Annotated in this window: 108 protein-coding genes and 1 pseudogene (1 of these 109 running past the window's edge); 49 read left to right on the plus strand and 60 right to left on the minus strand. The window is 68.9% G+C overall.

Features of this window, described 5'->3' with window-relative positions; all coding sequences use genetic code 11:
* The 3 genes from IE660_RS12900 to pdhA form a co-directional block, all read right to left on the minus strand.
* Positions 1-1254: dihydrolipoamide acetyltransferase family protein (locus tag IE660_RS12900; RefSeq protein WP_203568789.1), on the minus strand; the 1254-nt coding region annotated here is incomplete at its 3' end.
* A 10-nt stretch (positions 1255-1264) separates the two neighbouring features.
* Positions 1265-2275 (minus strand): alpha-ketoacid dehydrogenase subunit beta, encoded by a 1011-nt coding sequence (locus IE660_RS12905; protein ID WP_203568790.1) that lies wholly within the window; start codon positions 2273-2275, stop codon positions 1265-1267.
* A complete protein-coding gene (gene pdhA, locus IE660_RS12910) occupies positions 2272-3450 on the minus strand; it encodes a pyruvate dehydrogenase (acetyl-transferring) E1 component subunit alpha (protein WP_203568791.1) in 1179 nt (392 codons plus the stop codon). The genes IE660_RS12905 and pdhA overlap by 4 nt, the downstream gene beginning before the upstream one ends.
* Before the next feature lie 247 nt (positions 3451-3697).
* On the opposite strand from pdhA, the gene IE660_RS12915 reads away from it, so the two are divergent.
* The 3 genes from IE660_RS12915 (at position 3698) to IE660_RS12925 (ending at position 6727) form a co-directional block, all read left to right on the plus strand.
* On the plus strand, positions 3698-5416 hold the full coding sequence (locus IE660_RS12915; protein WP_203568792.1) for a hypothetical protein: 1719 nt from the start codon (positions 3698-3700) through the stop codon (positions 5414-5416).
* A gap of 136 nt (positions 5417-5552) precedes the next feature.
* Complete coding sequence (locus IE660_RS12920) at positions 5553-6257, plus strand: response regulator transcription factor (RefSeq protein WP_203568793.1); 705 nt, start codon at positions 5553-5555, stop codon at positions 6255-6257.
* A gap of 53 nt (positions 6258-6310) precedes the next feature.
* On the plus strand, positions 6311-6727 hold the full coding sequence (locus IE660_RS12925; RefSeq protein WP_207731118.1) for a PH domain-containing protein: 417 nt from the start codon (positions 6311-6313) through the stop codon (positions 6725-6727).
* Here the strand turns inward: IE660_RS12925 and IE660_RS12930 are convergent.
* Genes IE660_RS12930 through rhaI form a run of 3 tightly spaced genes read right to left on the minus strand, consistent with a single transcriptional unit; the run spans position 6698 to position 11370 of the window.
* Entirely contained in the window at positions 6698-8119 is a 1422-nt protein-coding gene (locus tag IE660_RS12930; RefSeq protein ID WP_203568794.1) for a rhamnulokinase, read from the minus strand. The genes IE660_RS12925 and IE660_RS12930 overlap by 30 nt on opposite strands.
* Entirely contained in the window at positions 8116-10152 is a 2037-nt protein-coding gene (locus IE660_RS12935; protein WP_203568795.1) for a bifunctional aldolase/short-chain dehydrogenase, read from the minus strand. The genes IE660_RS12930 and IE660_RS12935 overlap by 4 nt, the downstream gene beginning before the upstream one ends.
* 51 nt (positions 10153-10203) lie before the next feature.
* The gene (gene rhaI, locus IE660_RS12940; protein ID WP_203568796.1) at positions 10204-11370 is read right to left on the minus strand and encodes an L-rhamnose isomerase; all 1167 of its coding nucleotides are present in this window, start codon (positions 11368-11370) and stop codon (positions 10204-10206) included.
* 127 nt (positions 11371-11497) lie between these two features.
* Here rhaI and hemG point away from each other — a divergent pair, with 127 nt between their 5' ends.
* The 3 genes from hemG to IE660_RS12955 all read left to right on the plus strand — a co-directional run bounded on the left by hemG (position 11498) and on the right by IE660_RS12955 (position 13901).
* Positions 11498-12910: a protoporphyrinogen oxidase gene (gene hemG, locus IE660_RS12945; RefSeq protein WP_203568797.1), complete on the plus strand. Its 1413-nt coding sequence runs from the start codon at positions 11498-11500 to the stop codon at positions 12908-12910.
* A 19-nt stretch (positions 12911-12929) separates the two neighbouring features.
* Positions 12930-13529, plus strand: a complete 600-nt coding sequence (locus IE660_RS12950; protein ID WP_203568798.1) for an HAD family hydrolase — start codon at positions 12930-12932, stop codon at positions 13527-13529.
* A 63-nt stretch (positions 13530-13592) separates the two neighbouring features.
* Positions 13593-13901: a Dabb family protein gene (locus IE660_RS12955; RefSeq protein WP_203568799.1), complete on the plus strand. Its 309-nt coding sequence runs from the start codon at positions 13593-13595 to the stop codon at positions 13899-13901.
* Positions 13902-14072: 171 nt separating this feature from the next.
* Here the strand turns inward: IE660_RS12955 and IE660_RS12960 are convergent, their stop codons facing one another.
* From IE660_RS12960 to IE660_RS12970, 3 genes are read right to left on the minus strand one after another with little or no spacing between them, the layout of a single operon-like run.
* A complete protein-coding gene (locus IE660_RS12960; protein ID WP_203568800.1) occupies positions 14073-15611 on the minus strand; it encodes an alpha/beta hydrolase family protein in 1539 nt (512 codons plus the stop codon).
* Complete coding sequence (locus IE660_RS12965) at positions 15611-15919, minus strand: type VII secretion target (RefSeq protein ID WP_203568801.1); 309 nt, start codon at positions 15917-15919, stop codon at positions 15611-15613. The genes IE660_RS12960 and IE660_RS12965 overlap by 1 nt, the downstream gene beginning before the upstream one ends.
* 1 nt (position 15920) lies before the next feature.
* Positions 15921-16748: a hypothetical protein gene (locus tag IE660_RS12970; protein ID WP_203568802.1), complete on the minus strand. Its 828-nt coding sequence runs from the start codon at positions 16746-16748 to the stop codon at positions 15921-15923.
* Between the two features lie 134 nt (positions 16749-16882).
* Here IE660_RS12970 and IE660_RS12975 point away from each other — a divergent pair, with 134 nt between their 5' ends.
* A complete protein-coding gene (locus IE660_RS12975; RefSeq protein WP_203568803.1) occupies positions 16883-18178 on the plus strand; it encodes a DUF4241 domain-containing protein in 1296 nt (431 codons plus the stop codon).
* A gap of 271 nt (positions 18179-18449) precedes the next feature.
* Here IE660_RS12975 and IE660_RS12980 read toward each other — a convergent pair whose 3' ends face one another.
* Together IE660_RS12980 and IE660_RS12985 are read right to left on the minus strand one after the other, a co-directional pair.
* On the minus strand, positions 18450-20414 hold the full coding sequence (locus tag IE660_RS12980) for an ABC transporter ATP-binding protein (protein ID WP_203568804.1): 1965 nt from the start codon (positions 20412-20414) through the stop codon (positions 18450-18452).
* Complete coding sequence (locus IE660_RS12985; protein ID WP_328701956.1) at positions 20411-22318, minus strand: ABC transporter ATP-binding protein; 1908 nt, start codon at positions 22316-22318, stop codon at positions 20411-20413. Before IE660_RS12985 ends, IE660_RS12980 begins: the two co-directional genes overlap by 4 nt.
* A gap of 239 nt (positions 22319-22557) precedes the next feature.
* On the opposite strand from IE660_RS12985, the gene IE660_RS12990 reads away from it, so the two are divergent.
* Positions 22558-23736 (plus strand): MalY/PatB family protein, encoded by a 1179-nt coding sequence (locus IE660_RS12990; protein WP_203568805.1) that lies wholly within the window; start codon positions 22558-22560, stop codon positions 23734-23736.
* 503 nt (positions 23737-24239) lie between these two features.
* Here the strand turns inward: IE660_RS12990 and argF are convergent.
* Complete coding sequence (argF, locus tag IE660_RS12995) at positions 24240-25229, minus strand: ornithine carbamoyltransferase (protein ID WP_203568806.1); 990 nt, start codon at positions 25227-25229, stop codon at positions 24240-24242.
* Between the two features lie 96 nt (positions 25230-25325).
* Here argF and IE660_RS13000 point away from each other — a divergent pair, with 96 nt between their 5' ends.
* Together IE660_RS13000 and IE660_RS13005 are read left to right on the plus strand one after the other, a co-directional pair.
* A complete protein-coding gene (locus IE660_RS13000) occupies positions 25326-25796 on the plus strand; it encodes a low molecular weight protein-tyrosine-phosphatase (RefSeq protein WP_203568807.1) in 471 nt (156 codons plus the stop codon).
* Between the two features lie 354 nt (positions 25797-26150).
* Complete coding sequence (locus IE660_RS13005; RefSeq protein ID WP_203568808.1) at positions 26151-27044, plus strand: type 1 glutamine amidotransferase family protein; 894 nt, start codon at positions 26151-26153, stop codon at positions 27042-27044.
* Here IE660_RS13005 and IE660_RS13010 read toward each other — a convergent pair.
* Positions 27041-27262 (minus strand): PfkB family carbohydrate kinase, encoded by a 222-nt coding sequence (locus tag IE660_RS13010; RefSeq protein WP_235998073.1) that lies wholly within the window; start codon positions 27260-27262, stop codon positions 27041-27043. The genes IE660_RS13005 and IE660_RS13010 overlap by 4 nt on opposite strands.
* Before the next feature lie 49 nt (positions 27263-27311).
* A complete protein-coding gene (locus tag IE660_RS13015; protein WP_203568810.1) occupies positions 27312-27557 on the minus strand; it encodes a PfkB family carbohydrate kinase in 246 nt (81 codons plus the stop codon).
* A 110-nt stretch (positions 27558-27667) separates the two neighbouring features.
* Here IE660_RS13015 and IE660_RS13020 point away from each other — a divergent pair, with 110 nt between their 5' ends.
* From IE660_RS13020 to IE660_RS13035, 4 genes are all read left to right on the plus strand, one after another.
* Positions 27668-28354 (plus strand): response regulator transcription factor, encoded by a 687-nt coding sequence (locus tag IE660_RS13020; protein WP_203568811.1) that lies wholly within the window; start codon positions 27668-27670, stop codon positions 28352-28354.
* Positions 28354-29799, plus strand: coding sequence for a sensor histidine kinase (locus IE660_RS13025; RefSeq protein ID WP_328701961.1), 1446 nt, complete (start codon positions 28354-28356; stop codon positions 29797-29799). Before IE660_RS13020 ends, IE660_RS13025 begins: the two co-directional genes overlap by 1 nt.
* Positions 29800-29966: 167 nt before the next feature.
* Positions 29967-31652, plus strand: a complete 1686-nt coding sequence (locus tag IE660_RS13030) for an outer membrane protein assembly factor BamB family protein (RefSeq protein WP_203568812.1) — start codon at positions 29967-29969, stop codon at positions 31650-31652.
* Positions 31649-33511: a hypothetical protein gene (locus IE660_RS13035; protein WP_203568813.1), complete on the plus strand. Its 1863-nt coding sequence runs from the start codon at positions 31649-31651 to the stop codon at positions 33509-33511. Before IE660_RS13030 ends, IE660_RS13035 begins: the two co-directional genes overlap by 4 nt.
* Here the strand turns inward: IE660_RS13035 and IE660_RS13040 are convergent.
* Positions 33428-34483, minus strand: coding sequence for a DNA-3-methyladenine glycosylase family protein (locus tag IE660_RS13040; RefSeq protein ID WP_203568814.1), 1056 nt, complete (start codon positions 34481-34483; stop codon positions 33428-33430). The two genes, IE660_RS13035 and IE660_RS13040, sit on opposite strands and share 84 nt — an antisense overlap.
* Positions 34484-34504: 21 nt before the next feature.
* Here IE660_RS13040 and IE660_RS13045 point away from each other — a divergent pair, with 21 nt between their 5' ends.
* From IE660_RS13045 to IE660_RS13075, 7 genes are all read left to right on the plus strand, one after another.
* Complete coding sequence (locus tag IE660_RS13045; RefSeq protein ID WP_203568815.1) at positions 34505-35902, plus strand: YibE/F family protein; 1398 nt, start codon at positions 34505-34507, stop codon at positions 35900-35902.
* Between the two features lie 76 nt (positions 35903-35978).
* Positions 35979-36869, plus strand: coding sequence for a polyphosphate kinase 2 (ppk2, locus tag IE660_RS13050; RefSeq protein WP_203568816.1), 891 nt, complete (start codon positions 35979-35981; stop codon positions 36867-36869).
* A 172-nt stretch (positions 36870-37041) separates the two neighbouring features.
* Positions 37042-37500 (plus strand): hypothetical protein, encoded by a 459-nt coding sequence (locus IE660_RS13055; RefSeq protein ID WP_203568817.1) that lies wholly within the window; start codon positions 37042-37044, stop codon positions 37498-37500.
* Positions 37501-37530: 30 nt separating this feature from the next.
* Positions 37531-38370, plus strand: a complete 840-nt coding sequence (locus tag IE660_RS13060) for a phosphotransferase family protein (protein ID WP_203568818.1) — start codon at positions 37531-37533, stop codon at positions 38368-38370.
* Between the two features lie 38 nt (positions 38371-38408).
* Positions 38409-38924: an RNA polymerase sigma factor gene (locus IE660_RS13065; RefSeq protein ID WP_203568819.1), complete on the plus strand. Its 516-nt coding sequence runs from the start codon at positions 38409-38411 to the stop codon at positions 38922-38924.
* A complete protein-coding gene (locus IE660_RS13070; protein WP_203568820.1) occupies positions 38921-39574 on the plus strand; it encodes a hypothetical protein in 654 nt (217 codons plus the stop codon). The genes IE660_RS13065 and IE660_RS13070 overlap by 4 nt, the downstream gene beginning before the upstream one ends.
* 62 nt (positions 39575-39636) lie before the next feature.
* Positions 39637-40920, plus strand: coding sequence for a DUF2254 domain-containing protein (locus IE660_RS13075; protein WP_203568821.1), 1284 nt, complete (start codon positions 39637-39639; stop codon positions 40918-40920).
* Between the two features lie 16 nt (positions 40921-40936).
* Here IE660_RS13075 and IE660_RS13080 read toward each other — a convergent pair whose 3' ends face one another.
* Complete coding sequence (locus IE660_RS13080) at positions 40937-41941, minus strand: phosphotransferase family protein (protein WP_203568822.1); 1005 nt, start codon at positions 41939-41941, stop codon at positions 40937-40939.
* 10 nt (positions 41942-41951) lie between these two features.
* Positions 41952-42476 carry a pyridoxamine 5'-phosphate oxidase family protein gene (locus IE660_RS13085; RefSeq protein ID WP_203568823.1) on the minus strand — a complete coding sequence of 175 codons (525 nt, stop codon included), beginning with the start codon at positions 42474-42476 and terminating at the stop codon, positions 41952-41954.
* 89 nt (positions 42477-42565) lie between these two features.
* On the opposite strand from IE660_RS13085, the gene IE660_RS13090 reads away from it, so the two are divergent.
* The 3 genes from IE660_RS13090 to IE660_RS13100 all read left to right on the plus strand — a co-directional run bounded on the left by IE660_RS13090 (position 42566) and on the right by IE660_RS13100 (position 45361).
* Positions 42566-43429, plus strand: a complete 864-nt coding sequence (locus tag IE660_RS13090) for an Fpg/Nei family DNA glycosylase (RefSeq protein ID WP_203568824.1) — start codon at positions 42566-42568, stop codon at positions 43427-43429.
* A 72-nt stretch (positions 43430-43501) separates the two neighbouring features.
* Positions 43502-44533 (plus strand): hypothetical protein, encoded by a 1032-nt coding sequence (locus tag IE660_RS13095; protein ID WP_203568825.1) that lies wholly within the window; start codon positions 43502-43504, stop codon positions 44531-44533.
* Positions 44534-44611: 78 nt separating this feature from the next.
* Positions 44612-45361: a hypothetical protein gene (locus IE660_RS13100; protein WP_203568826.1), complete on the plus strand. Its 750-nt coding sequence runs from the start codon at positions 44612-44614 to the stop codon at positions 45359-45361.
* 121 nt (positions 45362-45482) lie between these two features.
* On the opposite strand, the gene IE660_RS13105 is transcribed toward IE660_RS13100, so the two are convergent.
* The 3 genes from IE660_RS13105 to IE660_RS13115 form a co-directional block, all read right to left on the minus strand.
* The gene (locus tag IE660_RS13105) at positions 45483-48179 is read right to left on the minus strand and encodes an ABC transporter permease (protein WP_203568827.1); all 2697 of its coding nucleotides are present in this window, start codon (positions 48177-48179) and stop codon (positions 45483-45485) included.
* 80 nt (positions 48180-48259) lie between these two features.
* On the minus strand, positions 48260-50602 hold the full coding sequence (locus IE660_RS13110) for an FtsX-like permease family protein (RefSeq protein ID WP_203568828.1): 2343 nt from the start codon (positions 50600-50602) through the stop codon (positions 48260-48262).
* Positions 50603-50604: 2 nt separating this feature from the next.
* Positions 50605-51294 carry an ABC transporter ATP-binding protein gene (locus tag IE660_RS13115; protein ID WP_203568829.1) on the minus strand — a complete coding sequence of 230 codons (690 nt, stop codon included), beginning with the start codon at positions 51292-51294 and terminating at the stop codon, positions 50605-50607.
* Positions 51295-51606: 312 nt separating this feature from the next.
* Here IE660_RS13115 and IE660_RS13120 point away from each other — a divergent pair, with 312 nt between their 5' ends.
* Both IE660_RS13120 and IE660_RS13125 read left to right on the plus strand, forming a co-directional pair.
* Complete coding sequence (locus tag IE660_RS13120; protein ID WP_203568830.1) at positions 51607-52272, plus strand: hypothetical protein; 666 nt, start codon at positions 51607-51609, stop codon at positions 52270-52272.
* Positions 52273-52303: 31 nt separating this feature from the next.
* The gene (locus IE660_RS13125; protein ID WP_203568831.1) at positions 52304-52831 is read left to right on the plus strand and encodes a GNAT family N-acetyltransferase; all 528 of its coding nucleotides are present in this window, start codon (positions 52304-52306) and stop codon (positions 52829-52831) included.
* On the opposite strand, the gene IE660_RS13130 is transcribed toward IE660_RS13125, so the two are convergent.
* The gene (locus IE660_RS13130; RefSeq protein WP_203568832.1) at positions 52804-53340 is read right to left on the minus strand and encodes an AAA family ATPase; all 537 of its coding nucleotides are present in this window, start codon (positions 53338-53340) and stop codon (positions 52804-52806) included. The genes IE660_RS13125 and IE660_RS13130 overlap by 28 nt on opposite strands.
* A gap of 41 nt (positions 53341-53381) precedes the next feature.
* Here IE660_RS13130 and thpR point away from each other — a divergent pair, with 41 nt between their 5' ends.
* A complete protein-coding gene (gene thpR, locus IE660_RS13135) occupies positions 53382-53978 on the plus strand; it encodes an RNA 2',3'-cyclic phosphodiesterase (protein WP_203568833.1) in 597 nt (198 codons plus the stop codon).
* Here the strand turns inward: thpR and IE660_RS13140 are convergent.
* On the minus strand, positions 53950-55014 hold the full coding sequence (locus tag IE660_RS13140; RefSeq protein ID WP_203568834.1) for a Gfo/Idh/MocA family protein: 1065 nt from the start codon (positions 55012-55014) through the stop codon (positions 53950-53952). The two genes, thpR and IE660_RS13140, sit on opposite strands and share 29 nt — an antisense overlap.
* An 88-nt stretch (positions 55015-55102) precedes the next feature.
* Here IE660_RS13140 and IE660_RS13145 point away from each other — a divergent pair.
* The 3 genes and pseudogenes from IE660_RS13145 to IE660_RS13155 all read left to right on the plus strand — a co-directional run.
* Positions 55103-55573 (plus strand): annotated as a pseudogene (locus tag IE660_RS13145) (phosphotransferase); the annotation flags it as partial.
* A gap of 160 nt (positions 55574-55733) precedes the next feature.
* Positions 55734-57185, plus strand: a complete 1452-nt coding sequence (gene fumC, locus IE660_RS13150; RefSeq protein ID WP_203568835.1) for a class II fumarate hydratase — start codon at positions 55734-55736, stop codon at positions 57183-57185.
* Between the two features lie 182 nt (positions 57186-57367).
* Positions 57368-57661, plus strand: coding sequence for a DUF1905 domain-containing protein (locus IE660_RS13155; RefSeq protein ID WP_203568836.1), 294 nt, complete (start codon positions 57368-57370; stop codon positions 57659-57661).
* 117 nt (positions 57662-57778) lie between these two features.
* Here the strand turns inward: IE660_RS13155 and IE660_RS13160 are convergent, their stop codons facing one another.
* The 6 genes from IE660_RS13160 to thrC form a co-directional block, all read right to left on the minus strand.
* Complete coding sequence (locus IE660_RS13160; protein WP_203568837.1) at positions 57779-58252, minus strand: GNAT family N-acetyltransferase; 474 nt, start codon at positions 58250-58252, stop codon at positions 57779-57781.
* Between the two features lie 219 nt (positions 58253-58471).
* Complete coding sequence (gene rplI, locus IE660_RS13165; protein ID WP_203568838.1) at positions 58472-58918, minus strand: 50S ribosomal protein L9; 447 nt, start codon at positions 58916-58918, stop codon at positions 58472-58474.
* A gap of 15 nt (positions 58919-58933) precedes the next feature.
* Positions 58934-59173: a 30S ribosomal protein S18 gene (gene rpsR / locus IE660_RS13170; protein WP_203568839.1), complete on the minus strand. Its 240-nt coding sequence runs from the start codon at positions 59171-59173 to the stop codon at positions 58934-58936.
* 137 nt (positions 59174-59310) lie between these two features.
* Positions 59311-59835 (minus strand): single-stranded DNA-binding protein, encoded by a 525-nt coding sequence (locus IE660_RS13175; protein WP_203568840.1) that lies wholly within the window; start codon positions 59833-59835, stop codon positions 59311-59313.
* A gap of 111 nt (positions 59836-59946) precedes the next feature.
* Positions 59947-60237, minus strand: a complete 291-nt coding sequence (rpsF, locus tag IE660_RS13180; protein ID WP_203568841.1) for a 30S ribosomal protein S6 — start codon at positions 60235-60237, stop codon at positions 59947-59949.
* A gap of 191 nt (positions 60238-60428) precedes the next feature.
* Entirely contained in the window at positions 60429-61874 is a 1446-nt protein-coding gene (thrC, locus tag IE660_RS13185; RefSeq protein WP_203568842.1) for a threonine synthase, read from the minus strand.
* Between the two features lie 43 nt (positions 61875-61917).
* On the opposite strand from thrC, the gene IE660_RS13190 reads away from it, so the two are divergent.
* Positions 61918-62475 carry an NUDIX hydrolase gene (locus IE660_RS13190; RefSeq protein ID WP_203568843.1) on the plus strand — a complete coding sequence of 186 codons (558 nt, stop codon included), beginning with the start codon at positions 61918-61920 and terminating at the stop codon, positions 62473-62475.
* 64 nt (positions 62476-62539) lie between these two features.
* Here the strand turns inward: IE660_RS13190 and IE660_RS13195 are convergent, their stop codons facing one another.
* Positions 62540-62926, minus strand: a complete 387-nt coding sequence (locus IE660_RS13195) for a rhodanese-like domain-containing protein (protein ID WP_203568844.1) — start codon at positions 62924-62926, stop codon at positions 62540-62542.
* A gap of 363 nt (positions 62927-63289) precedes the next feature.
* Between IE660_RS13195 and IE660_RS13200 the strand changes: the two genes are divergently transcribed.
* Positions 63290-63550: a TM2 domain-containing protein gene (locus IE660_RS13200; protein WP_203568845.1), complete on the plus strand. Its 261-nt coding sequence runs from the start codon at positions 63290-63292 to the stop codon at positions 63548-63550.
* Between the two features lie 29 nt (positions 63551-63579).
* Here IE660_RS13200 and IE660_RS13205 read toward each other — a convergent pair whose 3' ends face one another.
* On the minus strand, positions 63580-64293 hold the full coding sequence (locus IE660_RS13205) for an ion channel (protein WP_203568846.1): 714 nt from the start codon (positions 64291-64293) through the stop codon (positions 63580-63582).
* A gap of 174 nt (positions 64294-64467) precedes the next feature.
* Here IE660_RS13205 and IE660_RS13210 point away from each other — a divergent pair, with 174 nt between their 5' ends.
* Entirely contained in the window at positions 64468-65598 is a 1131-nt protein-coding gene (locus tag IE660_RS13210; protein ID WP_203568847.1) for an NADH:flavin oxidoreductase/NADH oxidase, read from the plus strand.
* Positions 65599-65616: 18 nt separating this feature from the next.
* Here the strand turns inward: IE660_RS13210 and IE660_RS13215 are convergent, their stop codons facing one another.
* From IE660_RS13215 to IE660_RS13255, 9 genes are all read right to left on the minus strand, one after another.
* Positions 65617-66342, minus strand: coding sequence for a hypothetical protein (locus tag IE660_RS13215; RefSeq protein WP_203568848.1), 726 nt, complete (start codon positions 66340-66342; stop codon positions 65617-65619).
* Positions 66314-67309: a carbohydrate ABC transporter permease gene (locus IE660_RS13220; RefSeq protein ID WP_203568849.1), complete on the minus strand. Its 996-nt coding sequence runs from the start codon at positions 67307-67309 to the stop codon at positions 66314-66316. Before IE660_RS13220 ends, IE660_RS13215 begins: the two co-directional genes overlap by 29 nt.
* Positions 67299-68150, minus strand: a complete 852-nt coding sequence (locus IE660_RS13225) for a carbohydrate ABC transporter permease (RefSeq protein ID WP_203568850.1) — start codon at positions 68148-68150, stop codon at positions 67299-67301. Before IE660_RS13225 ends, IE660_RS13220 begins: the two co-directional genes overlap by 11 nt.
* Positions 68151-68224: 74 nt before the next feature.
* On the minus strand, positions 68225-69529 hold the full coding sequence (locus IE660_RS13230) for an extracellular solute-binding protein (RefSeq protein WP_203568851.1): 1305 nt from the start codon (positions 69527-69529) through the stop codon (positions 68225-68227).
* A 234-nt stretch (positions 69530-69763) separates the two neighbouring features.
* Positions 69764-71587, minus strand: coding sequence for an AMP-dependent synthetase/ligase (locus tag IE660_RS13235; RefSeq protein ID WP_203568852.1), 1824 nt, complete (start codon positions 71585-71587; stop codon positions 69764-69766).
* Positions 71588-71664: 77 nt separating this feature from the next.
* On the minus strand, positions 71665-72462 hold the full coding sequence (locus tag IE660_RS13240; RefSeq protein WP_203568912.1) for a deoxyribonuclease IV: 798 nt from the start codon (positions 72460-72462) through the stop codon (positions 71665-71667).
* Between the two features lie 38 nt (positions 72463-72500).
* On the minus strand, positions 72501-73166 hold the full coding sequence (locus IE660_RS13245) for an MBL fold metallo-hydrolase (protein ID WP_203568853.1): 666 nt from the start codon (positions 73164-73166) through the stop codon (positions 72501-72503).
* A gap of 50 nt (positions 73167-73216) precedes the next feature.
* Complete coding sequence (locus tag IE660_RS13250; RefSeq protein ID WP_203568854.1) at positions 73217-74191, minus strand: aldo/keto reductase; 975 nt, start codon at positions 74189-74191, stop codon at positions 73217-73219.
* Between the two features lie 32 nt (positions 74192-74223).
* A complete protein-coding gene (locus IE660_RS13255) occupies positions 74224-75075 on the minus strand; it encodes an aldo/keto reductase (protein ID WP_203568855.1) in 852 nt (283 codons plus the stop codon).
* A 160-nt stretch (positions 75076-75235) separates the two neighbouring features.
* Between IE660_RS13255 and IE660_RS13260 the strand changes: the two genes are divergently transcribed.
* Complete coding sequence (locus tag IE660_RS13260; RefSeq protein WP_203568856.1) at positions 75236-76141, plus strand: helix-turn-helix domain-containing protein; 906 nt, start codon at positions 75236-75238, stop codon at positions 76139-76141.
* On the plus strand, positions 76113-76589 hold the full coding sequence (locus tag IE660_RS13265) for a hypothetical protein (protein WP_203568857.1): 477 nt from the start codon (positions 76113-76115) through the stop codon (positions 76587-76589). The genes IE660_RS13260 and IE660_RS13265 overlap by 29 nt, the downstream gene beginning before the upstream one ends.
* 21 nt (positions 76590-76610) lie before the next feature.
* On the opposite strand, the gene IE660_RS13270 is transcribed toward IE660_RS13265, so the two are convergent.
* Both IE660_RS13270 and IE660_RS13275 read right to left on the minus strand, forming a co-directional pair.
* Positions 76611-77123: a nuclear transport factor 2 family protein gene (locus tag IE660_RS13270; protein WP_203568858.1), complete on the minus strand. Its 513-nt coding sequence runs from the start codon at positions 77121-77123 to the stop codon at positions 76611-76613.
* On the minus strand, positions 77116-78012 hold the full coding sequence (locus IE660_RS13275; protein WP_328701958.1) for a phytanoyl-CoA dioxygenase family protein: 897 nt from the start codon (positions 78010-78012) through the stop codon (positions 77116-77118). Before IE660_RS13275 ends, IE660_RS13270 begins: the two co-directional genes overlap by 8 nt.
* 180 nt (positions 78013-78192) lie before the next feature.
* On the opposite strand from IE660_RS13275, the gene pta reads away from it, so the two are divergent.
* Both pta and IE660_RS13285 read left to right on the plus strand, forming a co-directional pair.
* Positions 78193-80394 (plus strand): phosphate acetyltransferase, encoded by a 2202-nt coding sequence (gene pta / locus IE660_RS13280; RefSeq protein ID WP_203568860.1) that lies wholly within the window; start codon positions 78193-78195, stop codon positions 80392-80394.
* A 1-nt stretch (position 80395) separates the two neighbouring features.
* Entirely contained in the window at positions 80396-81586 is a 1191-nt protein-coding gene (locus IE660_RS13285; RefSeq protein WP_203568861.1) for an acetate/propionate family kinase, read from the plus strand.
* Positions 81587-81593: 7 nt separating this feature from the next.
* Here IE660_RS13285 and IE660_RS13290 read toward each other — a convergent pair whose 3' ends face one another.
* Positions 81594-82088: an FBP domain-containing protein gene (locus IE660_RS13290; protein ID WP_203568862.1), complete on the minus strand. Its 495-nt coding sequence runs from the start codon at positions 82086-82088 to the stop codon at positions 81594-81596.
* Positions 82089-82197: 109 nt separating this feature from the next.
* On the opposite strand from IE660_RS13290, the gene IE660_RS13295 reads away from it, so the two are divergent.
* The 6 genes from IE660_RS13295 (at position 82198) to IE660_RS13320 (ending at position 88333) form a co-directional block, all read left to right on the plus strand.
* On the plus strand, positions 82198-83019 hold the full coding sequence (locus IE660_RS13295; protein WP_203568863.1) for an SDR family NAD(P)-dependent oxidoreductase: 822 nt from the start codon (positions 82198-82200) through the stop codon (positions 83017-83019).
* Entirely contained in the window at positions 83016-83846 is an 831-nt protein-coding gene (locus tag IE660_RS13300) for a lysophospholipid acyltransferase family protein (protein ID WP_203568864.1), read from the plus strand. The genes IE660_RS13295 and IE660_RS13300 overlap by 4 nt, the downstream gene beginning before the upstream one ends.
* Positions 83843-85555 carry an FAD-binding oxidoreductase gene (locus IE660_RS13305; RefSeq protein ID WP_203568865.1) on the plus strand — a complete coding sequence of 571 codons (1713 nt, stop codon included), beginning with the start codon at positions 83843-83845 and terminating at the stop codon, positions 85553-85555. The genes IE660_RS13300 and IE660_RS13305 overlap by 4 nt, the downstream gene beginning before the upstream one ends.
* A 1-nt stretch (position 85556) precedes the next feature.
* Positions 85557-86018: a GyrI-like domain-containing protein gene (locus IE660_RS13310; protein WP_203568866.1), complete on the plus strand. Its 462-nt coding sequence runs from the start codon at positions 85557-85559 to the stop codon at positions 86016-86018.
* 81 nt (positions 86019-86099) lie between these two features.
* Positions 86100-87260 carry a lipid II:glycine glycyltransferase FemX gene (locus tag IE660_RS13315; RefSeq protein ID WP_203568867.1) on the plus strand — a complete coding sequence of 387 codons (1161 nt, stop codon included), beginning with the start codon at positions 86100-86102 and terminating at the stop codon, positions 87258-87260.
* Complete coding sequence (locus IE660_RS13320; protein ID WP_203568868.1) at positions 87257-88333, plus strand: alanine racemase; 1077 nt, start codon at positions 87257-87259, stop codon at positions 88331-88333. Before IE660_RS13315 ends, IE660_RS13320 begins: the two co-directional genes overlap by 4 nt.
* 7 nt (positions 88334-88340) lie before the next feature.
* On the opposite strand, the gene IE660_RS13325 is transcribed toward IE660_RS13320, so the two are convergent.
* Positions 88341-88538 carry a hypothetical protein gene (locus tag IE660_RS13325; RefSeq protein ID WP_203568869.1) on the minus strand — a complete coding sequence of 66 codons (198 nt, stop codon included), beginning with the start codon at positions 88536-88538 and terminating at the stop codon, positions 88341-88343.
* Positions 88539-88591: 53 nt separating this feature from the next.
* On the opposite strand from IE660_RS13325, the gene IE660_RS13330 reads away from it, so the two are divergent.
* Positions 88592-89767 (plus strand): glycosyltransferase family 4 protein, encoded by a 1176-nt coding sequence (locus tag IE660_RS13330; RefSeq protein WP_203568870.1) that lies wholly within the window; start codon positions 88592-88594, stop codon positions 89765-89767.
* Between the two features lie 207 nt (positions 89768-89974).
* A complete protein-coding gene (locus IE660_RS13335) occupies positions 89975-91333 on the plus strand; it encodes a sugar transferase (protein ID WP_203568913.1) in 1359 nt (452 codons plus the stop codon).
* A gap of 269 nt (positions 91334-91602) precedes the next feature.
* On the opposite strand, the gene IE660_RS13340 is transcribed toward IE660_RS13335, so the two are convergent.
* The 3 genes from IE660_RS13340 to IE660_RS13350 all read right to left on the minus strand — a co-directional run bounded on the left by IE660_RS13340 (position 91603) and on the right by IE660_RS13350 (position 94750).
* On the minus strand, positions 91603-92736 hold the full coding sequence (locus IE660_RS13340; protein ID WP_203568871.1) for a glycosyltransferase family 4 protein: 1134 nt from the start codon (positions 92734-92736) through the stop codon (positions 91603-91605).
* Positions 92736-93797 carry a non-hydrolyzing UDP-N-acetylglucosamine 2-epimerase gene (gene wecB / locus IE660_RS13345; protein WP_203568872.1) on the minus strand — a complete coding sequence of 354 codons (1062 nt, stop codon included), beginning with the start codon at positions 93795-93797 and terminating at the stop codon, positions 92736-92738. The genes IE660_RS13340 and wecB overlap by 1 nt, the downstream gene beginning before the upstream one ends.
* Before the next feature lie 137 nt (positions 93798-93934).
* A complete protein-coding gene (locus tag IE660_RS13350) occupies positions 93935-94750 on the minus strand; it encodes a sugar phosphate isomerase/epimerase family protein (protein WP_203568873.1) in 816 nt (271 codons plus the stop codon).
* 143 nt (positions 94751-94893) lie between these two features.
* Here IE660_RS13350 and IE660_RS13355 point away from each other — a divergent pair, with 143 nt between their 5' ends.
* A complete protein-coding gene (locus tag IE660_RS13355) occupies positions 94894-96063 on the plus strand; it encodes an aminotransferase class V-fold PLP-dependent enzyme (RefSeq protein WP_203568874.1) in 1170 nt (389 codons plus the stop codon).
* Here the strand turns inward: IE660_RS13355 and IE660_RS13360 are convergent.
* Positions 96006-96593, minus strand: a complete 588-nt coding sequence (locus tag IE660_RS13360; protein ID WP_203568875.1) for a hypothetical protein — start codon at positions 96591-96593, stop codon at positions 96006-96008. The two genes, IE660_RS13355 and IE660_RS13360, sit on opposite strands and share 58 nt — an antisense overlap.
* Before the next feature lie 99 nt (positions 96594-96692).
* Positions 96693-97388: a Crp/Fnr family transcriptional regulator gene (locus IE660_RS13365; protein ID WP_203568876.1), complete on the minus strand. Its 696-nt coding sequence runs from the start codon at positions 97386-97388 to the stop codon at positions 96693-96695.
* A gap of 140 nt (positions 97389-97528) precedes the next feature.
* On the opposite strand from IE660_RS13365, the gene IE660_RS13370 reads away from it, so the two are divergent.
* Positions 97529-98671, plus strand: coding sequence for a serine hydrolase domain-containing protein (locus tag IE660_RS13370; protein ID WP_203568877.1), 1143 nt, complete (start codon positions 97529-97531; stop codon positions 98669-98671).
* A 24-nt stretch (positions 98672-98695) separates the two neighbouring features.
* On the opposite strand, the gene IE660_RS13375 is transcribed toward IE660_RS13370, so the two are convergent.
* From IE660_RS13375 to IE660_RS13420, 10 genes are all read right to left on the minus strand, one after another.
* On the minus strand, positions 98696-99799 hold the full coding sequence (locus IE660_RS13375; RefSeq protein WP_203568878.1) for a glycosyltransferase: 1104 nt from the start codon (positions 99797-99799) through the stop codon (positions 98696-98698).
* Between the two features lie 3 nt (positions 99800-99802).
* The gene (locus tag IE660_RS13380; protein WP_203568879.1) at positions 99803-101110 is read right to left on the minus strand and encodes a nucleotide sugar dehydrogenase; all 1308 of its coding nucleotides are present in this window, start codon (positions 101108-101110) and stop codon (positions 99803-99805) included.
* Positions 101111-101196: 86 nt separating this feature from the next.
* The gene (locus IE660_RS13385; protein ID WP_203568880.1) at positions 101197-102969 is read right to left on the minus strand and encodes a glycoside hydrolase family 2 protein; all 1773 of its coding nucleotides are present in this window, start codon (positions 102967-102969) and stop codon (positions 101197-101199) included.
* A gap of 36 nt (positions 102970-103005) precedes the next feature.
* Entirely contained in the window at positions 103006-103749 is a 744-nt protein-coding gene (locus tag IE660_RS13390; protein ID WP_203568881.1) for a helix-turn-helix domain-containing protein, read from the minus strand.
* Between the two features lie 259 nt (positions 103750-104008).
* Positions 104009-104998: a Gfo/Idh/MocA family protein gene (locus IE660_RS13395; RefSeq protein ID WP_203568882.1), complete on the minus strand. Its 990-nt coding sequence runs from the start codon at positions 104996-104998 to the stop codon at positions 104009-104011.
* Positions 104998-106092 (minus strand): DegT/DnrJ/EryC1/StrS family aminotransferase, encoded by a 1095-nt coding sequence (locus IE660_RS13400; protein ID WP_203568883.1) that lies wholly within the window; start codon positions 106090-106092, stop codon positions 104998-105000. Before IE660_RS13400 ends, IE660_RS13395 begins: the two co-directional genes overlap by 1 nt.
* Before the next feature lie 42 nt (positions 106093-106134).
* Positions 106135-106746 (minus strand): acyltransferase, encoded by a 612-nt coding sequence (locus IE660_RS13405; RefSeq protein ID WP_203568884.1) that lies wholly within the window; start codon positions 106744-106746, stop codon positions 106135-106137.
* Positions 106747-106816: 70 nt separating this feature from the next.
* Complete coding sequence (locus IE660_RS13410) at positions 106817-108217, minus strand: O-antigen ligase family protein (protein ID WP_203568885.1); 1401 nt, start codon at positions 108215-108217, stop codon at positions 106817-106819.
* A 67-nt stretch (positions 108218-108284) separates the two neighbouring features.
* Entirely contained in the window at positions 108285-109622 is a 1338-nt protein-coding gene (locus tag IE660_RS13415) for an O-antigen ligase family protein (protein ID WP_203568886.1), read from the minus strand.
* Positions 109619-110884 carry a glycosyltransferase gene (locus IE660_RS13420; RefSeq protein WP_203568887.1) on the minus strand — a complete coding sequence of 422 codons (1266 nt, stop codon included), beginning with the start codon at positions 110882-110884 and terminating at the stop codon, positions 109619-109621. The genes IE660_RS13415 and IE660_RS13420 overlap by 4 nt, the downstream gene beginning before the upstream one ends.
* 139 nt (positions 110885-111023) lie before the next feature.
* On the opposite strand from IE660_RS13420, the gene IE660_RS13425 reads away from it, so the two are divergent.
* Positions 111024-112268 (plus strand): polysaccharide biosynthesis tyrosine autokinase, encoded by a 1245-nt coding sequence (locus IE660_RS13425; protein WP_203568888.1) that lies wholly within the window; start codon positions 111024-111026, stop codon positions 112266-112268.
* Here IE660_RS13425 and IE660_RS13430 read toward each other — a convergent pair.
* Positions 112229-113509, minus strand: a complete 1281-nt coding sequence (locus IE660_RS13430; RefSeq protein WP_203568889.1) for an O-antigen ligase family protein — start codon at positions 113507-113509, stop codon at positions 112229-112231. The genes IE660_RS13425 and IE660_RS13430 overlap by 40 nt on opposite strands.
* Positions 113510-113655: 146 nt before the next feature.
* On the opposite strand from IE660_RS13430, the gene IE660_RS13435 reads away from it, so the two are divergent.
* Complete coding sequence (locus tag IE660_RS13435) at positions 113656-114930, plus strand: lipopolysaccharide biosynthesis protein (RefSeq protein WP_203568890.1); 1275 nt, start codon at positions 113656-113658, stop codon at positions 114928-114930.
* A 13-nt stretch (positions 114931-114943) separates the two neighbouring features.
* Here the strand turns inward: IE660_RS13435 and IE660_RS13440 are convergent, their stop codons facing one another.
* Positions 114944-115343: the 3' end of a hypothetical protein gene (locus IE660_RS13440; RefSeq protein ID WP_407929026.1), read on the minus strand. It continues 713 nt past the right edge of the window; 400 of the gene's 1113 nt are visible here — the last part of the coding sequence; the start codon falls outside the window, past its right edge; the stop codon is at positions 114944-114946.

Here is a 115343-nt window from a genome sequence, read left to right on the forward strand (position 1 = left end):
GATGCCGAACACGCCGACATTGGTCAGGGTGAAGGTGCCGCCGTTGTAGTCGGCCGGCTGCAGGCGTCCCTCACGGCTGACCTGCACCAGTGAGGTGATCGCCCGGCCCAGTTCGACCAGGCTCATCCGCTGCGCACCCTTGATGTTGGGCACCATCAGCCCTCGTGGCGTCGCTGCGGCGATGCCCAGGTTGACGTCACCGTGGTAGACGATCTCCTGGTTCTCCTCGTCCCACGACGAGTTGATGTCGGGGTTGTTGGCCATCGCCAGGCAGACCGCCTTGGCGTAGAGCAGCAGCGGGCTGACCCTCAGGTCGGCGAACTCGCGCCGCTTGCGCAGGGTCTCGACCATCTCCATCGTGCGGGTGACGTCGACGGTGGTCCACTCGGTGACGTGCACGTGCTTGGTGACCGATTCGACCATCGCCTGGGCGGTCACCTTGCGCACACCCTTGATCGGCACCCGGCGCTCGCCCCAGGGACGGTCGTTGCGGGGGCCGTAGGCACTCGAGACGTGGTCGTCGCCGAAGTCGCCGGCCGAATCGGTGACGAACGAGCTCTGCGGACGAGCGCTCGGCCGCGACCCCAGCTCCGCCCAGGCGGCAGCCGCCTCGACGTCGCCGCGGGTGATCGTGCCGTCCGGGCCGGTGCCGGTGACCGTTGACAGGTCGACCCCCAGCAGCTTGGCCAGCAGCCGCACCGGTGGCTTGGCCAGCGGTTCGCGTTGGCCGCCGACGAGGACGAGGTCGGTGCCTCGCGGTGCCTGTCCTGGACGAGGCAGCGGGTCACCGGTGGGTTCAGCGCGCACGGCGTGCGGCTCCTGCACGTCGTCCGAGCGCCGCGACGGGGCGTGTTGGCCGTAGACGTCGGCCATCAGCCGGTGGGTCTCGTCCAGCGACTCGCTGCCCGACGATCCGCCAGCGCCGCGGCCGCGCCGGGAGCGCCGGCTGGTGGCCGCGGCCTTGGCCCCCGAGCCGACCAGCACCGGCTCCGGCGCGGCGGACTCGGCCTCGCCAGGACGGCCGTCGTCGATGGAGATGATCACGGTGCCGACCTCGGCCATCTGGCCCTCGGCGACGTGGATCTCGGTGACCAGGCCGGCCCAGGGAATCGGCAGTTCGACCAAGGACTTGCTGGTCTCGATCTCGACGACGATGTCATTGACCTTGACCTCGTCGCCGACGGCCACCTTCCACGACACGATCTCGGCCTCGACCAGACCCTCACCGGGGTCGGGCAGGCGGAAGTGCTGCATGTCAGGCTCCTCAGCGGCTCATCGACTCGTCGACCGCATCGAGGATGCGGTCGAGGTTGGGCAGGTAGTCCTCCTCGATCCTGCTCGGAGGATAGGGCGTGTCGTAGCCGGTCACCCGCAGCACCGGCGACTCCATCACGTAGAACAGGTCCTCGTGCAGGCGGGCGGCCAGCTCGGCACCCAGCCCCAGGGTGCGGTGGGCCTCGTGGACGACGATCGCCCGCTTGGTGCGCCGCACGCTGGCCGAGACGGTCACCATGTCGATCGGCGACAGGCTGCGCAGGTCGACAACCTCGATGAAGCGGCCCTCGTCGGCGCCCACGGCGGCGGCCTCGAGGCAGGTCTTGACCATCGGCCCGTACGCCAGCAGGGTGACGTCGCTGCCGTGGCGCACCACCTGGGCCTGGTGCAGGGCGATCGGGGCGGTGGTCTCGTCCACCTCGCCCCGTTCGTGGTAGCGCCGCTTGGGTTCGAGGAAGACCACCGGATCGTCCGAGGCGATCGCCTGCTGGATCATCCAGTAGGCGTCGTGCGGGGTCGAGCAGGTGACCACCTTGAGACCGGGGGTGTGGGCGAAGTAGGTCTCGGGCGACTCGGAGTGGTGCTCGATCGAGCCGATGCCCCCGCCGTAGGGGATCCGGATCACCATCGGCATGGGAATGCGCCCGCCGGAGCGGAAGTGCATCTTGGCGACCTGGGTGGTGATCTGGTCGAAGGCGGGGAAGACGAAGCCGTCGAACTGCATCTCGACCACCGGGCGGTAGCCGCGCAGGGCGAGGCCGACCGCGGTGCCGACGATGCCCGACTCGGCCAAGGGGGAGTCGATGACACGGTCCTCACCGAAGTCCTTCTGCAGTCCCTCGGTGATCCGGAAGACGCCGCCGAGACGTCCGATGTCCTCCCCGGCGAGCAGCACCTTGGGGTCGGCCTCGAGCGCGCGACGAAGGCCGGCGTTGAGGGCCTTGCCCAGGGTGAGGGTCTGCTTGGTGCCGTTCGGCACCGCCTGCGGTTGGGCGCTCATGGCGACACCCCCTGCCCGTTCGCGGCACCGTGGGAGTCGGCACCGATCGACTCGAAGCTGTCGGCCCAGGTCTGGTACTGCTCGCGCTGGGCCTCGAGTTCGGCCGTGGACTCGGCGTGCACAGTGGCAAAGATCTCACTGAACTTGGGCACCGGCAGCGCATGGCAGGCAGCCCGAACCTCGGCTCCGAACTGCTCGGCCTCGTCGTCCAACTCGGCCAGCCAGGCGTCGTCGATCTTGCCGCTGCGCAGCAGGTGGGCGCGCAGGCGCTCGATCGGGTCCTTGAGCCGCCAGTGCTCGGTCTCTTCGGCCAGGCGGTACTTGGTCGGGTCGTCCGCGGTGGTGTGGGCACCCATGCGGTAGGTGAAGGCCTCGATGAAGGCCGGCCCCTGCCCCTGCCGGGCCCGCTCCATCGCCCACGAGGTGACCGCGTGCACTGCGAGCACGTCGTTGCCGTCGACCCGCACCCCCGGGAAGCCGAAGCCCATGGCTCGCTGGTAGAGCGGGATCGTGGTCTGGCGGGTGATCGGCTCACTGATCGCCCACTGGTTGTTCTGGCAGAAGAACACCACCGGGGCGTGGTAGCTGGCCGCGAACACGTACGACTCGTTGACGTCGCCCTGGCTGGACGCGCCGTCGCCGTGGAAGGCCAGCACGCCGGCGTTGCGCTCGGGGTCGTCGTTGCCGACCATGCCGTCGAGTTGCAGGCCCATGGCGTAGCCGGTGGCGTGCAGCGTCTGTGCCCCGATGACCAGGGTGTACATGTGGGTGTTGGTCGAGACGGTGTCCCAGGCCGACTGGGTGGTGCCACGCCAGATGCCGAGCATGTCGGCCGGGGTCACCCCACGCAGCAGGCAGACCACGTGCTCGCGGTAGGTCGGGAAGACATGGTCACCGGCTCGCATCGCATGTGCCGCACCGACCTGGGCGGCTTCCTGCCCCAGAGCAGGCGGCCACACCCCCAGCTCGCCGTGGCGCTGCAGGTTCGTCCCCTCGACGTCGAAGCGTCGGGCGAGCACCATGTCGCGGAGGAGCTGCTTGGCCAGGTCGTCGTCGCCGCACCACGCGAAGTCGGGGTGCTCGACCCGCTCGCCCTCGGGGGTGAGCAGCTGGACCATGTCCTGGGGGTCGCGTTCGAAGCTGCCGTGATCGGGATGGCCGATCAGGTTGGTCATGGGATGAGTCCTCTCGACGTCCACGCCTCGGAAACCTACGGTAGCGTAAGGTTACGGTCGCGTAGGTGGAGGAATCGGACGAAACTGAGCCCCCTGGCTTGGTGACAACGCCCAACGGCGGATCCCCCTGGGGGTGGGTTGCGGCAGACACTCAGGCGTGGGTCGAGGCCCAACATGGCCTCTCGGCCGGGTGCCGCCTAGACTCGACACGCCAGTCTCCCACTCCGTTGACTTCCCAGGAGCCACCATGCAGCGCCACCCGAGCCCCAGCGGCCCACGCGTCCGACGAGGGCTGCGTGCTCTGGTCGCGACCGCGCTCAGCCTGGTCCTGGCCGCGACCTCGTTCGTCGCCAGCGCCGAGCCCCCTGCCGACAACGACCCCGCTCCGACCGGGCGCAGCAAGCACATTGCCCGCAGCACCGAGGTGGTGCCGCAGGCCCAGGTGCGTCCGGCGGCCAGCGAGTCCGCGACCGCCCTGGCGCTGCTGAACAACTACCGCACCCGCGTCGGGGCCAAGGCGATGTTCTACGACACGACGCTGGACGCCGCACTGCGTGCCCACGCCAACTATCTGCAGCTCAACATCAACCGCCCCGACCTCGATCCCTACACCGAGGTCGTGGGCTACCCCGGCTACACGGCTCAGGGTGCAGCCATCGCCCCCTGGACCTCGGTCACCTTCCAGTCGCCGAGCTACTCCGCGGCCATCGACCTGTTGATGATGGACCCGTGGGAGCGAAGCAACCAGCTGCTGCGGCCGACTTCGTCCGGGTTCGCGATCACCCGCACCACCGACTTCACCGTGATGGCCTTCAACACCGCCTCATCGACAGTCAGCCCGCAGGCCGTGTTCCCCGCGGGTCAGCGCCACGGCAAGATGGCCTTCGAGTCCTCGGCAGCGCCGCTGTACACGGGCAACTGCCCCCAGACGTCGAACGCCTGGGGTTACCCGATCACCGCACAGTTCGACTACACCAAGTACGACTCCCTCACCAACGTGCAGAGCTCGCTGTTCCGCGACGGCGTGCCGGTGAGCTACTGCCGACTCACCACCAACCTGCCCGAGCAGCTCGATGCGGTGGTCGTCATGATTCCCACAGCGCCTCTGGTGCAGGGCTCGCACTACACCGGCAAGGTCACCGCCACCGGGGTGAAGGACGGGACCAGCACCCCGGTCTCGCTCGACATCGACTTCACGACCTGGGCACCGGTGACTCGTGCGCCCGGTGACCAGACCGGTGATCGGATCGCCGAGGTGGTCGCTGTCACCTCCACCGGCGACCTGAAGATCTACAAGGGCGCGAAGCCCGGTGTGATCCGCAACGGGTGGGTCGTCGGAAGTGGCTGGGCCCCCTACACCTGGATCGCGCACACCCCCGACATCAACGGGGACGGTCGCGAGGACCTGCTCGGGCGCCACAGTGACGGCACCCTGTACCTGTGGATGGGAAGTGGCATGGGCAGCTACGGGGCGCGCCGCAAGGTCGGCTCCGGTTGGAACGGGCTCAGCAACCTGACTGTGGTGGGCGACATGTTCGGCACGGGGCAGATCAACGTGGTCGGCGTGACCGCCACCGGTGACCTGATGCGCTATCGAGTGACCCCGACGTGGATGGGCAACACCACGAAGATCGGGCACGGATGGAACATGATGCGCTACCTGACCAGCGTGGGGTCGTTCAACAAGGACGACAAGACTGCCGACATCATCGCCGTGAGCAACGACGGGATCCTGTACGCCTACTACACGCGCAACGGAGTGGTGGTGCGACGCACCCAGGTGGGCCACGGATGGAACGGCTGGACGGCCATGTTCTCACCGGGCGACCTGTCCGGTGACGGACTGCCCGACCTGCTGGGCCGCAAGTCCAACGGTGAGATGTACTCCTTCACCAACCTGCAGGGCTGGTGGGGCACTGCCCGCAGGGCGGGGACCGGATGGAACGGCATGCGGCTGTTCGCCTGAACCGACACACCACACGATCTGCGCCCCCGGACTTCAGCTCCGGCGGCGCAGTCGCTTGTCAGGCCCACTTGAAGGTCTGCTGATGTGAACACGAGGGTGGCTGCGGGGCCAAAGTTGGCTGTGAGATAGTCAATCCATGAACGGCCCCACCCCCCTGCGTGTGGCGCTCGTGAACGACTACGAGGTTGTCGTCAAGGGCCTGCGGCAGATGCTGCTGCCCTATGCCGAACGCGTCAACGTGGTCGAACTCGACGTCGCCCACAAAGACATCAACACCCCGGTCGACATCGCCCTCTACGACAGCTTCGCCCACGAGGGACTGTCACTGAACGGGGTGCGGGAGCTGATTCGCGACCAGCAGGTGCGCCACGTCGTGCTCTACACGTGGACGATGGACTCGCACTACGTCGACGCTGCACTCGGCGCCGGCGCGTCAGGGGTGCTCAGCAAGGCCATGGGCGGCGCTGCCCTGGTCTCGGCGCTCGAGCGCATCAGTGCCGGTCAGCGACTGGTGAGCGCGAGCCATCCGCGCAACCGTGACCAGGAGTCGGCCGAGCCGCGCCGCAACGGTGACTGGCCCGGGCGCGAAGCCGGCCTGACCCAGCGCGAGGCCGAGATGGTGGCCCTGATCACCCGAGGCCTGACCAATGCCGACATCGCCGAGCGCACCTACCTGAGCCCGAACTCGGTGAAGTCCTACATTCGCTCGGCCTACAAGAAGATCGGCGTCGTGCGGCGCTCGCAGGCCGTGGCCTGGGGCATCGGCCATGGCATGGGGCGCGAGCCTCGCACCACCCAGTCGCCGATCACCCCCGCGACACCGCCGTCACCGCCTCGCTGAGAGACTCGCGCGCCGCGTCTGCTCCCGTCTTGCACGCCCCTAACCTGAAGGCGTTGACGCACAAGCGCCACCAGATCGAGGAGAACGCCGTGGTAGCCGAACTCGCGCCCATCACCGCTTGGACCTTCCAGGCTGAGGTAGCCATCCCACCTGACATCGCACCAGTGCTCGTTCAGGGCGAGCAGCCAATCGCTGCCTACAAGACGTTTCGGGACACCGCAGTCTTCACCACCAAGCGCCTCATCGTCCGCGACGCCCAAGGGCTGACTGGCAAGAAGGTGGAGATCTACTCCCTGCCCTATAGCGCGATCAACATGTGGTCGTCGGAAAACGCAGGCACCTTCGATCTCAACTCCGAGATGGAACTGTGGACCAGAAGTGGGCACATCAAGGTCAACTTGGGGAAGGGCGTCGACGTCCGACGCTTGGACCACTTGATCTCATCGGCGGTACTGGGCGTCATCCACTGACCCGCCCGGCTGGTGCACCCTGACCCGGGTGCTCGCACTGACCAACGACCTGGCCCGCTCGACGTCGTCGCGGGTCGTCATGCCGGACTGACCCAGCAGGTTGCCGATCCCGGTCGCCTCGACCGGACCGGCCAGCACGGTCAAGCCGCTGTGGTCGGCCAGGAGTTGACACAGCAACTCACTGCGTGACCCGCCACCGACCACGTGCACCTGCTCGACCCGGCGTCCGGTCAGTTCGCCGGCGCGGTGCACGGCAGCAGCCTGCGCCGCCGCGGTGCTCTCCACCACCAGGCGGACGACGCCCGCAGCGCTCTCGGGCACCGGTTGGTCGTGCTCACGCAGCCACGCCGTGAGCCGGGTGGCCATGTCGTCGGGGGCGAGGAACGCAGGGTCGTCCACATCGACCAGGGAGCGTGGCGCGGGCTGAGCCGCGGCTGCCGCGAGCAGGTCGACGAGGTCGTCCTCGCGTCCCCACTCCCGTAGCACCTCGGAGAGCAACCAGGTGCCCATGACGTTGCGCAGAAAGCGGGTGGTGCCCGCGACACCCCCTTCGTTGGTGAAGTTCGCCCGCCTGGCCGCCTCACTGAGCACTGGGTGCTCAAGCTCGACGCCGACCAGGCCCCACGTGCCCAGCGACGCGTAGGCGGAGCGCTCGGGGTCCATCGGGGTGGCCAGGATCGCTGCCGCCGTGTCATGGCTGGCCGTGGTGAGCACCGGCAGGTCACGGTGCCCGACCCTGGTGTGGCCGCGCTCGTCGCCAGCATCGACCAGCCCGGTGAACAGTGCCCTCGGGATGCCGAGGGCTGCCATCAGGTCGGTGTCCCAGTCGCCGGTGCGAGGATCGAGCAGGCCGGTGGTCGAGGCGTTGGTGCGCTCGGTGGCCAGATGCCCGGTGAGGGCGTGGGTGACCAGGTCGGGGACGAGCAGCAGCGCGTCGGCTCCTCGTCCCGGTGGCGACTCGGCACCCAACTGGTAGACGGTGGTGAACGGCAGGAACTGCAGGCCGTTGCGGGCGTGTAGCTGCTCGAAGCCGACCCGCTGGTGCACCCAGTCGACGCCGCGCTGGCACCGCTCGTCGCGGTAGCAGAACGGGTCGTCGATCAGCTCCCCCTGGCGGAGCAGCCCGTAGTCGACCGCCCAACTGTCGATGCCGACGCTGGCCAGGTCACTGTGCTGCCGGGCCGCCTCGTCCAGCCCCCGCCGAATGTGGCCGAGCAGGGCGTCGAAGTCCCAGAACAGCCCCGGCCCGGAGGGGCCGGTCGTCCGTCGCCGGGGCGCGGTCGGGAAGCGGGCGACCTCGGCGAGGTCGATCCGGTCGCGCTCGAGGCGACCGACCAGTACCCGTCCGCTGCTGGCGCCCAGGTCGACTGCGGCCCTGACGACGGTGCTCACCGCAGGAACGCCGCCGCGACGCCGGCATCGACCGGCACGTGCAGACCTGTGGTGTGCGACATGTCGGCGCTGCACAGCACAAACACAGCGTTGGCAATGTTTCGGGGCAGCACCTCGCGCTTGAGCAGCGTGCGCTGGGCGTAGAACTTGCCCAGGTCGGCCTCGTCCACGCCGTAGACCTTGGCGCGGGCAGCACCCCAGCCGCCGGCGAAGATGCCCGAACCCTGCACCACCCCGTCGGGATTGATGCCGTTGACCTTGATGCCGTGCTCGCCGAGCTCGGCCGCCAGCAGCCGCACCTGGTGGGCCTGGTCGGCCTTGGTGGCCGAGTAGGCGAGGTTGTTGGGTCCGGCGAACACCGAGTTCTTGCTGGAGATGTAGACGATGTCGCCGCCGAGCTTCTGCGGAATCATCACTCGGGCCGCGGCCTGGCTGACCAGGAACGAGCCCTTGGCCATCACGTCGTGCTGCAGGTCCCAGTCGGCCTCGGTGGTCTCGAGCAGCGGCTTGCTCAGGCTCAAGCCCGCGTTGTTGACCACCAGGTCGAGCCCACCGAACCCCAGCACGGCGGCATCGACGGCGGCCCTGACCTGGTCGGCCCTGGTCACGTCGCACTGCACGCCGATGGCGACGTCGGACGAGCCGATCTCGGCGGCGATGCCCTGCGCCTTGGCCAGGTCGAGGTCGGCGATCACCACGCAGGCACCCTCGGCGGCCAGCCGCTCGGCGGTGGCCTTGCCGATGCCCGAGGCCGAACCGGTGACCAGGGCGATCCGGGTGGCCAGCGCCTTGGGCTTGGGCATCCGCTGCAGCTTGGCCTCTTCCAGCGCCCAGTACTCGATGCGGAACTTCTCGCTCTCGTCGATCGGCTGGTAGGTCGACAGCGCCTCGGCGCCCCGCATCACGTTGATGGCGTTGACGTAGAACTCACCGGCCACGCGTGCGGTCTGCTTGTTGGCGCCGTAGCTGAACATGCCGACGCCCGGCACCAGGATCACCAGCGGGTCAGCACCCCGCATCGCGGGCGAGTCGGGCTGGGCGTGGCGCTGGTAGTAGCCGGCGTAGGCATCGCGGTAGGCGGCGTGCAGTTCGTCCAGGCGGGCCAGGGTCTCGTCCAGCGGCGCCGATGGCGGCAGGTCGAGCAGCATCGGCTTGACCTTGGTGCGCAGGAAGTGGTCGGGGCAACTGGTGCCGAGTTCGGCCAGCGCCGGGGCCTTCTCGCGCGACAGGAAGTCGAGCACCACCTCGGAGTCGTTGAAGTGGCCGACCATCGCCTTGTCGCGCGAGGCAATGGCGCGCAGCGCGGGGGCGAGTTCTGCGGCACGGGCGCGACGCTCGTCCTCAGCGAGGGCCTCGAAGCCGGGACGAAGCGCGCCGAACGGCTCGGGGCGACCGTGCTCGGCGATGTGGGCCTCGATGGTGCGGATGATCCGCATCGAGTTGGCTTCGCACTCCTCGGTGGTGGCACCCCAGGCGGTGATGCCGTGGCCGCCCAGGATCACCCCGATCGCCTCGGGGTGCTCGTCGTGGATGGCGGCGATGTCGAGGCCGAGTTGGAAGCCGGGACGACGCCACGGCACCCAGGCGACGGTGTCGCCGAAGATCTCGCGGGTGAGCGCCTCGCCGTCGGCGGCGGCAGCGATCGCAATCCCCGCATCGGGGTGCAAGTGGTCGACGTGCGGGGCGTCGACCAGGGCGTGCATGGCGGTGTCGATCGAAGGGGCGGCACCGCCCTTGCCGAACAGGCAGTGGTCGAAGGCGGCCACCATCTCGTCCTCGCGCTCGACGCCGGGGTAGACGCCGGTGAGCGCCTGCACCCGGTCGAGGCGCAGCACGGCCAGGCCGGCCTCGGTGAGGGTGCCGAGGTCGCCGCCGGAGCCCTTGACCCAGAGCAGTTCGGTGTCGCTGCCGGTCACCGGGTCGGTCTGGGTGCCCTTGGCCGAGGTGTTGCCCCCGGCGTAGTTGGTGGTGGTGGGGTCAGCGCCGAGTCGGTTGGAGCGCTCGATCAGTTGCCGGACGGTCTCGTGGGTCACGTGGCTTCCTCGGGTCGGTGTGGTCTGTGGGTCTGTGGGTGGACGAGCGGCTCAGGCGCCCCAGCCGGCCTGGGTGCCGCCTTGGCGGTCGGCCGAGATCTGGTCCTGGTAACCCGACTCGGCATGGGCGGCCATCGGTTGGGCCGGCAGGCCACGCGACTCGCGCCACGCGGCCAGGTCGGCGCGCACGTCGGTCTGGAAGGCGTCGGTGAAGACCTCGTTGGCGGTGAGCACATCGCCGGCCAACTGGGCAGTGGTGAGCGCGTCGCGGTCGACCAGCAGGGCGCGGGCCAGCATCTCCTGCACGTTGAGCACCGAGCGGATCTGGCCGGCCACCTTGGGCTCGATGTTGTGACACTGGTCGAGCATGAAGACCACGCCGGAGTCGGGCTCGAGCCCGCCGCCGCGCACCACCTCGCACAGGATGCGGAACAGCTGGTAGGGATCGGCGGCCCCGACGATCAGGTCGTCGTCGGCGTAGAAGCGGGAGTTGAAGTCGAAGCTGCCGAGTCGTCCGAGCCGCAGCAACTGGGCGACGATGAACTCGATGTTGGTGCCCGGGGCGTGGTGGCCGGTGTCGAGGCAGACCTTGGCGCGCTCACCCAGGGCCAGGCAGTGCACGAGCGAGGTGCCCCAGTCGGGCACGTCGGTGTGGTAGAACGCCGGCTCGAAGAACTTGTACTCCAGCACGAGCCGCTGCTCGGGGCCGAGCCGGTCGTAGATCGTGCTGAGCGATTCGGCGAGGTGGTCCTGACGGGCGCGGATGTCGTCCTGACCGGGGTAGTTGGTGCCGTCGGCGAGCCAGATCTTCAGGTCGGACGAGCCGGTGGCGTCCATGATCTCGATGCACTCGAGGTGGTGGTCGATGGCCTGCTGGCGCACGGCCGCGTCACGGTGGCACAGCGACCCGAGCTTGTAGACGTCGTCCTGGAAGGTGTTGGAGTTGATGGTGCCGATGCCGACACCGAGGTCGGCGGCGTGGCGCTTCAGGGCGTCGTAGTCCTCGACCTTGTCCCACGGGATGTGCAGGGCGACCTTGGGGGCCAGACCGGTCATCCGGTGCACCTGGGCGGCGTCGGCGACCTTCTCGAACGGGTCGCGGGGCACGCCGGGTGAGCCGAACACCTTGAACCGGGTTCCGGAGTTGCCGTAGGCCCACGAGGGCACCTCGATGGTGAGCGTGGCCAGGGTGTCGAGCACCTGCTGCGGGATGGTCATGGTCGTCCTCGCTCCGTTGCGGTCGGGGCCCGACGAGTCGGACCACACCGACGATGAATCGTTTCATGACGAGGATACGCCGCAGCCCCCCATCAGCGTCAAGCGGCACCGCACTAGGGTGAGCCGTGTGAACTCCCCCATCCAGGTGGTCGTCGTCGGTGGTGGGTTGAGCGGCCTGACGGCGGCCCGTGCCCTGTCTGGTGTGCCCGGACTGCAGGTCACCGTCCTGGAGTCGGGCGAGGGTCCCGGCGGTCAGGTGGCCACCATCGAGGTGCCCAGTCGCCGGACGGACGAGCCGGTGCTGGTCGACGTGGGTGCGGAGTCGGTGCCGTTGAGCGTGCCGCCGGTCGCCACCTTGGTCGACGAACTCGGGCTCACCGCGACTGCGGTGGTTCCCGAGCCCGGACCCGTGCTGCTGAAGTCGGGACGACGCCTCGTCCCACTGCCGGCTGGGGTCTCACCCACCGGACCCACCCAGGTCTGGCCAGTGCTGCGCTCGGGGATGCTGTCGTTGCCGGGGCTGGTGCGCGCCGGTCTGGAACCTCTCTTCTGCCGCAAGGTCACCGGCGACATCTCGGTGGGAGCCTTCGTGCACCACCGGTTCGGGGGCCAGGTGGTCGACCGGTTCGTCGACCCGCTGCTGGGCAACATCCACGCCGGCAACGTGCACGGGTTGTCGTTGCAGGCGACGGCGCCGCAGTTGGTCCCGGTGGCACGCGACGGCGAGTCGCTGCTGCGCCGCGCCCTGGTGGGGTCGGGCAGGAAGGCGCCCGTCGCGGGGCGTCCGGTTCGTCCCGGCGCGGTGAGTTGGCCGACCGGGGTCGCTGCGTTGGCCGAGGCGCTCGCCGAACAGTGCGGGGCCTCGGTGCAGTACGGGCGAGCCGTGAGCTCGCTGGAGCGTGACGGCGAGGACTGGCTCGTCCACACCGACGGCCATACCCTGCGGGCCGACCACGTGGTGCTGACCACTCCGACCACGACGACCGCCGAACTGGTGCGGCCGCACTGTTCCGAGCTGGCCCGCGCGATGGCCTGGGTGCGCACCGCCACCGTGGCCACCGTGGTGCTCGGGTACGACCGCGCAGCAGCTGGACGAAACCGCACCTTGCGCACCGCCAACGCCGTGCTGTTGAGCAGCCGGCAGGCCGAGACCATGCGCTCGATGACGAACCTCAGCCGCAAGTGGCCATCACGCCACGCCGACGCCGAGCACCACCTGGTGCGGATCGCGGTCGGCAATGCGCAGCGCTCGACCGTCGATTCGCTGGACGACGAGACGATGGTGCGCCGTTGCGCCGACGAACTGGGGGCTCTCATCGGGTTGCGGGCCGAACCGCAGTTCGCCCGCGTGGTGCGCTGGCCTCGGGTGATGCCGCAACTGGCCCCGGGGCACCCCGACCGGGTGGCGAAGGCACGTGCGGCGCTGGCCGAGCTGGGCGGGCTGCACGTGGCCGGCGCCCCGGTCGACGGTCCCGGTGTGGTGTCGGCGATCACGTCGGGACGCACGGTCGCTGCTCAGGTGCTGGCGGCCCGCGGCTGAGGCTGGAAGGCTGGCTTGCATGAGCGTGGTGGTGCTGGACTTCGGTGGGGTGCTCTCGGAGCCCGAGGGCAAGGAGGCGGTGGTCGCCGCTGTCTGGGGTGTTGATCCGGTCGCACTGGAAGGCCCGTACTGGCGGCACCGCCAGCCCTATGACGAGGGCTGCAGCAACCTGGCCTACTGGTCGGCGGTGGCCGACGACCTCGGTGAGCCGATGGACGAGGAGCTGGCGAACCGGCTGGGACGCGCCGATGCCAAGGCATGGGCACCGATTCGTCCCGAGGCCGAGGCGATCCTGCGTGACCTGGCCGAGGCCGGGGTGCCGACTGCGCTGCTGTCGAACGCCCCGGTCGACCTGCTCGCCGCCCTCGAGGCGATGCCGTGGCGGCGCCACGTCGGTGAGGTGTTCGTCTCGGGCGTGCTCGGTGAGTCGAAACCCGATCCGGCGATCTTCGCGCTGGTCGAGAAGGCCCTCGGGGTGCCTGCCGACCAGATCGTGTTCGTGGACGACCGCCAGGTCAACCTCGACGGCGCCGAGGCCGTCGGCTGGCGCACCCACCTGTGGACCAGCGACGCCGCCACCCGGGCGTTCCTGGTCGAGGGCGGCTGGCTCACCCGGTAGCCGCTCGGCCGGACCATGGCCCAACGGACGGGCACCGGGGCTCGGCGTCGATACGCTCGGGGCATGACCACGGCCGATCCCCGCATCCAGCACACCGTCTCGTTCCGGCTGCACCATGAGCCCGGGTCCGAGGCCGAGCGCGACTTCCTGGCCGCAGCCGCTGCCCTGACCGCCATCCCCGGCGTTGAGGACTACCAGCAACTGCGCCAGGTGAGCCCCAAGAGCGACCACACCTTCTGGTTCACGATGTGGTTCGACGACCAGGACGCCTACACCGCCTACAACGAGCACCCCGACCACGTGGCGTTCGTCCGCGACCGGTGGCAGGCCGAGGTCGCCGACTTCCAGGAACTCGACTTCGTCGCCCTCTGAGGTCGCCCTCCCTCGCAGTGGCTCGGGCGATCCTTCGTACGCAGGCACCCCACCTCTCGCGCTGAGGCACAACATCTTGCGCGAGGCACACGCAATTGCCTGTGCCTCAGCCAGTGAGGTGTGCTTCAGCCAGGGGCGGGGCCGTACGAACGGTGGACGGACGACAGGCTCTCACTCCGGGTTGAGGCTGCGGTCGCCGGCGCCAACCGGGGTGGCCTCGTCGTACTCGGCGATGACGTTGTCCATGTCGTGCCCGTCCACCGCCTCGGTGACCCAGTTGTGGTCACCACCCAGGTAGTACTGCTGGCCCACCGCGTCGGGAGCGGTGTGCTTGGTGAGTGAGAAGTCCTCCTGCACGTTGGTGAGCGGGTCGTCGGCGGTGGTGTAGAGCCGCACCTGCCCGCTCTGCAACTGCTGGCGGTAGTCGGTCGGGTCCATCCTGTTCTGCTGGGCGAAGTGGTCCAGCGTGGCCGGACTGACCCCGGCAGCGTTGAAGGTCACCGCACCGTTGCCGCTGGTCATCGACGCCACGGCCGCCAGCCGTCCACCCAGCGAGTAGCCGGTGTAGATCACGTCGTCAGCAGCCGGTGAGCCGTTGAGCGCCTGCGCCAGCCGGGACGCGTCAGCCGACTGTCCCGACAGCACGGTGGTGCCGTAGAGATCTTCGGTGACGTCCTCGACGGTGCCGAAGTCGGTGCCCTCGAACATCACCACGAGTTCGCCGCTGGGCCCGCGGAACACCTTGGACACGAATCCGGTCTCGTCGTTGGTGAGCAGCGCCGGGTCGATGCCGAGTTCGCGCAATTGGTCGTCGGTGAGCGGGGTGTAGCCGTCGACGGTCTCGTGGTTGGTGAGCCTCATCAGGTCGCGGTCCTGGGGCCGAGTGTCGCCCTGGATGGTGTCGCCGAACGAGCCGTCGGCCACGTCGCCGACCAGCCCGGGGTCTGATCCGTCACGCAGGATCGACGCGGCGCGGCGCAGGTCCTGCCCCATGCCCCCGATCTGCCCGAGCAGCATCGTCCCCTGGGCCACCACGTCCTGCAGGATCGCGGCGATCTCGCGCAGGGTGTTGGCGATGAAGTCCAGTGCCCAGGCGATGAAGTCGCTGATCGCACTGGCCCAGGCCCAGGGCTTCCACCAGTGGCTGGCCACCCTGATCGCGGCCCTGACCAGGTCGCCGATCAGTTTGCTGGCGATGGCGATGATCGACTTGCGGGCATTGCCGACGTAGTCGCCGACGCCGAGCAGTCGGGTGCCCATGGTCTCGAACACCCCGGTGGCGGCCCGGGCGCAGCCCTGTTCGGCTGCGTTGTGGGTGGTGAAGGCGTCGGCGGCGTCGCCCGTCCAGCTCTGGGTGACCCTGCTGCCGACCCCGACCATGGCGCTGGCGTGCAGGTCGAGGGCCTGCCCGGTCTGGCTCCACGCGGCCGACGTCTGCTGCAGTTCGTCGGCGTCGCCGGTGAGTTGGTCGAGCGCCTCGTCGATGGGCCCGATGTGGCTGATGATCCAAGCGGTCAGACCGCCGACCAGGTTGGGCACCAGTTCCCACAGCGCCGCGGGGGCCGACAACCAGCTCAGCCCTCCCTGCGGCAGCAGGATCGACAACGGGTCGTTCTCCAGGCCAGGGTTGCTGCTGCGTGATGAGGCACCTTCGCCCAGCACCGCGGTGGCACGGACGAAACGTTCGTTGGTCACGACCTCGGTCGCCATCAGGGGCCTTCCCACACCGTGTCGGCCAGTTCGACTGCGTCGGCCTCGGTCTGGCGGTAGTGGGTGGCCGACTGGGTGAGCCTGGTGCTGATCGAGTCGACCGCCCCACCGAGGGCGGTGACGAAGTCGGTGGCACCGTCGGTGGCCGAGGGGAAGGTGATCCGGAACGCCTGGGAGAGCAGGATGCCGCAGGCTTGTGACGAGGGCGCATGCACTCCGGCCGCCAGGCCGGTGATGGTCGAGGTCTCGTCGCCGACCGAGCTGGCCGCGGCGTCGAGTTCGTCCGGGTCGACGGTGAAGTCGCTCACCTCAGCGCTCCCCTCGCCGCTCGTCGGGACCCATCTCGCCGGGGCTCATCTCGTCTGGGCCCATCTCGTCTGGGCCCATCTCGCCCGGGCGCACGTGGTGCATCGTGTAGGGGTCCTGGGCTCGTCCGGTCATGCCGGCCTGGCGCCACAGTGCCTCGGCCTGCTCGGCCACGTCGTCCTTGGCGGCCTGCAGGGCAGCCAGCACGTGGTCGGCCAACTCGTCGGTGTCGCTGCCCTGGGCCTGGGCGGTGAAAGTGACCTGGGTCGGGACGCCGGTGGCGGTCACCTCGGCGCGCACGGTGGGTCGCTGCGCGGGGTGTTCGCCGTGGCCACGCAACTGATTGATGGCGGGGCCGACGGCGTCGGCGTCGTCGACGATCCGCTGAATGTGCGCCTTGAGGTCGGCCATCACCTGCACCGGAGCCCCATCGGGGATGCCCTCGGGCCACAGGTCGGCCTGGTCAGTCCACGGGGTGGGTTGCGTCGGCCGCGGCAGCTGACGGGCACCGGCCTCGTCGTCCGGGCTGGTCTCGAGGACGATCTCGGCGGCCTCGGCGTCGCGCAGTTCAACCGGTGTGGCCTCGACGGTGGCGCGCTCGGCGTCGCGGACGGCGGCCCGAAAGACCCGCCAGAAGTCTTCGGTCAGGCGTGCTGGCGACAAGGTGGTGGCGGCGCTGGAGAACCGCACGCGTTCGATGACGGCCTCGGTGGTGACCTGCACGGTGATGCCGGCGGTGGCCTCCTCGCCGCCTCGACGGGCTGCACGGATGCGTCGCGCCTCAGCCTCGTAGGCATCGGCGGTGCGCAGCAGCTTGGCGATGATGTCCACCCTCGCGACGCTACCCATGGCCGCGTCCAGGTCGGGGCGACCAAGCAGCAAGATGAGCACCGACAGCGCGTCCGTCCTGAGTACCGACCACCAGATTGCGGGCGGCGAACCCGCGCCGCCCTGCCGTTGACCGCATGCCGATCAGCTCACCCCAGGACCGCCTGGCTGCCTTCTGGACCGGCGTTCGCACTGCGTGGGAGGGCATGCAGGGCGGCGACCTCGACCTGAACGACGACTTCTCGGCCTTCTTCGAGGGTTGGCGTGCCGCGATCGACCCGGTGGAGCGCGAACACACCACCGGCACCCTCAGCATCGGCAGCAGCTACTCGGGCTTCGAGCCGCCCTATGGGGCCTCGGAGGAGATCATCGACAGCCAGGTCGAGGACGGCGTGGCCACGGTGGTGACTCGCTCGACCGGCGCCCGGGAGCGTTACCAGGAGTACCGACTGGTCGACGAGGCGGACGGTTGGCGGATCGACACGGTCTCGACGATGTTCTCCGATCCCTTCGGGCCCGCCATCGAGGGACTCGCTGCTCGCGTGGACGAGGCCACCCTCGACGCCCCGATGGCACCGCTGTCGCCGCGCTACCGCCTCGATGGCGACGGGCTGTTCACGCCGGGGCGCCAGGTCACCCTGGCCACCGGCGAGCAGACGGTGATCGAGGTGCGCGAGCTGGGTGGGTTCGAGTGCCGCTCGGGCGTGCTCACCGTGTTCGACCTGGGACGAGACGACGCCGAGCCGTTCGCCCGCCGCGTCGCGCCGGGCACATTCACCGCCGACGTCGCCATCGTCGAGGGACGCGTCGGTGCGCTGCGGGTGCGACTGGCTGACGGCGATCCCGTCGCCTGGCACCCGGCGGACGCGGTGGGCGCGGGCAACGTCGTCGGCGTCGACTACGCCAACCTCGCCGTCATCGACCTGGCTGATCTGGCCGAGGTGAGCCTGCGGGTGAAGGAGGCCGCCTACAACGCGTGGACGCAGCTGCCGTCGCCGGCGGCGTCGCTGCTCGACTTCAGCACCGGCCGACCGTTCGGTGCGGTGAGCTCGAGCGGCTGGGGTGACGGCTCCTACCCGGCGTTCTGGGGAGTCGATGCCTCGGGTACCCCGGTGCGTCTGCTCGTCGACTTCCAGATGCTGGTTCGGGTCGAGCGCGGCACCATCCGGGTGCCATGGCCCGCGGACGAGTTCGTCGTCCCCGACCCTCGGCTCGAGGGTGTGGTGCTGCGGCCCAGCACGGGGCTGCTCAGGTCTCGGCTCGAGGTCGACGACGAGTGGGGCTTCATCGAGGCCGTCCGGGTGGTCGACGACCGCGGACGGGTGCTGGCCGACAGCGAGGAGGACGGCGACCTCTCCGAGTTGGCGGTCAAGGGGCGTCCCTCGAACTGGACGATCGAACTCGACGCCTACCTGGGGTGGCAGCACGTCTGAGTCTCGGGGCTGCGTCATCACCTGCGCGGCCGGACGAGTGCATGAGCACGGCGCTGGGGAGTGCTTCCACAGTGGAAGCACTCCCCAGCGTCTCGGGTCAGGTGTGTCCTGGGGCCAGACGACGTGGCCCTGGTGAGTGAGGCGCGTCGTGGGTGCGCGATCCGTTTGGTGGGCATTGATGGGTCCACCCAGCGATTTCCACCAACCCGCCGGATCAGCGTTGCGGCGATTGCGGGCAGTCGCGGCAATTGCCGAAACTGCGATCGCAGCCTCAGGCGAGTGACTTCACCCAGGCCTCGTGCAGGGCGGCGTAGCGTCCACCCGAGGTGTCCATCAGCTGGGCGGGCGGGCCATCCTCGAGCACCTGGCCGTGTTCGAGCACCAGCACCCGGTCGGCGATCTCGACCGTCGAGAGCCGGTGGGCGATGATCACCGCGGTCCGGTCGGCGAGGATCGTCTGCAGCGCCTGCTGGACGAGCCGCTCCGAGGGAATGTCGAGAGAGCTGGTCGCCTCGTCCAGGATCAGCACTGCCGGGTCGGCGAGGAACGCCCGGGCGAACGCGACCAACTGGCGCTGGCCGGCCGACAGGCGTCCACCACGCTTGGCCACGTCGGTGTCGTACCCCTGCGGCAGCGCGCTGATGAACGCGTGCGCACCCACTGCCGAGGCAGCTGCGATGATCTCGTCCCGGCTGGCCTCGGGTCGTCCGAAACCGATGTTGTCGGCCACCGACCCGTCGAACATGAAGTTCTCCTGGGTGACCATCACCACGGCGCGGCGCAGGTCGTCGTCCGACAGGTCGCGCAGGTCGACGCCGTCGAGCAGCACCCGTCCAGCGGTCGGGTCGTAGAACCGGCTGATCAGCTTGGCGATCGTGGTCTTGCCGGCGCCAGTGGTGCCGACCAGGGCGACGGTCTGCCCGGCCGGGATGTGCAGGTCGAGGTCGGGCAGCACCGGCACGTCCTCGACGTAGCTGAAGTCGACGTGGTCGAAGGTGACGTCACCGCGGGCCTTGGGCAGCGGCACCGGGTCGGTGGCCTCCTTGACCTCGGGCTGCTCCTCGAGCACGCCCGACAGCTTCTCCAGCGCCGAGATCGCCGACTGGAAGGTGTTGTAGAACTGCCCGATCTCCTGCATCGGCTGGAAGAACTGGCGCAGGTAGAGCAGGAAGGCCGCGAGCACACCGACCGTCATCGACCCGTCCATCACGTACAGGCCACCCACCACCAGGATGACCGCGATGGTGATGTTGCCGATCGCCTGGATGCCGGGCTGGAAGATCGCGAACAGGTGGAAGGTCTTGATGTTGATCTGGCGGAAGCGGTGCGACAGGTCGGTGAAGATCTCCTGGTTGCGCGGCTGGCGGCGGTAGGACTGCACCGCCTTGATGCCGGTCATCGACTCGACGAACTGGACGATGACCATGGCCGAGGCCTCGCGAACCTTGCGCCAGGTGCGAGAGCTGGCGCGGCTGAACCAGCGGGCCAGCATGCCGACGAACACCAGGCTGAGCAGGCAGATCAGGCCCAGGCGCCAGTCGAGCACCATCAGCATGATCGAGACACCGATCAGGGTGAGCACCGCGGTGATCAGGCCGTCGAAGCCGCCGGCCATCAGTTCGGCGATCGCGTCCATGTCGCTGGTCAGGCGCGAGACGGCTCGTCCCGAGGTGTAGCGGTCGTGGAACTTCACGTCCAGGCGCTGGAAGTGGCGGAACACCCGCTTGCGCAGTTCGAGCAGCACCGCCTGGCCGATGCGTCCGCTGACCCGCAGGAAGAAGATCCGGCTGGTGGCCTGGATGGTGACCGCAACGACCATCAACAGCACGGTCTCGATCAGCATCCGCGCCGAGCCGCCCTGCATCAGCGGCGGCACACCGAGGTCGATGCCGCGGCTGACCAGCCACGGCGAACTCAGCCGGGCGATGTTCTCGGCGACGATCGCCGCGACCAGCACCCACAGGTACTTCGCGTAGGGGCTGAGCAGGCTGCCCAGCAGCCGGCGCGAACGATCCCGCAGGAGGATCGAGGCCTTCTCGGTGATCTCGCCGTCCTGGGCCTCCTCGGCCCTGACGCCGCGCCAGTCGAGCTCACCGCGGTCGAGTCGCTCGTCTCGGCCGTCGCGGGTGTCGCGGTCGACCGGACGACCGGTGTCGACGTCGGTGATCCGCTGCTGCTGCTCCTGCTCGAGGCGACGGCGCTCGCGGCGAGACAGCTTCTCGGTGCCCTGGCTCATCGCAGGCTCCCTTCCATCTCGGCGAGTTCTCGCTCGCTGGGCGACATGCCGTCGAGCACCTCTTCGGCGTCGAAGTCGGCGCTGAGCAGTTCCCGGTACTCCGGCACCGTCGCCAGCAGGTCGTGGTGGGTGCCGACGTGGGTGATCGTGCCGTCCTCGAGCATGGCCACCCGGTCGGCCAGCAGCACCGTCGAGGCCCGGTGGGCGACGACGATGCCGGTCACCCCGACCAGGACGCGCTTGAGCGCCTCCTCGACCAGGGCCTCGGTGTGGATGTCGAGGGCCGACAGCGTGTCGTCCAGCACCAGCACCGCGGGACGCACCAGCACGGCGCGGGCCAGGGCGAGCCGCTGGCGCTGACCGCCCGACAGGCTCATGCCCTGCTCACCGATCCGGGTGTCCAGACCCCACGGCAGGTCGTGAACGAAACCGGCCTGGGCGACCTCGATCGCCTCGGCGATCTCGTCCTCGGTCGCGTCGGGACGACCCAGGGTGAGGTTCTCGCGCACCGACATCGAGAACAACGTCGGGTCTTCGAAGGCCGTGGCCACCATGCGGCGCAGCGCCACCAGGTCGAGGTCGCGGATGTCGACCCCGTCGAGGGTGATCCGGCCGGCGGTGACGTCGGCCAGACGGGGCACGAGCGCGGTCAGTGTCGACTTGCCCGACCCGGTTCCGCCGACCAGGGCGATGGTCTCGCCGGGGCGGATGTCGAGGTTGAGGTCGTGCAGCACCGGACGGTCGGCGTCGTGGAACTGGAAAGCCACGTTCTCGAACCGCAGCGCCCCCTTGGGGTCATCGAGGACGACGTCGCCACCGACGATGGTCTCTTCGGCGTCGAACATCTCGCAGATGCGGTCGGCGGCGGTCATCGCGTCCTGGGCCATCGACAGCAGGAAGCCCAGCGCGGCGATCGGCCAGATCAGCGACAGCATCAGCGTGATGAACGCGACCAGGGTGCCCAGGGTGAGGCGCTCCTGGGCGGCCGCCACCGCGCCGATCGCCAGCACGATGATCATCGTCAGGGTGGGGATGACCTCGAGGAAGGTCCAGAACTTCGAGACGTTCCGCACGCGCTCGATCGAGGTGTCGTGCAGTGACTGCGCCCGCTTGGTGAACCGGTTGAAGACGTGGTCGACCCGGCCGAACGCCTTGACCACGCGAAGGCCCTGGATCGACTCCTCGACCGAACTGGCGACGTCGCCGGTCTCGTCCTGGATGCGACGCGACAGCTTGGTGTAGACCCGCTCGTTGGCCAGGCACAGCCACACCACCGGGATCACCGACAGCAGCACCACCACACCCAGCGGCCAGTACATGTTGATCAACAGGATGGTGACCACGATGATCTGCACGGTGTTGACGATCATGAACGTCAGGCCGAAGGCCGAGAACCGCCGAATGGTCGACAGGTCGCTCATGATGCGGCTGAGCAACTGGCCCGACTGCCAGCGTGAGTGGAAGCTCATCGGCAGCCGCTGCAGCTTGGCGTACATGTCGAGGCGGATGCCGGTCTCCATGCCCAGCATCGCCGGGCCCATCGTCCAGCGGCGGATGAAGTTCAGCATCGACTCACCCAGGCCGATCACCAGCGCGACCGCGCCGAGCGCGAACAGCCACTCCTTGTCGCCCTCGACCACCGGGCCGTCGATGATCCGGCGGGTGATCAGCGGGGTGAGGATGCTGAGCAGCACCGCGACCAGCGCCAGGCCGAGCATCGAGAAGAAGACCACCGCGTAGGGCTTGAGGTAGGGGGTCAGCCGCATCAGCGACGCCGCGGGGTTGCGGCGGGTGCTGGTGCGCCTGGGGTCGATCAGCGGCGGCCGGTCGAGGGCATCGCCGTAGAGCCGGACGGTGTGGTTGGGCGCGCTCGACGTGGTGTCCGAGCCGGACGCTGAAGACACAGGGAATCCTCGAATGAGTGTGATCTGCTGGTGGGGGGCTGCTGCGTCGCAGGGGGCGGGCTACCGGTGGTGTGACCACGGTGCGGGCCTCGGGGACGCTCGGTCGAGTCTAGGTTGATTGATTAACCTGTGCAAGTAATTCATGAGCTGGTCTCGGCATGAGGACACGACATGGACGATTCCACGACCAGCCGTGGACGATCTCGTCGGCGAGCGGCTCGGGTGGCAGGGTGAGGGCCATGAGCAGTGGATTCCGGATGCTGACCGAGGCCGAACTGCGGGCCCGGGGCGCGATGAAGTGGACCATGTATCCCGACGACGTGCTGCCGCTGTGGGTGGCCGAGATGGACTACGCCGCCGCCACGCCGATCCAGCGGGCCATCGAGCAGACCGCAGCCGCACAGGTCTACGGCTATCCGGGCCGAGGCGCCGAACTGCGTCGGGCGATCAGCGACTGGGGCCGGCGCACCTTGGGGCTCGACCTCGATCCCGAGCAGATGTTCGTCCTGCCCGACGTGCTGCGCGGTGTCGAGGTCGGCATCGAGGTACTGTCGCCGGCCGGCACCCCGGTGGTGCTGCCGTCGCCGGCCTACATGCCGTTCTGGGTGGTGCCGGGTATCGTCAGCCGCGAGATCATCTCGGTGCCGATGGTCACCGACGACCTGGGCCGACCTGCGCTCGACCTGGCCGGCATCGAGGCCGCCTTCGAGGCCGGGGCCCGGTCGATGATCCTGTGCCAGCCGTACAACCCGTTGGGCCGGGTGTTCACCGCGGACGAGTTGCGGGCCCTGGCCGAGGTCGCCGAACGCCACGACGCCTGGATCATCTCCGACGAGATCCATGCACCGCTGCTGCCCTTCGCCCCCGGCGAGGAGCGTCCGCACACCGTGCCGTTCCACTCGGTGGGCGAGGTGGCACGGCGACGCTGCGTCACGGTGACCTCGGGCTCGAAGGCCTGGAACCTGCCGGGCCTGCGCTGCGCTGTGATGATGGCCCACGACGACACGGTGTGGAACAAGCTGGTCGACTCCCACTCCCCCAAGCTGACCGGCGCCTCGACCTTCGGCATTGCCGCCAACACCGCCGCCTTCAACGATGGTGAGCCGTGGCTGGTCGAGTGCCTGCACCAACTCGAGGCGAACTCACGGTGGCTGGACGGCTTCCTGGCCGCCAACCTGCCCGAGGTGGGCCACTGGAACCCGCAGGCCACCTACCTGCACTGGTTCGACTTCCGCGCCCTGAACCTGCCGGACGAGCCGGGCCCGTGGCTCCTGGAGCACGCCAAGGTGGCACTCAACGCCGGGCCCACCTTCGGCCCCGGTGGCGACGGCCACGTGCGGATGAACCTGGCCACCTCACCAGAGATCCTCGAGCAGGCGTGGAGCCGGATCCTGGCTGCGCTCGAACGCCGCGGCTGAGTCGGGCCTGCTCCCCGCCCGCCGAGGGTACCCCCGGCCAGGGTGCTGTGGACAGCTCACGAGTCCAAGGGAGAGTCGATCATGGGCGACATCGTTCGGATGGGAATCGCCGGCGCGGGCACGATCGCGCAACGCGGGATCATCCCCCACCTCGCACTCGACGAAGGGCGGGCAAGGTCAGGTTGCAGAGCGTCTGCGACCCGGTCGAGGGACGCGCGGCCGCGGTGGCCGCACGGTTCGGCATCGGTCACAGTTCGAGACGCCACCCTCGGAGTTGTCGATCGACTGGGAGATGCCCAGGGCGACCGTGCCGGCTGTGCGCTTCTTCGGGGGGGACGAAGTCGCGGTCCTCGTCCGCGGCCTCGTCGGTGTAGCCGATGCCGCTCTCGCCGTAGGTGACCAGGTCGAGTCTGAGGCTGGGAGGACCAAAGCAACAGGGTGTGACCACTTGTTGCCTTGTGGCCAACTGTTGCCGCGGCACCGCCGCGGGGGCGGCGAATCGATCAGGTCAAGGTGGCGACCATGACCGCCTTGATGGTGTGCATCCGGTTCTCGGCCTGGTCGAAGACCACCGAGGCCGGCGAACCGAACACCTCGTCGGTGACCTCGATGCCGTCGAGCCCGAACTCGGTGAAGATCTGCTCACCGATCGTGGTGCGACGGTCGTGGAAGGCCGGCAGGCAGTGCAGGAACTTGGCGTCGGCTCGTCCGGTACGTGCCATCAGGTCGGCGTTGACCTGATAGTCACGAAGCAACTCGATGCGCTCGGCCCAGATCTCTTTGGGCTCTCCCATCGACACCCAGATGTCGGTGTAGACGAAGTCGGCACCCTCGACCGCGGCCAGGTCGTCGGTGACGGTGACCCGGGCGCCGGTCTCGGCGGCCACGGCGCGGGCCGACTCGACCACCTCGGCACTGTTCTGCAACGGGCCGGGTGAGACCATCCGCACGTCGAGGCCCATCATCGCCGAGCCGACCAGCACGGAGTTGCCGACATTGCTGCGGGCATCGCCGACGTAGGCGATCGCCACCTCGTCCAGCGGACGAGTGGCGTGCTCGCGGATGGTGAGCATGTCGCACAGCGCCTGGGTCGGGTGCCACTGGTCGGTCAGCCCGTTCCACACCGGCACCCCGGCATGGGCGGCCAACTCCTCAACCACCGACTGGTCGAAGCCGCGGTACTGGATGCCCTCGAAGTAGCGGCCGAGCACCGCTGCGGTGTCGGCCACCGACTCCTTGTGACCCAGCTGCGAGCCCGAGGGATCGAGGTAGGTGGCATGCGCACCCATGTCGTGGGCGGCCACCTCGAAGGCGCAGCGCGTGCGGGTCGAGGTCTTCTCGAAGACCAGGGCGATGTTCATCCCGGCCAGCAGGGGCTGCTGGCGGCGCTCCTTCTTGGCCGCCTTCAGCTCTGCCGACAACTCGAGCAGGCTGTTCCACTCGGCGACGGTGAAGTCGAGTTCCTTGAGGAAGTGGCGTCCGGTGAAGGTCATTGGCCAAATCTAGTGTCTGAACGACCAGCCCTGCCGATGGGACACAATGGCCGGACGACCCGCGACCTTCGGACGCGATCGACGAGGAGCCCTGCCATGCCACGATCCAGCCTGCAGTTCGTCTGCTGGGGCAACATCTGCCGTAGCCCGATGGGTGAGGTGATGGCGAAGGCGTTGGCCGACGAGCGGGGCCTCGACATCGACATCGACAGCACCGGCGTGAGCGCCGAGGAGTCCGGCAACCCGCTCGACCGGCGGGCACGGGCAGTGCTCGAGCGGGCTGGCTACCAGCCCGGTCAGCACGTGGCGCGCCGGATCACCGAGCAGGACATCCGCAACACCACGCTGCTGGTGGCCGCCGAGCAGATCCACGTCGACCGGATGCTCAGGCTCGTCCCTGATGCCACCAACATCCGCCTGGTCACCGACTTCGTCCCGGGTGCGACGCCCGGGACGCCACTGCCCGACCCGTGGTACGGCGGCCCTGAGGACTTCGTCGACACCCTCGAGGTGCTCGAGGTGGCGATCCCGAACATCCTGGACGAGGTGTCGGGCTCGCTGGGGTGACGTCGGGGGCGGGCTCGTCCGATCTGGGGTGCGGCCGCACCCGGTTTGTGGCGTGAAACACGCGACTGACAGCAACTTGCGCGCCACGAACCGCTGGTGCCCACGCGAGGTCGTCCGATTGGTGGCGTGAAACAAGCGACTGACAGCAACTTGCGCGCCACGAACCGCTGGTGCCCACGCGAGGTCGTCCGATTGGTGGCGTGAAACACGCGACTGACAGCAACTTGCGCGCCACGAACCGCTGGTGCCCACGCGAGGTCGTCCGATTGGTGGCGTGAAACACGCGACTGACAGCAACTTGCGCGCCACGAACCGCGGGAGGGGCCCGGGCGAGGCCTGACCTAGGCTGGCCCCATGACGATCTTCCTGGTGGGCAGCGGCCCGGGTGACGACGACTCCGGCATGCGCGAGGTGTGGGACGCCTTCGTCGCCAGTGCCCGTGAGCGTGCCCGGCTCGACCAGACCAACCGGCTGGTGATCTGCATGCTGGGCACCGCCGATGAGACGGCTCCCTACCTGCCCGCCTACCTCGACCCGATCCGGGCGCGCTGGGCCGAAGTCGAGCCGGTCGTGGTCAACCTGACCGACCCGGACGACGACGGTTCGGCCACCACCACCTGGCCCGAAGACGTCGAGCGGTCGGCCGGGCTGGTCGTCTGCGGTGGTTGGACGCCGGGTTACCTGAGCGCGCTCAGTCCCCACCGGGACGAAATCGGCCGCATGGTGCGCCGTGACGTGCCCTACCTCGGCTTCTCGGCCGGCGCCTCGATCGCCAGCCGGCATGCCCTGGTCGGTGGTTGGCAGTTTCGCGGCATCCAGGTGCAGCAGGAGATCTCGGGTGAGGGCCTGGCGGAACTCACCATCCAGGACGGCCTGGCACTGGTCACCCCGATGGTGCAGGTGCACACCGACACCTGGAGCAACGAGGGCGTGGTGATCACCGCCCTCGAGCACGGGCACGGCCAGCACGCGGTCAGCATCGACGAACAGACCTGTCTGGCGGTCGATCCGGTGACCGGACGCACCGCGCGCCTGGGTTCTGGACGACTGCGCTGGTTCACCCGGGAGCACGCCGGTGTTCTGGTGCGCACCGAGGAGCCCCCATCCCCTGAGGTCCCCGATCAGGTGGAAGCAGCTGAGCCGGCCGACAACCCCGAGACCGAAGAAGCTGGGCCTGTCGAGACCCCTGAGCCGGTCATCACCCCCGAGGACGATCAGCCGGGCAGCTCGTCGTCCGACCAGGGCTAGCTGGGCTGCGCCCCCAGCCCGGTGCATGCGAAGGCGCCCACCCGGGCGGCGAACCCGGCAGCGGTGACCAGGTCGTCGCCCTCCACGAGCCGTACCGCCAGGGCTCCGGCGAATGCGTCACCGGCCCCCGTGCTGTCGACGACATCGACCTGGGGCGAGACCACCTCGCCAATTCGACCGTCGCAGGCGACCAGAGCACCGCGGCCCCCGCGGGTCATCACCACCGACCGCACTCCAGCGTCGACCAACGCCGCGACCACTTCCTGGTCACCCTCGGCCAGCCACCGAGTCGAGCAGCGCCAGGGCAGGCGCGGCGAACGGGTCGTCACCGACCGCGCCGACCATGGCCACCCGGGCACCCAGACGAGCAGTGGCCACCGCTTGGTTGGCCCCCTTCCCGCCGGGAGCCAGTGATCGGGAGTGGGCGTGCAGGGTCTCCCCCGGGTTCGGGATGCGTGCGCAACGCAGGATCAGGTCGAGGTTGATCGAGCCCACGACCACGATGTCCGCCATGGCGCGAGGCTACGCCTCGTCCCCCTCAAGGCACCGGACGACTGTCACCAAGCGCGCGCCACGCGTGACCCAACTGCGCCCCAACACCGACCAGATGGCAGGCTGGACCCATGCAGATCCTCGTGGTGGACGACGACCAGGCCGTGCGGGACTCGCTCGCGCGCTCGCTGCAGTACTCCGGCTACGAGGTGGCGACGGCTGCTGACGGGCTGGAGGCGCTCGCCAAGTTGGCCGCGGTCAGGGCCGATGCGGTGATCATGGACGTGATGATGCCTCGCCTCGACGGGCTCGAGACCACCCGCATACTGCGCCAGGCCGAGAACGACGTGCCGATCATGATCCTCACCGCCCGCGACGCCGTCGGTGACCGGGTCGACGGACTCGACGCCGGCGCCGACGACTACATGGTCAAGCCGTTCGCGCTGGACGAGTTGCTCGCCCGGTTGCGTGCACTGACCCGTCGCTCCCGCCCCGAACCGGAGTCGGACTCCGAGACCCTGCACTTCGAAGACCTCGTCCTCGACCCGCAGACCCGCGAGGTCACCCGCGCCGGCCGGCGGATCAGCCTGACCCGCACCGAGTTCGCCCTGCTGCACGTGTTCATGGAGCACCCCCGCCGAGTGCTCGAGCGCGGCTGGCTGCTCAACGAGGTGTGGGGCTTCGACTTCCCGACCACCGCCAACTCCCTCGAGGTCTACATCGGCTACCTGCGCCGCAAGACCGAGGGTGAGGGCGAGGCCCGCCTGATCCACACCGTGCGCGGCATCGGCTACGTGCTGCGTGAAACGCCCCCGTGATCCGATTCCCAGACTGGCGGCTCTGGCTGCCCCGCTGGGCGCACCCCCCACGGCTCGGTCTGGGGCGGCGCTTGGTCGTGTTCACCCTGACCAGCCTGGCCCTGGCCTTGGTCGTGGTCGGTCTGGCCGCTTGGTTCTCGACCCGGTGGTCGCTCTATCGCGAGGTCGACGCGCAGCTGCAGTCGTTGGCTGACCATGCCGCACCGGCGATCCTGGCCGACTTCGAGAACATGGGTGGCCTGACCGCCGAGTCGCTCACCCCCAACCAGGTCGAGATCGTCGTCGTCAGCGCCGACGGGCAGATCACCTCGGTGCCGGGCCTCGACACGATCGTCTCGCCCGGCAGCCGTGAGCTCGCGGTGGCCCGCACCCAGAGCGGCGCCCCGGCCCACACCACCACCACGGCCAGCGGCGTCCGCTACCGGGCACTCGCGGTGCCACTGACCATCAACGACCAACGCTATGCACTGATGATCGCCCGGCCACTGGCCCCGACCGACGAGACACTGGTCAGCCTCGGCTTCGTGCTGGTCTCGGTCGGCGCCGCCGGCCTGATCGGCATCGGCGCCATGGCGATGGCGGTCACCCGGTCGGCGATGACCCCGGTCCGGCGCCTGTCGCAGGCCGTGGCCCGGATCACCGAGACCGACGACCTGCGCCCGATCGAGGTCACCAGCCGCGACGACCTGGCCAACCTGACGCTGTCGTTCAACACCATGCTGCTCAGCCTCGCCAGCTCACGCGAACGACAACGCCGCCTGATCGCCGACGCCGGTCACGAACTGCGCACACCACTCACCTCGATGCGCACCAATGTCGAGTTGCTGGTGGCCGACGAGCAGTCCGGCATGCTGCCCGAGGGTGCCCGCGGTGAGATCCTGCACGACATCGCCGGCCAGTTGGCCGAGTTCACCGCGCTGGTGGGCGACCTCGTCCAACTGTCGCGCGACGAACGGGTCTTCCCCGCCCCCGAGCCGCTCGACTTCGCCGAAGTGGTGCGGGCGGCGATCGTGCGCGCCCGCCGCCGCGGCCCAGGTCTGGTGTTCGACGTCGAACTCAACCCGCTGTTCATGATGGGCGAGTCCGACACCCTCGAACGCGCCGTCACCAACCTGCTCGACAACGCGGTGAAGTTCTCACCACCCGGGGGGACGATCCGGGTGCAACTCGAGGGCGACCGGCTGCGGATCTCGGACGAAGGTCCCGGCATCGCCGAGGAGGACCTGCCCCACGTCTTCGACCGCTTCTACCGCTCCGACCGGGCCCGCAACACCCCGGGAACTGGCCTGGGCCTGTCAATCGTGGCGCACACCATCAACGCCCACGGCGGCACCGTCCAGGCCGGACGCGCAGCCGGCGGTGGTGCCGAGTTCACCGTGCATCTGCCGGTGAGCAGCAGCCACCATGCCGACGAGTCCGGCCGCCAGCCTGTGGTGCGCGACTGAGCACCTGAACCCCGGGACCCTAGGCTGACCGTGTGTCTGCGTGGCCACCACCTCGGCCCCCGGCGGCCGGGAGCTTCCCTCCCCCACCACCGGGCGCCAGACCTGTGCTCGCACCCCCGCCGGTGCAGGCTCTCGCGTCCACTCCTCCACGTCGGCGACTTCCGTGGTTGTCAGTCGTCCTGCTCTGCCTGGCCATGGTCACCAGCGTCGGCCTGGCCCGGCTGACCGCCCAGGGCGGACGACACGACGGCGCCGGCGCCGCCACCTGGATCGGCACCGACGGCCTGGTCTCGTGGATGGGCAACCAGTCCACGTCGGAGACCGTCGAGACCCAGTTGGCCAAGGGCGGGCAGCCGTTCGTCAACACCTACCCAATGTTCGTGCTGGTGGCACCGCCGTTCGAAGAGGCGCTGAAGGCCACCTGGGTGCTGGAACGCCGCGGCCCCGAGACCGAACTGTCGACCTCACTGCTCGGGGTCACCGACCAGGGGATCGCCACCCTGGGAACCGTGCACACCACGGCCTGGGCGCTCTACCACCCCGGACGCACAGACATCCCCGCCGATCCCCAGGTCGGTCGCACCTGGAGCCAGCAGGGTCTGCTGCGCACCCAGACCGACGAGGCACTGCAGTGGACCAGCCAGGGAGAGGTGCTGGCGGGCACCCAGGCCGGCTGCCTGCGCTTCCGGATCAGTGAGACCTGGAGCAACGGCCACCAGCAGACCAACGACCTCGAGCGGTGTCCGGGACGAGGCATCGTCGCCGACCACGGACGCGGCCTGATGCCGATCCCGGGACGAGTGGGCGACCTGCCCGAGATCAACCTCACCCCCACCTCGACGGCACCGACCTCTCTCACCCCGCAGCGCCTGACCGTCAAGCACACCGGACAGACCACCTCACCGATCGTGTCAGCGGCCCCGGTCGTGATGAACGGGGCGATCGCCCTGGTCAACCGCAGCACGGGGAACCTGATGGTCGGGGTGGCCCGCGGTGACCAACTGACCGTGCTGTGGGAACGCCACCCCGGCGGAGCGTCCCTGACGCTGACGGGCTTCGGCGACCTGGTCGTGGTGGGCACCACGCAACGACGGCTGATCGCCTACACCACCGTCGGCCACCGGGTCTGGGAGCAGGCCACCGACGACGTGGTCACCCATGCGCTCGCGGTGTCGCCGCAGCGTCTGCTCGCGCTCACCGCGACCGGCACCGTGACGGTGCACGACGTGATGACCGGGCAGGTGGTGTGGACTCGTGACCTGGGCACCGATCGCCAGTCACGGCCGACGCTGTGGGGCGACACCGTGGTCATCCCCTTCGAGGAGTCGCTCTGGGTGCTCGACGTGCGCACCGGCGAGACCCGTACCCAGCGGCACCTGCCGTCCGGGGTGGACTTCGCGACCGCCACCCCCGATGGGGTGCTGCTGTACGACAACTCCGGCCACCTGGCCCTGCTCGGGTACGACGGGCGCCTGCGGTGGGAGACGGTGATCGCCAGCGCCCGCTACCGCGACGGCGCCTTGGTCGGAGACTCGTCGGCGGTGGTGGTCAGCGAGGACGGTGCCGCCGTGGTCGACCTGGCCACCGGACGACGTCGGCCGGTGAACACCCGCGCCGACCATGCTGTGCCGTTCGTGGTCGATGGACGACCGGTCGTCCTGGCCGTCCAGTCGGGCGGATGGACGCTGGTCGGTGCCGATACCGCCGTGCTCGCCCGCGACGATTCGCGCAGCTGGACCACGGTCATCCGCAGCGTCAGTTCGGTGACCACCGAATCCAACGGGACGAGGACCGCCGGCGCCACGGTGGGGCTGGACAGCGACGGTGCCTTGTGGCTTTGGGGCACACCGTGAGGGAGGTCATCGGTGTCTTCGCCTCGGTGCTGCGCCATGTCTTCGTGGCCCCGGTCAGCGAGGGTGCGCCGCAACCCTCGCAGTGGCCCCAGCCGTTGCGCTGGGTGGTGGCGCTGGCGACGGCGGTGATCCTCACGCTGGGACTGGTGGCCGCCTTCGGTGACCGCCTGCGTGCCCTGGGCACCCTGATCAGCGTCGACCACTTCATGACCTTCCCCAACTGGGCGATCAGCCCGATGTTGTGGATCGGCGTCTTCGTGATGACGCTGCTGTTCAGCGCCACCCTGCGCACCCACTGGGCGGTGACGGTGGTGGTCTGGTTCACCGTCGCGCCGCAGATGCTGATGCTCTCGGCTGCCGGCGGGGCGCTCGGCATGGGAATGGCGTTGCTGGCCATGCTCGTGCTCGCGGTCGCCCCGTGGGTGGTGCGGCGACGGCGTTGGCACGTGGGTGAGGTGGTGCTGGTCTGGCTGATGCTGCAGGTGGCGGTGCTGCTGCCGCTGTGGCTGTCGCCGGCCCAGGGGCTGGGTCTGGACGCCCGGACCCTGTCGATGCTCAACATGCAGTTGGCGCTCACCGCCCTGGCCGCACCGGCGCTGGCCACCGCCGGCTATGCGGCGGTCGAGATCACGGTCAACGCGAGCCAGTGGCTGGCCCACGACCTGCGCCGGCTGGGTGTGCGTGCACCGGTGAGTCGCTGGCTGCTGGTGGCGGTGCTGCTCACCGGCGCTTGGCGGGGCTGGAGTGTGGTGCGCAGCCTGCTGTCGGACGAGCGGGGATGGGTGTGGTCGGACTTCGTCTCCACCGTGCTGATCGTGGCGGCCGCGGTCGGGCTGTGCCTGCTGCTGTGGAACCGCTCGCCATTGATATCGGGCGAGCGTCGGGCGGTGTGGCCGGTCGGACGACCAGCCCAGCTCGCCGAGGTGTGGAGCCCGTGGACCCTGCTGATGGGGGTCTCGCTGGCGGTGACGCTGTGGCCCCACAACCTGTTGGCGTCGCTGGGCACGATCCTGGGGGTCTTCGACGTACCCGAGTCGGTGCGCCAGGCGATCGACGCCGTGCAGCGCGGCGTCGGCGGCGCGGTGGCACGGGCGGCCGTGCGGGCGGGCTTCGCCGTCGGACTGTTCGTGCTGGCGTGGCGGCGGGCCAGGCGCGGCAACGCCGCCCTGGTGTTGCTGGCCTCGTGCACCGTGGCGCTGTGGCTGCCCCTGATGATGAACCTGGTGACCGGCGGGCGACTGACGGTCGACTGGAACGTGCGTGATCTTGCGCTGGTCACCTCGGGTGTCGCGGTGGTCTGGCTGGTCGTCACCGCTGTTCGTGGACGACTGCACAACGGCGTGCTGCTGGGGGTGTGGGTGGTGTGGCTGTTGCCGCAGCTCTACCAGTTCCGCCAGGTGATGTCGGACCCCACCGAGCTGGCCGGCCTGGTGTCTCCGATCGCGCTGGTGCTGCTCGGGCTGCTGTGGCGCCTGGCCACCGACGGCAACTTCGTCCGGGGTGACAACGACGCCTTCCCGCGCACCTCGCGGGTGCTGCTGCTGGTGGCCAACACCGCGGTCGGCATGATGGTGCTGGCGGTCGTCGCCCTCGGCGGCGGGCAGGCACCCTTCACCGCGGTCAACAACTGGGTCGAGCTCGGCGACAGCATGATCGGTGGGCCCTTGATGCTGGCGGCGATGCTGGCCCCGTTCCTGATCACCGCCTGGACCGCCCGGATCAGTGACGACCCACCGCCCGGTCCCGTCCCGGCAGTGGCGCCGGCGCCGGCCTGGTCAGCGGGCCTGCCAACGGCTCACGGGCAGGTGGGTGGGCAGGCTGCGCCGGGGGCCGCGCCGTTCCGCCAGCCCCACCCCTGAGCGTTCCAGCAGCAGTTCCACCCGGTAACGGTGGGGACGAAGCAGCTCCAGCAGCGCCTGGGCCGAGTGGGCCGCAGCGTCCGGCCCGCCGAGGCCGCGGGCGATGATGCCGGGCACGTGGTAGTCGTCGATGCTCCAGGCGTCGGGGTCGCCGAGCGCGCCCTGGCGCACCTGGGACGCGGTCCAGGGCCCGATCCCGGGCAGGCTGACCAGCGCCCGCTCGAGCCGTTCGCCTCGGGTGGTGGTCGGTTCGTCCGCCGATTCGACGAGGATCCGCTGCAGGGAGTCGGTGCGACGGAGCGCCCCGACCAGGGTCCGCGCCCGGGTGTGCTCGACACCGGCCTGCAGGAAGTCCCAGCTGGCGATGGCCGCCCACTGCGCCCCGGTGGGCGGGCAGACCATGCCGCGGGCGGGGTGCTCGTCCAGCTGGGCCGGACCGGGCGCGGGCGTACCGAACCGCCGGACGAGCATGCGAATCGAGTCGAAGGCCTCACGGCCGGTCACCCGCTGTTCGATCACGCTCGGGGCCAGCGACTCGGCCACCAGGTCGGTGGCACCCAGCGGCAGCCGGTGGCGACGCAGCAGCGGCCCGATCACCGGGTGGTCGGTGGTGAAGGCATCGGCGTCGTCGTGGCAGCCCAGCAGCCGCGGCAGTTGGCGCAGGGCCCAGCCACTGCCCGGCCCCCAGGCGCGTGCCTCGACATCGTCGCCCCCTGCCCCGGGCCCCTCGGTGGCCCCGCTGGCGGCCAGCCGCAGCAGCACCGGGCCGTCTGGAGTGGACGACGCACGCCACCAGACCTGGCCGTGGCGGCGCAGCGTCGGGTCGCCATGGCCGCGTTGCAGGCGGCCGAGGTTCCACAGCCCGGCGGCGCCACCGGTCACGATCGTGCGCGCCTGCGGCTGTAGGGTCGCTTCGACGGTGTCGGTGCTCTCGCCCACGTGGGCTGGCACCGGTGTCGCGTCCTGACCCATTCGACCAGAGTAGGTGGAGCCATGGCGGCCGGTCACTCCCACGGCGACGACGACCTCCCGCTCACCGAGGAGGAGAGCGAACAGAGGCGCAAGGCGCTGCGGGCCCTGGTCGTCATCCTGGTGCCACTGGCGGTGTGGACGCTGGCCGCCCTGATCTGGCTGTGGCCACGCGACGTCGCCGACCACATCCAGAACGACGGACTGAATCTGGCCGTGCCGGGGGCCACGCAGGAGAAGGCGACCATCACTGAGGTCGAACCGATGGACTGCGAGGGGCTGATCGGTTCGGTCCCGGGGCAGAACAGCGTGTGTGCGACGGTGGTGGCGGTGCTCGACACCGGCCCCGAGCAGGGCCAGAGCCAGACCTTCCAGGTCACCCCACCGATCTATGACTCCGGTGTCGAGCCGGGGCAGCGCGTGGTGATGTGGCGCATCCCGATCGAGCAGATGCCTGCTGCCTACCAGTTCATCGACTTCGAGCGCAGCACTCCGCTGTGGCTGTTGGCGGGTGCGTTCGCCCTGCTGGTGGTCGTGGTGGCCAGGCGGCGGGGGTTCCTGTCGCTGCTCGGGTTGGGCTTCGCGTTCTGGATCCTGATCGAGTTCATGCTGCCGGCGCTGATCATGGGACGAGACCCGCTGCTGGTGGGTCTGGTCGGCAGTGCGGCGATCATGTTCGTGGTGCTCTACACCGCGCACGGGTTCACCCTGAGAACGACGACGGCGCTGGTCGGCACGCTGTTCGGGTTGCTGATCATCGCCGGGCTGGGGTGGTGGGTGGCCAAGGCGGCCCACCTGACCGGGGTGAGTTCGGACGAGGACTACTCGTTGGCGGCCACCACCCCCGACATGGGGCTGACCTCGGTCGTGATCTGCGCGATCATCGTCGCCGGGTTGGGTGTGCTCAACGACGTCACCATCACCCAGGCCTCGGCGGTCTGGGAACTGGCTCGTACCGAGCACGACAAGCGCCGGCTCTACACCTCGGCCATGCGGATCGGACGAGACCACATCGCCTCGACCGTCTACACCATTGCGTTCGCCGCCGCTGGTGCGGCGCTGCCGGTGCTGTTGTTGCTGACCGTCTACCAGCGTCCGATCGGGCAGGTGATCGCCACCGAGATGTTCTCGGCCGAGATCATCCGCACCCTGGTCGGGTCGATCGGACTGATCCTGGCCGTGCCGGTGACCACCGCGGTCGGTGTGGCAGCAGCAGGGATCGGCCGCATCCAGCGGGTGCGCACCGTCGACGTCGCCCCGGCAGCGGTGCGTGCCCGACCGGCGAGTCGTCCCAGCCACGACTCACCCACCGAGGTCGAGGTCGAGCACGACAGCGACACCCCGGCCGCCACCTCGTCCGCCAACGAACCCGACGACGCCCAATTCCGTCGTCCCCGCCACCTCGACTCGACCGACGGCTGAGCGGTTCGCCGCCGATTGCCCGCCCACCGGCCGTGGCGCCGGTAGCGTCGTCCTCACCAGCACGAAAGGGATTGCCATGCAGAGCGTCGCGGACTTCATCGAGCAGATGATCCGGGAGGGCTACACCGTGCAGGGGGACGAGCACGGCTCCGATCCCGACCTGATCGGGCCCGACGGCAAGCGCGTCGAGACCTGGCGCGAGGACTATCCCTACGAGACCCGCATGCAGCGCTCGGAGTACAACGTGCTCAAGTACCGGCTGCAGGTGGAGTTGCTCAAGCTGCAGTACTGGACGCAGGACCACGGCCTGAAGCACGTGTTCGTCTTCGAGGGCCGTGATGCCGCGGGCAAGGGTGGCACGATCAAGCGGTTCACCGAGCACCTGAACCCCCGCGCCGCACGCGTGGTGGCATTGGCCACCCCGACCGAGCGCGAGAAGGGCCAATGGTACTTCCAGCGCTACGTGCAGCACCTGCCCACCGCCGGCGAGATGGTGCTGTTCGACCGCAGTTGGTACAACCGGGCCAATGTCGAGAAGGTCATGGGCTTCTGCACGCCCGAGGAGTACGAGATCTTCATGAACCAGGTGCCGGGCTTCGAGCGCTCGCTGGTCGACGCCGGTGTGACCATCAACAAGCTGTGGTTCTCGGTGACCCGCGGCGAGCAGCGGACGAGGTTCGCGATCCGCCAGATCGACCCGGTGCGGCGCTGGAAGCTGTCGCCGATGGACCTGGAGTCGCTGGACCGCTGGGACGAGTACACCGCGGCCAAGGAGGCGATGTTCGCCCGCACCGACACCAAGCACGCCAACTGGACGACGATCCGCTCCAACGACAAGAAGCGAGCCCGGATCAACGCCATGCGGTTCGTGCTGAGCCAGTTCGACTATGACGGCAAGGACCACGAGGTGGTCGGTGAACCGGACCCGCTGATCGTGCGCCGCGGCAAGAAGTCCGACGGCGACTGAGCCACTCCCGCCACGACCGAGTAGCAGCCGAGGGACGAGGCTGCGTGTCGAGATCGCCTCCTGCCCACCTGCACCCGCGGAACCCGCCGACCCCATCCGGCGTACTACGGGCAGCACTGCGTAGGAGCGGCCATCAACGTCTGGACCCACACCCGAACCCACCTCACCTGCGGTGACCACCCCCGCACCGAGCGCCACCACGAGACCCGCTCCCGTCGCCAGGGTCGGCTCGCGCGACATCGGACTGCCGAAGCCGAGTTTTCCGATGCTGCCCTACGGCCCGTCGTCCAGCACCGGCAACGGCACGCTCGACTTCAGCACGATGTCGGCCTCCGAGGCGCAACTGTTCGTCGACTTCAACAGCTCAGCAATCCGCGGCAACGAGCGGTGCGCCGCCGTGGGGATGGGCGCGATGAGCTACCCGGACGAGATCCTGCTCAGCAAGGTGTGGAGCGGTTCCTACGTCAGCGAACTGGCCCCGACCAATGTGATCGCCCACGAGACCGCGCACGTGCTGCAGAACACCGTGAAGCGCCGGGCCGGCTACGAAATGATGGTCACCGCCGGCACCAAGGATCCCGACGGACTACGCCTCACCCGCCGCATGGAGACCTTGACGCCCGCCGTGTGACTGTCACCGGCGACCAATAGCGTGACCTGCATGGACCTCGCACGCACCCTGGACGCCTTGGGAGTGATCACCGCCGGTGACGAGCCCCTGCCCGGTGCGATGTCGGGGGCCACCGTCGTCGCCGGTACCCGCGCAGGACGAGCGGTGGTGGTCAAGATCGTCCCGTTGACCTCCGACCTCGACCGGGCGCGCTCCGAGCGCGAACTCGCGATGCAACCACGACTCGGGGGCCTGGCCCCGCGCCTGCTCGACCAAACCCACGTCGAGGAGCGTTCGGTGCTGGTCTTCGAGCGGCTCGTGCCACCTCCTCCGGCCGACCAGTGGGGCGACCAGGACTGGATGACCCTGGTCGACCTGTTGGTGCGGGTGCACAGCTCACCGACCGACGGGCTCGTCCCACTGCCACCACCCGACCTGCTTCTCCCGGACGATCCGGAGGTGGTGACGTTCCTGCCCGATGAGGACGACCAGCGGCTGCTCGCGTCCGCGCTGGCCGCGCTCGATCCGGCGGACAGCCTGCCCCCCACGCTCGTCCACGGCGACTGCCACGTCGACAACGTCGTGCTGGACGAGGACTCGATGGTGCTGGCCGACTGGGCCGAGTCCGGCCTCGGTGACCCCGCTCGTGACCTGGCGTTCGTGCTGGCCAGGGCCACACCGGTCGGCGCTCGTCCGCCGGTTGAGGCGATGCTCGACCGCTACGCCGGGGCCCGCGGACTCGACCGAGCTCTGGTCGAGCGAGCGGTCCGTCGCCAGCAGTTCGAGGCCATCGCCCTGCAGTACCCGCTCTACCTGCCCTACCTGTCGCACGAGGCGGTGGAGCGCCTGCGAGAGGAGTTCCGCGCACTGGCTGGACGAATCCGCACCTGAGTGCAACGCGAACGGGTCCCAGCAGACTCTTGAAGGGTGTGACGGTCGTCGAGGAGGTGCGCATGCGGCGCGAGGCGGAGTTCGATGCCTTGGTCCGTGAGGGCCAGGACCGTTGGCTGCGCCTGGCCCACATGATCACCCGGGACTGGCACGTAGCCCGTGACGCGGTGCAGGACGCCCTGATCGGCGTCCACCGAGGTTGGGCACGGCTCCCCGAAGGGGCGGCTCGTGATGCCTACCTGCGCCGCAGCGTGGTCAACGCCAGCCTGCGGCAACTGCGCCGTCGCCCCAAGACGTTGCCCCTGGCCGACGAGTCCGCCCTGCCACCGGCACCCGGCGGTGACCCGGCCGACCGCGTGGCGGCCGCGGACGAGGCGTGGCGGCTGTGCGCCGAACTCGGACCCGTGCAGCGGGCGGCAGTCGTGCTGCGCTTTCACGACGACCTGACCTATGCCGACATCGCTGAGGTGCTCGGGTGTCCCGAGGCCACGGCCCGCTCGCACGTGCACCGCGCGCTCGGAACCCTTCGTCAAGCACTGGAGGAGCGATCATGACCGATCCCGAACAGGCCTTCCGCGACGCCTTCGCCCGGGCCGCCTCACGAGACCCTGCCACCGACCCGATCGAGCCTGAGGAGGTGTCGTCCGGTGCGCCAGAACGGTCCCGCTGGCGAGTGCTGGCTGCCGCAGCGGTGGTTGCGGTGTTGGCCGGCGGCGCCATCGTGGCATCCCAGCAACTCGGTGGGCCGGACGAGCAGGCCCTTTCGGCAGGTTCGGCCAGTGGTTCGGCGACCGGGGCGCACCGCCCGACGCCCAGGCCGTCGTCGACCTGGGCCAACACCCTCCCGGCCGACAATCCGATCGCCAAGGCGATGGGGCGAGACGACGCACCCCGCCGCGTCACCGACACCGGAGGGGTCTTCTCCTGCGGGCAGCACGTGGTGAGCCTGGGCCAGACCCTGCCCACCGAGGCCCGGACCTGCTTCACCGACGACATCACACGGCCCGCCAACATGGCGGTCGCCTTCTTCAGCGTCGAGGGCGACCCGATCGTCGAGTTCTGGTTCCGCGATGCGGGCAGGCGCACGGTCACCCGCCACATCTCCACCCACGAGGACAACTTCGGGCCCAAGGGATGGGCCACCATGACCTGCGAGATGAAGCTGCGCGGCCAGAACGTGGAGTTTGACGCCTGCAGTGGGTGAGGCTCATCCGGGCCTTGTGACAAGGTGGGTGGGTCGAGTGACCCCGCGTCGAGGAGGAGACCGTGGCCCGCACCCCCAGCCAGTGGTACGCCAGCGCCCGCGAGAGCTTCTGGTTCCTGCCCGCGGTGATGGTGGTGGCGGCGGTCGTGCTGGCCGAGGCCGCCACCGGGGCCGACCGTCTGCTCGACACCTCTCGGCTGGGGCGCCACAGCATTTTCGCGCTCGGCGTCGACGGGTCGCGCGGACTGCTGCAGATCATTGGTGGGTCGACCCTGAGCGTGGCCGCCATGGCCTTCTCGATCACCATCTCGGTGATTGCCACCGCGAGCTCGGCCTACGGGCCGCGGCTGGTGCGCAACTTCATGGCCGATCGCAGCAACCAGTTCGTGCTCGCCGTGTTCGTCTCGTCATTCGTCTACTCGCTGGTGGTGCTGCGCTCGGTGAACGGAGCCAATGAGCAGTACCAGCGCGAGGCGTTCGTCCCCTACATTGCGGTCTACCTGGCCATCGTGATCGCGGTGCTGAACGTGGTCGCGCTGGTCTACTTCATCCACCACATCGCCGATTCGATCCAGATCTCCACCTTGGTCGAACGCGTGCGCAACGACCTGGTCAGGGTGGCAGAACGCCATTACCCCGCCCCCGAGGACGAGGAGCGAGTCGCTGCCGAGCCGCTGCGCGGCGACCTGCCCACGGTGACGGCCGATCGCTCGGGCTACGTCACCGATGTCGACGTCAACGCCTTGGTGAAGGCGGCCAGGAAGCACGACACCGTGGTCGAGGTGCTCCCGATGGTCGGCGACCACGTGCTGGCCGGCGAACCCCTGGCACGCGTCACCCAGACCGACGACGACCTGACCAACACGATCGGCAGCAGCGTCACCGTGGACGACGCGCGCACCCCGCACCAGGATGTCCGCCGCGCCCTGCACCACCTGCTCGAGATCGCCGACCGGGCGCTGTCACCGGGCACCAACGACCCCTTCACCGCAGTGAACGCCATCGAGGAACTCGGCCCCGGCCTGGTGGTCATCGCGCGCTGCCGCGAGCTGCCCACTGGGCACGTGGACGACGACGGCAGCGTGCGCCTGGTGCTGCGGCGTCCCCAGCCGGACGACCTGGTCGACGAGGTTTTCGACGACCTGCGTGCCCACGGCTCGTCCGACATGCGGGTGATCAGGCCAACCATCGCGCTCGCCGCCCGGGTGGCTGCGGCTGGGCCGACCGAGCTGGGGACGAGGGCCTGGCGCCACGTCGAGTTGATGGTCGACGCCTTCGAGCGCAGTGGTGCCGATCCCTTCGACGTGGAGCGGATGCGCCGCGAGGTGTCGTTGGCCCAGCGCTGAGGGGGCGCGACGTCGGTCAGCTGGTGAGCCAGTCGGGCAGGTTCCGGGCGATCTCGATGATCTCCGGGAGCGAGGCGAGCTCATCAGCCGCACCCTCGGTCGCCTCGGCGCGACGCTGGTCGTCGCAGGGCTCGAGACCGGTCGTTCGCCGAAGGCAGCGGTCGGTCCAGTCCAGCCCGACCACCAGGTCGGCGACCAGGTTGAGGTGGGTGAGGCGCGGCCTGACGCCGGCCACCTCGGTGTAGGCCTCGATCACCTCACGGGCGATGTCGGGCCGGTCGTGGCCCGACATGCTCAGGGCCGTGCGGGCCAGTTCGTCCCAGGGGCGCCAAGGGGCGGCCACGTCCCAGTCGAGCACCCAGACCTTCTGGTCGCCGTCGACCACGAGGTTCTTGGGGTCGACGTCGCCGTGCGACATCACGGTCGATTCGGGGCGGGCCTGATGCTCGGCGTGCCAGGCCAACACCTGGTCGACCTGCGGCTGCACCGCCGCCGCCCGCTCGGCCCACTCCGGGTCGACCGCTGCGAGGTCGGCGACCAGCCCGCTCCAGCTCCTGGCCGTGGCCGGGTCGAGGGTGGGGAAGACGTCGGTGCGTCCGGGCTGCCAGTCCAGACGGTGCATCCGGGCGAGGTCGGCCCCCACCTGGCGGGCGAGCGCCGCCTCGGTCGGGGCGTCCGGGCAGGGTCGGGCGTCGTCCACCCACCGGTGCACGCGGAAGGTGTCCCCCTCGACGGTGGTGAGCACCTCTGAATCGCCGTTCAGCACGAGATCGGGAGCGCTCACGCCCGCAGCGATCGCCGCCTGCTCAAAGCGCGACGCCTCGTCCAACCACTCACGCCACAACGGGTCGGCCCAGGGATTGAGCAGGTGCTTGACGGCGAACTCGCCCTCGCCGGTGGTCACCCGGTACAGCCGGTTCGACCAGGCGCGTGAGACCTGCGCCACCTCGACCACGGTGCCGGGGAGTCCGCAGGCTGCCGCCACGGCCGGCCATCCGGCCTGTGGCTGTGCGGGCTCCATGGCCCCCAACCTAGGGCAGGTCGACCTCCACCGGCCCGGCGTCGGACTGGTCGCCCTTGCCGGTCACGGTCTTGATCGTGCTCACCACGGTGCCGACCAACGACTCGCCGCCCCAGTAGGTGGCGGTGTCCCCGGTGACCTTGAGCACAACGTTGTCGAGGTTCTCCGGTCCACCCTCGAGGAACATCGCTGCGCCCTTGTTCCACAACCGCTCGACCACGGCGCGGTCCTCGACGATGCTGGCGGCACCCGACAGCGACACCCAGGCCTTCTTCGAGGCGTAGGCGACGTTGACCTGGGGATTGCGTTGCACGTCGGCCACCACGTCGCTGCTGGCCTGCACCAGGAACAGCACGTCGCCGTCCTCTTCAGCCCGCTGGGTGGTCAGCGGACGACTGACCAGCCGTCCCGGCGTGCCGGAGTCGAAGGTGGTGACCATGGCCACCCCCTGGTCGTCCATGATCCGGTGGACCTTGGCCACCTCGTCGGGGTCGCTGGCCGTCGCGGCAGGGGTGGGTTGCTGCTGTTGTGTCATCTTCGCTCCTCAGGTTGCGTCCATGATGGGGCATGCGCATCGGACAAGCGGCGACGGTGGCCGCGCTCCCCACCTTGGGGTGGTGAGCGATGGCCGAGGGACATGCCGTTCACCGCTGGGCGGCACGGGTGCGTGAACTGGCCGGTGAGGTCGGACGATCGACCGGACGCCACACCCGGCACTTCGACCCCGCCCTGCTCGACGGGCTCGCGGTGCGCGACGCCGAGGCCCACGGCAAGCACCTGCTCGTCCACCTCGACGGCACCGAGTACGCCGCGCACCTGCACCTGGGCATGGACGGTGCGGTGACGGTGCGCAACCTGCACGCGTCGGGCGAGCGCGCCCCCGATCGTCGCAGCCACTACCAGCAGCTGAGCCACAGGTCCTACGGCCTGGCCTGGCGCCTGGTCACCGACCACCACGTGCTCGACGTGACCCAACCCCGGATCTGCGAGCTGCTCGATCCCGCCGGCCAGCAAGCCCTGCACGCCCGGCTCGGGCCCGACCCGCTGCGTGACGACGCCGACCCCGAGGTCGCGGTGGCCCGGCTGCAGAGCTCGGATCGTCCGATCGCCGACCTGCTGGTCGACCAGTCGATCATCTCGGGCATCGGCAACATCTACCGCGCCGAACTGTTGTGGCGGGCCGAACTGGACCCGCAGGCACCGGGAACGTCGGTCGACACACCGGTGCTGCGCCGACTCTGGGACGACGCGACGCTGTTGCTGACAGTGGGCCTGCACAGTGGGACGATCCTCACCGATGTCGAACAGGTCAGGGCGGCGCGGTTGCAGTTCGCCCGTGGAGCGCCGATGCCGAGATGGCAGGCGAGGTACGCGGTCTACGCCAGGGCAGGCCATCCCTGCCGGCGCTGTGGGGCCACGGTCGAGCAGCAGCAGGTGCCGGGTCGACAGACCCTGTACTGGTGCCCGGGGTGCCAGACGAACCCGTGACTTCGATCACGGCGGCACGCCCAAAGGGTGAGGTGGCTTGGGCGGTCACACGCTTGCTGCGATGCTGGGACGATGCACCTCCCCCGCCGGACCCTGCTGAGTGCCGCCCTGACCGGTGGCGTGGTCGCGGTCGCCGGCTGCAGCGACGACCCGTCCGCGACATCCCCCGAGGCTCCTGCCCCCGGCAGTGCCACCGCGGCGACGGGCTCGGCCGCGCCGACGCCCAGCGCATCGACGCCCCCCCCGACGCCGACCCCCACCCCAACGCCGACACCCACTCCGACACCGACCCCCACTCCGACACCGACGTTCGACGTGCCCGGAGGCATGGCGGCGCTGTCCGACGGCCACCGCCTGGTCGGCTACTGCGGTCATCCCGGTGCCCCCGGCCAGGGACGACTGGGCGTGGGCAACGACCTCGACAAGCGCACCCGCGAGATGTTGACCACGGTGGCGAAGTACAAGGCCGACAAGCCACTCGTCCCGATCATGGAGCTGATCGTCACCACCGTGCACGCCGTGCCGGGGCGCGACGGCATGTACCGCACCCGGATTGACGGCGAACACATCGACACCTGGCTGGCGATGGCCCGCAAGCACGGCGCGCTGCTGCTGCTCAACATCCAGCCCGGACGAGCCCGCTTCGTCGACGAGGTCAAGGCCTACGAGAAGTGGCTGCTCGAACCCGATGTCGGGGTCGCACTCGACCCGGAGTGGGCGGTGACCGCTGGTCAGGTGCCCGGGCGGGTCTTCGGCCACACCACTGGTGCCGAGCTCAACGCCTGCGGTGCCTACCTGGCCGAACTGGTCGCCGAGCACGGCCTGCCCGAGAAGGTGGCGGTCTACCACCAGCTGAACCCCGGCGTCGTCCGCCAGGAGAACACGCTCAAGCAGTACCCCGGCGTGGCCTGGGTGAAGTCGGTCGACGGCATCGGCAGCCCGGGGGCCAAGGTCGCCACCTGGCACCGGGTGATCAAGTCGACGCCGAAGTTCGTCCACTTGGGCTTCAAGCTGTTCTACGAAGAGGACGTCGACACCGGCGGCCGGGTGATGACGCCTGCCGAGGTGCTCGCGCTCAAGCCCGTCTACATCATGTACGAGTAGCCACCACCCCTCGGGGGTCTGGTCAGATCGCGTTTCATGACGCATGCTTGACAAGACCCCCTGAGGCGAGGAGGCGACATGTTCGGTTGGAGGCGCAGCCCGGATTCGGAGTCGGCGAGGAAGAGCTTCATCCCCGACGGATTGCCGGTGCTCTCTCGCGGCAGCCACCGCGACCCTCGCCACGGTGCCTGCTTCATGGAGATGGCCTCGTACCTGGCCGGTGAGCGCTGGAGCGACCACCCCAGCTGCACCCACCCGGGCGTCGCGGCGCTGGCACGCATGGTCAACGACGAGTTGGACGACGAGCACCGCCAACACATCACCGCGCTGATCCCCGACGTGGTCGGGCTCAACCCCACCCACTACGCGGTGATGCCCACCTTGGTGCGCTGCGTGGCCCTGACCGGGCTGCCGGTGGCCAGCGAGGAGAACCAGAACCTGATGGCGCTGGCAGCGCTCAACGCCGAGGCCCACCTGGCCGGCGAGGCGAATCCTCGTCCCGACCTGGTGTCGGCGAGGACGAAGTTCGCGCTCGACCAGGTGCCCAGTTCGCGCGACTGGGCGTGGCGACACCTGGCCGAGCTGGGTCCCCGCAAGAAGCCGATGGACGCCAAGGCCATCTTCCGGTTCTTCCAGGTGGCGGTGAAGGCGGTCGACCAGGCCTGCACCCGAGACCCGCAGTCGTACCTGGTGGCGATGCTGACCAGCGCTGTGCGTGAGGTGCAGGCGCTGCAGGGTCCGGCCGGACGCTCGTCCGCGCCGGTCGAGCCCGTGGTGGTCAGCGTCACCGGCGTGGAGTTGCTCGACCGCGACAGCCTGAACGCCTGACCTACGGCCGCTGATCGAGTGGCGAGCGCGCCAGCGAGCGTGTCGAGATCAGCGATGGTCTCGACACGCAGCCTCGTCCCTCGGCGGCCACTCGACCACCGTGACCCGAGTCCGGCAAGCGTCAGCCGATGTCGGCCAGCGCGTCCACGGGTGAGGCGAGCGCGGCGCGTCGTCCGGGCAGCACCGAGGCGAGCACCCCGGCCCCGGCGACCGCCAGACAGCTCAGCACCGTGAGCGTCCAGTTCACGGCCAGCCCGGGCGTCGGCCAGCCCAGCACGTGGGCGATGGTGGCCGCCCCCCCCCAGCCGAACACCAGCCCAGCCCCCAGCCCGACCACGATCGAGATGGAGCTGAGCAGCGCGGCCTCGATCAGCAGCATCACCCGCAGGCCGCGCCGCTGCAGGCCGAGTGCTCGCAGCAGGGCCGACTCACGGGTGCGTTCCATCACCGACAGACCCAGCGTGTTGCTCACCCCGATCAGCGCCACCAGCGCCGCCACCGCCAGCAGCCCGGTGAGCACCAAGGTGACCGAGTCGAGCAGCGCCCCCACGTTGGCCTTGAGCTCGGCACCGCCGGCCATCTTGAGCCCCGGGTTGTCGGGAACCAGCTTGGCGTTGAGCTGCGACATCACCGTGCCGGCATCACCCTCGTCGGTGAGCTCGACCAGCATCAGTCCCTGGCGCGTGCCGGGGTCGGTGAGCTTGGCGAACGTCTCAGGGGTGACCACCGCCACCATCGGCGCGAGGTTCACCTCGACCACCTCGAGCTGCATCGGCCCCTTGTCGGCGTCGTCCTGGCTGGCGACGAAGGCGAACACCTGCAGCGTCCTGCCCGGCCGCAGGTTGAGCCGGCCGATGTCCTCGGCCGACAGTCCCACCTGGTTGGGCGCCAACGTGACCGGGTGCGAGTACATCGCCACCGCCTCAGGGGTGAGCGGGGTGAACGGCATCTCGTCCCAGGTGATCAGCCCGGCCTGCACCGGCAGCGGCTGGGTCAACGCGAAGCTGCGAGCCCGCGCGACACCGGGGGTGGCCTGGGCCAGGGCGAGCGCCTTCTCGTCCCAGCCCTTGAGGTAGCCGAACTCGTCCACCTCGCCGGGCGGCCCCTGCCCGTTGCCCGGATCAGCCAGCTCAGGCGGCTGCACCGCCGACTGCATGACGATGTCGACCGGGTAACGCTGGTCGACCACCCCGAACGCCGCCGCTCGTCCGGTGCTGGCCCCGACCTGCACGGTCACCACCAGTCCCACCGCCAGCATCAGCGAGGTGGCGGTCGCGCCAACGCGCGCGGGGCTTCGTCCGGTGTTGGCGACCGCCAGCCGCACGGTCGGACGGGCCCGCGCGACCAGTCGGCCCACCACGCGGGTGAGCAGTGGCACCCACAACGCCGACGACGCCATCACCGCGACTGCCGCGACCGCTGCCGAGGCGGTCACCGCCACGATGCGACGGGTCGGGCTGAGCGGACGAGATGCGTCCAGCCCCCAGAGCAGGCCAGCAACTCCTGCCGCCAGGCCCACGAGGCAGATGATCGCGAGCGCCACCGTCGACCGGCGACGCCCCTCGGCGGGCAAGGCCGGCTGCAGGGCCTCCAAGGGCCGCACCCGTACCGCGCTGCGAATCGAGACCAGCGATGCCACCACCGTCGCCACCACGCCGACCACGGCGATCAGGGCCAGCCAGCGCCAGTTGACCTGCAAGCCGAACCTGGCCCCGTCGGTACCGAGACGTGAGGCCACGACTGCTCCGGCGATCCCCACCGGAATGCCGATCGCCGTTCCCGCCACTCCCAGCAGCAGCGCCTCGGCGGCGTAGCGCAACAGCACCTGCGCCCGCGAGGCCCCCACCGCCCGCAGCAGTCCGGTCTGTCGCCGCCGTTGGCTGACCAGGATCTGGAAGGTGGTGGCGATGATCAACCCGCCGACGACCATCGCCAGCGCCCCGGTGCCGCGCAGCATCCAGCCCATCCAGTCGGTGCTGGTCGTGGTGGCCTGGGCCGCCTCGGTGCGCACCTGGTCGGCGGGCTTGACGTGGACGATGATCCGCAGCACCGCCTGACGGGTCAGTTCGGTCTGCAGCTCGGTGACCATCGCGTTGATGTCGGTGTGCTCGGGATCCTTGAGCTTGATCAGGATGCTGACACCGACACCGTCGCCGGACGAGCCGGGTGTGGCGCGCTTGGTGGCCGCATCAGGGTGCAGCAGCACGGTGTAGTCCGGCGGGGGGAACGACGCGTCGACGGCCATCATCGTCGAGTAGGCGACATAGGCCGGCGGGTCGGCGAAGCCGCGCTCGTCGGTCAGCCCGACCACGGTGAAGGCGTCGAGGCCGGTGACACTCAGTTCGACCTGGTCACCGACGCCGACGCCGAGTGTCTTCGCGGTCTGTTCGGTGAGGACGATGTCGTTGGTGCCGCGCGGCAGTTCGCCCCGGGTGGGCGTGAACCAGCGCAGCGGCCACTCCGGGGTCGAGGTCAGGGTCACCCCGACCGAGCGGTCACCGTGGGTGACCTGGCTGAAGGCGCGGCTGAACCGCTCCAGGTACTCCACCCGCGGATCGGCCGCCAGCGCCTTCTCGAGGGTCTCGAGGCCGTCGTCGCGGCGCCACCTGGCCTGTCGGGAGTGCCACAGGTAGCTCTCGGCGACGATGTCGGCCTTCGAGGCGTACAGCGCCTGTCGCTGGCGCATGGCGTTGGCCTCGGTGTCGCCGGAGACCTGGGTGGCGGCGAGGAAGGCCACCGAGACGACGATCGCCAGCAGAGTGGCGGCGAATCGTCCCGGGTGCCGGCGGATCTCCTGCCAGGCATGGGTCAGCAGCATCGCACCTCCTCGGACCTGTGCAGCCTAGACCCGGCAGTGCTGCCGACGACAGGCCTGCACGCCTGGGTCACCCGGCTGGGTCACTCGGTGATCAGGGCGTGTGCCGAGACCCGGCGCAGCCTCCTGGCCAGCATCGTCATGGTCAGCACCGTGAGGCTGACCAAGGCCACACCCACCGCCACCAGCATCGACACCGGGATGTCGACGGGCACCTTGCCCTGCCCGCTCGAGCGGCCGACGACGCTGACCAGCGGTGCCGTCGTCGCCCACCCGACCAGCACGCCGACCACCACGCCCAGCACCACCTGCGGAAGCTGAGAGGCCACCAGTTGGGTGGACAGTTGCCGGTTGCTGAACCCGAGCGCCTTCTTGATGCCGGCCTCGCGTCGTCCCTGCAGCACCGCACCCGCCGAGACCAACCCGACCACCAGCACCACCAGCAGCGCACAGATCACCACGAACAGCGCCGCCAGCCCCTGCATCAGGTCGCGGGTGGGGCCCAGCATCGAGGCCCGGTAGACCTCGCTGTCGAGGGCGGCCAGCACCCCCTGGTGCTGGCGGATCGCGGTGATGGTGGCGTCGAGGTCGGCTCCGGGCTCGAGCTTGACCCGCAGCGCCATGGGCTGGAAGCCGGGTTCGAGCCGTTCGTAGCCCGCAGTGGTGAGCGACAGCGCTCGTCCCAGCCCGAACCCGGTCTGGACGACGCCGGTGATCCGGTAGCTCGCCGAGCGGCCGGCGTAGCGCACCTCGAGTTGGTCACCGATCCCGAGGTCGTTCTCGCGCTGCAGCGTGACACCGACGGCGACCTCGTCCGCGGCGCGGGGGGCTCGTCCCTCGATCACGCTGTCGTAGCGCAGCACCGAGTAGTCGGGTGTGGCGCGGACGACGACCGCCCCGTGCGGGGTGTTGGCCTGCAGCATCATGTCGTCGTAGTAGGCCCGCTCGACGCCCGGCATGGCCGCGACCTGCTGGCGCAGGGTCTCGTGGTCGACGCCGGGCAGGGGGGCGGCCCAGATGTCGCCCCAGTCGCCCAGCGACACGTCGTACATCGCGACCGGGTCGTTCATGTAGCGGTAGCTGCCCACGCAGAAGACCGTGGTGAAGGCCAGCAGCGCGGCGACCAGCGCCAACATGAAGCCCTGGGCTGGACGACGCGAGGCCTGCTTGAGCCCGAGCACCCAGTCGATGCCGCCGCGGGTGCGGTCGAGCGGGAAGTGGTTGCGGACGGCGTTCTGGTCGGACGAGCCGCCGCGCAGGGCGTCCACCGGGGCGAGTTTGCGGACGCGCAGGGCGCTGATCCCGGACGCCAGCGCTGCCGCGCCGATCATGACCAGGACGGTCAGTACGGCCGGCAGGGGCTCGAAGCCCGGCGTCCAACGCAGCCCGGTCTGGGCAGTCATCGCCTGGGCCAGGGCGGGCAGGGCGGCCTGACCGACGACGACGCCGAGCATCGCCCCGACGGCGGCGGTCAGCACGTGTTGGCCCGCGAACGAACGCAGCACCTGGGCAGAGGTGAACCCGGTGGCCTTCAAGGTGCCGATCGCTGACAGGTCACGGATCACCGCCGTGCGCACCTGGTGGGTGATGACCACGGCGACGACCCCGGCCACGATCAGGGTGAACACGATCAGCATCGCCGAGAACAACGAACCCGGCAGCAGCAGCGACGGCTTCATCACGTCGGAGGTGTTGCTGAACGGCACCAGCGAGAGGCTGTCCCCGCCGGCCTCGGCCTGCACGTGCTGGGTGAGTCGGCCACCGACCACGCTGGGTTCGACGCCGTCACGCACCTGGGCCCGCACCACCCACGAGGGGGTCGCCCTGGTCTGGGCGACGAACCGTTCGTACTGCTCGTGCTGCATGGCAAAACCCACGGTGCCCAGCAGCAGGCTGCCGCTCATTGGGGTCTCGATGGTGCCCTGCACGTGGAAGGTGCTGGTCTGCGGGCCGATCTGGATGCTGACCGGCCCGCCGAGGGTGTAGCCACCGCTCTGCACCAACTGCAGTGGCACGTAGATGCCGTCGTCAAACCTCACCGGATGGCGGTCGATGCCGACGCTCATGCCGATCGTGGGCGGACGGTCGAGGTCGTGGAACAGGGCGTAGGTGGTGACGTCGCCGCCGCGGTAGCCCATCAGGGTGGCGGCGATGCTGCGCACCGGCTGCACGTCGACGGAGGTGACGTCGGGGTCGGCTGCCAGGAACTGTGCTGCCTCAACGGCGAGTTCGGGCGAGTTGATGACAGCGAGCACGTCCTCGGCCTGCAGCCGGTCGAAGTTCTGCTCGGTGTCACTGGGGTAGGCGATGCCGAGCACCAGCCCCAGGTGCAGCATCGCCGCGCCGAGCATCACCAGGACGACGGTGACCAGGTGCTCGGCCCGTCCCTTGCGCAGGCCCCTGCGGATCAGCGGCCAGGTGGGCACGCTCACCACCCCAGGTCGGCGAGGAAGGCAGCCATGGTGGTTTCGCGTTCGGGGTCGTCGCCCTGGTAGGGCGGCAGGTGCTTCTCGCCCGCGACCACCCCGTCGCGCAGGTAGAGCACCCGGTTGCCGCGCAGCGCCGAGCGCAGGTCGTGGGTGACCATGACGATGGTCTGCCCGTCGCGGTTGGCCTGGGTGAGCACGTCGAGCACCCGGCGGGAGTTCTCGGAGTTGAGTTGGCCGGTGGGTTCGTCGGCGAACACCACTGTGGGCCGGTTGACCAGGGCTCGGGCGACGGCGGCACGTTGCGCCTCGCCACCGGACAGGGTCTGCACGAATTGGGTCTGGGTGTCGTCCTCGATGCCGACCTGGGCAAGCAGTTCGCGGGCCCGGGCGGCGACCCGGGAGCGATCACGGTCGATCAACAGCCCGGGGGCGATCACGTTGTCGAGCAGCGTCATCGAGTCGAGCAGGTTGATCTGTTGGAAGACGAAGCCGCAGTGGCGGCGCCGGAAGGTGGCGAGTTGGTCGGGGGTGCGGTCCGAGATCCGCTCGCCACCGACGTCGATGGTGCCCGAGGTGGGCTGGTCCATGCCGCTGAGGGCGTGCAGCAGGGTCGACTTGCCCGCACCCGAGGGCCCCATCACAACGGTGAAGTCACCGCGGGTGATGGTCAGGTCGAGGTCGCGCAGCACCTAGCTGTCGACGCCGCGGCGCGAGTAGGTCTTGGACAGGCCCTCGGTGACGATCACCGCCTCGCGGACGGGCGCAGTGGTGGCATCCATGCTGGTTCTCCCTCTCAGGGACGACGCTAGACCCTCAGGGGTGATGGTTTCGTGCCACGCGATTGGCCAAAGTGCCCCGATTCGGCCAGGAACGGCGATCGCGTGGCACGAAACCATCACCGCGCCCGGGTCATCACCGCCGGGCCATCACCGCACGGGCCAGAAGCCACCGATCTCGCTCGCCACGGCATCGTGGCTTGTGCGGGCCTGAATACTGGGGCGATGGACACCCCCCTCTTCCTCGGCTTCGCCGTGGCCTACCTCGTTCTGCTGGTCTGGGGTGTGCGCCAGGCGTCACGCCACGGCTGGTGGACTCCCGCCAACCTGCCGCTGCTGGTCGTGGCCGCACTGGTCTACGACAACCTGGTGCTGGGCATCGGCCGGTGGATTGGTGAGGGCTCACTGCTGGAGGGGCTCAACCTCGCCAGGTACTGGATCCACGCGGCGATCACCCCCGTGCTGGTGGCCTGGGCGTTGCACACACTGCGCCGGGCCGGGTTCTCGTGGGCGCAGGCGCGTTGGTATCAGGTGGCCTCGATCGCGGCATCGCTGGCGCTGACGGTGGCGGAGTACTTCCTCGAGGTGCAAGGACTCACGCTGGAGCCGCAGCAGGAGTTCGGTGTGCTCAGCTACAACAGCACCGAGCCGGCGTCGGGGCCCCCGCTGATGGTGCTGGTGGTGGCCGCGTTCCTGGTCGTGGCAGGCGCGCTGCTGTGGAAGAAGCAGGGCTGGCCGTGGCTGTTCGTCGGCGCGGTGATCATGACGATCGGCAGCGGCGTCGAGGTGCCGGTCGACAGCGGCGCGATCACCAACCTGTTCGAGTTGGTGCTGCTGGTGTCGATCATGGCGACCAAGAGCTTCCAGGACCGGCGAACTACATCTGTGTGATTCATCCACAACTGTGGAAAACTCTGTGGACATGAGTGTTTTCGCCACCGTCGTGGACGGGTTCTGGGCCGCCAGGTCTGCCGAGTTCGGCCAGCACGAGGCCCCCGGCGCCGACTGCATCTTCCACTACGACCTGGCCACCGGCGCCCAGGTGCGCGCCCAGGCTGACCCCAGCGAGGTGCGGGCCCTCACCGAGGACGACCGTGCGGCGTTCGACGAGTTCCAGTCCAGGGCCAGTGCGGACGACCTCGACGCTGCCTTCGTCGAACTCGACCACTGGGCGGTGGTCGGCGCCTTCCACGACGGCCAGTTGGTGGCCGCCGCCAGCGCCTACCCGTGGCGTGACAGCCCACTGGCCGACATCGGCGTGCTGGTGCTGCCCGACCACCGTGGGCACGGCCATGCCAGGACTGTCGTCCACGCGCTGTCGCGCGAGATCTGGCGACGCGACCACGAGCCGCTCTATCGCTGCCAGGTTGACCACGTCGCCTCGCGCGGGGTGGCGCGCTCGTCCGGGCTGACGCTGCTGGGCTACTGGACGCCGCCGTCGGAGGACTGAGCGACCACGGATTCGGCTGCCCGCCGCACACGCTCGGCCACGTCGGCGACGTCCACCTCTCCCGAGGTGTCCACCTCGACCAGCGGCCCCACCCCCAACGGCTCGACCGGACGAGCCCACAACTCGTCCTCATCGCGTTGCAGGTCGAGGTGGCCGGATGCTCGTCCCACCGCCCTGCGCCGATAGCGCTCGCGGACGACCTCCAACAGGACGACCGTGCGCACCTCGACGACCGGCCCTGGCAACTGTTCCACCAGTGCACGGCTGTACTCGAACCAGGTGGAGTCGATCACCGCGCCGGGGCAACGACGGGCGATCGACAGCACGACGTGCACCGCGGCTCGTCCCCAGCGCTGAGACTCCTCGACCGAGCCGGGCTCGCCGAGCGCGGCGAACAACGCCTCCTTGACCTCGTCCTTGGCCAAGTACGCCAGCGTCAGTTCGGCCGCGAGTGCACGCCCGAGCGTGCTCTTGCCCGAGCCCGGCCAGCCGCCCACCAGCACGTACATGGCTCCAGTAGAGCACGGTGCCTGGACTAGCCTTCGTCACCATGGAGACCGAACGGATGTTCGCCGCGGTCATGCTGCCCGACCGGGTGCGCGACCACCTCGAGGTACTGGTCGAACCTCGCCGCGACCAGGCCTGGCGCTGGTCACCACCCGAGCACTGGCACATCACGCTGGCTTTCTACGCCGCCGTCGAACCGTGGCGACTCGACGAACTCACCCCCAAGCTCGCCCACGCCGCCGAGCGCTCAGAACCGTTCCGGCTCGCCCTGAACGGAGTCGGCTGCTTCCCCGACGTCAGCCGCGCGAAGGTGCTGTACGCAGCGGTCGACGACCCCACCGCCACCCTGCCCGCGCTCGCCGAACGGGCCCGCAACGCTGCCACCACCACCGGCATCGAGGTGACCCGCGAACGCTACGTGGCGCACGTCACCCTGGCCCGCGCCAACCGAGCGATCGAGGCCTCCCGCTGGATGCGGGCGCTGACCGAACTGTTCACCCCGTCGTGGCAGGTGGACGAGATCGCGCTCGTCCAGTCACACCTGGGCCAGGGGCCGCGTGGCAGACCTCGCTACGAGGTGCGCGAACGCTTCCCGCTCGGGAAGCCGGCCCTCAGAGCCCGAGCAGGTCGCGGCGACTGACCGCGCGCTCGTCACCGGGCAGCACCGCCCCTACCTGGTCGCGCAGCTCGTCCAGGGTCTGCATGACAGCGATCGACTCCGCGTGCGGCATCACCGCCGACTCGGTGGCCCCGGCGGCCACCAGGGCGGCGAAGTGGGCAGCTTGGAACGACAACCCGGCCTCGGCCTGCCAGCCCCGTAGGTCGGTGACCACTCGATCGCCGCCCCTGGGCACCACGACCACCGGGCCGTTGTTGAAGAAGTGGTCGAGCTCGACCCGGGCCTGGTCTCCGACGATGGCGGCTCGCACCGGGGTGGCTGCCGCCAGGGTGGTGTGGACGATGGCCTGGGCGGGCGTCGAGGCGTAGTCGTCGAAGATCCCGGTGACCTGCCGGTCGACGCCGGCCTCGGTGAGGCTGCCCCGGGCCGTGATCCGGCCGGGGGTGCCGAGCACGAAGTGGGTGAAGCTGACCGGGTAGACCCCCAGGTCGAGCAGCGCCCCACCGGCCCGCTGCGGGTCGTGCAGCCGGTGGGAGGTGTCGCCGAACCACTGGCCGTGGTCGGCGGTGACAACCTCGATCTCACCCAACGCCCCGTCGTCCAGCAGTTGGCGGACGATGTCGTGGCGCGGGGTGAACCTGGTCCACATCGCCTCCATGCAGGCCACACCCGCCTGCTGGGCGGCCTCGACGATCTCGCGGGCCTGCCACGCGGTCTGGGTGAAGGCCTTCTCGACCAGCACCGGCTTGCCGGCGACGATCGCGGCGAGCGCGTGCGGATGGTGGTCGTTGTGCGGGGTCGCCACGTAGACGATGTCGATGTCGTCGGCGGCGAGCAGTTCCTCCAGCGACCCGGCGACGCGCTCGAAGCCCCACTGCTGCGCGAACTGCTCGGCACCCTCGCGTCCCCGCGAGAAGCAGGCCACCAGCCGCTGGTCGGTGCGGGCGCGCAGGTCGCTGACCAGCATGGTCGCGGCGTATCCGGTGCCGACGAAGCCCCAGCGCAGGGCAGGGGCGGTGCGCGGGTCGGCCACCCGGCTGGTGGGAAGAGCAGTCATGGGCCCAGTCAACACGCTGCAGCCCACCTCCAGCGCCCGAAACGAGTTGCCAGCGGTCACGACCTGCCCCAGACTCGGCGAGGTGACCATGCACGAGGGACAACTCCACGTCGACGAGGCGGCCGTGCACGCCCTGGTCAGCCACCAGTTTCCGCAGTGGAAGGGCCTGCCGATCACACCCGTGCCCAGTGACGGCACGGTGAACGCGTTGTTCCGGATCGGGGACGACCTGGTCGCCAGATTCCCGCTGCATGGGGACGACCCGGCGCAGGTGCTGGCCTTCCTCGAACGCGAGGCGGCTGCCTCGTCCGAACTGGCTGATGCAGTGACGGTGCCCGGGCCGCGTCCGGTGGCACTCGGTGAGCCGGGCGATGGTTACCCGCTGCCCTGGGCGGTGCAGACCTGGCTGCCCGGAGCCGTGGCCACGGCGGTCGACGTCGCCGGTTCGGTCGACTTCGCCCGTGATGTCGCGTGGCTGGTGCTGCAGATGCGCGAGGCACCGACCCGAGGACGAGTCTTCGCAGGCCGCGGCCGAGGCGACCCCACGACCAGCTGGTCATTCACCACCGACACGATCCACCCGACCGGTACCGCGGCCGGTGGCCCAGGCCTCTGGCGGCGTCTGCGTCCGTCGTCCGAGCCGTTCGTGGTCGACGACCCGGGCCATCGGGATCGAACTGGACGCCGCGAGGGCTGGTCGTCACGCCTAGGGTGGAACGATGACCAGCACACCGACGCAGGACACACCGGCAGAGGACACACCGGCAGCGAGCACGCGAACCGAGACGGACAGCATGGGCGCGGTCGAGGTCGCCTCCGACCGCTACTGGGGAGCGCAGACCCAACGCTCGATCGGCAACTTCCCGATCGGCCGCGACACCTTCGTGTGGGGACGCTCGATGGTGCGCGCGTTGGGCATCCTCAAGAAGGCGGCCGCGCTGGCCAACGCCGAGCTGGACCAGTTGCCGCTGGACGAGGCGCAGGTCGCCGCGGTGGTGCAGGCCGCCGACGAGGTGGTGCGCGGAGACCTCGACGACCACTTCCCGCTGGTGGTGTTCCAGACCGGTAGCGGCACCCAGTCGAACATGAACGCCAACGAGGTGATCTCGAACCGGGCGATCGAGATCCTCGGCGGCGAGATAGGGTCGAAGACCCCCATCCACCCCAACGACCACGTCAACCGCGGGCAGTCGTCCAACGACACCTTCCCGACCGCCATGCACATCGCGATCGTGCTCGACCTGCACGAGCACCTCTACGCCCAAGTCACCGGCCTGCGGGACGTACTGGCCGACAAGGCCGAACAGCACACAGACCTGGTCAAGGTCGGCCGCACCCACCTGCAGGACGCCACCCCGATCACGCTGGGGCAGGAGATCGGCGGTTGGGTCGCCCAACTCGACTTCGCGCTGGCCGGTGTGCGCCAGGCCGAGCAGGGTCTGGCCGACCTGGCCATCGGTGGCACGGCGGTGGGCACCGGGTTGAACGCGCACCCCGACTTCGGGCGCCACTGCGCCGCCCAGATCCAGCGGTTGACCGGGCACGAGTTCCGCCAGGCCGACAACCTGTTCGCCTCGCTGTCGGCCCACGACGCTCTGGTGGCCCTGAGCGGGGCGCTGCGGGTGCTGGCGATGGCCGCGATGAAGATCGCCAACGACGTGCGCTGGCTGGCCTCTGGGCCGCGCAACGGCATCGGTGAGATCACCATCCCCGAGAACGAGCCGGGCAGTTCGATCATGCCGGGCAAGGTGAACCCGACCCAGTCCGAGGCGCTGACCATGGTCGCCACCCGGGTGTTCGGCAACGACGCGACCGTCGGTTTCGCCGGCAGCCAAGGCAACTTCCAGCTCAACGTCTTCAAGCCGGTGATGGCGCACGCGGTGCTGGAGTCGATCCGGCTGCTGGGTGATGCCTGTGCGGCATTCACCAGCAACTGTGCGGTCGGCATCGAGCCGAACACCGAGCGGATCGAGGCCAACCTGGCCAGCAACCTCATGCAGGTGACCGCACTCAACCGCCACATCGGCTACGACAAGGCGGCCCAGATCGCCAAGACCGCGCACAAAGAGGGCACCTCGCTCAAGGATGCGGCCCTCAAGCTGGGTCACCTCACCGAGGACGAGTTCGACGCCTGGGTGGTGCCGCTCGACATGACCCACCCCAGCGCCTGACTCCCCCCTTGCCTGACTCCCCCCTTGCCTGACTCCCCCCTTGCCTGACTCCCCCCTTGCCTGACCCCCCACTGCCTGACTCCCCGACCGGCACAATGGCGGCGTGGAGGAGTACCAGTTCACCGGCGTGATCTATCGCTGGCNCCCCCACTGCCTGACTCCCCGACCGGCACAATGGCGGCGTGGAGGAGTACCAGTTCACCGGCGTGATCTATCGCTGGCCGTCGAACCCGGCCATGCACCTGATGGACGTGCCGCCTGACATCTCCGACGACCTCGACGCCACCGGGCAGCACGGCGGCTGGGGATCGGTGCGGGTCGAGGTACAGGCCGGGACGATCACCTGGCGCACCTCGGTGTTCCCCGACTCAGGTCGCCAGTGCTTCGTGCTGCCGATCAAGGCCGCCGTGCGCAAGGCCAACGGCGTCGCCGAGGGGGACGAGCTGACCGTCTGCCTGCATCCGGTTCTGGACTGACTCCCAGCGCTCGCCCCTGTTCGCTGAAGCACAGGGTGTGTTGTGAGGCACAAGCAATTGCGTGTGCCTCACGCAGCATGGTGTGCCTCAGCGGAGAGGGCTCGGGTTCAGCCAAGGTCAGCGCGTGCGCAGGTCGAGGCAGAAGGCCGGGTACTCGGCCTGGTCACCGACCCGATCGGCCTCGAAGCCCATCGCCTCGTAGAAGGCCACCGCCTCCGGCGTCGACTGCCAGTCGAGCACCATCGGTTGGGGACGAGACCGCGCCCAGTCGAAGACCGCCTCCATCAAGGCACGGCCGGTGCCACCGCGTCGGCGTTCGGGATCGACCCACAGGTCGTCCACCCGGCCGACGGTGAAGGTGGCGCGCAGGTTGGGGGTGAAGTCCTGCGCGACGGCGTAACCGATCAGCTCACCGGACTGGTCCTCGGCGACGATCAGGCACCACGTCGGGTCGTCGACCCGGGCGCTGTAGCGGGCCAGGTAGTCGTCCCAAGGCACCTTGTCGGCGTAGCCGGTGAACCCGACCAGCAGGCGCCGGAAGCCCTCGGCGTCTTCGACGCGGGCCTGACGTACGGTGACCGGGCTGCTCACCGCGCCAGACTGCCGGTCGGATTCGGCGCGGGTCAACCGCCTTTCGGACTCCACTGAGGCACACCGTGTTGTGTGAAGCACAGGCAATTGCTTGTGCTCGACGCAGCAAGGTGTGCTTCAGCGCGGGAGGCCGGGGGCGGAGGGCGTGGGCGGGAGAGCACAAATGCCACAGGGCCCGGACCCCAGCGGAGTCCGAGCCCTGTATGCGTCTGCCAGGCGTCAGGCCGACACGACGGCCACCGGTAGGTGCGCGGTGACGGCCTCGTGCAGCTTGATGCCCACGGTGTGGGTGCCCACGGTCTTGATCGGCTTGCTGATCACGACCGAGCGCTTGTCGACGGCGGGGCCGCCGGCCTTCTTGACGGCGAGCGCGATGTCGGACGCGGTGACCGCGCCGAACAGCTTGCCCTCGCTGGCTGCGCGGGCCGCGACCTCGACGTTGAGCGCCTCGATCTGGGCACGCACCTCGTTGGCGTGGTCGAGACCGCGGATCTCACGGGCGTCACGCGCCCGCTTGATGCCCTCGATCTGCTTCTCCGAGCCACGGGTCCAGGCGATCGCCTTGCCCTGGGGCAGCAGGTAGTTGCGGCCGTAGCCGTCACGCACCTCGACGACGTCGCCGGCGACACCCAGCTTCTCGATGGCGGTGGTGAGAATGAGCTTCATCAGTCAGTCCCCTTCTCAGCGGGCCGTCGAGGCGTAGGGCAGCAGGGCCAGCTCGCGAGCGTTCTTGATCGCGATGGCGACCTTGCGCTGCTCCTGGACCGAGAGTCCGGTGACACGGCGGGCGCGGATCTTCCCACGCTCGGAGATGAACTTCCGCAGGGTCGCGGTGTCCTTGTAGTCGACGGTGCCGATGCGGATCGACTTCGCCGGGGCGATCTTCTTCTTGTTCACAGGCTTGCGCTGTGGACCGGCCATTGTGGTGCTCTCCTAGTTCTGGGGGTCAGGCCCCCGAAAGCCCGGCTCTCGCCGGAATGTGCCTGTCCCTGCCGCGCCGACTCCAGAGGCCATCTGGTGCCGGCGACGTGCCGGGTGGAATCTGTGGGTTCGTCCGATCAGAACGGGGGCTCTTCGGCCTGGGCCTGGGCCCAAGGGTCAGCGCCACCGCTGCGGTTGTCGGAGTTGCCCTGGCCACTCGGGCGCTGCGACCAGTTGTCGCCGCCACCGGAGTTGCCGCCCTGCTGCTGCCAGCCACCGCCGCCGCTGGAGCCGGACGAGCTCGTCCGGTTCACCTTGGCGGTCGCGTAACGCAGGGAGGGACCGACCTCTTCGACCTCGACCTCGAACACGGTGCGACGCTCACCCTCGCGGGTCTCGTAGCTGCGCGACTTGAGCCGGCCCTGGACGATGACGCGCATCCCCTTCTGCAGGGACTCGGTCACGTTCTCGGCCGCCTGGCGCCACACCGAGCAGTTGAGGAACATGGCGTCGCCGTCTTTCCATTCCTGGGTCTGACGGTCGAACGTGCGCGGGGTCGAGGCCACGGTGAAACTGGCCACGGCTGCACCCGAGGGGGTGAAGCGCAGTTCGGGGTCGGCGGTGAGGTTGCCGACGAGGGTGATGGGCGTTTCGCCTGCCATGTCTGGGTCTCCGAATCGGACTTGAGGAACTAGTGCAGACCAGCCTGCCACGAGGGGCCGACAGTTCTACAGGGTTGTTCCGAAGCTGTGGATGAAGGCTGTCGTCGACGCTCAGTGAGCGTCGGGACGCATCACCTTGGTCCGCATGATCTGCTCGTCGATGGTCATCAGGCGATCCATCTCCTTGACGACAGCAGGCTCAGCCGACACGTTCAGCACGACGTAGATGCCTTCGGGCTTCTTGTTGATCTCGTAGGCCATCCGACGACGACCCCACACGTCGATGTTGTCGACAGTCCCCTTGGCATCGGTGATCACCTTCAGGTGCTTCTCGATGAGCGGGTTCACCTGGCGATCGTCCACGTCGGGATCGATGATGACCATGACTTCGTACTTGCGCATGCGCGAACTCCACCTCCTCTGGTCTTGAGCGGCCACGGGCGGTTCCCGTGGCAGGAGGGCATGTGCCGGCCCCGCCGGTTGTGCATGGGCACGGTGGCAGGGCCAGTGAAGGAGTCTACCAGCGGGGGACGACCCCCTGCACCCCCGCCAGCGCTACCAGCGGGGGGCGACCCCCTGCACCCCCGCCAGCGCTACCAGCGAGTGTGGGTGGCGATGAACTCCTTGACCGCCACCGGGTCGTTGGCGATCTCGGTCACCTGCCGGGGGGCGTCCAAGAGCCCGGCGAACCGCTCGGGCATCTCGGGCTCGTGCCCGATGGCCTCGCGCACGGTCTGGGCGAACTTCACCGGCAACGCGGTCTCGAGCACCACGATCGGCTCGTCGGCGCCGCTCGCCGAACGGAAGCCCTGCGCCACGGTCACCCCGTCAGCGGTGTGCGGATCGATCAGCACGTCGAGCTCGGCATGGGTGCGCTTGATCGCGGCCACCCGGTCGGCGTGGGTGGACGAGGCCGCCACGAACCCGAACCGCTCACGCAGCGCCTCGAACTCAGGCGTTCCCGCCAGCGAGAACCAGCCCTGCTCAGCCAGGTCGACCAGGAACAACTCCCGCACCCGGGCGGCGTCTCGTCCGACCAGATCGAAGACGAACCGCTCGAAGTTCGAGGCCTTCGAGATGTCCATCGACGGGGACGAGGTGGCCGGGGTCTCGGCAGCCCCGCGCGGGCGGTAGACGCCTGTGGTGAAGAACTCCTGGAGCACGTTGTTCTCGTTGGTGGCCAGCAGCAGGGTGCTCACCGGCAGACCCATCTCGCGGCCGATGTGGCCGGCGCAGATGTTGCCGAAGTTGCCGGTGGGCACGCAGAAGGAGACCTGCTGGTCGTCCGCCGTAGTGACCCGAAGCCAGGCGATCACGTAGTAGACGACCTGGGCGACCAGCCGGGCCCAGTTGATCGAGTTCACCGCGCCCAGGCGGTGACGCTCACGGAAGTCGGCGTCGCCCAGCACCGCCTTGACCAGGTCCTGGCAGTCGTCGAACACCCCGTCGACGGCCAGGTTGTGCACGCTGGGGTCGTCCAGGGCGAACATCTGTGCCTGCTGGAAGGGAGTCATCCGGCCCGCCGGGGTCAGCATGAACACCTCGACCCGGTCGCGTCCGAGCATGGCGTACTCGGCGGCCGAGCCGGTGTCACCGCTGGTCGCGCCAAGAATGCTGAGTGTGCGTCCGCGGCGGGCGAGTTCGTGCTCGAACAGTTGCCCGAGCAGCTGCATCGCCATGTCCTTGAAGGCCGCGGTCGGGCCGTCGGACAGGTGCGCGAGCCACAGCCCGTCGTCCAGTTCGCTGACCCTCACCACCTCGTCGGTGGCGAACACCTCCCCGTTCCAGGCCCGCTCGCAGATGGCGCGCAGGTCATCGGGTTCGATGTCGTCGATGAAGGCGCCCAGCACCCGTGCCCCCACCGCCGCGTAACCCTCGTCGTTCAACAACCTGCGCAGCTCGGCGAGGTCGCCGGTGGTCAGCCGGGGGTAGCGCTCGGGAAGGTAGAGTCCTCCATCGGGAGCGAGCCCCTCGAGCAGGATGTCGCAGAAGGTCGCGGACGCCGTCTGGGAGACATCGCGGGTGGACACGTAACGCACCCGCCAAGGATAGATGCCGCGCCCGCGGCGGCCAGGAGGGCACATGGGCTGGGACGAGCTGCACGCCGCCGCGATCGACGAATTGCGTCAGTGGCAGGCCCCCGACGAGCCCCAGGCCGTGCTGCGCAACGACTTCCTGAGCCACCTGGCGACGCACCCGGACGGCCACCGCAAGGCCGGTCCACCGGCGCACTTGACCGCCTCGTGCGTGGTGCTCGAACCCACGGGACGACGCGTCCTGCTCACCCATCACCTCAAGGCGCAGGTCTGGCTGCAGTTCGGTGGGCACCTCGAGCTGGACGACCGCTCGCTGGCCGACGGCGCGCTGCGCGAGGCCCGGGAGGAGTCTGGTGTCGACGACCTGGAGCTGCTCGGCGGTGTGCTCGAACTCGACCGCCACGACCTGATCGGTGACTTCGGACACTGCGGGACGCACCTCGACGTACGGTTCGTGGCGATCGCCCAGCCCGACGTCGAGCACGCGGTCAGTGCGGAGTCGATCGACGTGGCCTGGTTCGACGTGGATGAGCTGCCCAACCCCGTGCTGGTGCCCGTGGTGGGACGAGCCGTCGCCCGTCTGAGGGCCTCAGGCACTGTCTGAGCAGCTTGAGGCAGTCCGACCGCAGATCACTGCGCGACTCCCGTGCAGTCCGTCCTCTGCAGGTTCAGCGGCGGGTGCGTGGCGGCCCGGGCAGCAACAGATTGCCCGAGGACTTCCAGGCCACCAGCCCCCCAGCGATGAACTCACAGCGGTGGCCCTGCCCGCGGACGGCCTCGACCAGCAACCCTGAGCGCAGCCCGGTGTCACAGACCAAGACGATCGTCCCATCGGGCTCGGCCAGCGGATCGCCCGCGTGCACCGCGAACCAGGCGTCGTGCTGCAAATCCTTGTGGTCGACCAGTCGCGACCCCGGCGCGTGGCCGGCCTTGTACTCCTCGAGGCTGCGGACGTCGACCAGGACACCACCGGAAGCCAACAGGGCGAGCGCCTCGTCCACGGTGATGCCGCCCTCGGGCATCACCCGTTCTCGCAAGCGGTCACGCAGTCCCATGGCGCCCATCACACCACATCAGGCAGAATGATCCGTGGAGTGCCCCGAGCGTGAACACCCACCGGCCACCGCCCCGGGAAGAGGATCACGATGAACAGCTGGCAGTACGAGCCGACGCAGTCGCAGAACCAGCAGTCGGCTGGGAACATGCCGATGCCCTAAGACACCCCTGACCACCCGGGCAGTGCCGACCCCTACGGCCAGCAGTACACCTCTCCCCAACAGCAGTACGAACAGCAGCAGTACGGGCAACCGCAGTACAGCCAGCAGCAGTACGGCCCGGCGCAGTACGACCAGTACGCGGCCTACGGCCAGCCGAATCCCTACGGTCCCCAGACCAGCTGGAACCCGGCGCTGGCGACGATGGCGGCGCCCTACGGGTACGAGCCGGGCACCGGCCTGCCCTACTCGGAGAAGTCGAAGTTGGTGGCCGGGCTGCTGCAGATCTTCCTCGGGGGCCTGGGGATCGGGCGCTTCTACAAGGGCGACATCGGCATCGGCGTCGCCCAGTTGCTCGTCACGCTGGTCACCCTCGGCTTCGGGGCGATCTGGCCCCTGATCGACGGCATCATCATGCTCTGCACCCGTCAGACCGACTCCGAGGGCAGGCCGATGCGCAGCTGAGGGCTCGTCCTCCTCGGGCGCGCGTCACCTCAGTGGGCTGGCGTGCCGAACGACTCGTGGCGGCGCAGTCCCATCGCCACCAGTCGGGCCACCACCATCGCGATGTAGAGCATGCCCGCGATCTGTTCGACCATCACCACGGCTCGGGCGTGCGGCCGCACCGGCACCACATCGCTCAACCCGGTCGAGGTCATCGTGGTGCAGCTGAGGAACAACAGTTCGAACCATCCCCTGGTCTCTCCCGGGCTGGCTGCCACGAACGACCCCGGCACCAGGTATTGGATGATCGAGAACGCGTAGGCGAAGGTCCACACCGCCACCGTGAAGCACGCCCCGACCGCGAACAGTTCGTCGCTGGTGACGTGGGTGTCACGGAACATGTACACGATCAATGAGATCGTCGTGTAGGCGTAGAAGAGCATGTGGAACACGTCACTCCAGACGTGCCAGGGCTGCACCCAGCCCAGTACCCCATCGACCACGGTGAGCACCACGCACGGAGCCAGCAGCAGGAACCCCACCCAGGTGAACATCGGGGTCGCGTTCACCGCCCGGATCGCCATCACCAGCACCAACAGTCCGAGCAGGCTGAACATGCTGCGCCCGAAGTGCGAGCCCGAGCCCTCGAGGAACGGGTAGATCAGGATGCTCAACAGCTGGATGGCCAGCAGCGACGCATTGGGGTTGCGGCGCAGGGCCGGCCACCACTTCTGCCGCACGACGCTCTCGACCACTGGCTCCATGGCGGCAGCGTACGCCCGGCGCTCGCCGGCCCAGGTGGCAACGCCTGTCTGATGGTTTCGTGCCACGCGATCGCTGAAATGGCCCAGATTTCGACCCAAGCCACGATCGCGTGGCACGAAACCATCACCCGGGGTGGCTGAGACCCGGTTCAGGGCACCAAATAGGCTGCTCCGATGGCCCACCTGTTCACTCCTGTCACCGTTCCTGCCCCGTCCGGCCCCGGCCTGACCCTGCGCAACCGCACCGTGCTCGCCCCGATGTGCCAGTACTCGGCCGAGGCCGAGGATGGCGTGCCCACCGACTGGCACCTGGTGCACCTGGGCGCGCAGGCCGCCGGAGGATTCGGTCTGGTGATCGCCGAGGCCACCGCAGTCTCACCCGAGGGACGCATCTCGAACCGTGACGTCGGGCTGTGGAACGACGCGCAACGCGACCAGTGGCGCCGCGTCGTCGACTTCATCCACAGCCAGGGCGCGGCTGCCGGGGTGCAGCTCGCCCACGCCGGCGCGAAGGCGTCGACCTACGGCTGGCTGCCGCAGTTCCTCAACAACGGACTGTCAGGCTCGATCCCGACCGACGGCGGCGGCTGGCAGACCGTGACCTCGGGCTCAGGCGCGCCCTTCGGTGATCTGGCTCCCGCCCGCGGGTTGAGCGAGGACGAGATCCTCGCCAGCATCCAGGCTTGGGCCGACGCCGCCCGTCGCGCCGACGAGGCCGGCTTCGACGTGGTCCAGATCCATGCCGCCCACGGCTACCTGATCCACCAGTTCCTGTCGCCGCTGGCCAACGACCGCACCGACCATTGGGGCGGCAGCTTCGAGAACCGCACACGCTACGTGCTCGAGGTGGCCAAGGCGATCCGTGCGGTGTGGCCCGACCACAAGCCACTGGCGATCCGGTTCTCGGGCACCGACTGGAACGAGGACGGCTGGACCCTGGAGCAGACCCAGCAGCTGGCCCGCCAGTTGTGGGACGAGGGCGTCACCGCCTTCGACCTGTCCAGCGGCGGCATCGGTGCGATCGCGATCACTCCCGCTCCTGGCTACCAGGTGACCCTGGCCGCGGGTGTGCGCAAGGCGCTGGCCGGCCTCACCCTCAACGGCCATCCTGCCTACGTCACCGCGGTCGGACTGATCACCGAGGCCGCCCAGGCCGAGAGCATCCTGGTCACCGGTCAGGCCGACGGCATCAGCATCGGACGCGCCGCACTGGTCGACCCGCACTGGCCGGCCTCGGCCGCGCGGCAGTTGCGAGTCGCCTCGGACGAGAACCCCCGCGCGGCGCAGTTCTGGCGCGCGTTCTGAGCGCTCGTCTTTGGCTCGTCAACCAGCCTGGGGGTCGTGTGACCGCTCACGAGCCAGGTTCTGCTGGGCCATCCGGCGCCAGCGCAGGTCAAGGTCGTCGGGGTCGGGCAGGGGCTTGACGTCGGGTGCGGGGTCGAGTTCCTCGCGCCAGCGACGCACGCCCCACCACTCCCCCGCCACCCACGCGGGCAGGCTCAGCCCGACCGCCACAGTGAGCGGCGGCAGCAGCACCACCGGCAGCAGTCCCAGCAGCAGCAGTGGGGTCAGCAGCGCCCTGACCGGACGCTGCTTGACCAACACCGCCGTCAGCCCGAGCACCTGTTCACGCGAAGCATGCCAAGGTTGCGCCGAGGCAGCGGCGACGTAGGCCGAGCCCATGATGGTCACCACCCAGACAACAGGGATCAGGAAGCCGCTCACAGCCACCCTGACGCTGGACTCCACGTTGATGATCGCCCACAGGTTGACCAGCGCCATCACCGCTACCACCACGAAGGTGAGGCTGACCGGCAGGTCACGGCGCCAGGTGGCTCGCAGTTGCCTCATCGGGGTGAAGAAGCCCTCGTCCACGTGCCGGTCGAGCGAGGTCACCACCCGCATCACGCCAGCGAGGCCGGGAACCACCCCCACGAGGGTGGCCCCGGCCACGAGTCCCGCCCAGTTGGACGAGAAGAACGCCGACGGCTTGCGAAGGGCGTCGAGAGCTTTCGACGACCTACTTGATGCCCGAGTTGACGAAGCCATTCACGAAGTATCGCTGGAAGATGATGAAGAGCACGATCATCGGCAGCGCCGACAGGGTCGTCCCCGCCATCAGCAGGTCCCACTGGGTGTTGGACTCCTGCCGGAACACCGACAGGCCCACCTGGATCACCCGCAGGCTCTCGTCCCTGGTGACCAACAAGGGCCACAGGAAGTTGTTCCAGCCACCCTCGAAGCTCAGCAGGCCGACGGTCAGCAGGCCCGGCTTCACCAACGGGGTCATGATCTCGAGCCAGATCCTGGGCTCCGACAGTCCGTCGATGCGCGCCGCCTCGATCAACTCGGTCGGCGTGGTCACGTAGAACTGGCGCAGCAGGAAGATCGAGAAGGCACCGACCATGCCGGGCACCAGCAGCGCCCACCACGAGTCGATCCAGCCCTGACCACCCTGGCCGAAGATGTCGTTGCCACCGAACAGCGGCATGAACCGCACCAGCAGGAACGACGGGATGACAGTCGCGTAGAACGGGATCATCATCGTGGCCAGGAACCACCCGAAGATCCACGGCGCCGCCTTGAACCGCAGCTTCGCCAGGGCGTAACCCGCCGAGGCACCGAACAACAGGGTCGTGAAGACGTTGACGATGCCGATGATGAAGCTGTTGCGGGCGTAGATGTGGAACGGTGCCGCGTCAATCGCCCGACCGAAGTTCTCGAAGTGCCACGAGCGCGGGAAGAAGGGCGGATTGGGCTGGCCCAGTTCGTCCTGCGAGCGGACGGCGGTGAAGAACATCCACAGGAAGGGCAGCACCATCGCGGCCGAGATGGCCGCCAGGATCACCCACAGGATCGTCCTCGAGATCCGCCGACGACGACGCTGAGAGACGTCCTTGACTGCATGGTCGGGTGTCGAACTGCGCACCTGCTGGATGCTGTCGTCGGCAGGGTCGCCCGGCACGTGCGTGCGGGTGACGTCCTCGATGTCAGGAGTGTTGGTCTCATTCGCCATCGGTGCCCCCCACGATCTTGCGTGACAGCAGGGTGAGGACGAGCAGGACGAGCAACAGGATGACCGACATCGCTGTGGCGTAACCCATCCGGAACTGCTGGAACGCAGCCACGTAGATCTGGTAGGTGATGACCGTGGTGGCGTTGGCAGGCCCACCGTTGGTCAGGTTGAAGATCAGGTCGAAGGTCTGGAAGTTGCCGATGATCGAGGTGACCAACACGAAGAACGTCGCCGGACGAAGCAGCGGAACGGTGATCTGGAAGAACTTCTGGATGGTGTTCGCACCGTCGACCTCAGCGGCCTCGTAGAGCTCGTGCGAGACGCCCTGCAGGGCAGCGAGGTAGATCAGCATCTTGATGCCGATGCCCTGCCAGATGGTCACCAGGATGACCGCGGGCAGCGCCAGGTCGGTGCTGGTCAGCCAGTTGAACGGCCCCAGCCCGACGAAGCTCAGGATCCGGTTGGCCAGACCCGGCGTTCCGGGGGCGTAGATCCACAGCCAGATCATGGCGATCGCCACGGTTGCGGTGACGTGCGGCATGAAGATCATCGTCCGGAACCAGGACTGACCGCGCAGAGCTTGGTTGAGGGCAACCGCGAGCACGAGCGCGATGAACATCGAGATCGGCACCCCGAAGGTCACCATGATCAGGTTGTGCCACAACGCGCGCCAGAAGACCTGGTCGCCCATCAGCTCGGTGTAGTTGGCGCCACCGTTGAACTCGGGGGGGTTGACCACGTCGTAGTCGGTGAAGCTCATGAAGATGGCCACGACCACCGGAGCGCCCACCCAGATCAGCGTGTGGATGAGGGCCGGCAGCGTCAGCAGCCAGCCCCACATCTTCTCCGCCCTCAGGGACGAGCCACGCCGGCGGGGTCGAGTCGACCCCGCCGGCGTGAGCGTGGCGCTGTGGCTCACTTGATCCGCCCGATCGAGTCCTCCGCCATCTTCTGCAACTCCTCGATCGACTCCTGGACGCCCTTCTTGCCCAGCACGGCGCCCTCGAGGATCGGATCCATCTTTCCGCGGATCTCCATCCAGGCAGCCGTACCACCGTCAGTGACGGAGTGCTCGAGGTTCTGCTGCGAGTAGTCGAGGATCTTGTTGCCGCCCAGGTCGGTGCCCTTGGCGATGTTGGAGTTGGCGGGCACCTTGCCGGTGAACTTGCTCGCCGCGGCCAGCGCCTCGTTCGACACCAGGTACTGGAGCGCGGCCAGGGCAGCGTCCTCGTTCTTGGTGCGCGACGACAGGCCGACCAGCGTGCCGCCCTGGTAGAGAACCTTTTTTCCGGCCTCGGTGCTGGGGCACAGCATCATGCCGAGGTTCTCGTCCTTGACGAGCTCGGGGCTCTGCTGGGCCAGCGACGGCCACACGCCCGAGGACTGCCAACCGATGACGCACTTGCCGGTCTGGTAGGCACCCGGCTGGCCGGCGGCCACGCGCAGGTTGAAGTCCGACAGCTTCTCCTTCTGGATGTCGACCATCCACTGCAGAGCCTTGACCGCGGGCTCCTTGTTGAAGTGGGCCTCCATGCCGTCCTCGCTGAACTGGGTGCCGCCGAAGGCGAAGGTCATCTGACCCCACACCTGGCGCAGGCTCGAGGCCAACATGTCGAGGGGGACGCCACCGGTCTTGCCCTTGAGCTCGCGGAGCAGCTCGGTGAAGTCATCGATGGTGTCGCGCTCGGGGTTGTCGACACCGTGCATGGCCAGCAGGTCCTTGCGGTAGATGAACGGACGCGACTCAAGCAGCAGCGGCACTGCGTAGAGCTTGCCGTCCCACTTGGCGTTCTCGAGCAGCAACTCGGGGATCTTGGCCTCACCGAGCACCGACTCGTCGAGCGGGGCGAAGACCTTCTTCTGGGCGAACGGTGCGGTCCAGCCCATGCCCATCATGATCAGGTCGGACGCCTGACCACCGGCGATCTGGGTCGAGAGCTTCTCGTTCAGCTTGTCCCACGGGGTGTAGTCGACCTGGAACTTCACATCCGGGTGCTTCTCGGTGAACTTCTTGAGGATGTCGCCCTCGAAGGCCTTCTTGCCGTCGGTGCCGGCGAACTCCGGGGTGATGATGTTGAGCGTGCCCTTGAGCACCGCGTCGGACTTGGGGGCGGCCGGCTGATCGGCATCCCCGCCTCCTCCACCGCTGGAGCAGGCCGCAGCGGCGAGGCCCACACCGGCGAGACCGGCCGCAGTGAGAAGTTGGCGACGATTGAGCATGGGTCAGACCTCCTGGGGTCGCGGGGTAGTCCGCGGTGCATCGACGGTGACAGCAGCAGTCAGCCTTCAGGGCGACTTGCTGGAACAGTACCCACTGGGAAAGCGTTTGCCCAGACCCCGTGACTGAATCGCAACAATCAAGCCCCACGAACGAGCCCACAAGCCCCGATGCCATCCCTGCGGCTGGCAACTTATGGCAACACGTTGACCCTGGACGAGCCGGAAGCCTCGCGCTCAGGAGTCGTCGCGGCGGCGTCGGGAGATCTTGGTGTACATGTCCTCGATCAGCTCGTTGAAGCGCTTCTCGACCTCGCGACGCTTCACCTTCAACGTGGGGGTGAGCAGTCCGTTCTCCATGGTGAACTCCTCGACCGAAGCCCGCAGGTCACGGATCTGCTCGTGCGAGGGCAGCTTTGCCGTGAGCTGCGAGACCCGCTCCTTGAGCGCCTCGACCACCTGGGGGTCGTCGGCCAGCTCGCGCGAGTCGCCCACCTTGACCTGCAGCCTGCTCGCCAGCTCCTCCAGGTGCGGCAGCGACGGCCTGACCAACATGGTCAGCGACGGTCGCCCCTCGCCGATCAGCACCGCGTGCTCGAACAGTGGGTCGCTGAGCACCAGACCCTCGATCGGCTGCGGGGCGACGTTCTTGCCGCCGAGAGTGACGATGATGTCCTTGATCCGGTCGGTGATGAACAGGAAGCCGTCGCTGTCGACGTAACCGGCGTCTCCGGTGTGCAGCCAACCGTCCTTGATGGTCTCGCCGGTCGCCTCGTCGTCACCCCAGTAGCCCGACATCAGGTTCGGCCCGCGGTAGAGGATCTCGGAGTCGACGCCGATCGCCAGTTCACCGCCCTGCATGACCCGTCCGGCGCTGCCGACCTTGAACGCGGTCGGGGCGTTGAAGCTGACCAGGGGCGAGGCCTCGGTCAGGCCGTAGCCGGGCTGCATCGCCACCCCGGCGGCCGAGAAGAACTCCTCGACCTCGGGACGAACCGCTGCCCCGCCGCACGCCAGCACCGTCTTGGGCCCACCGATCGCGTCCCGGACGTTCTTGAGCACGAGCTTGTCGGCCAGCGGCAACTGTGAGCGCCACACGATCGAGGGCTGCTTGCCCTTGCGCAGGGCGCGCTGCATCTGGCCGCCGACGGTGAAGGCCCAGTCGAAGATCTTCTTCTTGACCGGCGAGGCGGCAGCCTTCTGGTGGGCCACGCGGTAGACCGTCTCGTACAGCTTGGGAACGCTGACCAGCAGCGTCGGCTTGGCCAGCGGCAGCATCTCGGCCACTTGGCGGGCGTTGGGCAGGTAGGTGTTCATGCAGCCGTGGGCCAGCACGATCGTCGTCCAGGCCCGCTCGAGCGCATGGCTCAGCGGGAGGAAGCACAGGCTGTGGTCGTCCGGGCTGATCTCGAACAGGGCGCTGATCGCCTCGATCTGCGCGATCAGGGCGCCGTGGGTGAGCATCACGCCCTTGGGGTCGCCGGTGGTGCCGGAGGTGTAGATCAGCGAGGCGAGGTCGTCCGGGCCGGCCTGGTCGAGCCGGGCGCCGAGTTCCTCGTCCTGCTCGAACGAGCCGGTGGCCAAGAAGCTCGTCCAGTCGAGTTCGCTCTCACCGTCGGACGAGCCGTCGCTGGCCATCGAGACGACCAGGCGCAGGTCGGGGAGGCCTGCGCGCGCCTCACGAACCCGCTCGAGCTCGGAGGCTCCCCCGGCGACCAGCGCGACGGTGCCGGAGTTGCCGAGGATGTGGGTGATCTGTTCGGGGGTGCTGGTGGCATAGATCGGCACCGGTACAGCGCCCACGCTCAGGCAGGCCAGGTCGGTCTGGGTCCACTCGGGGCAGTTGTTGGCGAACAGGCCCACCCGGTCACCGCGCTGCACACCGGCGGCGACCAGGGCCCGCGCGATCGCGGTGACCGACTGCTGCAACTGGTCATAGGTCTGCACGCGCCAGCTGTCGTCCTCGCGGATGCGGGTGGCTGGGCGGGTGCCGTGGCGGCTCACCGAGTCGGCGAACATCAGCGCCAGGTGGCGGCGGTCGGGTGCGAAGGTCAGCGACATCGGTGGCAACTCCTTGTCACGACCCTGGGGTGGGGCCGTGCCTGTGAATCTATCGGAGGCCCTTGGCGGTGCGTGGGTCAGAGTCGAGAGCGCAGCCAGTCGAGGTCGGCCACCTGCCCGGCGAGGCCCCCACCGGTCTCGACGACGGTGGGAGCGCCGGCCAACCGCACCACCTCGGCCAGTCCGTCGGGATCACACTGCCCGTGGCCGAGGTTGGCGTGCCGGTCGGCACCGGAGTCGAAGCCGTCGCGGGAGTCGTTGGCGTGGACGAGGTCGATCCGCCCGGTCAGCGCGCGGACCTTCTCGACCAGCCCGGCCAACTCCTCACCCCCGGCGTGGGCGTGGCAGGTGTCGAGGCAGAACCCGACCCGGTCGGCGTTGGGTGAGCCCTCGAGCGAGGTCCAGAGCTGGTCGATCCGCTCCAGCCGACGAGCCATCGCGTTCTCACCGCCGGCGGTGTTCTCGATGAAGATCGGGATCGGCAACTCGAGCGAGTCGACACACTTGCGCCAGTTGGCGAACCCGACGAAGGGGTCCTCGCTGGCGGTGACGTGGCCACCGTGGACGACGACGCCGATCGCACCGACCTCGGCGGCCAGGCTGACGGTCTGCTGCAGCAGCTTGCGCGACGGGATCCTGATCCGGTTGTTCGAGCTGGCGACGTTCATCACGTACGGGGCGTGGACGACCAGTTGGACGCCGGCCTGTTCGGCCTGCTCGCGCAGGCCTGCGGCGCCACCGGGGTGGGCCAGCACTGGGGTCCTCCAGCTCTGCGGGTCGCCGAGGAAGAACTGGACGATGCCGGCGTCGCGGGCGATCGCCTCGCCAACAGGGTCGTCACGGTCGACATGGGCTCCGAGGATCATGGCCCCGATCCTAGGCGGACCGGCTGACGTGGTGACCTGGCGCCGGTTCAGCGTGCGGTCATCCGGTAGGGCTCGCCGGGGGCCAGCACCACGATCCGCTCGGGGTTGTCCACCACCTCGAGCAGCGTGCGCGGGTCGCCGTTGAACGGGTTGAAGTCGGGAGCGTCGACGCTGCCCCAGTGGTGGCACAACAGCACCGCCTCGGGGTGGGCGTTGGCCATCTGCACCGCACCGTCGAAGGTGAAGTGCCACTCGGAGTCGGAGAAGTCGAACAGCATCACGTCGGGTGAGGGGCCCTCGAGGTGGTGTTCGGGGATCAGCCGCGAGTCACCCGGGGCCCAGATCGTGCCGTCGGGGGTCTCGATCCAGATTCCGCAGGCGTCGTCTGGCTCGTGCCAGTGCTCGTCGGTGCCGGGGAAGGCGTTCTGCCAGGCGTGATCGGCCGGGGTCAGGGTGACGGTGACGTCGCCCACCAGCACCGCGTGCAGTCGGGGCACCGCCGACGCGGCCACCGGGAAGTCGAGCAGCACGGGCATGTCGAAGCCCTCGAGCAGGGGGTCGATCATGAAGGTCGTCCCCCGGCTGTTGACCAGGAAGCCGGCGAAGCCCAGCCAGGTGATGGTGGTGTGTTCGGACGGGCCGAAGGCCTCGTCCGACATCGGGATCGACTCGGGCGCCATCACCTGGCCGCCGGGGCTGGTGCGCAGTTCCATCGTGACCTCCTGACGAAAGCGTCTCACAGCCCCGGCGCCCGGGGGTTGGCTCAGCCGTACTGCTCGTGGCCGCTGCCGCGCGCGCCGGCGATGCTGAAGGCGGCGGTGGCTTCGTGCAGTTCCTTGAGGTCGTCCGCGCCGAGCTCGAGGTCGGCCGCGGCCAGGTTCTCCTCGAGTCGGTGCAGCTTGCGGGTGCCGGGGATCGGCACGATCGACTCGTACTGGTGCAGCAGCCAGGCCAGGGCGACCTGCGCGGGGGTCGCGCCCGCGCGCTCGGCCACCCGCTCGACCAGGTCGACGATCGGACGATTGGCCTCGAGGGCCTCGGGGGTGAACCTGGGGAACCGACTGCGGATGTCGTCGGCACCGAAGGTGTCGGTGGTCGCGACCGCCCCGGTGAGGAATCCCTGACCGAGCGGACTCCAGGGCACGAATCCGATGCCGAGCTCACGGCAGGTCGGCAGCACCTCTGGCTCGGACTCCCGCGCCCACAGCGAGTACTCGTTCTGCACGGCGCTGACCGGCTGCACGGCGTGGGCACGGCGGATGGTGTCGGCACCGGCCTCCGAGAGCCCGAACGCGAGCACCTTGCCCTCGTCGATCAGTTCCTTGACCGTGCCGGCCACGTCCTCGATCGGCACCTCGGGGTCGACCCGGTGCTGGTAGAGCAGGTCGACGTGGTCGGTGCGCAGGCGCTTCAGCGAGTCCTCGGTGGTGCGACGGATGGCGTCGGGACGGCTGCACAGCCGTCGTCGCTGCTTCACGTCGGGATCGATCAGGCCGAACTTGGTCGAGATCACGACCTGGTCGCGAATCGGCTCGAGCGCCTCGCCGACCAGGTCTTCGTTGGTGAACGGTCCATAGATCTGGGCGGTGTCGAACAGGGTCACGCCGAGTTCGTGGGCGCGGCGGGTGAAGCTGATCAGCTCGGCACGTTCGGGCGAGGGCCCGTAGTTGATGCTCATGCCCATGCAGCCCAGGCCGATGGCCGAGACCTCGAGGGTTCCCAGTGTGCGGGTCTTCACGTCACTCCTTGTGATGGGGTGGGGTCGGGTGGTCACAGGTCCATGACACGCTGGCCGAGGCCGCGCACCATGGCCGGGTCACGGTGGTCGAAGAACAGGCTCTTGCCGCCGTCGAGGGTGGCGATCTTGGCCATCTCGTCGTCACTGAGCTCGAAGTCGAAGACGTCGATGTTCTCGGCCATCCGCTCGGGACGAACACTCTTGGGGATCACGACGACACCCCGCTGGACGAGCCAGCGCAGCACGACCTGGCCGACGGACTTGCCGTGGGCCTCACCGATCGAGGCGAGCAGCGGGTTGGTGAACAGGTCGTTGCGGCCCTCGGCGAAGGGACCCCACGACTCGATCTGGACGCCCTCGGCCTGCATCAGTTCCTGGTCGGCGACGCGCTGGTGGAAGGGGTGGGTCTCGATCTGGTTGACCGCGGGCACGACCTGGTTGTGGACGATGAGGTCGACCAGCCGATCGCCGGCGAAGTTCGAGACGCCGATCGCGCGGGTCAGGCCCTCGGCCTGCAGCTCCTCCATCACCTTCCAAGCACCGTGCACGTCGTTGTAGGGCTGGTGGATCAGGTAGAGGTCGAGCGTGTCCAGGCCGAGCTTCTCCATCGAGCGCTCGAAGCCGGCACGCGCCTTGTCACGGCTCACGTCCTGGATCCACAGCTTGGTGGTGATGAACAGCTGGTCGCGCGGGATGCCGCTGGAGGCGATCGCTCGTCCGACGGCGCGCTCGTTCATGTACGAGGCTGCGGTGTCGATCAGCCGGTAGCCGGCGGCCAGCGCGTCGGTGACCGCGCGCTCGCACTCGGCCTCGTTGGCGATCTGGAAGACGCCGTAGCCGAGGATCGGCATCTCGACGCCATTGTTCAGGGTCACGGTCTGCATGGGTGGCTCCTCATCGCGGTGTGTGGGTGTTTGGTCGGGGGGTGGTCGTCGACTGGGCTCCTGCCCAGTCCATCGGACGAACCACGGCTGGGGAAGGCCCTGCTGGAGCACGCACTGCCAGTGCCTGTTTCACGTGCCGCGACCCGGCTAGCGTCGAGGCGTGGACAACCGTGCCGAGATCCAGGACTTCCTGAGCAGCCGCCGTGGGCGGGTGCAACCCCAGGACGTCGGCCTGCCAGGACCGGAACGCCGGCGCCGGGTGCCCGGCCTCAAGCGTGAGGAGGTCGCGCTGCTGGCCGGTGTCAGCGTCGACTACTACGCCCGGCTCGAACGCGGGCAGCTCAGGGGTGTGTCCGACCAGGTGCTCGAGGCGATCGCCGACGCGTTGCGGCTGGACGAGGCCGAGCGCACCCACCTGCGCGACCTGGCGGCCGCAGCTGGAGCCTCCCCGAGGCGTCAGCGGCAGCGCCCGACACCGACGGCCAAGGTGCGTGCCAGCGTGGTCACCCTGCTGGAGTCGATGACCGTGCCCGCCTACGTGCGTGACGCCCGCTTCGACATCCTGGCCGCCAACCAGGCCTGCGTCGCCCTCTACGACGGGGTGCTGCGCGCCGAGGCGCTGCCACTGAACCTGGCCCGGTTCATCTTCCTGGATGCCCGCTCGCACGCCCTGTACCGCGACTGGGACGAGGTGGCCGAGGCCACGGTGGCCTCGCTGCGTGCCCAGGCCGGCCGCGACCCGATGGACAAGCCGCTGACCGACCTGATCGGTGAGCTGATGGCCCGCAGCCACCCGTTCGCCACAGCCTGGGCCAAGCACGACGTGGGTCGGCACTCCACTGCGCTGAAGCGGCTGCGCAACGCCGAGGTCGGTGACCTGGAGCTCACCGGGGATGCCCTGGAGTTGTCAGCCGACGGCCTCACCGTGATCGTGTACACGGCAGCAGCGGGCAGTGCGGACGAGGAGAAGCTGAGGCTGCTCTGCAGCTGGAACGGATCGGCACCGCGCGACGATGCGGTGGTCCATCATGGGAGCCATGTCGCAGAACACCCCCCGGCCCGCTGACTCGTCCTACGGAGCATCGGGCATCGCCGACCCGGCACTGGTCGTCGGCCACACCCGCCAGAAGCACCGCTGGTACTCGACCTGGTATGCCGCCTTCGGCTTCGCGAACTTGGTGATGGTCGGTCTGGTGGCGCTGCTCGGCTCGCCGTGGGGATGGATCCTGGCGATCATCCTCGGGGTGGTCGCGATGATCCCGCTGGTGAAGTTCGTGATGACCTGGCCCCAGATCGCGACCGAGCACCGCGGCACCACCGCCATGTTCTGGATCGGTCTGGTCGTCATCTGGGGGGTGGCCTGCTGGCTGGCCAACCGGGACGACGGGCAGCGCTGGATCTACTGGGCGGCCGGTCTGGTCATGCTGGTGCTGGGTCTGGTCGCCGCCGCGCTGATCCGCAAGCGTTCCGACGACGCCCCGGCACCGCAGACTCCCAGCGGCGCCGTCTTCTGACGCTGAGGCACGCAGCCCGGGTCAGCGGGGGCCTACGCGGGGCATCACATGACGCTCCACCAACCCGGTGATCAGCGCCAGCGGTGCCGCGGCCTTCGACGCCACGCCGGCCTGAGGTGGCAGCACGCCACGATCGGCCAGCCCGGGCCCGATCACCGACAGCATCCGGGCCACCGCCGGCAGGGGACGGATGAACAGCGTCACCTCGGCGATCAGCCCGTCCGGGCCCAGGCGCAGCCACTGCACCTCTTCGAGGTTCTCCCCGGCCAAGGTCTGCTGCCCGTGCACCACCCCGTCGTCACCGGCGCCGGTGACCCGGACGATCTCGATGTCGCGCAGGGGCTCGAAGGCAGCCTCGAACACGCCCATCACCGCTGGTCGTCCCTCGAAGCGGAAGGCGTCGGTCAGCGGCGAGACCAGCACGGCGTCGGGTGACAGTTGCTCGGCCATCACGGCCAGGTCGGTGTGGCGGTCGGCCTCGACCCAGGCCGCGATCGCCGGTGGCTGCCCACCTGCGGCCGCGCGGTCACTCATGGTCGAGGACGAGCCCTTCCTCGCCGACCACCTCGATCACCTGCTTGCCGTCCTGGTCGACCCACACCCCGCACGAGCCGCCACCCTCGGCGATCTCGAGTTCGAGCGGCTTGCCGTCCATGGTGAGCGCAGGGTTGTAGAACTTGGCCACCTTCTCGGCGTCGCCCTGGATGTAGTGGCCGATCAGCGAGCGGCGGAAGCGGTCTTCGGTGGTGTTGGGGTTCGAACCGTGCACCACCTGGCCGTTGAAGAACAGCACGTCACCGGGCTGCATGCGAACCGGTTCGGGCTCGACACCCTCGGGCAGCGGCACGGTCACGTCGGTGAACGACTGCGAGGTGTCGGCGGTCACCGTGCACAGCGTCTCCCACTCGTGCGAGCCGGGCACCATCTTCAGGCAACCGTTGTCCTCGTCACAGACGTCGAGCGCCATCCAGGCCGCCACGCAGGTCGACGGCTGTGCACGCAGGTAGAAGTTGTCCTGGTGGATCGCCTGACCGCGAGCACCCGGCGGCTTGAAGTAGAGCATGGTCTGCACCGCGTAGGGGTCGCGGCCGAGCAGGGTGAACATGGCCTGCCGGATGCGTGGGTGCAGCAGGTAGCCCAGCGAGGTCTCGTCCCAGCGGTGCATGTGGATCATCCGCGGGTACTTCTTCAGCGGGTCGAACTCGCCCCCGCCCTCGACGCCGGCGAAGTCGCCGTCGTGGTTGCCGGCGGCGTTGAGTTCCATGAAGTGGTCTCGGTAGGCGGCGGCCTCGTCGGCCGAGAACAGTCCCCGGACGACGGTGAAGCCTCGGGTCGAGAATTCGACGACGTGCTCGTCGGTGGCCCGGACGGCGTCGGACTGGTCGCTGGTCTGGGGGTCGGCGTTGACCTGGGTGGTGCTCACGGATGCTCCTTCGGGCATGCGGCGGGCGAGAGTTCGTCCAAGCGTAGGCAGAGCACCCACCAACCGCACAGTGATGCAGGACGAACACGCGACCGACCCGCACAATTCTCTGCCGCAGCCGAGGGTGGCTCTCTGTTCGCCCCGCCGCCCAGCCGGTGGGTGGCTCGATAGGCTGACGGGGTGACCAAGAGTCTCTACGTGGCGTCCGTCGAGGGACGCGTGGGCAAGAGTGCCATCGCCCTGGGCCTGATCGAGTCGCTCACCCGGCAGGTCGAGTCCATCGGCGTGTTCCGTCCGCTGGTCAAGGACGTCGAGGACGACGTGGTGCTGCGCACCCTGGTCGGCATGCCGATGATCGACCAGTCCTACGAGGACGCGGTCGGGGTCAGCTACGAGCGGCTCGGGCAGGACGCCGATGCTGCGATGGAGGCGATCGTCGCCAAGTTCGGTGCCATCCGTGACCGCTACGACGCCGTGGTGATCGTCGGCTCCGACTACTCCGACGTGCAGTCGCCCACCGAGATGGCGTTCAACGCCGAGGTGGCTGCCAACCTCAACGCGCCGGTGATCATCGCCATCAACGGACGACGCAAGTCGCCCACCGAGGTGCGTCGCTCCGCGCGGGTGGCACTGCAGGAGTTCGAGAACCACCACACCGACGTGATCGCGATCATCGCCAACCGCTGCGAGCCCGACCAGCGCGACGAGGCCGCGGCCGAACTCGCCTCACTCGAGGGCAACTACGTCACCGCCGCGATGCCCGACGACCCGGTGCTCGGCGCCCCCACGGTGCGGGCCCAGTTCGAGGCCCTGGACGCCAGGCTGTGGCTGGGCGACCCGAAGATGCTCGACCGCGAGTCGCTGGGCGTACTGGTCAGTTCGATGACCCTGCCCAACCTGCTCGACCGGCTCGAGCCGGAGTTCTCGCTGGTCGCGCCGTCCGACCGGCTCGACCTGCTCCCGGGGCTGACCATGGCGCACCGCTCTGGCACCTTCCCCAACCTGGCAGCGATCTTCCTGGTCGGCGGCTACCCGATTCCCGACACCGTCACCCGCCTGCTCAAGGGGATCCAGTGCGAGCTGCCGATCGGGCTGGTGCAACAGGGCACCTTCCGCACCGCCGAGAAGCTGTTCGGCATGGAGGGGACGATGACCTCGTCCCCGCGCAAGGTCGAGGTGGCCCGCCGACTGTTCAACCAGTACGTGGACGACGAGGCGATCCTGGCCGCGATGCACCTGGAGCGAGCCGAGATCCGCACCCCGGTGATGTTCGAGTACCAGATCATGCAGCAGGCCCGCGCCAACAAGCGCACCATCGTGCTGCCCGAGGCCAGTGACCCCCGGATCCTGGAGTCGGCGAGCATCATCCTGCAGCGTGGCGTGGCCAACATCGTCCTGCTCGGCGACCCCACCGAAGTGAAGCGGCAGTCGCACGCCCAGGGCTTCGACATCGACGGTGCGGTGGTGGTCGACCCGACCAACCCTGACCTGGCCGAGCGGTTCGCCGAGGAGTACGCCCGGCTGCGCGCCCACAAGGGCATGACCATCGAGAAGGCCCGTGAGGTGCTGACCGACCTGTCGTACTTCGCCACCATGATGGTGCACCTGGGCATGGCCGACGGCATGGTGTCGGGTGCGATCAACACCACCGCCAACACCATCCGGCCCAGCCTTGAGTTCATCAAGACCAAGCCCGGGGTCAAGATCGTCAGCTCGTCGTTCCTGATGTGCATGCCCGACCGGGTGCTGGTCTATGCCGACTGCGCGGTCAACCCCGACCCCACCGACGAGCAGTTGGCCGACATCGCCGTGGTGTCGTCCGAGACGGCTCGGCAGTTCGGCATCGACCCGCGGGTGGCCATGCTCAGCTACTCCACCGGCACCTCGGGTTCGGGAGCCGACGTCGACAAGGTGCGTTCGGCCACCGAGCAGGTGCGCACCCTGGCCCCCGAGCTCAAGGTCGAGGGACCGATCCAGTTCGACGCCGCCGTCGACCCCAAGGTCGGCTCGTCCAAGATGCCGGGTTCCGAGGTGGCCGGTCAGGCGACGGTGTTCATCTTCCCCGACCTCAACACCGGCAACAACACCTACAAGGCCGTCCAACGCACCTCGGGTGCGGTGGCGGTCGGCCCGGTGCTGCAGGGGCTGAACAAGCCGGTCAACGACCTCTCGCGAGGCGCGCTCGTCGACGACATCGTCAACACCGTGGCGATCACCGCGATCCAGGCCCAGGCCGACGACACCCCGGCCGACGTCGACGCCCTGCGTGCCCTGGTCGCCCCGCCGCCACTGCCCGAGCCGACGCCGGCTCGCGACCTGCAGCCCTCTCCCGAGCGCGACATCCCGTCCGCCAGCCCCCTGCCCACCGAAGAGAGCGACTGACATGGCCCGACCGATCCTGCTGCTGAACTGCGGTTCGTCCTCGATCAAGTACCAGATGATGGACGCCGCCTCCGAGCAGGTGCTGGCCGTGGGGCTCGTCCAGAAGGTCGGTGATGCCGGGGCGGGCACCCTCGACCACGAGGTGGCTGGCGAGAACTTCCAGCTCGAGCAGCGCTTCGAGAACCACACCGTCGCGCTCGAGGCGGTGGTGCAGATGTTCGCCGACCACGGCCCTGACCTGTCGCAGGCCGAGGCGGTCGCCCACCGCACCGTGCACGGTGGCCGGATGTTCCAGCAGACCACCGTGATCAACGACGCGGTCGTCGCCAAGCTCAAGGAGTTGTACGGGCTGGCCCCGCTGCACAACCCGCCGGGCGTGGCCGGCATCGAGGCCGCCCGCAAGGCGCTGCCCGACGTGCCACACGTGGCGGTGTTCGACACCGCGTTCTTCGCGAACCTGCCCGACGAGGCCACCACCTATGCGATCAAGCACGAGGTGGCCGACGCCCTCAACATCCGCAAGTACGGCTTCCACGGCACCTCGCACCAGTTCGTGTCGGCCAAGGTCGCCGAGTTCCTGGGCCGCGACATCAACGAGCTGAAGCAGATCGTCGCCCACCTGGGCAACGGGGCCTCGATGTCGGCCGTTGACGGTGGCAGGCCGATCGAGACCACGATGGGCCTGACCCCGCTGCAGGGCCTGGTGATGGGCACCCGCTGCGGCGACGTCGACCCCGGGCTGTTCGCCTACCTGCAGCGCAAGTACGGCTGGGACGTCAACGAGACCGACTCGTTCCTCAACAAGCAGTCAGGCATGTTGGGCCTGACCGGCAAGACCGACATGCGCGACGTCAAGGCACTGGTCGACGCCGGTGACCCGCAGGCCATCCTCGGCCGTGACGTCTACGTGCACCGTCTGGTCAGCTACATCGGCTCCTACACCGCGCTGCTCGGCGGCCTCGACGTGCTCACCTTCACCGCTGGTGTCGGTGAGAACGCGGCCTGGATCCGCGCCGAGGTGCTGCAGCGACTGGCGCCGTTCGGCGTCCGGATGGACGAGCAGGCCAACGAGGTGCGCTCGAAGGAGCCGCGCCGGATCTCGACCGATGACTCGACGGTCACGGTGCTGGTGGTGCCCACCAACGAGGAACTGGCGATGGCACGCGAGACCTTGGCCGTCATCGACGGCTGAGGGGTGGCTACTCCGCGCCCAGCCAGGCGACCAGTGCGGCGAGGTTGCGCTGCAGCCGAGCCACCTTCTGTTCGGGGGTGAGCGTCTCGGCCGGCTGCACTCTGGCCGGCAACTTCCGTCCTCGCACGTAGAGCGAGCAGGCCAGGTCGGCGCACAGGTAGTTCCCACGGGAGTCACCCGCGCGTCCCCTGGGCCCGGGACGGGTGGCGGTCATCAACGCAATGTCACTGGCGGGATGCACCGTACGGCACAGCGAGCACATCCCCTGCCGACTCGTTCCAGCGCGGGGTCTGGCCTGCTTCAACAGGAAGCCGATCAGCGTCCCATCGGCGCGCTCGGTGACCAGGTATGACGTGGTGCTGCCCGACGGGTCGGCCCAACCGAGCAGGTCGAGGTCGTCCCAGGGCTGACCGTCGAGGTCGGGCAGGCTGATCCGCTTGGCCGCCGTCTGGGAGCAGTTGACGAAGCTGGAACGAATCTGGTCTGCGGTCAGCGGCTTCACGCTCCCATCCTGTCAGTGGATGCGCACTCACCGAAGCACCCTGGCGACCTTCGCCACTCCCGCTCAGACGCTGTGACACTCCCCACACTCAGCCGGTAGGTTGTCCCCCATGGCGACAGCACTCGTGACCGGCGCGACCGCAGGCATCGGCAACACGTTCGCCCGGCACCTGGCCGCCCGTGGTGACGACCTCGTCCTGGTGGCGCGCGACCGCGACCGGTTGAACGAGACCGCTGAGCAACTGCACCGTGCCTATGGGGTCGACGTCGAGGTGCTGGTCGCCGACCTGTCGGACGAGGCCCAGCTCTCCGCAGTCGCCGAGCGGGTCGAGAGCGCCGATCGTCCGATCGAACTGCTCGTCAACAACGCCGGGTTCGGCCTGCACGCCAAGCTGCTCGAGGCCGACAAGCTGCCCCTGCAGCGCCAGGCGATGGACGTGATGTGCTGGGCTGTCCTGGTGCTCTCGGGCGCCGCCGGTCGGGCGATGAAGGCCCGCGGCCACGGCACCATCATCAACGTGGCCTCGACCAGCGCCTGGATCACCGCCGGCAACTACTCCGCGATCAAGTCGTGGGCGCTGGCCTACACCGAGGGCCTCTACAACGAACTCAAGGGCAGCGGGGTCAATGTCAGCGCGCTGTGCCCGGGTTGGGTGCGTACCGAGTTCCACCAACGCGCCGGCATCAGCGCCAACCTGCCCGACATCGTCTGGGTCGACATCGACACCCTGGTCTCCGAGGCCCTGGCCGACGCCGAGAAGGGCGTGGTCATCTCGATCCCCACCTTCAAGTGGAAGGCCGCGATCTTCGTCGCGCAGCACGGGCCGCGCAGCTTCATCCGCTGGTTCAGCCGGCAGTTGTCGTCCAGTCGCCACAAGCAGCACGCTCGGCGGCCGCACCTGCACAAGCAGCACTCCCAGAAGGCGTCGTGACCACCGAGCCGCGGCCGGCCGGCAGGGGCCGCTACACCAACGCCTGGCACCGCGCGGCCCGCTCGGCCACGCGCATCCTGTTCCTCAAGCCGTTCGTGTGGCGACTGCTCGACGTCAAGGTGCACGGGCTCGACCGCATCACCAACACCCCCGAGACCTTCATCGTGGTCGGCAACCACTCCTCAGACCTCGACGCCCCGCTGATCTTCGGCGGCCTGCCCGGACGGATGAGCAGGTACCTGACCACCGGTGTCGCGGCCGACCGGTTCTTCACCAAGTGGTGGGGCAAGGCCTACACCTCGCTGCTGTTCAACGCCTTCCCGGTCGAGCGTGGCGGCAAGTCCAAGTCGGACGACAGCAAGCGCAACTCACGTCGAGGCCTCGCCCAGCAACTGCTCAACGACGGCATCCCGATCCTGCTGTTCGCCGAAGGGACGCGTTCCCGCACGGGCGCGATGGGGCCGCTTCGTCCCGGAGCCGCCTCGCTGGCGATCGCGCGGCACGTGCCGATCATCCCGGTGGCCATCGTCGGCGCCTACACCGCCTGGCCCAGCCACCAGAAGAGCCTGCCCTCTGGTCGTCCGCCGGTGCACGTGGTGTTCGGGCACCCGATGATGCCGGCGCCAGGCGAGATCGCCCACCAGTTCAGCGAGCGCATCCGCCGTCGTATCGTCGAACTGCATGACACCACCGCCCGTGCCTACGGCATGAAGACCCTCGCGGAGTACGCCCGCACGGTCGCGCTCGAACAGTCAGACAACAGCCGCAACGAACCCCGGCGCGGCACCACGGCTCCCACCCCGGAGCCACCGAAGGGAGAGTCATGATCGGCGTCAAGAACCAGAAGTGGTGGGGTTGGGGCGACGAGGGCATCAACTTCTCGTTCGCCGACAAGCCCAAGTTCGCGCCGTTCGTGCTCGACCGGCTCGGGGTCGACATCAACGCCGCCGCTGGTCGTCCGCCGCGGTTCGACGAGATCGCCGTGCCGGCCTCGCAACTGTCGGACGATCTGCGCAGCCGTCTGGTCGACGCCCTCGGTGAGACCTACGTGGTGACCGACGACGAATGCCGGGTGGTGCACGCCTACGGCAAGGGCGTCCGCGACCTGATCAGGGTGCGTCGCGGCCAGCTGGGCCGCGTGCCCGACGTGGTGCTCTACCCCGGCAGCCACGACGAGGTGGTCGCGATCATGGACGCCGTGATCGACGCCAACGCGGTCGTCATCCCCTACGGCGGCGGATCGAACATCACCGCCAGCCTCGAGGCCGAACCCGACGAGACCCGCCAGGTGGTCAGCGTCGACCTGGGTCGGCTCAACAAGGTGCTCGAGATCGACGAGACCTCGCAGCTGGCCCTGATCGAGGCCGGTGTGCTCGGCCCCGACATGGAGAACCAGCTCAACGCCCGGGGCTGGACGCTGGGCCACTTCCCCGACTCGTTCATGTGGTCGACGTTGGGCGGGTGGGTGGCCACCCGTTCTTCGGGCCAGCAGTCCGACAAGTTCGGTGACATCGCCGACATCACCCGCGGCCTCACCATGGTGATGCCCGGGCAGGTGCTCGAGCTTCGTCCGCTGCCCTCGACCTCGTCGGGACCGAGCGTGCGCGAGATGGTGATTGGCTCGGAGGGACGACTGGGCATCATCACCAAGGTCTGGGTCAACGTGCACCGCATTCCCGAGGTCAAGGAGTTCCAGGCGTACTTCTACCCGACCTACGACGACGGGGTCGCCGCTGCCGAGGAGATCATGCACTCCGACGCGCACCCGATCATGTTCCGGGTCTCCGACGCCAACGAGACCGCCTTCGTGATGGCCAACGGCAAGAAGTCGAGTCGGATGGGCCACTACATGAGCAAGGCCATCCAGCAGGTGATGCTGCGCAAGGGCTGGGACCTGGACAAGATCTGCATCTCGTTCGTCGGCTTCGAGGGCAGCGCGGTCGACGTGCGCTACCAGAAGGCGATCACCAACAAGATCATCAAGGCCCACGGTGGGCTCGGCGTCGGCAAGGGCCCGGCCACCCTCAACGACCAGAAGAAGTACGACATCCCCTACATCCGTGACTTCCTGCTCGACCGGGGCATCCCGGCCGACGTGTCCGAGACCTCGACGCCGTGGTCGCGGGTCAAGGAGATGCACGACGAGACCGTCGCCCGCGCCGAGGAGGCCTTCGCCCAGATCGGGCACCGCGGCTACATCATGTGCCACGTCTCGCACAGCTACCACACCGGCGCCTGCCAGTACTTCACCTTCGCGGTGGCCGACTCGTCCGAGAAGAACCTCGACTCCTACGACGTGGTCAAGCGTGCGGTGCAGCAGTCGTTCATGGATCACGGGGGCACCGTCAGCCACCACCACGGTGTCGGCGAGGAGCACTCCCCGTGGATGGCCCAAGACATCTCCGAGGCGGGCGTCCACATCCAGCGCACCCTGTTCGACGGCATCGATCCCGGACGCAACCTCAACCCGGGCAAGATCACCCACGACGGCCTGCCCGGCTGGTCGTCCAACTCGACCCCTCCCGACCAGCTCTGACATGCAGGTCAGGCGGCGCGAGGTCGGCCGGCAGCGCGTGCTGTCGCTGACCCGCGCGGTCAGGGTCGGCGAGATCGACGACCACATCGCCCGGGCCGATGCCCTGCTCACCACGCTGGCGCCGGCGGCGGGCCATGTGTTCGTGGTCTACCACGGCGAGGTGACCCGCTCACAGGCCAACCCGGTCGAGGTGTGCCTGCCGATCACCGACGACGCGGTGGTCTCACTGCCACCAGGTGTCATCGAGCGGGTCGAGCCGGCCCACGCCGAGGCCTACGTCGAGGTGACCAAGGGCGGGCTGGACTACCCGGCGATCCTCGACGCCTACAGCGCGGTCGAACAGTGGGTGCTCGCCCATGGCGCCACCTGCATCGCCTCACCGCGCGAGGTCTACTTCGGCATCTTCCACTCCTCGAGCATGGACGACGTGGTCGCCGAGGTCGCCTACCCGATCGAGGACTGACGACTCCTTCTACCGCCCACGGCTGTGCCCTCGTCGACCTCGCCCTGCGCCCCTTCCCCCCAGCGGGAGTGCCCTAGATTGGTGGCCGTGACCAGCGTGCGACGAATCACCCCTGCCGAGCATCTGGCGTTCCTCGAGAAGGCCGCCGCCCCGGGCTCGGACTTCCCGGCGACCGTGAGCTTCCTGCAGACCCCGGCCTGGGGACGAGCCAAGCCCGAGTGGCGCTCGGAGTCGTTGGGTTTCTTCGACGGCTCGAGCCTGGTCGGGGTCGGACTCGTCCTGTACCGCCAGCTGCCCAAGGTGAAGCGCTACCTCGCCTACCTGCCCGAGGGCCCGGTGCTCGACTGGACGAGCGCCCACGTCGGCGACCACCTGCGCGACCTGGCCGCCCACGTCAAGGCCCAGGGCGCGTTCGGGCTGCGGATCGGCCCCACCCTGGTGCACCGGCGCTGGAAGGCCGACACCATCAAGGCCGCCATCGCCGACGACGCGATCACCCAGCTCTCCCAGGCCACCCCGGACGCGGCCGACCCTCGCGCGACCAGGCTCGAGACCCTGCTCAAGGCCGGCGGCTGGCACCCCACCGGTGGGGCGGAGGGCTTCGCAGCCGGGCAGCCCAAGTTCAACTTCCGCCTGCCGCTGACCAACGAGTCCGGCGAGCAACTCAGCGAGGACGCGCTGCTCAAGGGCATGAACCAGTTGTGGCGCCGCAACATCAAGAAGGCCGACAAGTCCGGTGTCGAGGTGAGCAGGGGCTCCCGGGACGACCTGGCTGCCTTCCACGCCGCCTACCTCGAGACCGCCGAGCGTGACCGGTTCACCCCTCGTCCGCTGGGCTACTTCGAGACCATGTGGGACGCCCTGAACGACGAACTGGACGACCGGATGCGGGTCTACCTGGCCCACCACGAGGGCGACCTGGTCGCCGCCACCACGTGGATCAGGGTCGGGCGCCACGCCTGGTACTCCTACGGCGCCTCGACCAATGCCAAGCGTGAGGTGCGCGGCTCGAACGCGGTGCAATGGCAGATGATGCGCGACTCCCTCGAGGCCGGCGCCGAGGTCTACGACCTGCGCGGCATCGTCGAGGGTGTCGGCGTCGACGATCCCGAACTGGGTCTGATCCAGTTCAAGGTCGGCACCGGCGGCGAGGCGGTCAGCTACGTCGGCGAGTGGGACCTGCCGATCAACAAGCTGCTTCACAAGGCCTTCGAGACCTACCTGGCGAGGCGGTCGCGATGAGTCTGGTCATGCACCTCGACCTGGCCGCCTGGCGAGCCCACCTCGACGCCACCGCCGATGCCGTGGGCGGGCTCGTCCCGGTGGCCAAGGGCAACGGCTACGGCTACGGCCTGCCCCGGTTGGCGCGCGAGACCCGTCGCCTGCGCGACCGGTCGTCCGCCGGCGGTGGTCACGGTGTCGACACGCTGGCCGTGGGCACCGCGGACGAGGTCGCGCTCGTCCGCGCCGGTCTGGACGACCAGCCGGGCTGGGACGGCGACATCGTCGTTCTCACCCCGTGGTCGCCGCATGACCCGGTCGCGACCGCCCTGCTGACCGACCCGCGGGTGATCAGCACCGTGGGCCGGCTGGACGACCTGCGCCACCTCGACGCCATGCACCCCGGAGCGCGCGTGCTGGTCGAGGTGCTCACCTCGATGCGTCGCCACGGGCTGCCCCGCCGAGACCTCGCCCGGGTCGGTGAGGTGAATGGTTCGCTCACCCTGGAGGGGTGGACGATCCACCTGCCGATGCGCGGCAACACCACCGCCGAGGCCCGGCAGTTGGCCCGTGCCTGCACCGCCTCGGTGGCGATGCCGCTGTGGCTGTCGCACCTCGACGTCGAGCACTTCAGGCTGCTGAGCAGCGAGGTGAACGTCGAGACCCGGCTGCGGCTGGGCACGGCCCTGTGGTTGGGGGCCCCGGCGTCGCGTCGGATCACGGCAAGGGTGCTCGACATGCACCCGGTCTCACGCGGTGACCGGATCGGCTACTGGCAGCGCCCGGCCTGGGCCGACGGCTGGGTGGTGGTGGTCTCCGGCGGCACCGCCGAGGGCGTGGCGATGGCCGCTCCCACCCCGGGCAGCAGCATGGGGCAGCGGGCCAGGGCCTTGGTCACCGGTTCGATGGACGCCGCTGGGCTGGCGTTGTCGCCCTACACCCTGGATGGCCGCAAGAGGTTCTTCATCGAGCCGCCGCACATGCAGTCGTCGCTGGTGTTCCTGCCCGGCGCTGGATCGGTGGCGATCGGCGACGAGGTCACCGTCGAGGTGCGGCTGACCACGGCCACCGTCGACCGGGTGCTCGAGAGCTGAGGCCGGTTCAGGCCAGCGGGTCGTGGGCGCCCTGCACCGGGTGCGGGGCGGCTGCGGTCGACGGCGCCACCGCGAGCGGGTCGTGAACAGGTGCTGGCGTCGTCCGCGCCCGCAGGATGGCCAGCACGGCGAAGACCAACCCGCCCAGGCCCCACAGGGCCATGTTGCCCATGCTGAAGGGCAGCGGCGCACCGTTGGCGATCACAGCTTGAGCGCCACACGATAGTGTTTCGTCCGCACCGAACGGGAAGGAACCCCATGCCGAAGCGCACCGCCTTGGTGGTCAACCAATACGCGTTCCCCCGCGAGTACGGGGGCATCACCCGCAACTTCGACATGTTCAGCAGGCTGCAGAACTGGCAGTTCGGCATCATCTCCAGCCGACGCCACCACACCACCGGTGAGCTGATGAGCTCGGTCGACCCGCGCTTCAGCCTGGTGCCGGTGCCCGCCTACTCCGGCAACGGTGCGATGCGGGTGGTGGGTTGGGCGCTGTTCGCCGCCGAGGCGTTCGCGGTCGGCCTGACCAAGAAGGCCGACCTGGTGTTCGCCTCGTCGCCGCAGTTGCTCGCCCCGGTCGCCGGCTTGGCGGTGGCCACGGTGCGTCGCAAGCCGTTCGTGCTCGAGGTGCGCGACCTGTGGCCGGAGTCGCTGGTCTCGGGCGGGTCGCTGGCCGAGGGCAGCCTCGTCCACAAGATCCTGGTGCGGGTCGAGAAGCTGCTCTACCGCCGCGCGAAGCGGATCATCACCGTGACCGCGGGCTGGGAGGACCACTTCCGCAGCCTCGGCATCGACCCGACCAAGGTGACCGTCGTCCCCAACGGCGCCGACCTGGCCGAGTTCGACGTGGCCGAGAGCAAGGACGAGTTGCGCAGCCGCTACGGCGTCGAGGGCTTCACCGCAGTCTTCTCGGGCAACCACTCCAACTACGTGGGTCTGGAATTGGTCCTCGAGGCGGCCGAGCAGTTGCCGGACGTGAACTTCTGGCTGATCGGCTCGGGTTCGCGCAAGCAGTGGGCGGTCGACGAGGTCGCCCGGCGCGGCCTGGGCAACGTGCGCTTCCACGACCAGGTGCCCAAGGACGAACTCGTGCGGCTGCTGCGTGCCGGCGACGTCGGCCTGCACACGGTGAGCCCGCAGTCGGTGTTCGACAAGGGGATGAGCCCCAACAAGTTGTACGACTACCTGGCTTCGGGACTGATGGTGGTCTCGAACGCCAAGGAGCCGCTGCGCGAGGTGATCAGCGACGACGAGGTGGGAGCGGTGGTCGACCCTACCGACCTGGTCGAGGGCATCCGCCGGGTGCGCGACGCCGACCAGGCCACCCGCGACCGTTGGCTGGCCCGCGCCCGCGAGCTGATGACCGGCCGGTTCAGCCTGCAGGCCAGCGCCCGCGCGCTCGAGGCTGCGTTGGACGAGGCCGCCAGCGCCTGAGGCACACCCTGCTGCGTGAGGCACACGCAATTGCCTGTGCCTGAGCCACCAGGGTGTGCCTCACCGTGACGCTGCACCGGACCGCCGCGTCAACGCCGGGGCGCCACACCACTAGACTCGGGCCAGCCCTTGATCGCCGTCGAGCTGCCCCGAGAGGACTTCCCTGTGGCCCGCACCGAGAACTTCGCCAAGACGGAGAAGCTGCTCATGGTCGTGGCCGACCTGGTGCTCTTCTCGCTGGTGCTGTGGTTGGCGGTGTGGGTCAGGTTCGTGGTGATCTCGGGCATCCCGATCCAGCAGCGCAACGTCGACGACATCACCGCGACGTTCATCTACGCCTTGGCCGGGTTCCTGATCGTCAGTGCGTTCTCGGGCATCTACGTGCTCTACAACAAGACACCGCTCGACGTCATCATCATCACGCTGATCGACCAGATCCTGGTGGCGGGCATCATCGCCGCCTCGACCTTCGCCGGGTCGTTCTTCGCCTTCCCACGAGGCGTGATCCTGATCAACCTGGTGCTCGGGACGGTCATCATCGGCGCGTTCCGGCTGCTTGTCTACTGGGTCTACCGCAAGCGCCGCGGCAACGTCAGGGTGGCGGTGTTGACCGTCCCCGACCACGAGTCGAAGGCGGTGCAGAACTTCCTGTCGAACCGCTCACCGCGCCACCGGCTCACCCACGTCATCGAGGGTGACCACATCGCCCACCTCAGGGCCCACCTGGCCGAGTTCGACTCGGTTCACGTCTCCGACCAGATCGACGCCTCCACCCGTCGCGGGGTCTACGACCTGCTGCTGGAGGAGAACAAGCAGATCTTCCTGACCGCCGACTTCCAGCGGCTGCTGATGATCAACCCCAACATCATGAGCATCGAGGACGAGTCGATCGTGCTGGTCTCGCCGTTCCGGATTCCTGGCGAGTACGAGCTGCTGAAGCGCGTGATCGACTTCCTGGCCGCACTGGTACTGCTCGTGATCGCCTCGCCGGTGATGCTGGTCGCCGCCCTGCTGGTGAAGTTCACCTCGCCCGGGCCGGTGCTCTACAAGCAGGTGCGCGTCACCAAGGACAACCGCGAGTTCGAGGTGCTGAAGTTCCGCTCGATGGCGGCCAACGCCGAGAAGGCCAGTGGGCCGGTGCTGGCCACCAGCAACGACGCCCGAGTCACCACGGTCGGCAAGTACCTGCGCTCGATGCGGATCGACGAACTGCCCCAGTTGATCAACGTGCTGCGCGGCGACATGTCGCTGGTCGGGCCGCGCCCGGAGCGTCCGTTCTTCGTGCAGCAGTTCACCGAGATCAACCCCCACTACCCGCTGCGCCACAACGTGCGGGCCGGGGTGACCGGGTATGCGCAGGTCTACGGCAAGTATGCCTCGGACTTCGAGAGCAAGCTCAACTTCGACCTGCTCTACATCAAGCGCTACACCCCCGTGCTCGACGTGAAGATCATGCTGCAGACGGTCAAGATCCTGTTCGACAAGGTGTCGTCGCAGGGTCTGGACGATGCCGAGGCCGAGGGTATGTTGCGTCCCCTGCCGGCTGACGTCACCGTGCTTCGCTGAGCCACAAGGCTGGTTGGTCGGGTGGCTCGCGAGGGACGAGCGGGCGGGGTCGAGATCACGGCGCGAAAAGACCACGGGCCTCCCCAACCTTGATCCGCGTGGTGGAAATCGCTGGGTGCACCCAGCGATTCCTCACAAGCCGTTCTGGTTCAGTTTCCGGAACTGCCGGGCTGTCGCGGCAATCGCCGAAACCGTGATTCGGCGCAGTCGCCCGGACCTGGCTCGAGACGCTCGCTCGCCCACCAGTGGGAACGGGACAGCCCTGGCTCTCAACCAGCGGTGCCGAGCAACTCCCGGGTCAGGGCGACCAGCTTCGGTGCCTCGGCCTCGAAGTTGACCCCCTGCTCGATGGCGCGACGGCCGTTGGCGCCCATTCGGGCGCGGGCATCGGCATCGTCCAACATCTCGAGCAGCACCTGTGCGCAGGCCTCGACGTCGGAGGAGTCGGCGAACCGGCCGGCGTCCCAGTGCTCGAACTCCTGGCGCCAGAAGGCGAAGTCGCTGGCCAGGAACGGTACGCCGGCGGCCATGTACTCGAACAGCTTGGTCGGCAACGAGCGCACGTAGTTGGGCAGCGGCTCGAGGAAGATCAGACCCACCGAGGCCGAGGCCACCAGCGCCGGTACCTCCGGCGGCGGCAACAGGCCGACGTGCTCGACCGCGCACGACGAACAGGCACGGTCGAGTGCCGCCTGCGCACCGCCGAGCGGTCGTCCGGCCAGCACCAGGTGGGCATCATCGCGCTGGACGCGGACCCGCTCGACCACGTCGATCATGAAGGTGAGCTTGCGCTCCTCGGTGAGGTCGCCGGCGTAGACCACCCGACCGGGACCCGGCGCCGGCTCGAGCAGCGGGAAGTCGCTCAGCCAGGGGTAGTTGTGCACCACGACGGTGCGCGGGTTCCGAAAGCCTGCGGCGACGTCGTTGGTGGCGGCGACGATGCCGTCAAAGCCCTGGTCAGCCCAGCGCACCAGCACCTTGGCCACCAGCTTGGCCACCGGACGGACCGGGGCGGGCAGGTACGACTTGGTCTCGATCTGGGCGACCAGGTCTTCGTGGGCGTCGAAGATGAGCTTCGCACCATGCAGCCGCCGCCACAGCCAGGCCAGGGGCACCAGTTCGGGGTCGTGGACGTGCAGCAGAGCGGGACGAAGCCGCTCCAGCACCCGCCAAGCAGCACGCTGCCCGCCGAGCAGTCGCCCCAGGCGTCCCTTCGACTTCGGCAGGGCAACCAGAGGCGGGCAGGCGTCGGGCTCGTCGTGCTCGGCGTGGACGACCAGGGTGATGTCGAAACCGGCCTTGGCCAGCGCCTGACACTCCTTGTTGTGGATCCGGTTGTCCCTGCAGTGGTGCACCGTGCTGAGGTGCACGACCCTGCCGGGCTGGACGACCCTGCCGGGCATCAGCTGCGGCGTCCCAGCAGGACCGCGGCCACCTGTTCGGCGGCGTGGCCGTCGCCGTAGGGGGTGCCACGGTCGGCCTCAGGGGCAGGACGGACCGCCACCTCGCGCACGCGGCTGAGGTCGGGGTCGAGGATGTTCCAGCCGGCGTCGATGGTCTCGGTCCACTCGGTCTCGGTGCGCAAGGTCGTGCACGGGGTGCCGAGCAGGAAGGCCTCCTTCTGCAGGCCACCGGAGTCGGTGACCACGCCGGCGGCGGCCACGACGGCGGCCACCATGTCGGGGTAGGCCAGCGGGTCGACGATCACCAGCCCGTCGCGGTACAGGTGCAGACCGGCGTCGGCGGCCTTGGCCTTCAGCCTGGGATGGGCTGCCAGCACCACCGGCACCTCGATCTCGGCCAGGGCGTCCAGGATCGCTCCCAACCGCTGGGGGTCATCGGTGTTGTCGGCACGGTGGATGGTGGCCAGCACGAAGGGCTGGGACTCGTCCAACCCTTCGATCACCAGCGGACGATCGGCGACCGCGTCACGCACCTGGTAGCAGACGTCGACCATGACGTCGCCGACGACGACGGTCTTGTCGGCCAGTCCCTCGCGGGCCAGGTGGGCGGCGGCGACCTCGGTCGGGGCCAGGCACAGGTCGGCGGCGTGGTCGGTGAGCACCCGGTTGTGCTCCTCGGGCATGCGGCGGTTGAACGAGCGCAACCCGGCCTCGAGGTGGGCCAGCGGAATGTGCATCTTCACCGCCGACAGCGCCCCGGCAATGGTCGAGTTGGTGTCACCGTAGACCAGCACCCAGTCCGGGGACAGCTCGGCGAAGACCGGGTCGAGCTGCTCGAGCATCTGCCCGGTCTGCACACCGTGGCTGCCCGAGCCGACGCCGAGGTGGATGTCGGGGTCGGGGATGCCCAGGTCGGTGAAGAACGCGTCGGACATGTTCACGTCGTAGTGCTGCCCGGTGTGGACGATCCCGTGGTCGATCCCGGCCTCGGCGAAGGCCTTGGCGACCGGAGCGAGCTTCACGAACTGGGGCCTGGCACCCACGATGCTGACGACGCGCAAGAGTGGTCCTCCTGACCGGTGCGCACGGGCCCGACGGTGCCCGGCGCCGGTCAGTCTAGCGGTGACCGCACGCGGACCGCCCGCGCAGCGACCTGGGGTCACTGCGCGGGCGGTGGGGTGTCAGCAGGTGAGAACTGTCACTTGATGCCGTGGGCGTTGAAGAAGTCGACGCTTCCCTTGACGCCCTCGAACATGTCGCCGTCGTAGTTGTCGAACTCGATCACGGCGTACTCGGCACTCGGGCAGGCCTCAAGGCACTCCAGCAGCGGGATCTCGCCCTGGCCGGCCGAGTACTGGACGACCGCGCCCGGGTTCCACTCCGCACCGGGAGCGAACGGGTTGGCAGTGATCTTCCCGTCCTTGACGTGCAGTGCCTTGACCCGGCTGCCGAGGCGCTTGATCAGGCCGACGACGTCGTCGGTGCCGATGGCGGCCCAGAACAGGTCGACCTCGAGCAGGACCTCGTCGTCCAGCTGGTTGGCGAAGTACTCGAAGGCCGAGACGCCGTCGATGTCGGCGACGAATTCCTGGGAGTGGTTGTGGTAGCCGACCTTGAGCCCGTGCTCGGCGGCGACCTTGGCGACCTCGTTGAGCTTCTTGGCGGTGGCGTCGACGGCTTCCTTGTCGAGCCAGCGGTCAACCGGCACGAACGGATCGATCACGTACTCCAGGCCGATCTTCTTGGCGGAGCTGAAGACCTCGTCCAGCGACGGCACGGGCATCACCCGGTCACCGAACTTGAGTTCGTCCGAGGCGAGCGGGGCGTGGCCGGTCCGGGCGACCAGGCCATGCTTGGCGAACAGTTCGGCGAGCTGGTCGCCGTTGTTGACGAAGGCGAAGGCCTCGACATTGGTCAGGCCCATCTCGGCGACCTTGGCGAGGGTGGCGTCGGCGTCCTCGGCGTAGGCGTCCTTGAGGGTGTAGAGCTGCAGCGACAGGGCGGGTTGGGTCATCGGTGACTCCTCGGGAGAGCTGGTGCAACTGGGTTCCCCCAAGTCTAACTCAACGGTCGTTAAGTTCGCTAGGGGTCCCGGCGATTCCGTTCGCCGGCGCGGACGCCCGCACGCTCGCTCACCGGCGGTGCCACAGTTGCTGCGTGCACCTGCCCACGATCCCCGACCAGACCGGACTGTGGCCCCTCGACCCGGCGGTCACCCACCTCAACCACGGCTCGTTCGGCTCGACCCCGTTGGCCGGTCTCGACCACCTGGCCGACCTGCGCAGGGAGGTGGATGCCCGACCGATGGCCTGGTTCCGCGACCTACCGTCGCGGGTGCGGCGGGCCAGCACCGAGGTGGCGGGCTGGCTGGGCAGCGATCCGGAGCGCACCGTGCTGGTCAGCAACGCCTCTGCTGCGGCCACCATCACCTTCCGCGGTGTGCGGCTCGAGCCGGAGGACGAGGTGCTGGTCACCAACCACGGCTACGGTGCGGTCACCATGGCTGCCGAGCGCGCCGCCCGACGGCAGGGTGCCCGGCTCGTGACGGCCGAGTTCGGGCTGTCGGCCACCGCCGACGAGGTGGTCGAGCGAGTCCGCGCCGCACTCACCAATCGGACGAGGGTGCTGGTGGTCGACCAGGTCACCTCGCCGACCGGACTGCGGCTGCCGGTGGAGCGGTTGTGCGTCCTGGCGCGGGAGCACGGCGTGATCAGTGTGGTCGACGGCGCCCATGCCCCGGGCATGCTGGCCGATCCTGTGGTCGCCGACGCAGACATCTGGTTCGGCAACCTGCACAAGTGGGGCTGCGCGCCTCGGGCGTGCGCGGCACTGGTGGTCGGCGAGCAGGCCCCTGACCTCGACCCGGTGATCGACTCCTGGGCGGCTGCCGAGCCTTTCCCGCACCGTTTCGACATGCAGGGGACGAGCGACCTCACCGCCTGGTTGGCCGCGCCCTGGGTGCTGGCCCACCTCGAGCAGTCCATCGGCTGGGATCTGGTTCGCCGTTACCAGGCCGCCCTGCTCGGCGAGGGCACCCGGCTGGTGACCGAGGCCATGTCGCAGGTCTTCAACCAGGACTGTGCGGTGGTTCGTCCGATGGCGGCACCAGCACTGTCGTTGGTCAGGGTGCCCGGACTGGCCGGCGACTTCGCGGCCCTGACCAGCTACCGCGCCCTGATGGATGACTGCGGCTTCGAGGCCGCTGGTACCGGCCTGGGTGGTCAGGGGTACGTCCGGCTCAGCGCGGCCGCGCACAACACCCTGGGCGACTACGAGCGATTCGCGGACGTCGCGGTCCCTTCGCTGGGCAGGGCATTCGCCCGTTGAGCGCCACTGTGGCCGTGGTCGAGGGCCGCGGCGAGCATGAACAGCGCGCCGGTGAGCATCAGCAGCATCGCCACCAACCCACTGGGGGTGCGCAGTGCCGCCGCGACCGGTCGGCCTCCCCTGGTGAACAGCCACGGGATGACGCGGATCAGACCGAGCAGCATGAGCAGGGCCCCCGCCGGCATTGGTCGTCGCAGCCCCAAGGTCGCCACCGCCACCCCGAGCACCAGGTGGGCGATCGGCAGCACTGGCCCCCACTGGTCGCTGGGGATGAACCTGGCGAGTCCGTCGGCCACGGACACCACCACCAGCAGCACCCCCAGCGCCACCAGCACCCACAACGCCCGGTTGGGGTCTCGCCGGGCGAACAGGGACAGAGCCACCACCGGGACCGCCCATCCGGCAGTTGCCGCCAGGGCCACGCCTGCCGGCCAGTCACTGAAGGCGTTGCCCCCGGCGAAGAACCCTCCACCGAGCGCCACCACCACCATCACCGCGAACGCGAGACGTCGTACCAGCCTGGTCGCCATGACCGCTCCCTCCCCACGCTCGACGCTAGGGCTCGGGGGACGGGGCAGGGCTCGAGCAGTTGCGCCGGGCAACTTCTCGGCCTCACGAGTTGAGGCAGCTTATTCCTGAGGGGCGCGCAGCATACGGCTGTAACCCGACTCGCTGATCCCGAGATAGCCGGCAAGGTCCTTGTGCAGCAGGCGCCGGGCCAGGTCAGGCCGTTCTGCGAGCAGGTCGGCGTGCCGTTCGGCCGGGGTCTGCAGCCGGTGCCGAAGCAGTTCGACGGTGAAGGTCAACGCGTTGAGGTACTGCGCGGCCAGCAGCGCCCGGCTCCAGACCACGTGGTGGTCCGCCAGCCGGTGCATCACCCGCAGGTCGTAGCCGATCAAGTCGGTGACCTCGATGGCGACCGCCCGGGTGGCCACCCGCCCCTGGGTCAACAGCCGGGCCTGGTCGAGTCGTCCGAGGAACCCGAACTCGACCAGCCGGTGGAACCAGAACGAGTCGAACTCAGGCTCGAGGTGGGCCAGCAGGTCTCCCTCGGCGAACAGGTCGATCGTGACGAACTCTCCGCCGTCGAGGCTCGCCTGGCCGAGCACCATCCCGCTGCGCACCAGGTAGAGGTGGGTGTCAGTGCCGCCGTCACCGTAGACGGTCTCACCCGGCTCGAGCACCCGCCACCGCCGCGTGGCCTCCAAGTGGGGCCAGTCCGGCAGCGGGGCACCGGCGAGCAACTCCATCAGTGCGCGGAAGGAGGTGACGTGCCCAGCCTGTTCATCGCGCCGAGCGGGGTTGCTGCGAGGTGACGGAGTCACACCTCCAGTGTCGCACCGACGGCTGCGGCAGAGGTGCCATCCATCCCTCCACTGGGCCAGTACTTCGGTCGCCGACGTCGTCGCGCGCAGCCGGTCGGCCCAGCGGTGGGCTGACCGGTTGCGCGTGCATGATGACTGCCATGGACGAGGTGATCACACGCATTCGCACTGCCCTGGATCGTCTGGTCGACGAGGGGACCATTCCGGCATGGTCGGCTGCCGTCGAGATCGACGCTCAGGTGGCGACAGCCGCCGGAGGTGCCGCTGATGAGCGGACGATCTTCCCAGTGGCGTCGCTGTCGAAGGCGGTGGCGGCGGTCCTGGCACTGCAGTTGGTCGACAGCGGTGAGCTGGGGTTGGATGACCCGATCAGCCGCTGGCTGCCTGAGTTCGCCGAGCCGATGGTGTTGCGCGAGAGGGGATCGGCGCTCGACGACGTGGTGGCTGCCACTCGTCCGATCACGGTGCGCCACCTGCTGACGATGACCTCAGGTGTGGGGCTGCCATCAGGCGGTTCGTCGGTGATGCAGGCGATGGCTGAGCAGGGCCTGATGCCTCCCGACGTCGACGCCTCGCTCGACGCGGATCGGTTCGTCGAGCGGCTGGCGACCCTGCCGCTCAACCACCAGCCCGGCGAGGGCTGGTGCTACCACCACAGCACCGACCTGCTGACCGTGCTGCTCACCCGGCTCACCGGCAACGGCATCGGCGACCTCGTGCAGCAGCGCGTGGCGGACCCGCTGGGCCTGACCAGCTGGGGGTTCTGGGCACCCGCGGCGCGACTGGCGGTCAGCCATCACGTGGACGAGGGTCGCCTGGAGCCCGACGAGCCGCTGCGCGGTGCGAGTCCGCCGGCGTTCCCGAGCCTGTCCAGTGGCCTGGTCAGCACCGCCCGCGACCAGCTCACCTTCTGGGCCGCACTGGGACGCGACGATGCGCGGCTCGGTGATCCTTCGCTACTGCGCGAACTGCGCAGCAACCAACTCACGGCTGACCAGGTCGCCTCGGCGGGATACTTCCTCGACGACGGCGACGGCTGGGGCTTCCAAGTGGCCGTCGCGACGGGGGATCGTCCCGGACGCTGGCGCGCTGGACGATTCGGCTGGTCGGGTGGCACCGGCGGTCAGGCCGCGAGCGACCCGGGCACCGGGATCACCGGCGTCGTCCTCACCGCGCGGGCCATGGACGATGCGTCCAGCCACCCGGCGTTCGAGCCCTTCTGGGACGCCGTGCATGGCGACTCCCAGTCCGCAGGTCAAGCCTCGCCGTTGCCCACCACGTAGCGCGACGGTCTCAGGGTGCCGTGCTCATCGACTGCGGCGATCGAGGGCATCGCGGGTGACCTTGACCAGCACCGGCACGTCGGCCTCGAAGTTGAACACCTGCTCGATCGCACGTCGACCTCGTATGCCCATCTGATGGCGGCGCTCCTGGTCGGACAACAGGGCGTTCAGGGCCGCGGACGGAGCCTCCGGGGTGGTGGTGTCCACGAAGACTCCGGCGTCGAACTGGTCAAGCATCTGCCGCCAGTAGGGGAAGTCGGAGGCGATGAAGGGGATGCCGGCAGCCATGTACTCGAACAGCTTGGTCGGCAGTGACTCCAGATAGTTGGGCAGCGGCATCAGGAAGACCAGACCCACAGCAGCCGTTGCCAGTTTGCCCGGGATCTCCTGCGGACTCACCACGCCCACGTGGGTGATCGACGAGTCCTGCGGGAGCGCGTCGATCAGACGTTGCGTGAAGGCATCCGGGGGTCCAGCCATCTCCAGGCTGGCCCTTGGAACCGCCTCAACGGCGGCCATCATCACGTCTGACTGACGACCTTGGGTGAGCCCCCCGATGTAGACGACGCGACCTTCGACCTCGTGGCGCTCGACCACCGGAAAGTCCCGCAACCACGGGAAGTTGCGCACCACGACGGTGCGGGGATGGGTGAACGTGGCCGCGATCACCGGGGTCGCGGTGACGATGGCGTCCGCCCCCTTGTCGGCGAGCTTCAGCAACAGCCGGGCCACGAGCCTGGCCATGCCCTTCAGCGGACCGGGCAGGTAGGACTTGTCGTCGATCTGGCCGACCAGGTCTTCGTGGGCGTCGTAGATGAAGGCGGCACGATGGGTGCGGGCCCACAGCCAGGCCAGTGGGATCAACTCCGGGTCGTGTGTGTGCACCAGTCCGGGACGCACGCGTCCCAGTGCTCGCCATGCGTTGAGCTGGCCACGCACGACGCGCTGCAGACGCCCACGCGTCACAGGCAGCTCGACCATCTGCACCCCGTTCACGGGGTCACTGCCCACCCCCCGAGCGATCAGGACGACGTCGAACCCCGAGGCGGCCAGCGCGGACGCCTCCTTGTTGAAGATCCGGTTGTCGCGTGGCTGGTGTGCGGTGGTCAGATGGGCGACGAGGGCCATTCCTCAGGCCTCGCCGTTGCCCACGACGAAGCGGGTGACGCCGGGCCAGTTGGCGGCCTTGGTCGAGTTGCGTCCGTCGACCAGCACCTTGACGCCCGGGTACTGCGAGGCCGAGGCCTCGGCGTACTCGGGGTGGTCGGCCTGGACGATCACCGCGTCGACCGGGGTGCCCGTCTCGTAGGGCTCGAGGTCGTGGGCGCGCAGTTCGTCCGCGCTGTACATCGGGTCGTCGACCAGGGCGGTGGCACCACGGGCCTTGAGCGCGGCGTAGGTGGGGAAGACGCCCGAGAAGGCGGTCTCCTTGACCTTGCCGCGGTAGGACGCGCCGAGGATCAACACGGTCCTGCCCTCGAGTCCGCCCAAGGCCTCCTCGGCCTTGGCCACGCAGTACTCGGGCATCGTCATGTTCGCCTCGCGGGCGGTGCGGACGATGGTGGCGTCGGGGTCGGTGTAGAGGTAGAGCCGTGGGTAGACCGGAATGCAGTGGCCGCCGACGGCAATGCCGGGACGGTGGATGTGGCTGAACGGCTGCGAGTTCGAGGCGTCGATCACCTTGAACACGTCGATGCCGTGCTTGGCGGCGAACTTGCCGAACTGGTTGGCCAGGCCGATGTTGACGTCGCGGTAGGTCGTCTCGGCGAGCTTGGCCATCTCGGCGGCCTCGGCCGAGCCCATGTCCCAGACGCCGTTGGTCTTCGGGGCGAGGTCGGGACGATCGTCGAACTCGAGCACCTGCTCGTAGAAGTCGACGGCCTTGAGCGTGCCCTCGGGGCTGAGGCCACCGACCAGCTTGGGGTACTTGCGCAGGTCTTCGAAGACCCGGCCGGTGAGCACCCGCTCGGGCGAGAACACCAGGTGGAAGTCGGTGCCCTCCTTCAGGCCCGAGACCTCTTCGATCAGCGGCTTCCAGCGGTTGCGGGTGGTGCCGACCGGCAGCGTGGTCTCGTAGCTGATCAGCGTGCCGGCGCCGGGCTGCAACTGCTCGGCGAACGAGCGGGTGGCCGACTCCATCCAGCCGAAGTCGGGCTGCCAGGTCTCGTCATTGACGAACAGGGGGACGACGATGACGATGGCGTCCGAGCCGGGGATGGCATCGGCGTAGTCGGTGGTGGCGCGCAGCTTGCCGGCCGGGACGAGTTCAGCCAGCTTCTCGCCCAGGAAGGCCTCGCCGGGGAAGGGCTCCTTGCCCTCATTGACGAGGTCGACGACGCGCTGCTGCACGTCGATGCCGACCACCTCGTGCCCCATGCTGGCGAACTGCACGGCGAGCGGCAGACCGATCTTGCCGAGCGCGACGACCGAGATCTTCATCCGATTCCTCTTCCCTGGGCTGGTACCAGTCGAATCCTATCGGCAGCGAGCGGTCGAGGCTCGCCTCCCCCGGCCCGGCGCAGCGATCAGAATCCGGTGTCGGTCTGCATCGCCTTGAGCGTGGGCGCATCGAGCTTGTGCTCCCGCTCGAGGGTGAGCAGACCGTTGAGCTCGGTACCGACGTCGGTCAGCTGGGTGTAGCAGTAGCCCTGCCACCGCCCGGACGAGCGGATCGCCTCGATCAGTTCGACGACGCGCTCCAGCAACTGCTCGGGGGTGTTGACCGAGTGGTAGCCCCAGCCCTCGTCCTCGACCAGCGAGATGCCTCCGAACTCGGTGAGCAGCCACGGAGCGTCGGCGTGCACGTCTGGTCCGATCACGAACCGCCGGCGGGCGGGGTACTGGCTGTTCGCCTTGTCGAGGTCGGTGTAGCCCTCGGCGATGGGCTGCGGGTTGCGGTAGTCGTGGATCGTGACGATGTCGCTGGCGACCAGCTCCCAGCCGTCGTTGCCGATCACCGGACGAGTGCCGTCGAGGGCGTGGGCCAAGTCGTACAGGGTGCGCTGCAGCGACTGCTGGCGGGGATCGGTGAGGTCGTTGGTGCCCCACGACTCGTTCATCGGCACCCACGCCACCACGCAGGGATGGCTGCGGTCACGCGCGATCAGCCGCTGCAGGTCGCGGGTCAACTCCCCCACCAGTTCGGGGGTGAAGGCGTAGCCGGCGGGCAGTTCGTCCCAGACCAGGAAGCCGAGCACGTCGGCGGCGTACAGCCAGCGCGGGTCCTCGATCTTCTGGTGCTTGCGGGCACCGTTGAAGCCCAGTTCCTTGGCCAGTTCGACGTCGCGGACGAGCGCTGCCGCGTCGGGTGCGGTGAGACCGGTGCGCGCCCAGTAGCCCTGGTCGAGCACGAGCCGCTGTTCGTAGGGCCGCTTGTTGAGGCAGAGCTTGCCGTCGATCACCTCGATCGAGCGCATGCCGGCATGCGACGAGACGGTGTCGGTGACCTCGCCGTCGCGCTTGACGACCACCTCGAGTTGGTAGAGGTTCGGATGCTCGGGGGTCCACAGCTTCACCCCGCCGGCGTCGATCATGTCGTCGCCGCGCAGTTCTGCGTGCTGGCGGGCCAGGCGCAGGGCGAGTCGGGCTCGTCCGTCGAGGTCGACCCGGCCGGCCGACCAGACCAGCTCGGTGCCGTCGAAGCTGGCGGTCACCTCGACCACCGACCCAGGGCCGCCGGCGACGACGACCTCGAGGTCGAGCGTGCCGGTGGTGACGTCGGGGGTGACGACCAGGTCGGTGAGGTGGTCGACCGCGACCGGCTCGAGCCAGACCGGCTGCCAGATGCCGGTGGTCGGCACGTACCAGATCGAGCGATCACCGCCCAGCCAGTGCTGCTTGCCGACCAGGTGGTCGAGGTGGCGTGGGTCGTCGAGCACTCGGACGACCAGTTCGTGCTCGCCCTCGGTGAGCAGGCGGGAGACCTCAGCGCGGAACGGGGTGGACCCGCCGACGTGGTGGGCGACGTGGTCACCGTCGATCCAGACGTCGCAGGAATGGTCGACCGCCCCGAAGTGCAGCCAGACCAGGTCGTCGGCGCCGGCGTCGTCAGGACGGGTGATCGTGCGGGAGTACCAGACCACGGCGCTGCCGTCGAAGTCGGTGACACCGGACGCCTCGACCTGTGGGGCGAACGGCACGGTGATGTCGACCGCGTCGTGGTTCCAGTCGCCGCGGTGCCAGCCGTCGCGCAGGCCACGGTCGTCCGGGTCGGTGGCGAAGCGCCAGGTGCCGTCAAGGCTTGTCCAGCGGTCTCGGCGCAGTCGGGGGCGGGGGTGGGTGATCTCGAGGGTGCTCACGGGATGCCTTCCGATGGGTTTGACCTCGCCACGAGCCTAGTCGCCGTGCTCGTCTCGCTCGTGGAGTTGGTCGACCTCGTCGAGTTCGTCCCATTCCTGGGGCTCGTCGGTGTCGTGCCACGGCCACGGCCCTGCCCCCTCCTCAGGCTCGACCTCCGGTCGGTGCCGTGCGGTCAGTCGCCGCGCGTGTGCCCTGACTCGCTCCCGGAACCGCTCTCGCTTCTCGGCCAACTGGGCCCTGAGTTCCTGCTCTGTCGGGTGCTGGGCCGCCAGCGGCGGCTGCCCACCGCCGATCAGGTCACACAGCTGTGCCAGCGACAGCACGTCACGACGCCTGCGGCCCACCGACCTCGCCACCGGCTGGTCCTCGGAACCTCCTCGCCCGAGGGCAATCGCCCACGCCGAGGCTGCCACCACGTCGAGGTGCGCCGGGAACCACCGACCGACTCGGTCACGCACCGTCTCCGGGCCACCCATCGGCTCGACCGCCACGTCGTCCGCAGCGATGATCGTGGGTCGCAGCCCGGCCAGTTCCAGCAACCGGGTGAACATCGACAGTGCGGGCTCACGGGTTCCGCTCTCCCACCGACCCACGGTTCCGGGCGCCACCCCGAGCCGGTCAGCAAGTTCGCGCTGACTCACGCGCAGCAGTCGCCTGACCCTGCGCACGATGCCCGGTACGTCCAGCCCGACCGCGCCGAGCCCACGGTGGTACTCACTGTGGTACTCACTGTGGTGCTCACTCTGGCGCTCGCTCTGGTGCCCCCTCTGGTGCTTCATCGTCCTGGTCCCCATCGCCACTCCTGACCTCCAGCGATGCCGCTCCCGCACAGGTTGGCCAACCACTCGGATCCGGCATCGCAGCCGATGAGAAGACCCTTGCGTTGCACCCTGACATTTCGGTCCGGCCCCTGTGGGAATGTTGTTGGCCCCTGTGGGAATGGTGTGGTCACGACACTGGGGAGTGCTTCCGTGGTGGAAGCACTCCCCAGGGAACGAGAAGTACCTACGTCTGGGCAGCCCCAGACCGGTGTCGCTCTCAGTCGATGGTGACGAACTGGTTGGTGGCGGCCGACTCGATCATCGCCTCGCACACCTGGACGACCTTGGCGCCCTGCTCGAGGGTGACGATGTCGGCCTCCTTGCCCAACACCGCGTCACGGAACTGCTCGTGCTCGGTGCGCAGCGGCTCCGGCTTGGCGATCGCAAAGCGGGTCATGTCGCCCTCGGAGACGCCACGGAACTGGGCGATGTCCTCCCAGACCGTCGCCACCGTGCCGTTGGCGAAGAAGGTCAGGTCGGCGGTCAGGGTGTCGGCGACGAACATGCCCTTCTCGCCGGTGACGATGGTGAGCCGCTCCTTGGTCGGGCTGAGCCAGTTGACCAGGTGGTTGCTCATCAGGCCGCCGGTGAGCGTGCAGGTGGCCGAGACCATGTCCTCGAACTCACGTCCGGACTTGAACATCGAGCGCGCACCGACGACCTCGTAGCGGCGCTGGGTGACCCAAGCAGTGAGGTCGACGTCGTGGCTGGCCAGGTCCTTGATCACACCGACGTCGGCGATCCGGTTCGGGAAGGGACCCTGCCGACGGGTGGCGATCTGGTACAGGTCACCGAGGTCGCCGGCCTCGAGCCGCTTGCGCAGGCTCTGCAGTGCCGGGTTGTAGCGCTCGATGTGGCCCACGGCTCCGATGACGCCCTTGTCCTCGAAGGCCTGGGCCAAGTTCTTGGCGGCCTCCGTGGTCTTGGCCAAGGGCTTCTCGATGAGAGCGTGCACCCCCGCTTCGGCCAGGGCGAGCCCGATCTCCTCGTGGAAGACCGTCGGGGCGGCGACCACGCAGTAGTCGATGCCCTCCTCGATCAGCGCCTCGACATTGGGCTTGACCTCGAGTCCGCCGGCGACGCCGAAGGGGTCACCCTTGGCGTCGGCGACCGCGACCAGGTCGACCCCGTCGATGGCGCGCAGGTTGCGGGCGTGGTTACGGCCCATCGAGCCCAGGCCGATGAGTCCGGCGCGCAGGTCAGCCATCAGGCACCTGCCTTGGCCAAGGCGTTGACCGCCTCGACGATGCGCTCCAGATCACCCTGCGACACGCTCGGGTGCACCGGCAGCGACAGGCACTCCAGCGCCGCCTTCTCGGTGTTGGGCAACTCGACCGGCGACTGGAAGGGCTTGAGGCGGTGGTTGGGCACCGGGTAGAACATGCCCGACCCAACGTTGTACTGCTCCTTGAGCGCGGCGGCCAGACCGTCGCGGTCCTCAGGCACCCGCACCGTGTACTGGTGGTAGACGTGCACCGCGCCCTCGGCGACCGGGGGCGGCGTGACACCCTCGAGGTTGGCCGACATGAACGCGGCGTTGTCCTGACGGGTCTTGGTCCACGCGGCGACCTTGGTCAACTGCACCCGGCCGATGGCGGCGTGGATGTCGGTCATCCGGTTGTTCAGGCCGACGACCTCGTTGTGGTACTGCTGCAGCATCCCCTGGTTGCGGTAGAGGCGAATGTTGCGCTCGATCTCGTCGTTCGCGACCGAGACCATGCCACCCTCACCCGAGGTCATGTTCTTGGTCGGGTAGAGAGAGAACATGGCGAACTCACCGAAGGCGCCCACCGGGGTGCCGCCGAGCGAGGCACCGTGGGCCTGCGCGGCGTCCTCGAACAGCATCAGGCCGTGCTCATCGGCGATCTCGCGCAGGGCGACCATGTTGGCCGGGTGACCGTACAGGTGCACCGGCATGATCGCCTTGGTCTTCTCGGTGATCGAGGCGCGCACCGACTCGGGGTCGAGGCAGAAGTGGTCGGGCTCGATGTCGGCGAAGACCGGAGTCGCACCGGTCAGCGCGACCGAGTTGGCCGTGGCGGCGAAGGTGAACGACGGCACGATGACCTCGTCCCCGGCGCCGATGCCGCAGCTGAGCAGGCCGATGTGCAGGCCGGATGTACCGGAGTTGACCGCGACGCAGGCTCGCCCCAACCCGAAATGCTCGCTGAACTCCTTCTCGAACGCAGCCACCTCGGGACCCTGCGCGATCATGCCGGACTGCAGCACGCGGTCGACGGCGGCCCGCTCCTCCTCACCGATGAGGGGCTTCGCCGGAGGGATGAAGGGCAGATCGGTCATGCGGGGCTCTCCTGTCAGGGATTCGGAGTCTGGGTCGTGGATTCAGGGGGTGGTGGTGTCGTCGAGCAGGGTCAGCGTCTCGCCGTCCTGGACGAACTGGTCGCCGGTCTTCGGGTCGATCCAGCGGTTGTCGCCGGCGGGCTCGAGCGGGAAGCCGGAGCGTCCCACCCACTTGATCCGCTTGGCCGGCACGCCGGCCACCAGGGCGTAGTCGGGCACGTCGCGGGTCACCACCGAACCGGCGGCCACGGTGGCCCACCGGCCGACGGTCACCGGGGCGACGCAGACGGCGCGGGCACCGATGGCGCAACCATGCTTGAGGGTGACACCGACCGGCTCCCAGTCGTGGGCGCTCTTGGAGGTGCCGTCGGGGTTGATCGCCCGCGGGAAGGTGTCGTTGGTGAGCACTGCCGCCGGGCCGATGAACACGCCGTCCTCGAGGTGGGCGGGTTCGTAGACCAGCGCGTAGTTCTGGATCTTGCAGTTGTCGCCGACGTGGACGCCGCTGCCGATGTAGGCACCGCGTCCGACGATGACGTTCTTGCCGAGTTCGGCGCCTCCGCGCACCTGGGCCAGGTGCCAGACCGAGGACCCGTCACCAACGGTGACCCCGTCATCAAGGTCGGCGGTGGCTTGGATGCGTGCGGTGCTCACTGGTCCTCCAAGAAGGTGTGGACGACATCAACCCGGTCGACGACACGGGTGGCCGTCGCTGTGGGCGAGCCTATCGCCTCGGCGTCGTCCTGATCGCCGGGGGGCTCTGAGTGTCGTGCGCTTCAGTCGGCGCCTCGGACGTGGGGATGGGCGACCGGCGTGCCCCAGCGGCCCGCCGCGCCCAGGTCTGTGGATCTGTGCTCAGGACGGCGAACACCAGCAGCCACCACACCCAGGCAACGGGGAAGTTCTTGAACAGGTAGGTGTCGAAGGCGAAGCCCACCAAGCAGGCCACCACGCCCGAGGTGAGGACCACCATGGGCGTCGGTCCGCCCCCGATCCACGTCGCGACCACTGGGTAGAGCACCAGCGAGAGCAGCAGGACCCCCACCAGCCCGAGTTCGACCAGGACCCCGAGGTAGAGCGAGTGCCCGTGGTACAGCGTCGGTCCCCAGGGCCCGACGATCCTTGAGGCCCAAGGCACGACCTGCCAACCGGACTCGTAGGCGAACCACGGCCAGATCGTCCCCCACCCGAGCCCGAACGCCCAGCGCAGTGGATGGTCATCAAGCGCATGGATGCCGCCCTGCCATGTCGGTAGCCGGTCACCCGGATTGACCCCGAGTCGTCCGAGCAGGGGCGACGACACCGCCGCTGCGAGCACCGCGACACCTCCGAGGGCAAAGACCCACCGTGACATCGTCGACAGTCGTGCCGACCAGCCCGTGTGGCGAGCGCGCAGCTTGATCCACAGCAGCACCACGAACACGCCGATCATCACCAGGGACCCACGAGACCCAGTCAGCAGCAGCATGATCATGTGGACCACGACCAACAGCTGTGAGACCCGCGGGTGGTGGCGCCGGATGGCCCCCGCCAGGGCGATGCTCATGGCAACCACGAGCATCACCGGGAACACTGCCGCGCCCCCTGCCTGCGTCCACAACCTCGGTCCACCACCCAGCAGGTACGTGCGCCACCAACCCAACAGCGACCAGGGCACCATCGCCAGCGAGAACCACCACAGCAGACTGAATCGATGGCGTTGCGGCACGACGATGACGGCGACGAAGGCAGCCCAGACCGCCAGGAGGCCGCAGGTGAGCGGCACCAGACTGAGCCGAAGCGGCACCTCGACGATCTGGCGGTCGTCGGCTGGCCCGATCAACACCACTGATGAGCGGAACTGCGTGGACAGGAACGCGTAGCCGAACAGGGCCGTGGCCGCGCCGACACAGGCCCATGCCCGTCGAGGCACGTCGCGCAGCACGTCGCGAACCGAACGCTGCATGAAGAAGGCAGCGGCGACGCTCCACACCATGAGCCCCAGACAGAGCGGAATGAACCCGGTGATGCCCGACTCGTCGACCGGATAGGCCGTGTTCTGCAGGTTCATCGTGCCCAGCGCCACTGTCACCATCAGGATGTGGGCCCGGACCGCCCAGCTACTCGTGCGCGGGCTGGGTGTCACCCTGAGAGCCTATACAACCGCAGCATCAGCCCCGGGTGGTGAGCTCCGGGCCCCACCCGCGAGGGTGTCACTGCGTCGTCGCGCGCCCAGTGCGAGCCAAGGTCGCCCGCAGCAGCCGCCGACTGGTGGGCAGGGTGGCGGCGGTGCCTCGGCCACTCCACGTGGGCAGCGGCTGGATCCGGGCTTCCAACAGGACATGCGCCATGAGTGCCATCCCACCCATCTGCACGAAGGCCACCGAGCTGTCCAACCAGGCCGAGTTGGCAAAACTCAGCGGCAGGCAGGTGAGCGTGAGCATGAGCAGCAGCCAGCGCAGTCGTCGCCACGTCGGATCGGTCCACCGGCGCTCGAGAGCCGGCCACGACAGCACCAGCGCCGCACCGAACAGCGCCAGCCCCATCACCAGAATCACCACGCCGTACTGGCTACCGGTCTCGAACAGCCCCGAGTGCGGGTTGGGAGGGCCGCCCAAGGTGTCGTAGGGGGCCTGCCCACTGAGTACCTGGCTCTCGAACTGGCCCGGGCCCACCCCGAAGCCCAGGGTGTCCCACATCATGTACCAGCCGTTTCGGTACAGGGCTTCGCGCATCGCCACCGATCCACCCGTGGGCTCGGGTGCTCCCCAAGGCTGGGCCATGACGCCCGGGATCACGTACACGACGGCCAGCATGACCAGCCCAGCACCGGCGGCCGCGAGCCACCTGGCCCACCTGAACTGGATGAGGAACCCGGCCAGGTACAGCGGTAGAACCAGAATCACCAGTCGCGAACCGGTGAACCAGGCGATCACTGGCGTCGCCACCACCGCCATGGCGTAGAGCCAGCGCACCCGCGGGGAGTCCACCACCCACCCGACCATGAGCATGCCCATGGCTGCTGCCAGGAACATGGCGAAGAGATTCGGGTTGACCATGTACGAGGCGGCATCAGTGGCCACCAGACGGATCCACGGGGCCGAGTCCTCGCGGTAGTTCCACAGGTGACGGCCCGTGCTGATCTCCCACAGCGCCGGAAGGCTGACAGCGAACCACCCCAGCAGCCAGCCTCGGGTGCTGGTGCGCAACCAGCTCATCGGATCCGACCGCTGCGACGTCGTGTCACGCCCGGCAACAGACACCGTCGCCACCAAGGTCAACAGGCCGACAGCAACCGAGAGCAGCTCGCGTTGCCCTTCCTCACCGTGCACCCGGAAGATGCCCCAGGCCATCCAGGCCCCCAGGAAGAGCAGCAACCAGACTGCCACCCTGGGGAGCTCGCCGCGACGCCACACCAGCAGCACGGCGAGGGCCACCAGGCCTGCGACCACCACTCGCGCCAACGCGAGGGGGCCGATCCTGATCATGGGGCCCACGCTGGCAGCCACCGGCAACAGGAACAGCAGCAGCCTCGCGGCGCGCTCGATCATCGCCCCTGCCCAGTGGACCCGTCGGCACCGATCACGTCGTCCACGAAGTCGCGGAAGTTCCGTTCCGCGTCGAACCGTTCCACGACCAGGGCCCGAACGGCGCCGCGCCGCTCGGGGGTGCGCGCATCGTCGGCCCGGCTCGCCAGCACCCGAGCCAGCTCGACCGCGTCCACCTCGGCCGCTACGAGGTAGCCCGAGCTGGGATCGACCACCTCACGGGTCGCGCCAACGTCTGTGGCGACGCAGGGCACCCCCCGAACAGCGGCCTCCATGATCGACACTGGTACGCCCTCGGTGGTGCTGGCGTTGATCATGACGTCGGTGGGCTGCAGCAGAGCCTCGAGCAGAGCGTCGTGGGGCAGCTGTCCGCAGAACTCGTGGGTCACCCCGAGTGGGGTGAGCCGCTGACGTGCATGGTCGGCGAGTTCGTCGGCCAGCGGGCCAGCGCCGTAATGACGCCACCGAATCTGGCGGTGCGGCAGCAACGACGACAACTCGGCAATGGCGTCGATGATCAGGTGCACCCGCTTGATGGGGGTCAAGGTGCTGATCGAGACCAGCTCGAGGTCATCAGCCACCCCCGTCGGGGCCTGGTCGGCGGCCTCAGGGATCCGCACTCCGAGTCGAGCCAGCCGGACTCGCGAGTCATCGATGCCGTACCGCTGCTTCACGTAGTCACAGCCCTGTTCGCTGATCACGTAGAGCACGTCGATGCCTCGACCGGCGGTACGCACCATGGGGTTGTAGTGAAGCGGACGAGCCTCTTCGTACAGGTCGGCGTTGTGGGTTCGCGACACCACCTTGTCGACCAGACCGCGGTCGCGGGCCCGGATCGCACCGCAGGTGTGGGGTTTGAGCCAGTAGGTGTAGACCACGTCGATCCCGCCGAGGCGCGCCGACACGGCGCGCAGTGCGTTCTCGACCACGCGGGCCTGGGCCACAGCCCGCAGCGCCACCAGGGCGGTGGCGGGGGTGAGAGCTCGACGCACTGCGAGGTCACGCAGCTCAGCCACCAGGGCTGGGTCCACCAGTGACCGAACAGCTGCGAGCGCCAACGTTGTTCTGGAGCTCCATGCTCGAGCGAGGGTGGCGTCCACCTCGAACCGCTCGGGGATCTCGCGGCGCGGCCCGTCGAGGGTTCCCGGCAGGAAGGTCACCAGCGCGTCCGAACGATCCCAAGCGGCGAGCTCGGCAGCGATGAACTGCTCGCCCTGTCCATGCGGGAAGCCGGTGGTCACCCAGACGACACGCTGCGCAGTCATGCCCACACCCTTCCATCGACCCAACGTGCACCGCCACGTCACAGGCACTGCATGCCCTCACGGAGGACCGGTCGGGTCGGGCTATTGTAGCGACCGAGCCCTCGGCTCCCGTTTCCCTCGGCCTAACACAGGTGTGTCCATGAAGATCAGTCGCCTCCTCCGCTCGGTCCGCCGCAACTGGCTCCCGGCACTGCTGATCGGCGCCATCCTGGGCGCGATCACGGCAGTTGGCGCGTACTTCACGACCACACCGACCTACACCGCCACCAACACGGTGCTGTTCGAGGTCGCCGGGCAGGACGAGATCCCCGACCCCAACGTCGCGACGAACTACGCGACCAGCCTGGCCAGCACCTACGCCGCCATGATCCTCACCCCGCTGATCATGGAACCAGTCGCCGAGTCCGTGCCCGACGGCGACGCGAATGCGCTGATGGCCCAGGTGGAGGTCACCGCGCCTCGACAGAACCTTGTCGCCACCATCAGCTACACCGATGCCGACGAGGGTCGAGCCACCTCGGTGGTCACCCGGACCGGAGAGGAACTCAAGAAGGTCGTTGACAGCTACACCGCACAGGTCGACGGCCGTCCACGCATCGTCGTCTCCAAGCTGTCGGTGAACACCTTGACGACCGGCGGTACCCAGCCGAGTCTCATCATCTCGCTCATGAAGGGGTTCGTGATCGGCCTGCTGGCGGCACTGGCCTGGCTGGCGCTGAAGGTACTCATCGACACGGTCGTCCACGACGTGACTGACCTGCGGGACTCGACTGACGCCTCGGTGCTGGCGCACGTGCGCTCCGAGGACGACTACCTGACCTTGGCCCGGGCAGTGCCCTTCCTCGACGCCGGCAACCCGGCGAGCCTGCTGTTCACGTCGTCCACCGATGGTGAAGGTGCCTCAGGCGTGGCTCTCGGGACGGCGCGCGCGATGGCCGCCTCGGCACCCGGGCAGGTGCTGCTGATCGATGCTGACCTGCGTGAGGGCGAGGTCACGCAGGCGCTCGGCCTGTCCGATCGGCCCGGCCTGTCGCACTACCTGTCCGGCCAAGCTGGCCTTGACGAGGTGATCGTCGACTCAGACGGTCTCCAGGTGATCGCTGCTGGCCAGCTTCCGCCCAACCCCGCCGAGTTGCTCGCCACCTCGCGTGTGGAAGACCTGCTCGAGCAGGTTCGCTCGCGGTTCACCACGGTGTTGGCGGCAGGCTCGGCCCTGCTCACGCACAGCGACAGCGCGCTGTTGGCAAGCAGGATGGGCGGCACTGTCACCGTGGTGGGACTTCGCAAGGTACGCCAAACGCAGTTGGACGAGGCCCTGGCCCTGCTGGACTCGGCGCAGGCCCATCAGGTCGGCGTGGTACTCACCGACCCCCGTGTGCGCTGAACGCCTCCTGAGCCGACGACCCCCAGCGCCATCACCCACCACCAGAAGCTGACACCGAAGTTCTTCAGCAGATAGGTGTCGAAGACGAAGGCCAGCAGCGACGCCGCCAACGCGATCAGAACCATCGTCGCGACCGGATCGTCCTGAGTGCCCCACTGTTGGCGCAGCGACCAGGGAATCGCGGCAAGCATCGCCACGAGCAGCACAGCTCCCAGGATGCCGAGTTCGACCAGAACCGCGAGGTAGAGCGAGTGGGGACTGGTGAGAACCTTGCCCCAGTCGGTGATGATCAGGTTGCCACCGGGGGCACGCACCAGCTGCACGTCCAGCGCGTACCAGGGCCACAGTCGTCCCGAACCGACCCCGAACAGCACCGACTGCCATGACTCCGTCCACGCGCTCCAGGCAGTGGTCAGGTTCGTGGCTCGGCCTGAGTCGCCCAGCACGAGCAGGCGGCGCAGGCTCGGTACAGTGACCAGCGCGACCACGAGGGCCACGACCCCGCCGAGTGCCCACCGTCCAAAGCTGCGCCCAAGACCCCGCCGGACCGCCCACAGACCCGTGAGGGCCGCGAAGGTGGCCAAACAGGCCAGACCTGCGCGCGAGCCAACCGCGACCACGCCGAGCAGGCAGATCGCCGCTCCGGCGGCGCTCCACCGGCGATGCCAGCCCTGCAACGCATGGCCCAGAAACATCGCCGCCGTGGTGAGCAACACGACGTGATAGATGGCCGATCCGCCCATGCCCGTCGAGATCCGCAGCGACCGGTGGACCATGACGGCGCGTGGCCAGTTCACCAATGAGCAGACCAGGACGACCCAGCCCGCCCACCACACCACCCGACGCCGCTGATCGCGCGGCGAAGCGAGCACCAGCGAGATCGAAGCCGTCAGGGTGAGCAGTGCGGTGAGCAGGGGGACCACCACGACCTCGCGAGTGATCTGGATGCGTTCGCGCTGGACAACTGGCAGTTCGATGGTCAACGCCGACACCAGCGACATGGCCACGAGTACCGCGAACAGCAGTGCCATCCACCGCATCGGCCTGGCCACCTCGCGCCACCGTCGTACCGACCAGACAAGCAGGGCGAGGGTGAGGATCCCGAAGCCGATCAGGTAGGCGCTCACCACCGCCGGACGACCATGCAGTCCGCGACGCAGGTCGAAGAACTCCATCACGACGACCAGTGGCAGCAGACCCCAGCCCAACAGGCGACCGACACGGTCGAGGCGACCCTCCATGCTGCACAGGCTAGCGAGACTGCCCGCGAGGCTATACTCGCGATGCCCAGACGAAGCGAGGCACGGCGGTGAGCGAGGACGACGTGGATGGCGAGACCTCGCCGTCCAGAGCTGTCACCTCCCCCTGGCAATCTCGGCTGCTCCAGTTGCGGCGGAGTACCTTCCTGCGCCATGTGTTGACGCTGATGACCGGCACCGCCGTGGCTCAGCTGATCCCGTTGGCCGCTCGGCCGATCCTCAGCCGGATGTACACCGATCACGAGTTCGGCATCTACTCGCTCTACCTCTCGCTGACGGCCGCCTTCGTCACCATCGGGGCTCTGCGCTACGACGTCGCGGTGGTCATGCCCGAGAAGGATGCCGACGCCCGCGGACTGGTGAGACTGGCCACGCGGCTCGCCCTGGCCTCTGGGGCGGTCGCCACTGTGGTGCTCAGCGTGTTCGCCGGGACGATCGCCGGCTGGATGCGCCGACCTGACCTGGCACCGTTCCTGCCGGCCGTCGGTGTGTTGGTGATCGCGATGACACAGATCTCGAGCCGCCAGTACTGGCTGAACCGCCGTCGTCGCTACAAGGAGATGGCCCGCAACCGGATGGGCCAGGCCCTCGGGACGAACGTCGTGCAGATCGGTGCCGGCTTCGCCTCGACGGGTGTGTGGGGGCTGGTGCTGGGAAGCTTGGCCGGCCAGTGGTTCAGTGCGCTCAACCTGTGGCGGCTGACACGTCGCGAGACTGCACCGCAGCCCGGCGACTCTGCCCGCGCCATGGCCAAGGAGTACCGCAAGATGCCATTGGTCAACGGTCCGAACGCCGTTGTCGACACCGTGCGGGTCAACGGCATCAATGTGCTCACCGGGGCCTTCTTCTCGGGTGCCATCCTGGGGCAGTTCGCACAGGCCTGGCAGTTGCTGCAGATGCCGATGGGGCTGATCAACGGGGCGCTGTCGCAGGTCTTCTACCAGCGTCTGGCGACCACCCGGCGAGGCCAGATGTTCACGGTGGTGAGGTCGGCGATCCTCCGGTCATTGGCGGTTGGAGTCGTGCCGTTCGGGCTGATCTGGTGGCTGGCGCCGTGGCTGTTTCCCTTCGTGCTCGGTGGTCAGTGGCACCTCGCCGGCCGGATCGCGAGGGTGCTCGTGCCTTGGCTGTACCTGAACTTCGTCACCTCACCTGTCTCGCTGCTGTTCGTCACCATCAAGCGGCAGGGCACCATGTTCGTCTTCGCGGTGGTCTACATGGCGGTGCCGCTGACGATCCTCTGGTTCCGGCATGACTCGATCCTCGAGACCATGTCGCTGGTCGCGTGGTCGATGGCAGCGCTGCTGGTGGTGTTCATCCTGTTGGCGCTGTGGGTGGCCAAGCAGTTCGACCGAGGGGTCGGCGAGCGCGACATTGAGGCGGCCGAGACGGCGCCGGAATAGAGCCGCGTCGGGGTCAACTCGCCCAGCCGTTGGTGAACAGGATCCAGGCCCACGCCCCGGCGACCAGCGCCGAGACCCCCATCCACACCCCGATCGCCAGCTGGCGACCCCACTGGAGACGCTCGTCGCGATCGGGCTGGACGAAGCGGGCGGCCAGCAGGAACAGCGGGAACCACAGCAGCACGGCGCGGTTGATCGACATGTACCAGTACGAGGTGCCGAAGGCGACCAAGTGCACCCCGATCCATGAGGCCGAGGCCCAGCGCCGCCGCTTCAGCAGGACGAGCGAGGCGACGATGCCGACCAGCATCGAAACGATCTCGAGGAAGAAGACCACCGGCACCTCGGGGCGGCCCGGCCACGACTCCGGTTGGGCGGCCTTCCAGGTGTTGGCCAGCGCGTCCAGCGGCGAG

Origin of the sequence: Aestuariimicrobium ganziense, from assembly GCF_015352975.1 — a bacterium.
Lineage (GTDB): Bacteria > Actinomycetota > Actinomycetes > Propionibacteriales > Propionibacteriaceae > Aestuariimicrobium > Aestuariimicrobium ganziense.

Coding starts and splice junctions, on each gene's coding strand:
- IE660_RS12905 (WP_203568790.1), bottom strand. CDS start 2,275: ATGAGCGCCCAACCGCAGGCGGTGCCGAACGGCACCAAGCAGACCCTC.
- pdhA (WP_203568791.1), bottom strand. CDS start 3,450: ATGACCAACCTGATCGGCCATCCCGATCACGGCAGCTTCGAACGCGAC.
- IE660_RS12915 (WP_203568792.1), top strand. CDS start 3,698: ATGCAGCGCCACCCGAGCCCCAGCGGCCCACGCGTCCGACGAGGGCTG.
- IE660_RS12920 (WP_203568793.1), top strand. CDS start 5,553: ATGAACGGCCCCACCCCCCTGCGTGTGGCGCTCGTGAACGACTACGAG.
- rhaI (WP_203568796.1), bottom strand. CDS start 11,370: ATGACCATCCCGCAGCAGGTGCTCGACACCCTGGCCACGCTCACCATC.
- IE660_RS12950 (WP_203568798.1), top strand. CDS start 12,930: ATGAGCGTGGTGGTGCTGGACTTCGGTGGGGTGCTCTCGGAGCCCGAG.
- IE660_RS12955 (WP_203568799.1), top strand. CDS start 13,593: ATGACCACGGCCGATCCCCGCATCCAGCACACCGTCTCGTTCCGGCTG.
- IE660_RS12960 (WP_203568800.1), bottom strand. CDS start 15,611: ATGGCGACCGAGGTCGTGACCAACGAACGTTTCGTCCGTGCCACCGCG.
- IE660_RS12975 (WP_203568803.1), top strand. CDS start 16,883: ATGCCGATCAGCTCACCCCAGGACCGCCTGGCTGCCTTCTGGACCGGC.
- IE660_RS12980 (WP_203568804.1), bottom strand. CDS start 20,414: ATGAGCCAGGGCACCGAGAAGCTGTCTCGCCGCGAGCGCCGTCGCCTC.
- IE660_RS12990 (WP_203568805.1), top strand. CDS start 22,558: ATGAGCAGTGGATTCCGGATGCTGACCGAGGCCGAACTGCGGGCCCGG.
- argF (WP_203568806.1), bottom strand. CDS start 25,229: ATGACCTTCACCGGACGCCACTTCCTCAAGGAACTCGACTTCACCGTC.
- IE660_RS13000 (WP_203568807.1), top strand. CDS start 25,326: ATGCCACGATCCAGCCTGCAGTTCGTCTGCTGGGGCAACATCTGCCGT.
- IE660_RS13005 (WP_203568808.1), top strand. CDS start 26,151: ATGACGATCTTCCTGGTGGGCAGCGGCCCGGGTGACGACGACTCCGGC.
- IE660_RS13010 (WP_235998073.1), bottom strand. CDS start 27,262: ATGACCCGCGGGGGCCGCGGTGCTCTGGTCGCCTGCGACGGTCGAATT.
- IE660_RS13015 (WP_203568810.1), bottom strand. CDS start 27,557: ATGGCGGACATCGTGGTCGTGGGCTCGATCAACCTCGACCTGATCCTG.
- IE660_RS13020 (WP_203568811.1), top strand. CDS start 27,668: ATGCAGATCCTCGTGGTGGACGACGACCAGGCCGTGCGGGACTCGCTC.
- IE660_RS13040 (WP_203568814.1), bottom strand. CDS start 34,483: ATGGGTCAGGACGCGACACCGGTGCCAGCCCACGTGGGCGAGAGCACC.
- IE660_RS13045 (WP_203568815.1), top strand. CDS start 34,505: ATGGCGGCCGGTCACTCCCACGGCGACGACGACCTCCCGCTCACCGAG.
- ppk2 (WP_203568816.1), top strand. CDS start 35,979: ATGCAGAGCGTCGCGGACTTCATCGAGCAGATGATCCGGGAGGGCTAC.
- IE660_RS13060 (WP_203568818.1), top strand. CDS start 37,531: ATGGACCTCGCACGCACCCTGGACGCCTTGGGAGTGATCACCGCCGGT.
- IE660_RS13070 (WP_203568820.1), top strand. CDS start 38,921: ATGACCGATCCCGAACAGGCCTTCCGCGACGCCTTCGCCCGGGCCGCC.
- IE660_RS13080 (WP_203568822.1), bottom strand. CDS start 41,941: ATGGAGCCCGCACAGCCACAGGCCGGATGGCCGGCCGTGGCGGCAGCC.
- IE660_RS13085 (WP_203568823.1), bottom strand. CDS start 42,476: ATGACACAACAGCAGCAACCCACCCCTGCCGCGACGGCCAGCGACCCC.
- IE660_RS13090 (WP_203568824.1), top strand. CDS start 42,566: ATGGCCGAGGGACATGCCGTTCACCGCTGGGCGGCACGGGTGCGTGAA.
- IE660_RS13095 (WP_203568825.1), top strand. CDS start 43,502: ATGCACCTCCCCCGCCGGACCCTGCTGAGTGCCGCCCTGACCGGTGGC.
- IE660_RS13100 (WP_203568826.1), top strand. CDS start 44,612: ATGTTCGGTTGGAGGCGCAGCCCGGATTCGGAGTCGGCGAGGAAGAGC.
- IE660_RS13105 (WP_203568827.1), bottom strand. CDS start 48,179: ATGCTGCTGACCCATGCCTGGCAGGAGATCCGCCGGCACCCGGGACGA.
- IE660_RS13120 (WP_203568830.1), top strand. CDS start 51,607: ATGGACACCCCCCTCTTCCTCGGCTTCGCCGTGGCCTACCTCGTTCTG.
- IE660_RS13125 (WP_203568831.1), top strand. CDS start 52,304: ATGAGTGTTTTCGCCACCGTCGTGGACGGGTTCTGGGCCGCCAGGTCT.
- IE660_RS13130 (WP_203568832.1), bottom strand. CDS start 53,340: ATGTACGTGCTGGTGGGCGGCTGGCCGGGCTCGGGCAAGAGCACGCTC.
- thpR (WP_203568833.1), top strand. CDS start 53,382: ATGGAGACCGAACGGATGTTCGCCGCGGTCATGCTGCCCGACCGGGTG.
- IE660_RS13140 (WP_203568834.1), bottom strand. CDS start 55,014: ATGACTGCTCTTCCCACCAGCCGGGTGGCCGACCCGCGCACCGCCCCT.
- fumC (WP_203568835.1), top strand. CDS start 55,734: ATGACCAGCACACCGACGCAGGACACACCGGCAGAGGACACACCGGCA.
- rplI (WP_203568838.1), bottom strand. CDS start 58,918: ATGAAGCTCATTCTCACCACCGCCATCGAGAAGCTGGGTGTCGCCGGC.
- rpsR (WP_203568839.1), bottom strand. CDS start 59,173: ATGGCCGGTCCACAGCGCAAGCCTGTGAACAAGAAGAAGATCGCCCCG.
- IE660_RS13175 (WP_203568840.1), bottom strand. CDS start 59,835: ATGGCAGGCGAAACGCCCATCACCCTCGTCGGCAACCTCACCGCCGAC.
- rpsF (WP_203568841.1), bottom strand. CDS start 60,237: ATGCGCAAGTACGAAGTCATGGTCATCATCGATCCCGACGTGGACGAT.
- IE660_RS13190 (WP_203568843.1), top strand. CDS start 61,918: ATGGGCTGGGACGAGCTGCACGCCGCCGCGATCGACGAATTGCGTCAG.
- IE660_RS13195 (WP_203568844.1), bottom strand. CDS start 62,926: ATGGGACTGCGTGACCGCTTGCGAGAACGGGTGATGCCCGAGGGCGGC.
- IE660_RS13200 (WP_203568845.1), top strand. CDS start 63,290: ATGGCGGCGCCCTACGGGTACGAGCCGGGCACCGGCCTGCCCTACTCG.
- IE660_RS13205 (WP_203568846.1), bottom strand. CDS start 64,293: ATGGAGCCAGTGGTCGAGAGCGTCGTGCGGCAGAAGTGGTGGCCGGCC.
- IE660_RS13210 (WP_203568847.1), top strand. CDS start 64,468: ATGGCCCACCTGTTCACTCCTGTCACCGTTCCTGCCCCGTCCGGCCCC.
- IE660_RS13215 (WP_203568848.1), bottom strand. CDS start 66,342: ATGGCTTCGTCAACTCGGGCATCAAGTAGGTCGTCGAAAGCTCTCGAC.
- IE660_RS13220 (WP_203568849.1), bottom strand. CDS start 67,309: ATGGCGAATGAGACCAACACTCCTGACATCGAGGACGTCACCCGCACG.
- IE660_RS13225 (WP_203568850.1), bottom strand. CDS start 68,150: ATGTGGGGCTGGCTGCTGACGCTGCCGGCCCTCATCCACACGCTGATC.
- IE660_RS13230 (WP_203568851.1), bottom strand. CDS start 69,529: ATGCTCAATCGTCGCCAACTTCTCACTGCGGCCGGTCTCGCCGGTGTG.
- IE660_RS13235 (WP_203568852.1), bottom strand. CDS start 71,587: ATGTCGCTGACCTTCGCACCCGACCGCCGCCACCTGGCGCTGATGTTC.
- IE660_RS13245 (WP_203568853.1), bottom strand. CDS start 73,166: ATGGAACTGCGCACCAGCCCCGGCGGCCAGGTGATGGCGCCCGAGTCG.
- IE660_RS13255 (WP_203568855.1), bottom strand. CDS start 75,075: ATGCAGACCGTGACCCTGAACAATGGCGTCGAGATGCCGATCCTCGGC.
- IE660_RS13265 (WP_203568857.1), top strand. CDS start 76,113: ATGTCGCAGAACACCCCCCGGCCCGCTGACTCGTCCTACGGAGCATCG.
- IE660_RS13270 (WP_203568858.1), bottom strand. CDS start 77,123: ATGAGTGACCGCGCGGCCGCAGGTGGGCAGCCACCGGCGATCGCGGCC.
- IE660_RS13285 (WP_203568861.1), top strand. CDS start 80,396: ATGGCCCGACCGATCCTGCTGCTGAACTGCGGTTCGTCCTCGATCAAG.
- IE660_RS13295 (WP_203568863.1), top strand. CDS start 82,198: ATGGCGACAGCACTCGTGACCGGCGCGACCGCAGGCATCGGCAACACG.
- IE660_RS13305 (WP_203568865.1), top strand. CDS start 83,843: ATGATCGGCGTCAAGAACCAGAAGTGGTGGGGTTGGGGCGACGAGGGC.
- IE660_RS13310 (WP_203568866.1), top strand. CDS start 85,557: ATGCAGGTCAGGCGGCGCGAGGTCGGCCGGCAGCGCGTGCTGTCGCTG.
- IE660_RS13320 (WP_203568868.1), top strand. CDS start 87,257: ATGAGTCTGGTCATGCACCTCGACCTGGCCGCCTGGCGAGCCCACCTC.
- IE660_RS13330 (WP_203568870.1), top strand. CDS start 88,592: ATGCCGAAGCGCACCGCCTTGGTGGTCAACCAATACGCGTTCCCCCGC.
- IE660_RS13335 (WP_203568913.1), top strand. CDS start 89,975: ATGGTCGTGGCCGACCTGGTGCTCTTCTCGCTGGTGCTGTGGTTGGCG.
- IE660_RS13340 (WP_203568871.1), bottom strand. CDS start 92,736: ATGCCCGGCAGGGTCGTCCAGCCCGGCAGGGTCGTGCACCTCAGCACG.
- IE660_RS13350 (WP_203568873.1), bottom strand. CDS start 94,750: ATGACCCAACCCGCCCTGTCGCTGCAGCTCTACACCCTCAAGGACGCC.
- IE660_RS13360 (WP_203568875.1), bottom strand. CDS start 96,593: ATGGCGACCAGGCTGGTACGACGTCTCGCGTTCGCGGTGATGGTGGTG.
- IE660_RS13370 (WP_203568877.1), top strand. CDS start 97,529: ATGGACGAGGTGATCACACGCATTCGCACTGCCCTGGATCGTCTGGTC.
- IE660_RS13375 (WP_203568878.1), bottom strand. CDS start 99,799: ATGGCCCTCGTCGCCCATCTGACCACCGCACACCAGCCACGCGACAAC.
- IE660_RS13380 (WP_203568879.1), bottom strand. CDS start 101,110: ATGAAGATCTCGGTCGTCGCGCTCGGCAAGATCGGTCTGCCGCTCGCC.
- IE660_RS13390 (WP_203568881.1), bottom strand. CDS start 103,749: ATGAAGCACCAGAGGGGGCACCAGAGCGAGCGCCAGAGTGAGCACCAC.
- IE660_RS13395 (WP_203568882.1), bottom strand. CDS start 104,998: ATGGCTGACCTGCGCGCCGGACTCATCGGCCTGGGCTCGATGGGCCGT.
- IE660_RS13400 (WP_203568883.1), bottom strand. CDS start 106,092: ATGACCGATCTGCCCTTCATCCCTCCGGCGAAGCCCCTCATCGGTGAG.
- IE660_RS13415 (WP_203568886.1), bottom strand. CDS start 109,622: ATGATCGAGCGCGCCGCGAGGCTGCTGCTGTTCCTGTTGCCGGTGGCT.
- IE660_RS13420 (WP_203568887.1), bottom strand. CDS start 110,884: ATGACTGCGCAGCGTGTCGTCTGGGTGACCACCGGCTTCCCGCATGGA.
- IE660_RS13425 (WP_203568888.1), top strand. CDS start 111,024: ATGAAGATCAGTCGCCTCCTCCGCTCGGTCCGCCGCAACTGGCTCCCG.
- IE660_RS13430 (WP_203568889.1), bottom strand. CDS start 113,509: ATGGAGGGTCGCCTCGACCGTGTCGGTCGCCTGTTGGGCTGGGGTCTG.